Annotated in this window: 103 protein-coding genes, 1 other RNA gene and 1 other annotated feature (2 of these 105 running past the window's edge); of the genes, 9 read left to right on the forward strand and 95 right to left on the reverse strand. The window is 55.5% G+C overall.

All coding sequences use genetic code 11. The annotated features are described in order from the left end of the window. The 3 genes from typA to DL346_RS15125 form a co-directional block, all read right to left on the reverse strand. On the reverse strand, positions 1 to 658 hold the beginning of the coding sequence (typA, locus tag DL346_RS15115) for a translational GTPase TypA (protein ID WP_112882896.1). It extends 1,184 nt beyond the left edge of the window; 658 of the gene's 1,842 nt are visible here — the first part of the coding sequence; it begins with the start codon at positions 656 to 658; its stop codon lies off the left edge, out of view. 80 nt (positions 659 to 738) lie between these two features. After that, positions 739 to 1,221: a hypothetical protein gene (locus DL346_RS15120; RefSeq protein ID WP_112882897.1), complete on the reverse strand. Its 483-nt coding sequence runs from the start codon at positions 1,219 to 1,221 to the stop codon at positions 739 to 741. A gap of 109 nt (positions 1,222 to 1,330) precedes the next feature. Continuing rightward, the gene (locus DL346_RS15125; protein ID WP_112882898.1) at positions 1,331 to 1,990 is read right to left on the reverse strand and encodes a YjbE family putative metal transport protein; all 660 of its coding nucleotides are present in this window, start codon (positions 1,988 to 1,990) and stop codon (positions 1,331 to 1,333) included. A 154-nt stretch (positions 1,991 to 2,144) separates the two neighbouring features. Between DL346_RS15125 and DL346_RS15130 the strand changes: the two genes are divergently transcribed. Continuing rightward, complete coding sequence (locus DL346_RS15130) at positions 2,145 to 2,846, forward strand: TerC family protein (RefSeq protein WP_112882899.1); 702 nt, start codon at positions 2,145 to 2,147, stop codon at positions 2,844 to 2,846. A gap of 27 nt (positions 2,847 to 2,873) precedes the next feature. Here the strand turns inward: DL346_RS15130 and thiI are convergent, their stop codons facing one another. The 6 genes from thiI to DL346_RS15160 all read right to left on the reverse strand — a co-directional run bounded on the left by thiI (position 2,874) and on the right by DL346_RS15160 (position 7,446). Further along, positions 2,874 to 4,094 (reverse strand): tRNA uracil 4-sulfurtransferase ThiI, encoded by a 1,221-nt coding sequence (gene thiI / locus DL346_RS15135; protein ID WP_112883149.1) that lies wholly within the window; start codon positions 4,092 to 4,094, stop codon positions 2,874 to 2,876. Between the two features lie 12 nt (positions 4,095 to 4,106). After that, positions 4,107 to 5,267, reverse strand: coding sequence for a cysteine desulfurase family protein (locus tag DL346_RS15140; protein WP_338066308.1), 1,161 nt, complete (start codon positions 5,265 to 5,267; stop codon positions 4,107 to 4,109). Positions 5,268 to 5,402: 135 nt separating this feature from the next. Continuing rightward, positions 5,403 to 6,107, reverse strand: coding sequence for a lytic transglycosylase domain-containing protein (locus DL346_RS29755; protein ID WP_165822520.1), 705 nt, complete (start codon positions 6,105 to 6,107; stop codon positions 5,403 to 5,405). Positions 6,108 to 6,263: 156 nt separating this feature from the next. Continuing rightward, positions 6,264 to 6,671, reverse strand: a complete 408-nt coding sequence (locus DL346_RS15150; RefSeq protein WP_112882901.1) for a DUF4190 domain-containing protein — start codon at positions 6,669 to 6,671, stop codon at positions 6,264 to 6,266. 6 nt (positions 6,672 to 6,677) lie between these two features. Beyond that, the gene (locus tag DL346_RS15155; protein ID WP_112882902.1) at positions 6,678 to 6,890 is read right to left on the reverse strand and encodes a DUF1540 domain-containing protein; all 213 of its coding nucleotides are present in this window, start codon (positions 6,888 to 6,890) and stop codon (positions 6,678 to 6,680) included. Positions 6,891 to 6,945: 55 nt separating this feature from the next. Next, positions 6,946 to 7,446 (reverse strand): YpuI family protein, encoded by a 501-nt coding sequence (locus DL346_RS15160; protein WP_112882903.1) that lies wholly within the window; start codon positions 7,444 to 7,446, stop codon positions 6,946 to 6,948. 193 nt (positions 7,447 to 7,639) lie between these two features. Here DL346_RS15160 and DL346_RS15165 point away from each other — a divergent pair, with 193 nt between their 5' ends. Then, positions 7,640 to 9,484: a S8 family peptidase gene (locus DL346_RS15165; RefSeq protein ID WP_112882904.1), complete on the forward strand. Its 1,845-nt coding sequence runs from the start codon at positions 7,640 to 7,642 to the stop codon at positions 9,482 to 9,484. A 67-nt stretch (positions 9,485 to 9,551) separates the two neighbouring features. Here DL346_RS15165 and rnpB read toward each other — a convergent pair. The 31 genes from rnpB to DL346_RS15320 form a co-directional block, all read right to left on the reverse strand. Next, positions 9,552 to 9,959: RNase P RNA component class A (gene rnpB, locus DL346_RS15170), an RNA gene on the reverse strand. Between the two features lie 59 nt (positions 9,960 to 10,018). After that, entirely contained in the window at positions 10,019 to 11,140 is a 1,122-nt protein-coding gene (locus DL346_RS15175; protein ID WP_112882905.1) for a Nif3-like dinuclear metal center hexameric protein, read from the reverse strand. Then, complete coding sequence (locus tag DL346_RS15180) at positions 11,104 to 11,901, reverse strand: tRNA (adenine(22)-N(1))-methyltransferase (RefSeq protein WP_112883151.1); 798 nt, start codon at positions 11,899 to 11,901, stop codon at positions 11,104 to 11,106. The genes DL346_RS15175 and DL346_RS15180 overlap by 37 nt, the downstream gene beginning before the upstream one ends. Before the next feature lies 1 nt (position 11,902). Continuing rightward, on the reverse strand, positions 11,903 to 12,730 hold the full coding sequence (locus DL346_RS15185; protein WP_112882906.1) for a hypothetical protein: 828 nt from the start codon (positions 12,728 to 12,730) through the stop codon (positions 11,903 to 11,905). An 85-nt stretch (positions 12,731 to 12,815) separates the two neighbouring features. Further along, on the reverse strand, positions 12,816 to 13,943 hold the full coding sequence (gene rpoD / locus DL346_RS15190) for an RNA polymerase sigma factor RpoD (protein ID WP_112882907.1): 1,128 nt from the start codon (positions 13,941 to 13,943) through the stop codon (positions 12,816 to 12,818). An 18-nt stretch (positions 13,944 to 13,961) separates the two neighbouring features. Then, the gene (gene dnaG / locus DL346_RS15195) at positions 13,962 to 15,830 is read right to left on the reverse strand and encodes a DNA primase (protein WP_112882908.1); all 1,869 of its coding nucleotides are present in this window, start codon (positions 15,828 to 15,830) and stop codon (positions 13,962 to 13,964) included. A 47-nt stretch (positions 15,831 to 15,877) separates the two neighbouring features. Beyond that, entirely contained in the window at positions 15,878 to 16,339 is a 462-nt protein-coding gene (locus tag DL346_RS15200) for a YaiI/YqxD family protein (protein WP_112883152.1), read from the reverse strand. Between the two features lie 82 nt (positions 16,340 to 16,421). Then, on the reverse strand, positions 16,422 to 17,240 hold the full coding sequence (locus DL346_RS15205) for a pyruvate, water dikinase regulatory protein (protein WP_112882909.1): 819 nt from the start codon (positions 17,238 to 17,240) through the stop codon (positions 16,422 to 16,424). Between the two features lie 44 nt (positions 17,241 to 17,284). After that, positions 17,285 to 19,366 (reverse strand): glycine--tRNA ligase subunit beta, encoded by a 2,082-nt coding sequence (gene glyS / locus DL346_RS15210; protein WP_112882910.1) that lies wholly within the window; start codon positions 19,364 to 19,366, stop codon positions 17,285 to 17,287. Then, complete coding sequence (glyQ, locus tag DL346_RS15215) at positions 19,359 to 20,246, reverse strand: glycine--tRNA ligase subunit alpha (protein ID WP_112882911.1); 888 nt, start codon at positions 20,244 to 20,246, stop codon at positions 19,359 to 19,361. Before glyQ ends, glyS begins: the two co-directional genes overlap by 8 nt. A 357-nt stretch (positions 20,247 to 20,603) precedes the next feature. Beyond that, entirely contained in the window at positions 20,604 to 21,995 is a 1,392-nt protein-coding gene (locus DL346_RS15220) for an MATE family efflux transporter (RefSeq protein ID WP_112882912.1), read from the reverse strand. A 28-nt stretch (positions 21,996 to 22,023) separates the two neighbouring features. After that, positions 22,024 to 22,770 carry a DNA repair protein RecO gene (gene recO / locus DL346_RS15225; RefSeq protein ID WP_112882913.1) on the reverse strand — a complete coding sequence of 249 codons (747 nt, stop codon included), beginning with the start codon at positions 22,768 to 22,770 and terminating at the stop codon, positions 22,024 to 22,026. Positions 22,771 to 22,806: 36 nt separating this feature from the next. Next, complete coding sequence (locus tag DL346_RS15230) at positions 22,807 to 22,959, reverse strand: YqzL family protein (protein WP_112882914.1); 153 nt, start codon at positions 22,957 to 22,959, stop codon at positions 22,807 to 22,809. A gap of 128 nt (positions 22,960 to 23,087) precedes the next feature. After that, a complete protein-coding gene (gene era, locus DL346_RS15235; RefSeq protein WP_112882915.1) occupies positions 23,088 to 24,014 on the reverse strand; it encodes a GTPase Era in 927 nt (308 codons plus the stop codon). 41 nt (positions 24,015 to 24,055) lie between these two features. Then, complete coding sequence (gene cdd, locus DL346_RS15240; RefSeq protein ID WP_112882916.1) at positions 24,056 to 24,490, reverse strand: cytidine deaminase; 435 nt, start codon at positions 24,488 to 24,490, stop codon at positions 24,056 to 24,058. A gap of 27 nt (positions 24,491 to 24,517) precedes the next feature. Continuing rightward, the gene (locus DL346_RS15245) at positions 24,518 to 24,868 is read right to left on the reverse strand and encodes a diacylglycerol kinase family protein (RefSeq protein ID WP_112882917.1); all 351 of its coding nucleotides are present in this window, start codon (positions 24,866 to 24,868) and stop codon (positions 24,518 to 24,520) included. Then, positions 24,868 to 25,365, reverse strand: coding sequence for an rRNA maturation RNase YbeY (gene ybeY / locus DL346_RS15250; RefSeq protein WP_112882918.1), 498 nt, complete (start codon positions 25,363 to 25,365; stop codon positions 24,868 to 24,870). The genes DL346_RS15245 and ybeY overlap by 1 nt, the downstream gene beginning before the upstream one ends. Continuing rightward, a complete protein-coding gene (locus DL346_RS15255; protein WP_112882919.1) occupies positions 25,362 to 27,611 on the reverse strand; it encodes an HD family phosphohydrolase in 2,250 nt (749 codons plus the stop codon). Before DL346_RS15255 ends, ybeY begins: the two co-directional genes overlap by 4 nt. Before the next feature lie 204 nt (positions 27,612 to 27,815). After that, positions 27,816 to 28,793: a PhoH family protein gene (locus tag DL346_RS15260; protein ID WP_112882920.1), complete on the reverse strand. Its 978-nt coding sequence runs from the start codon at positions 28,791 to 28,793 to the stop codon at positions 27,816 to 27,818. 6 nt (positions 28,794 to 28,799) lie between these two features. Then, the gene (yqfD, locus tag DL346_RS15265) at positions 28,800 to 29,993 is read right to left on the reverse strand and encodes a sporulation protein YqfD (RefSeq protein WP_112882921.1); all 1,194 of its coding nucleotides are present in this window, start codon (positions 29,991 to 29,993) and stop codon (positions 28,800 to 28,802) included. Positions 29,994 to 30,005: 12 nt separating this feature from the next. Further along, the gene (yqfC, locus tag DL346_RS15270) at positions 30,006 to 30,284 is read right to left on the reverse strand and encodes a sporulation protein YqfC (protein ID WP_112882922.1); all 279 of its coding nucleotides are present in this window, start codon (positions 30,282 to 30,284) and stop codon (positions 30,006 to 30,008) included. 168 nt (positions 30,285 to 30,452) lie between these two features. Next, positions 30,453 to 31,469, reverse strand: a complete 1,017-nt coding sequence (locus DL346_RS15275) for a LacI family DNA-binding transcriptional regulator (protein WP_112882923.1) — start codon at positions 31,467 to 31,469, stop codon at positions 30,453 to 30,455. Between the two features lie 162 nt (positions 31,470 to 31,631). Beyond that, positions 31,632 to 32,081: a hypothetical protein gene (locus DL346_RS15280; protein WP_112882924.1), complete on the reverse strand. Its 450-nt coding sequence runs from the start codon at positions 32,079 to 32,081 to the stop codon at positions 31,632 to 31,634. Positions 32,082 to 32,193: 112 nt separating this feature from the next. Further along, positions 32,194 to 33,183, reverse strand: a complete 990-nt coding sequence (gene floA / locus DL346_RS15285) for a flotillin-like protein FloA (RefSeq protein WP_112882925.1) — start codon at positions 33,181 to 33,183, stop codon at positions 32,194 to 32,196. A gap of 24 nt (positions 33,184 to 33,207) precedes the next feature. After that, a complete protein-coding gene (locus DL346_RS15290) occupies positions 33,208 to 34,584 on the reverse strand; it encodes an NfeD family protein (protein WP_240633178.1) in 1,377 nt (458 codons plus the stop codon). A gap of 81 nt (positions 34,585 to 34,665) precedes the next feature. Further along, positions 34,666 to 36,012, reverse strand: a complete 1,347-nt coding sequence (locus DL346_RS15295) for an MATE family efflux transporter (RefSeq protein WP_112882926.1) — start codon at positions 36,010 to 36,012, stop codon at positions 34,666 to 34,668. Between the two features lie 179 nt (positions 36,013 to 36,191). Beyond that, positions 36,192 to 39,662 carry a glycosyl hydrolase gene (locus tag DL346_RS29490; protein WP_240633179.1) on the reverse strand — a complete coding sequence of 1,157 codons (3,471 nt, stop codon included), beginning with the start codon at positions 39,660 to 39,662 and terminating at the stop codon, positions 36,192 to 36,194. A 290-nt stretch (positions 39,663 to 39,952) separates the two neighbouring features. Beyond that, positions 39,953 to 40,396, reverse strand: coding sequence for a GatB/YqeY domain-containing protein (locus tag DL346_RS15305; RefSeq protein WP_112882928.1), 444 nt, complete (start codon positions 40,394 to 40,396; stop codon positions 39,953 to 39,955). A 15-nt stretch (positions 40,397 to 40,411) separates the two neighbouring features. Then, positions 40,412 to 40,585 carry a 30S ribosomal protein S21 gene (gene rpsU, locus DL346_RS15310; RefSeq protein WP_090573672.1) on the reverse strand — a complete coding sequence of 58 codons (174 nt, stop codon included), beginning with the start codon at positions 40,583 to 40,585 and terminating at the stop codon, positions 40,412 to 40,414. Positions 40,586 to 40,705: 120 nt separating this feature from the next. Next, a complete protein-coding gene (locus tag DL346_RS15315; RefSeq protein WP_112882929.1) occupies positions 40,706 to 41,044 on the reverse strand; it encodes a histidine triad nucleotide-binding protein in 339 nt (112 codons plus the stop codon). A 134-nt stretch (positions 41,045 to 41,178) separates the two neighbouring features. After that, on the reverse strand, positions 41,179 to 41,658 hold the full coding sequence (locus tag DL346_RS15320; protein WP_240633180.1) for a hypothetical protein: 480 nt from the start codon (positions 41,656 to 41,658) through the stop codon (positions 41,179 to 41,181). A gap of 214 nt (positions 41,659 to 41,872) precedes the next feature. Here DL346_RS15320 and DL346_RS15325 point away from each other — a divergent pair, with 214 nt between their 5' ends. Together DL346_RS15325 and DL346_RS15330 are read left to right on the forward strand one after the other, a co-directional pair. After that, positions 41,873 to 43,174, forward strand: a complete 1,302-nt coding sequence (locus DL346_RS15325) for an FAD-dependent oxidoreductase (RefSeq protein WP_112882930.1) — start codon at positions 41,873 to 41,875, stop codon at positions 43,172 to 43,174. A gap of 354 nt (positions 43,175 to 43,528) precedes the next feature. Then, positions 43,529 to 44,188 (forward strand): leucine-rich repeat domain-containing protein, encoded by a 660-nt coding sequence (locus DL346_RS15330; RefSeq protein ID WP_240633181.1) that lies wholly within the window; start codon positions 43,529 to 43,531, stop codon positions 44,186 to 44,188. A gap of 90 nt (positions 44,189 to 44,278) precedes the next feature. On the opposite strand, the gene DL346_RS15335 is transcribed toward DL346_RS15330, so the two are convergent. From DL346_RS15335 to addB, 5 genes are all read right to left on the reverse strand, one after another. Beyond that, positions 44,279 to 44,893, reverse strand: coding sequence for a hypothetical protein (locus DL346_RS15335; protein WP_112882931.1), 615 nt, complete (start codon positions 44,891 to 44,893; stop codon positions 44,279 to 44,281). A gap of 136 nt (positions 44,894 to 45,029) precedes the next feature. After that, on the reverse strand, positions 45,030 to 48,578 hold the full coding sequence (locus tag DL346_RS15340) for an AAA family ATPase (RefSeq protein ID WP_112882932.1): 3,549 nt from the start codon (positions 48,576 to 48,578) through the stop codon (positions 45,030 to 45,032). Continuing rightward, on the reverse strand, positions 48,575 to 49,810 hold the full coding sequence (locus tag DL346_RS15345; protein ID WP_112882933.1) for an exonuclease SbcCD subunit D: 1,236 nt from the start codon (positions 49,808 to 49,810) through the stop codon (positions 48,575 to 48,577). Before DL346_RS15345 ends, DL346_RS15340 begins: the two co-directional genes overlap by 4 nt. A 25-nt stretch (positions 49,811 to 49,835) precedes the next feature. Continuing rightward, positions 49,836 to 54,095 carry a UvrD-helicase domain-containing protein gene (locus DL346_RS15350; RefSeq protein WP_112882934.1) on the reverse strand — a complete coding sequence of 1,420 codons (4,260 nt, stop codon included), beginning with the start codon at positions 54,093 to 54,095 and terminating at the stop codon, positions 49,836 to 49,838. Further along, complete coding sequence (gene addB, locus DL346_RS15355) at positions 54,092 to 57,637, reverse strand: helicase-exonuclease AddAB subunit AddB (protein WP_112882935.1); 3,546 nt, start codon at positions 57,635 to 57,637, stop codon at positions 54,092 to 54,094. The genes DL346_RS15350 and addB overlap by 4 nt, the downstream gene beginning before the upstream one ends. 221 nt (positions 57,638 to 57,858) lie before the next feature. Here addB and DL346_RS15360 point away from each other — a divergent pair, with 221 nt between their 5' ends. After that, positions 57,859 to 58,815 carry an iron-hydroxamate ABC transporter substrate-binding protein gene (locus DL346_RS15360; protein ID WP_112882936.1) on the forward strand — a complete coding sequence of 319 codons (957 nt, stop codon included), beginning with the start codon at positions 57,859 to 57,861 and terminating at the stop codon, positions 58,813 to 58,815. Positions 58,816 to 58,858: 43 nt separating this feature from the next. Here the strand turns inward: DL346_RS15360 and DL346_RS15365 are convergent, their stop codons facing one another. The 8 genes from DL346_RS15365 to DL346_RS15400 form a co-directional block, all read right to left on the reverse strand. After that, positions 58,859 to 59,575: a ThuA domain-containing protein gene (locus DL346_RS15365; RefSeq protein WP_112882937.1), complete on the reverse strand. Its 717-nt coding sequence runs from the start codon at positions 59,573 to 59,575 to the stop codon at positions 58,859 to 58,861. A gap of 1 nt (position 59,576) precedes the next feature. Beyond that, a complete protein-coding gene (locus DL346_RS15370) occupies positions 59,577 to 60,680 on the reverse strand; it encodes a Gfo/Idh/MocA family protein (protein WP_112882938.1) in 1,104 nt (367 codons plus the stop codon). Positions 60,681 to 60,702: 22 nt separating this feature from the next. Next, entirely contained in the window at positions 60,703 to 62,247 is a 1,545-nt protein-coding gene (locus tag DL346_RS15375; protein WP_112882939.1) for an ABC transporter substrate-binding protein, read from the reverse strand. A 63-nt stretch (positions 62,248 to 62,310) separates the two neighbouring features. Next, positions 62,311 to 63,204 (reverse strand): carbohydrate ABC transporter permease, encoded by an 894-nt coding sequence (locus DL346_RS15380; RefSeq protein ID WP_112883155.1) that lies wholly within the window; start codon positions 63,202 to 63,204, stop codon positions 62,311 to 62,313. A 22-nt stretch (positions 63,205 to 63,226) separates the two neighbouring features. After that, positions 63,227 to 64,171, reverse strand: a complete 945-nt coding sequence (locus DL346_RS15385; RefSeq protein ID WP_240633182.1) for an ABC transporter permease — start codon at positions 64,169 to 64,171, stop codon at positions 63,227 to 63,229. 159 nt (positions 64,172 to 64,330) lie between these two features. Then, complete coding sequence (locus tag DL346_RS15390) at positions 64,331 to 65,956, reverse strand: response regulator transcription factor (RefSeq protein ID WP_112882940.1); 1,626 nt, start codon at positions 65,954 to 65,956, stop codon at positions 64,331 to 64,333. Between the two features lies 1 nt (position 65,957). Further along, the gene (locus DL346_RS15395; protein WP_112882941.1) at positions 65,958 to 67,718 is read right to left on the reverse strand and encodes a sensor histidine kinase; all 1,761 of its coding nucleotides are present in this window, start codon (positions 67,716 to 67,718) and stop codon (positions 65,958 to 65,960) included. A gap of 469 nt (positions 67,719 to 68,187) precedes the next feature. Beyond that, complete coding sequence (locus DL346_RS15400; RefSeq protein WP_112882942.1) at positions 68,188 to 69,597, reverse strand: class I SAM-dependent rRNA methyltransferase; 1,410 nt, start codon at positions 69,595 to 69,597, stop codon at positions 68,188 to 68,190. Between the two features lie 103 nt (positions 69,598 to 69,700). Between DL346_RS15400 and DL346_RS15405 the strand changes: the two genes are divergently transcribed. After that, positions 69,701 to 70,684, forward strand: coding sequence for a Na/Pi cotransporter family protein (locus tag DL346_RS15405; RefSeq protein WP_112882943.1), 984 nt, complete (start codon positions 69,701 to 69,703; stop codon positions 70,682 to 70,684). A gap of 7 nt (positions 70,685 to 70,691) precedes the next feature. Here the strand turns inward: DL346_RS15405 and DL346_RS15410 are convergent, their stop codons facing one another. From DL346_RS15410 to gpr, 20 genes are all read right to left on the reverse strand, one after another. Beyond that, positions 70,692 to 71,126 carry an NUDIX hydrolase gene (locus DL346_RS15410; protein ID WP_112882944.1) on the reverse strand — a complete coding sequence of 145 codons (435 nt, stop codon included), beginning with the start codon at positions 71,124 to 71,126 and terminating at the stop codon, positions 70,692 to 70,694. Between the two features lie 119 nt (positions 71,127 to 71,245). Continuing rightward, positions 71,246 to 72,637: a tRNA (N(6)-L-threonylcarbamoyladenosine(37)-C(2))-methylthiotransferase MtaB gene (mtaB, locus tag DL346_RS15415; protein WP_112882945.1), complete on the reverse strand. Its 1,392-nt coding sequence runs from the start codon at positions 72,635 to 72,637 to the stop codon at positions 71,246 to 71,248. A gap of 5 nt (positions 72,638 to 72,642) precedes the next feature. Continuing rightward, on the reverse strand, positions 72,643 to 73,458 hold the full coding sequence (locus tag DL346_RS15420; RefSeq protein ID WP_338066309.1) for an RsmE family RNA methyltransferase: 816 nt from the start codon (positions 73,456 to 73,458) through the stop codon (positions 72,643 to 72,645). 87 nt (positions 73,459 to 73,545) lie between these two features. Next, positions 73,546 to 74,253 (reverse strand): site-2 protease family protein, encoded by a 708-nt coding sequence (locus DL346_RS15425; protein WP_240633183.1) that lies wholly within the window; start codon positions 74,251 to 74,253, stop codon positions 73,546 to 73,548. A gap of 40 nt (positions 74,254 to 74,293) precedes the next feature. Then, positions 74,294 to 75,271, reverse strand: a complete 978-nt coding sequence (gene prmA, locus DL346_RS15430) for a 50S ribosomal protein L11 methyltransferase (protein WP_112882946.1) — start codon at positions 75,269 to 75,271, stop codon at positions 74,294 to 74,296. 136 nt (positions 75,272 to 75,407) lie between these two features. After that, positions 75,408 to 76,427 carry a Gfo/Idh/MocA family protein gene (locus DL346_RS15435; RefSeq protein WP_112882947.1) on the reverse strand — a complete coding sequence of 340 codons (1,020 nt, stop codon included), beginning with the start codon at positions 76,425 to 76,427 and terminating at the stop codon, positions 75,408 to 75,410. Beyond that, complete coding sequence (locus tag DL346_RS15440; RefSeq protein ID WP_112882948.1) at positions 76,424 to 76,753, reverse strand: cupin domain-containing protein; 330 nt, start codon at positions 76,751 to 76,753, stop codon at positions 76,424 to 76,426. The genes DL346_RS15435 and DL346_RS15440 overlap by 4 nt, the downstream gene beginning before the upstream one ends. A 186-nt stretch (positions 76,754 to 76,939) precedes the next feature. After that, positions 76,940 to 77,134, reverse strand: coding sequence for a hypothetical protein (locus DL346_RS15445; protein WP_112882949.1), 195 nt, complete (start codon positions 77,132 to 77,134; stop codon positions 76,940 to 76,942). Then, entirely contained in the window at positions 77,131 to 77,292 is a 162-nt protein-coding gene (locus tag DL346_RS15450; protein ID WP_112882950.1) for a YfhD family protein, read from the reverse strand. The genes DL346_RS15445 and DL346_RS15450 overlap by 4 nt, the downstream gene beginning before the upstream one ends. Before the next feature lie 92 nt (positions 77,293 to 77,384). Beyond that, positions 77,385 to 78,518 (reverse strand): molecular chaperone DnaJ, encoded by a 1,134-nt coding sequence (gene dnaJ / locus DL346_RS15455; RefSeq protein WP_112882951.1) that lies wholly within the window; start codon positions 78,516 to 78,518, stop codon positions 77,385 to 77,387. A 123-nt stretch (positions 78,519 to 78,641) separates the two neighbouring features. Continuing rightward, entirely contained in the window at positions 78,642 to 80,489 is a 1,848-nt protein-coding gene (gene dnaK / locus DL346_RS15460) for a molecular chaperone DnaK (protein ID WP_112882952.1), read from the reverse strand. Positions 80,490 to 80,560: 71 nt separating this feature from the next. Next, a complete protein-coding gene (gene grpE, locus DL346_RS15465; RefSeq protein ID WP_420849573.1) occupies positions 80,561 to 81,124 on the reverse strand; it encodes a nucleotide exchange factor GrpE in 564 nt (187 codons plus the stop codon). Between the two features lie 56 nt (positions 81,125 to 81,180). Continuing rightward, a complete protein-coding gene (gene hrcA / locus DL346_RS15470; RefSeq protein WP_112882954.1) occupies positions 81,181 to 82,206 on the reverse strand; it encodes a heat-inducible transcriptional repressor HrcA in 1,026 nt (341 codons plus the stop codon). A 250-nt stretch (positions 82,207 to 82,456) separates the two neighbouring features. Then, positions 82,457 to 83,443: a C40 family peptidase gene (locus tag DL346_RS15475; protein WP_112882955.1), complete on the reverse strand. Its 987-nt coding sequence runs from the start codon at positions 83,441 to 83,443 to the stop codon at positions 82,457 to 82,459. 127 nt (positions 83,444 to 83,570) lie between these two features. After that, positions 83,571 to 84,032, reverse strand: a complete 462-nt coding sequence (locus tag DL346_RS15480; RefSeq protein ID WP_112882956.1) for an N-acetyltransferase — start codon at positions 84,030 to 84,032, stop codon at positions 83,571 to 83,573. Positions 84,033 to 84,144: 112 nt separating this feature from the next. Next, positions 84,145 to 85,302, reverse strand: coding sequence for a radical SAM family heme chaperone HemW (gene hemW / locus DL346_RS15485; RefSeq protein ID WP_112882957.1), 1,158 nt, complete (start codon positions 85,300 to 85,302; stop codon positions 84,145 to 84,147). 234 nt (positions 85,303 to 85,536) lie between these two features. Further along, entirely contained in the window at positions 85,537 to 87,354 is a 1,818-nt protein-coding gene (lepA, locus tag DL346_RS15490; RefSeq protein ID WP_112882958.1) for a translation elongation factor 4, read from the reverse strand. A 66-nt stretch (positions 87,355 to 87,420) separates the two neighbouring features. Next, a complete protein-coding gene (locus tag DL346_RS15495; protein WP_112882959.1) occupies positions 87,421 to 87,894 on the reverse strand; it encodes a hypothetical protein in 474 nt (157 codons plus the stop codon). 27 nt (positions 87,895 to 87,921) lie between these two features. Next, positions 87,922 to 89,193 (reverse strand): stage II sporulation protein P, encoded by a 1,272-nt coding sequence (spoIIP, locus tag DL346_RS15500; protein WP_112882960.1) that lies wholly within the window; start codon positions 89,191 to 89,193, stop codon positions 87,922 to 87,924. A gap of 234 nt (positions 89,194 to 89,427) precedes the next feature. After that, complete coding sequence (gpr, locus tag DL346_RS15505) at positions 89,428 to 90,432, reverse strand: GPR endopeptidase (protein ID WP_112882961.1); 1,005 nt, start codon at positions 90,430 to 90,432, stop codon at positions 89,428 to 89,430. Between the two features lie 189 nt (positions 90,433 to 90,621). Here gpr and rpsT point away from each other — a divergent pair, with 189 nt between their 5' ends. Beyond that, complete coding sequence (gene rpsT / locus DL346_RS15510; RefSeq protein ID WP_112882962.1) at positions 90,622 to 90,894, forward strand: 30S ribosomal protein S20; 273 nt, start codon at positions 90,622 to 90,624, stop codon at positions 90,892 to 90,894. Between the two features lie 65 nt (positions 90,895 to 90,959). Here rpsT and holA read toward each other — a convergent pair whose 3' ends face one another. The 4 genes from holA to DL346_RS15530 all read right to left on the reverse strand — a co-directional run bounded on the left by holA (position 90,960) and on the right by DL346_RS15530 (position 95,114). After that, positions 90,960 to 91,982 carry a DNA polymerase III subunit delta gene (gene holA, locus DL346_RS15515; protein ID WP_112882963.1) on the reverse strand — a complete coding sequence of 341 codons (1,023 nt, stop codon included), beginning with the start codon at positions 91,980 to 91,982 and terminating at the stop codon, positions 90,960 to 90,962. Between the two features lie 248 nt (positions 91,983 to 92,230). After that, positions 92,231 to 93,346 carry an anti-sigma factor family protein gene (locus DL346_RS15520; RefSeq protein ID WP_112882964.1) on the reverse strand — a complete coding sequence of 372 codons (1,116 nt, stop codon included), beginning with the start codon at positions 93,344 to 93,346 and terminating at the stop codon, positions 92,231 to 92,233. Continuing rightward, positions 93,343 to 93,891 carry an RNA polymerase sigma factor gene (locus DL346_RS15525; RefSeq protein ID WP_112882965.1) on the reverse strand — a complete coding sequence of 183 codons (549 nt, stop codon included), beginning with the start codon at positions 93,889 to 93,891 and terminating at the stop codon, positions 93,343 to 93,345. The genes DL346_RS15520 and DL346_RS15525 overlap by 4 nt, the downstream gene beginning before the upstream one ends. A 230-nt stretch (positions 93,892 to 94,121) precedes the next feature. Then, positions 94,122 to 95,114 (reverse strand): D-2-hydroxyacid dehydrogenase, encoded by a 993-nt coding sequence (locus tag DL346_RS15530; protein ID WP_240633185.1) that lies wholly within the window; start codon positions 95,112 to 95,114, stop codon positions 94,122 to 94,124. 117 nt (positions 95,115 to 95,231) lie between these two features. On the opposite strand from DL346_RS15530, the gene DL346_RS15535 reads away from it, so the two are divergent. Continuing rightward, positions 95,232 to 95,552 (forward strand): hypothetical protein, encoded by a 321-nt coding sequence (locus DL346_RS15535; protein WP_112882967.1) that lies wholly within the window; start codon positions 95,232 to 95,234, stop codon positions 95,550 to 95,552. A 59-nt stretch (positions 95,553 to 95,611) separates the two neighbouring features. Here DL346_RS15535 and DL346_RS15540 read toward each other — a convergent pair whose 3' ends face one another. The 3 genes from DL346_RS15540 to DL346_RS29310 form a co-directional block, all read right to left on the reverse strand. Further along, positions 95,612 to 98,278, reverse strand: a complete 2,667-nt coding sequence (locus DL346_RS15540; protein WP_112882968.1) for a ComEC/Rec2 family competence protein — start codon at positions 98,276 to 98,278, stop codon at positions 95,612 to 95,614. A 153-nt stretch (positions 98,279 to 98,431) separates the two neighbouring features. Further along, positions 98,432 to 98,962 carry a deoxycytidylate deaminase gene (locus tag DL346_RS15545; RefSeq protein ID WP_112882969.1) on the reverse strand — a complete coding sequence of 177 codons (531 nt, stop codon included), beginning with the start codon at positions 98,960 to 98,962 and terminating at the stop codon, positions 98,432 to 98,434. Positions 98,963 to 99,161: 199 nt separating this feature from the next. Then, on the reverse strand, positions 99,162 to 99,662 hold the full coding sequence (locus DL346_RS29310; protein ID WP_206098523.1) for a ComEA family DNA-binding protein: 501 nt from the start codon (positions 99,660 to 99,662) through the stop codon (positions 99,162 to 99,164). Between the two features lie 178 nt (positions 99,663 to 99,840). On the opposite strand from DL346_RS29310, the gene comER reads away from it, so the two are divergent. Further along, complete coding sequence (gene comER, locus DL346_RS15555) at positions 99,841 to 100,680, forward strand: late competence protein ComER (protein WP_112882970.1); 840 nt, start codon at positions 99,841 to 99,843, stop codon at positions 100,678 to 100,680. A gap of 182 nt (positions 100,681 to 100,862) precedes the next feature. Here the strand turns inward: comER and leuS are convergent, their stop codons facing one another. The 15 genes from leuS to spoVAD all read right to left on the reverse strand — a co-directional run. Further along, on the reverse strand, positions 100,863 to 103,313 hold the full coding sequence (gene leuS, locus DL346_RS15560) for a leucine--tRNA ligase (protein WP_112882971.1): 2,451 nt from the start codon (positions 103,311 to 103,313) through the stop codon (positions 100,863 to 100,865). 78 nt (positions 103,314 to 103,391) lie between these two features. Continuing rightward, positions 103,392 to 103,625: a binding site (T-box leader), on the reverse strand. A gap of 68 nt (positions 103,626 to 103,693) precedes the next feature. Then, positions 103,694 to 104,452 carry a class I SAM-dependent DNA methyltransferase gene (locus DL346_RS15565; protein WP_112882972.1) on the reverse strand — a complete coding sequence of 253 codons (759 nt, stop codon included), beginning with the start codon at positions 104,450 to 104,452 and terminating at the stop codon, positions 103,694 to 103,696. Positions 104,453 to 104,454: 2 nt separating this feature from the next. Then, complete coding sequence (locus tag DL346_RS15570; protein ID WP_112882973.1) at positions 104,455 to 105,387, reverse strand: CvfB family protein; 933 nt, start codon at positions 105,385 to 105,387, stop codon at positions 104,455 to 104,457. Beyond that, the gene (rsfS, locus tag DL346_RS15575) at positions 105,384 to 105,731 is read right to left on the reverse strand and encodes a ribosome silencing factor (RefSeq protein WP_112882974.1); all 348 of its coding nucleotides are present in this window, start codon (positions 105,729 to 105,731) and stop codon (positions 105,384 to 105,386) included. Before rsfS ends, DL346_RS15570 begins: the two co-directional genes overlap by 4 nt. After that, the gene (gene yqeK, locus DL346_RS15580) at positions 105,728 to 106,303 is read right to left on the reverse strand and encodes a bis(5'-nucleosyl)-tetraphosphatase (symmetrical) YqeK (protein WP_112882975.1); all 576 of its coding nucleotides are present in this window, start codon (positions 106,301 to 106,303) and stop codon (positions 105,728 to 105,730) included. The genes rsfS and yqeK overlap by 4 nt, the downstream gene beginning before the upstream one ends. Further along, positions 106,290 to 106,883 (reverse strand): nicotinate-nucleotide adenylyltransferase, encoded by a 594-nt coding sequence (gene nadD, locus DL346_RS15585; protein WP_206098524.1) that lies wholly within the window; start codon positions 106,881 to 106,883, stop codon positions 106,290 to 106,292. The genes yqeK and nadD overlap by 14 nt, the downstream gene beginning before the upstream one ends. A gap of 33 nt (positions 106,884 to 106,916) precedes the next feature. Continuing rightward, positions 106,917 to 107,207, reverse strand: coding sequence for a ribosome assembly RNA-binding protein YhbY (yhbY, locus tag DL346_RS15590; RefSeq protein WP_112882976.1), 291 nt, complete (start codon positions 107,205 to 107,207; stop codon positions 106,917 to 106,919). Positions 107,208 to 107,230: 23 nt separating this feature from the next. Further along, on the reverse strand, positions 107,231 to 108,094 hold the full coding sequence (gene aroE / locus DL346_RS15595; protein ID WP_112882977.1) for a shikimate dehydrogenase: 864 nt from the start codon (positions 108,092 to 108,094) through the stop codon (positions 107,231 to 107,233). Between the two features lie 67 nt (positions 108,095 to 108,161). Then, the gene (gene yqeH / locus DL346_RS15600) at positions 108,162 to 109,277 is read right to left on the reverse strand and encodes a ribosome biogenesis GTPase YqeH (RefSeq protein ID WP_112882978.1); all 1,116 of its coding nucleotides are present in this window, start codon (positions 109,275 to 109,277) and stop codon (positions 108,162 to 108,164) included. Next, the gene (locus tag DL346_RS15605) at positions 109,274 to 109,807 is read right to left on the reverse strand and encodes a YqeG family HAD IIIA-type phosphatase (RefSeq protein WP_112882979.1); all 534 of its coding nucleotides are present in this window, start codon (positions 109,805 to 109,807) and stop codon (positions 109,274 to 109,276) included. Before DL346_RS15605 ends, yqeH begins: the two co-directional genes overlap by 4 nt. A gap of 118 nt (positions 109,808 to 109,925) precedes the next feature. After that, the gene (locus DL346_RS15610; protein WP_165822521.1) at positions 109,926 to 112,163 is read right to left on the reverse strand and encodes a transglutaminase-like domain-containing protein; all 2,238 of its coding nucleotides are present in this window, start codon (positions 112,161 to 112,163) and stop codon (positions 109,926 to 109,928) included. 1 nt (position 112,164) lies between these two features. Continuing rightward, positions 112,165 to 113,421: a DUF58 domain-containing protein gene (locus DL346_RS15615; protein ID WP_112882981.1), complete on the reverse strand. Its 1,257-nt coding sequence runs from the start codon at positions 113,419 to 113,421 to the stop codon at positions 112,165 to 112,167. Between the two features lie 5 nt (positions 113,422 to 113,426). Further along, on the reverse strand, positions 113,427 to 114,383 hold the full coding sequence (locus DL346_RS15620) for an AAA family ATPase (RefSeq protein WP_112882982.1): 957 nt from the start codon (positions 114,381 to 114,383) through the stop codon (positions 113,427 to 113,429). Between the two features lie 165 nt (positions 114,384 to 114,548). After that, positions 114,549 to 114,899 (reverse strand): stage V sporulation protein AE, encoded by a 351-nt coding sequence (spoVAE, locus tag DL346_RS15625; RefSeq protein WP_112882983.1) that lies wholly within the window; start codon positions 114,897 to 114,899, stop codon positions 114,549 to 114,551. 24 nt (positions 114,900 to 114,923) lie between these two features. Then, positions 114,924 to 115,343, reverse strand: partial view of a stage V sporulation protein AD gene (spoVAD, locus tag DL346_RS15630; protein WP_112882984.1) — the 3' portion only. It continues 597 nt past the right edge of the window; 420 of the gene's 1,017 nt are visible here — the last part of the coding sequence; its start codon lies beyond the right edge, outside the window; its stop codon occupies positions 114,924 to 114,926.

Below are 115,343 nucleotides of genomic sequence, written 5' to 3' on the forward strand. Positions count from 1 at the left end.
GATATTCGTTGTAATCCAGAAGCGTAACGAGGAATTGCAGCGGCTCTTCTACGCTCTCCGTCGGAGCCGGAATATGCTCGATTATCGTTTCGTACAGCGCCTGCATGTTCTCGTCTTGCTTCTCTACGTTTAGGCTTGCCGTGCCCATCAAAGCCGAAGCGTATACGACAGGGAAATCCAACTGCTCGTCGTTGGCGCCAAGCTCGATGAACAGGTCGAGTACCTCATCGACAACCTGCTCAGGGCTTGCGTTCGGACGGTCGATTTTATTGAGAACGACGATCGGCGTCAGATTGCTTTCCAATGCTTTGCGAAGCACGAACTTCGTTTGCGGCATGCAGCCTTCGAATGCGTCAACGACGAGAAGAACGCCGTCAACCATCTTCATGATCCGCTCTACCTCGCCGCCGAAGTCGGCGTGCCCAGGCGTATCGACGATATTAATAAGAAATTCCTTGTAATTCACGGCCGTGTTCTTGGCCAAAATCGTAATGCCGCGCTCGCGCTCCAAATCGTTGGAATCCATCGCGCGCTCTTGTACGTTTTCGTTTTCGCGGAACGTGCCGGATTGTTGAAGCAGTTTGTCGACTAACGTTGTTTTACCATGGTCAACGTGAGCAATAATTGCAATATTCCTGATGTTTTCTCTGGCTTGCATGTAAGATTTCACTCCACTTTTTTTTATTTATTAGTTTGCTGTAGGCAGGCCTGCGGCAACCGTGTCAATCACTTGTACCTTTACCAGCGTGCTTTGCGTCCGGCAACCAGCCATGCGCCGACCCCGATCAAGCAGACGGCGATCAGGTACAAGCCCCATCCCCAAATCAGCATGATGACGAAGAACGCCGCGGCGACAAGCGAAAGAATAATCGCAAGCGTTCGCGGTAATTTCGGATGGTACGTATCGAACAAATGAAACTCGTATAAGCCGATGGCAACCCCCAAAATAAATAATGGCCATAAATAGTGCATGCTGCTCCAACCGAACGCGATGCAAAAGAAGAAAATAAAGGCGTAAATTGTCAGAATCGCTCCCGGAATGAGCGCAACCGGCGGAAGCAGCCGCCCAAAAAACAGCACATGCAGCAAAATGCCGGGAATCAAAACGAATAGCGGCCAAAAATTCGTACCGATAAACGCAAATATACCAAGCTTTCCGAGCAAAATAACAGCACCCGCGATCAGAAAAAGCAGACCGATGGTGTATTGGTTTTTCGACATGCCGATGTTCCTTTCTCCAGTGGCACTTTTTTAACATTTACTAGTGTACTGGAACAGAAGGCAAAAAACCAGTGTAACCGCTAGGTTTTACACAAAAATATAGTTTACCTTATCTTTTTATTCGCAGCAATGCCACAATAATGACAATTGGGATGGACAGCACGGGTATCGCCTTCGCTAGAACGGCCAAATCGTTCGTCAGCAATCGGTGAATGGCCGGATCATGCATGAGCATTTCACCGGCGGCGTATCCCAGCAATCCTCCGCCGATATATACAAATGACGGGAATTTACGGATCATGGTACTTAAAAGCTGACTTCCCCAAATAATCATAGGTATGCTCAAGGCGATCCCGAGTAAAATAAGTACCGGCTCTCCTTCCGCGACAGCGGCGATTGCAAGCACATTATCCAAGCTCATGATGAAATCGGCGATGACGATGGTTCGGATCGCGCTGGGAAGAGAGGTCACCTTGCGCATATTGTGGTATTCCTCGGCGTGAGCCGATGCGTCAGTCACCAGCTTCACGGCGATCATGAACAACAGGATGCTGCCGCACGCTTGCAGATATGGCACCTGCAGCAGCGTTAGCGCGACAAGAGTCAGCACGCACCGCAAGAGCACCGCTGCAGCCGCGCCCCAAATAACTGCTTTGCGCCGCTGTTTATATGGCAGCTGCTGGCTTGCAAGGGCAATGACAACGGCATTGTCCCCGCTTAAGAGCACATTGATAAACAAGATTTGGATAAAAATGATCAAACTGTCCACAGCATACGCCCTCCTTATGAAAGCACCCGTCTATGAACGGTATGTCTGAGATGGACAGGTTATGTTTCCGATTTTTTTTTGAATCCTTTTCCGCTTCCGCACGTAAGAACAATAAATATCACTGCGCTCAGAAGAAAAGGAGGACAAAAAGGCAATGGACATTTTATCGCTAGATTTTTTATCTGCACTTATTACGATCGTCTTTATCGACCTTATTCTTGCCGGCGATAATGCCATCGTGATCGGGCTTGCAGCTCGAAAACTGCCTAAGGATCAGCAAAAGAAAGCCGTCATATGGGGAACCGTCGGGGCCGTCGGCATTCGGGCAATCGCCACCGTACTCGTAGTATATCTGCTAAACATTCCTTGGCTCATGCTCGCAGGCGGCATCCTGTTGCTGTGGATTGCGTATAAGCTGCTCGTCGATAACGAGGAACACGGCAACATCACAGCAGGCAACACGCTATGGCAATCGGTACGCACGATCATCATCGCCGATGCCGCAATGGGCCTTGACAACGTCATTGCGGTCGCAGGCGCAGCGCACGGCAGCGTACCGCTTGTACTGCTCGGGCTGATCATCAGCATTCCGATCGTCGTATGGGGCAGCACGCTATTCATTAAGCTGATCAATAAGCTGCCTTGGATCGTATACGTCGGCTCCGGCGTACTCGCTTATACGGCAGCGAAAATGATCACGCACGAAATGAAGCTGGAAGAGTTCTTCAACAGCAACCCGGCCTTCGAATGGTCCTTCATGATTCTCATCGTCATCGTTATTATTGTTGCAGGTCTATGGAAAAACTCGTCGCGCAGCAGAGCGGCAGGAATGGAAAAAAGCAGGGAAACCCATTAAGGGTTCCCTGCTTTTTTTATTTTCGTTTCAGAACCAGCTGTCCTCGCCTGCCGTTTCTACGACATTGCGAATCTCCGGCGAAATGATCATCAGCTCGGTGCCGGCCACCGCTTCCTCAATCATGGCGTCCAATCCTTCGATTCGCTGCTCGGTTTTCTGGACGATGGTAAGGTTCGGGTTGGTGCTCGGCGATTTTGGCACGAACAGCGTACAGCAATCCTCATAAGGGAGTATGGATGTTTCGTAAGTGCCGATTTCGCGGGCAATCCGGATAATTTCATTTTTATCCATCGTAATAAGCGGGCGCAGCAGCGGCAGCTCCGCGGCACGCCCGATCACATTCATGCTGCCGAGCGTCTGGCTGGCTACTTGACCCAAGCTGTCGCCGGAGACAAGCCCTAGCGCCCCTGACGTTTCCGCCAGCCTCTCCGCGATTCGCAGCATGGAACGGCGCATCAGCGTAATGATAAGCGAATCCTGTCCAGCCTGCGCCAAGGCCGTCTGAATGTCCGTGAAAGAGACGAGATGCAGCTTGATCGGGGCGCCGCTAAAGCGGGAAAGCCTTCTGACCAAGTCAATGACCTTTTCCTTCGCCTTATCGCTTGTATATGGATAGCTATGGAAATGAACCGCCTCGATCTCAAGCCCTTGTCTCATGCCCAGGTAGCCGGCAACGGGGCTGTCGATGCCGCCGGACAGCAGCAGCATCGCCTTGCCATTCGTGCCATAAGGATAACCGCCCGCAGCCGGAACAACGCTGCTGTACACATATGTGCCTTCCGGTTGGATTTCGACGCGAAGCTCAACCTGGGGCTTCCTTACGTCGACTTGAAGTCCCAGCATCTCGCGCAGCACATAACCGCCGACCAAATGATTCATTTCCTGCGAATCATGCGGATACTTCTTGTCTACGCGGCGTGCGGACACTTTGAAGGTGGACGGACGTTCGGGCAGCGACTGCATAACCTCAAGCGCAGCGCCGCGGATAGTTTCAAGCTCACTGGCAACTTGGCGAATCGGACTGAACGAAACGATGCCGAATACATCCTTCAGCTTCGCTGCAATCTCTTCATACGGTTCGCCGTTCAACGTGATGTACATCCTGCCGTACGTGCTCTTTATTTCCGCGTTTTCGTAAGCGCGGATCGCCTTTCGAACCTGCTGCTCCAATCGTTTATCGAATTTCCCGCGGTTCTTGCCTTTCATCGTAAATTCGCCGAAGCGAATAAGGATCATATCCGGATTCATGCTCATGCTCGTTTACCCCTTCCTCTCCAGCGGCTTCAGCTTCTCTACGACCTTCCGCAGCATGCTGCACAGCCATTCGAGATCCGCTTCGCCGTGCTCGTCGCCGAAGCTGAGGCGAATCCCGCTTGCCGCGCGCTCATGAGAGCCGTGCATCGCCATCAGTACGCGGCTTGGCTCCTCGCTCTTAGACGAGCAGGCCGATTTGGTGGAGGCCAAAATACGATGCTTCTCCAGCATGTGAACGATGACCTCTGGCTTCATGCCGGGATAGGAAAAGTTCACGACGTGAGGAGCGGCGCTTGCAGGCTCTGTCCCGCCGTTCAAGACAAGCTCCGGTATTGCTTCGATGGATCCTAGAAGCCGTTCGCGCAGCCGCTGCATCCTCTCCGCTCGTTCAGGCTGGCTTTCCATCGCCATCCGAAACGCCTTGGCCGATGCAACGATCGCCGGCACATTCTCCGTCCCCGGCCGCAGCTCCCGCTCCTGGCTGCCTCCGACTACCAGCGGCGCTATTGCCGTTCCCTGCCGAACGTACAGCAAGCCGACGCCTCTTGGTCCTTTCACTTTATGCGCCGAAGCCGTAAACAGGTCGACATTCCAGCCGGCAGGATCGACCGGCAGCTTGCCGACGCTTTGAACGCCGTCCACATGGAACAGAATGCCCCGGCGCTGCTTTAGCAGACGGCCGATATCGGCGATTGGCTGTATGGCGCCAACCTCGTTATTCACATGCATGATACTGACCAGAATCGTCTCGTCGGTCAGCGCCGCTTCGACATCCGCAGCGGATACGACGCCGCGCGAATCGACCGGCACATAAGTAACTCGGAAGCCTTCCCGCTCCAGCGCCTTGAACGTATCGTAGACGGATGGATGCTCCACTTCCGACGTAATCAGATGATTGCCGCGTTTTCGATTTTGGCGCGCCGCACCCGCAATGGCAATATTGTTGCCCTCCGTACCGCCGGATGTGAATATCCATTCCTTCGCTTCCGTTCCCGGAAACAACGCAGCGACCGCGGCTCGAGCCCGCTCCAGCAAATTGCGCGCTTCCTGGCCGCTGCGGTGCAGTGACGACGGATTCGCATAATGCTTCGCCATCACCTCCGCCATCGTGCGGATGACTTCCTCATGCGGCGGCGTCGACGCGCAGTGGTCAAAATAATACATCATTCAGCTTCCTCTCATTTGGGCCAGCTCCTATAAATTCGAAAAAGATCAGCGAGGATGCCCGGCCTGGCGATAATGCCTTTGCCATAGACGCTCCCCGTGATCTCTTATTGTTTCCATTTATGCGGCTCACAGTCTCTAGATCGAACCATCGTATAGCTCTTTAGCGCGTTGTACCTTCGCCACATAGCGCTGCGTCTCGCTTGGAAGCAAGTGGAGCAGGCCGCCAAAGTCTCCATCCGACTTAATGCCGGCACGGTCAACCCGGCCTGGTCCGGCATTATAAGCTGCCAGCGCCGCCTGCTCGTTGCCTTCGTATTTGCGCATTAAATAAGCGAGGAACTTGGTTCCGCCTTCGATATTTTGCTGGGGATCGAACGAATTCGCAACGCCAAGTCCACGGGCTGTCCCATCCATCAGCTGCATGAGGCCCTTCGCTCCGGCAGAGGATTCCGCCAGCGGATTATAAGACGATTCCGTATGTATGACCGCTTTAATCAATGCGGGGTCTACGCCGTATTTGGCCGCTGCATCCTGAATGTACGCCTCAAAGGCAGTACCGCTGGCCGAAGCAACATCTGATTCAAGCCCAGTTGCTCGAAGCATCGGAGCCAATCCTCCGCCGAGCGCTTCAAGCGGCGATAAGCCGGGCGACGCCGGTATATTTGAAATGGAGGTTGCTCCCGTTCCGCCGGCCATATATTGCTGAAGCAGCGAATCGAACATCGAGGAGCCGTTCTGTCCGTCCGTCGATGAAAGGACATTTTCATATCCGTTCAGATCCAAGCTTGGCATCAGCTGCAGCTGAAGAAGCGATTTCATAATACGCGGATCAATGTTCATGATGTACCTCCAAATCGGTCAGTCCGACACCAGTCAGCACTATTTTACAACCTTTCCGCCTATTCCGCCAGTGTATAGTTAGTCCCAGAGGGTACAATCGCCAGTGAAAGAAGCCGCCCCGAGCAAGCAACGCTCGAAACGGCTTCGATCTATCCATTAGGTTATGGCATAGTAAAGGGGAACAAGAACCAAATAAGCAGCCGCCGCGATAAATCCGAGCGTAATGGACCAAACGCCAAGCCCTCGCGCACCCTGCCTGTAAGCGATGAAACCGACAACGATGGCCGTAGCACCCAGCACAACCGGCCAAACGATCCAAGACAGCACCGCTATAATGAGCGCCGCCCAGCCGGTCATCCGGCCTGCGGATTTCGTTTCGCGGACAGCCTCATTGGTGAGATGATTGCTCTCGCGCGTCGGATAGTACTTGATCGAATGGTTGGGGACGGCAATCTCGGCAGCCATTTCTTCGTTATACGCCTTCATGTCTGAATGATACAAAGGATTAGTCGATGAATCATCATGCGGGCTAAGCGAAAAATGTCTCTCCGAATCGCGTTCCATCAAGCTTCACTCCTTCGCTTTAAAGGTATGACAGCAAGTTGTTGCCCTGTTGGCTGCATGGTCTTGGTGACCGCCGCCAAATCCTTCTTCAGCAAATTCCGTGTCAAAATGCTTGTTCGCGTGACTGTCGATGTCGATTTCGATTTTCTTGGCATTGCACTGATTTCCTTCTTTCCAGAAGGTACAGTTCGAAACGCTGCAGCTTACGCCATTTGGCATAAATAAATCACCCCCGGTATCAAGTTGCCCGTACCGGGGGTGCGTTATGCCTTCCTTATTTTTGACCCTGCATACGGCGCTGGGTCATATAGTCGCTCTCATAATAAGACAAATCGTCGCGAAGCTCCTCGTACACCTTCGAAACGGTCAACACGATATCGCGCGCTGCACGTACCGGTTTCTTGCGGAAACGGATCGCATCTTGTCCAGTATAAGCGTAACGGCCATCCTCGGAATAGCATTCGTTCTTCGGATAGAAAAATGCGTTTACGCATTGATGGTAAGCCTCATAAAGACCGCGCTCCGCAAAATCAATATCGAAATTAGGCCGTCTCAGCGCTACTCCAAGCTTCTCGTACGCAACCTCGGAGAAAACAAGCATGTGACGGAGGTCAGCAAGCAAACCTTTATAGAAAAGCTCGGAATCGCTTCCTTGGTCTTCCTGCGTAAGCTGCGGAAGCGCGTATTGATTCAAAAACGTCTCCAAATGGCCGACTGCAAGTTTCAGTTTGTCTCTCGTTGATTCGCTAATCGCTTTTACGTTAGTCGAAGGCATTATTGGTAGATCCCCTTTCATCTTCGCAAACAATACTTAAATCACCAACATCGTACCACAAAATGCAAGCAGATGGTACTCCGGATTGCCGAAGGCAGCCGTATATTTTCGGCTTGCCCACGTTACTCTAAGACAAGCGGCCGCATTCGGCCTGCAGATTTTTTCGGGATAGCCATTCGAGGAGGTATTCACCATGACGAGGCGAAAGTGGATCGGCTGGTTCAGTGTACTGGCAGCCATCGCTTTGCTTATTCCGCTCACCCCTTGGTTCAGCTCGCCAAGTCCGGCTAACAGAGAGAAAAACGCCCCGGTGCGCACCATGTCCGTTCATCACGAACGCCAGCTAAAGCTTGCAACCGTCAAGCATGACATGGAAGCGACCGCCTTGCTATGTCAGTCCGAGTGCGCGAAAAATTTTCAGAAGCTGATGAAGCATGAAGCGGAAATTACGACGAATGAACATCATTTGTCCCATTTGATGAAGATGCATAAACAGATGATTTTTGTGTGGTGGCGTCATCAGGGACACTCGATTACGAAAGGCAGCATGCCTGATTCGGCGCGGCTTGCTGAACTTATTACAGAAGCGAAGCGGCAAGTGATTTCGGGCAAACCATATACCTCCTCTCCAATTCAGCTTGACGGCCACCGGTACATGGTCATCGGCGAGCCTGACAGGGAGCATAAGGGAGACGGGATCGCCGGACTTCTGCTGCAGGATATCGTGACCAAAATTGAAGGGCATCAGAAGCGGAATCTAAGACTCGTCCCTTATCCGGCAGAGGGCAAATACAAGATCGAATCGGTGAAGCCGAATTCTACCAAAGACATTACGGTCAGAACAGGCGAGGACAACGGCAATGCCAGCCATTACCATATGAATGAGGTTGTCGTGAAATTCCGTCAGCAGCCGAACGCGGACCAATTAGCGCAAATTAAGCGGGACATTACCGCCCTTTCCATGAAAAAATTAGGTTATACGTACGTTTTCCGTTCCAGAGCGATGGATGCGGAAGCGATGATGCGTTATTTCATAACGAGCTGGAATGTGGTGTATGCCGAGCCTCATTATTTATATATGACGAATGCGGAGCCGGATATTATTCCGAATGATGCTCTTTATTCGCAATATCAATGGAATTTGCCCATTATCGAGACCGAGAAGGGCTGGAGCGTTTCCAAAGGAAACAACGGCGTGCTGATTGCCGTGCTCGATACCGGCGTACAGCTCGATCATCCAGACTTGAAAGGCAAGCTTGCGGAGGGGACCAATCTGGTCATTTCCGATACTCCGCCAGAGGATGACGTCGGCCATGGCACGCATGTCTCCGGCATAATTGCAGCAGCCGTTAACAATGGAGAAGGCGTCGCGGGCATGACATGGTACAACAAGGTGCTGCCGGTCAAAGTGCTCGATAGCAGCGGCGCAGGTTCTACGTATACGGTAGCCGAAGGCGTCATCTGGGCGACCGATCACGGCGCCAAGGTCATTAATATGAGCCTCGGCAATTACGCGGAGGCGCAATTCCTGCATGACGCGGTCAAATACGCGTACGACCATGATGTCGTGCTCATTGCCGCAAGCGGAAATGACAATACGGAACGGCCCGGCTATCCGGCGGCCTATCCGGAAGTGTTCGCCGTCGGTTCGACGAACTCCGATGGCACTCGCTCGACGTTCTCTAATTACGGCGATTATATCGACGTCGCGGCCCCCGGCTTCAGCATCGCGAGCACCTATCCGGGAAGCCAGTATGCCGCACTCTCCGGCACGTCAATGGCCAGCCCGCATGTCGCAGCGCTGGCAGGCTTGATCCGGTCGATCAATCCGGAGCTGACCAACGTCGAAGTCATGGATATCATGCGCAATTCGTCCAAAGATCTAGGCGATAAAGGAAAAGACAAATATTTCGGCTACGGCCAAATCGACGTTGTCCGCGCGCTTCAGGCGGCACAGCAATCGAAGGTGTCGCTGCAGCAGTTTCCGCAGCAGGTTGAACGCCGCTTGGCCCAAATCGCCAGCAAATATCAGAGCTAGATGAAATCAATATCCTAGCAAACGAAATAACCCGCAAGGCATAAGCCTTGCGGGTTATTTGAGCATTATGGAAAGCTTGCCGTAAGCCGGGTTCTGTGCTTCTTGTGGTATGACGGGAACTACCCTCCCACGTATGAAGCGACAATCATCTATCTAGGCCGGTCATTGCTAACCGGCTCAAGCGACCAACCCGAACGCGCCCCGGGCAGAGGTGCAGCTCGAAGCTGCTGCGTTCTCTCGGTCTTGCTCCAGATGGGGTTTACCAGCCCCATTGTCACCAATGGCGCTCGTGGTCTCTTACACCACGGTTCCACCCTTACCTGTGCCGGCTTATGCAGCCGGCCATCGGCGGTCCATTTCTGTGGCACTATCCTTCGGCTCGCGCCGACTGGACGTTATCCAGCATCTTTGCCCTACGGAGCCCGGACTTTCCTCTCGCGGCAACAAGGCCGCCAGCGATTGTCTGTCAAACTTTCCGTGTACAACACAGTATACTAACTTCCTAACGAAAGCTCAAGAGCTGAATCTTTTCCTCTACAGGAAATGAAACGGCTCTGTCTCCACTTGGGAGGAAATAGCCTCGGTCGCGTATTTACGCTGCTGAAGCTCACGGCGAAGCCAATCGGCGACGCGAGGCTTCATCAGCTTCTCGATGTTATGGCCGGGATCGATAATCGAGAGCCCCGCCATTGCGGCGTCATGCGCGGTATGGTAATCGATGTCGCCCGTCACCAGCACGTCTGCGCCGGCGAAAATCGCACGGCTGACGTAGCGCGAGCCCGAGCCGCCGAGTACCGCTACCTTGCGCACATCGCGGTCAAGGTCGCCGACAACGCGCAGCGCAGGAACCTCGAACGCTTCCTTGGCCTTTTCCGCCAGCTCACGCAGCTTCATCGATGCAGGCAGCTTTCCTACGCGACCTAACCCAAATACTCGTCCCTTGAGGTCAACCGGGTACAAGTCATAGGCAACTTCTTCATACGGATGCGCCTTCAGCATCGCTTGGACCACTTTCCGATGCACGCTGGAAGGCACGATCGTTTCAATCCGGATCTCCTGCACCCGCTCAAGCTTGCCCTGCTCGCCGATAAACGGCTGTGCGCTGTTGCCCGGCAGGAAGGTGCCAATCCCTTCGATGTTAAAACTGCATTGGCTGTAGCCGCCGATATCGCCCGCGCCCGCGTTCCACAGCGCCTGCAGCACCTGCTCGTGATGGCTCTTCGGAACGAACACGACAAGCTTGTATAGCTTATCGGTATGCACGTCCTCAAGCGAAGAGCGGCCTTCCGCCGGCAGCCCCAGCATGTCGGCCATCCAATCGTTGATGCCGCCATCGGCGACATCCAGGTTCGTGTGCGCGATATAGACGGCGATATCGTTCTTGATCAGCTTCTCATACAGCTTGCCGGCCGGCGTGGACGTGTCCAGCTTCGCCAGCGGCCTATAAATAATCGCATGATGGGCGATGATCAGCTCCGCCCCGAGCGCGATAGCCTCATCTACGACTTCGTCCGTCACGTCCAGCGCGACAAGCGCTTTGCTGATAACCTTTTGCAGCGTGCCGAGCTGAAGCCCGATTTTGTCGTTCTCCATCGCAATATGCTTCGGAGCCAGCTGCTCTATAAGCTGGATGACGGTTTGGCCGTTGGCAAACATGACAGCACCTCCTCGATTCCCTTCATCTCGCTCCGCAGCTGCGCTTCTTTCCCGCGCGACTCCGCCGTGTCCGATTGGCCAACCTGCTTGCAAATCCACTCAAGCTTGGTCCGCTCAAGCCGCCATTTGCTGTGCAGCACCTCGGTAGGCCGGCGCAGCAAATACGGTCCCATGCGATATAGCCATTCTAGTTTCGCTTCCTCATCCATCGAAGGGACCGCCGCTAATATCGCAGGATTATAAACGTCCTCATTGGTAACGGCAGCCGGACTATGCTGCTTATGCAGCGCATGCAGCACCTCGTAGATGCGGCCGTCCTCTTCAAGAATCTCTTCCGTTTGGAGCACATAACCATGCTTAACCAGCCATTTGCGCACGATTTCTTCGCCTACGTTCGGCTGCAGCACCAGCTCTCGTACCCCTTCAAGCTTGCCGGCGATCCTGCCCGCCTCGAGAATATCCGCCATCAGACTGCCGCCCATGCCGGCGACCGTAACCGTATCGGCCTCGCCTGGCACTAACACTTCCAGTCCGTCTCCCTGACGGACCTCGATCCTCTTCGTAAGCCCTGCCTCGGCTACTTGGCGCTTCGCCGCCTTAAAAGGTCCCGTATTCAATTCTCCCGCAATCGCAGCCGGGCATTTGCCGCTCTGCAGCAAATAGACCGGCAGCAGCGCATGATCCGAACCGATGTCCGCAACCCGTGCTCCCTCCGATACGAAATCGGCAATTTGCTGCAATCTTTTTGACAACTTTATCATCTTAAGCAACCCACGCAATCCATTGTTTTCGAAGCGAGAACAGCAATGTGCCTCCCGCAATAATTTTGACCATTAGCTGCAATTGCATGCCAATCTGATCTTCCGCAAATATAACCGTATACAGCTCGGGCATAAACCAAGCCAATGCGCCGGCAACGAACAGAATCGATGCCACCGGCCGCGTCCAGCGATGGAAAAACCAGCTGCACCAGCCGAATACGAACGATGCCGGCAGCCAGTAGAGCTGAATTTCGAACCACTTCGGCGATTCCGTATTGTTGGCCAGCAGCCAGGCATAAACGAGGAAGGAAGCCATCCAGCCGCACAGATGAAGCAGCGGTATCCGAGCGCCGATACCGAAGGCGATCCAGAACAGCGAGCAAAAGGCAAGCAGGCCGGCCTTCCAGCCCCATGCGTCCATTTCGTGAAGCTGAAGCAAATATAAACCGGCCCCTACCATGAGCAGCATGCCGGCACCGATCAATCCGATCCCGACGGATTCGTTCTTCACCCGGTAACGATGGCCGATCAGAAGCAGCGTAAAGACGCCGGTTATCGACACAGCAATTTGCAATAGCGGATGAAATTCGCTAAAATAAAGAAAAACAAAGCAGATCAAGGAAAAAATTCCAAAAACAAGGAGCCATTGCTTGAGCGAAGCTCCTTTTACCATAACTGCCGCCCGACCCGTAAAGGTAACCGGCGTACGAGTTTCTCCTTCTTCCATATACAAATTGAGCAGAAAATCACAATATTGTTCAGGAAGCAGTTTGCTGCGCTGCCAATGCTCGATTTCTCTTACGATGGTCTTGCGGCGCTCTTGATCCATAAGGGTTCTGTTATTCCTCTCACACGGCGTTCGTTTGACGGAAGGAAAAAAGACCTTGCTGCTTTACGCAGAAAGGTCCCGGTTGTTATTCAAGAAAATCTTTCAGCCGCTTGCTTCTCGACGGATGGCGAAGCTTGCGAAGCGCTTTGGCTTCGATTTGGCGAATCCGTTCGCGAGTGACGCCGAACACCTTGCCGACTTCCTCCAGCGTACGCGTACGGCCGTCATCGAGACCGAAACGCAGCCTCAGCACGTTCTCCTCACGCTCGGTGAGCGTATCCAGCACGTCTTCCAGCTGTTCCTTCAGCAGCTCGTATGCGGCAGCATCTGCCGGCGCGAGCGCCTCCTGATCCTCGATAAAGTCGCCCAAGTGCGAATCGTCTTCTTCCCCGATCGGTGTCTCCAGCGATACCGGCTCCTGTGCGATCTTCATGATCTCGCGCACTTTCTCGGTGCTTAGATCCATCTCAGCCGCAATCTCTTCCGGGCTCGGCTCGCGGCCCAGCTCCTGCAGCAGCTGACGGGAAACCCGAACAAGTTTATTGATCGTTTCCACCATATGAACCGGAATCCGGATCGTACGGGCTTGGTCCGCAATCGCGCGCGTAATCGCTTGTCTGATCCACCAAGTCGCATACGTACTGAACTTGTAGCCCTTCGTATGGTCGAACTTTTCAACCGCCTTGATAAGACCCATGTTGCCTTCTTGAATGAGATCCAGAAACAGCATGCCGCGCCCAACATAACGTTTAGCGATACTGACCACGAGCCTGAGGTTCGCTTCCGCAAGCCTGCGCTTCGCTTCTTCGTCCCCGTTCTCGATCCGCTTAGCAAGCTCAACCTCGTCGTCCGCCGACAACAAAGGCACCCGTCCGATTTCTTTTAAATACATGCGAACCGGATCGTTGATTTTGATGCCGGGCGGGAGCGCCAGATCATCATCGAAATTGAAGTCGTCAGTTTCGCGCTCCTGATCATCCCGATTGCTCATCGGATGATCATCGTCGTTTTCATTCACCACTTCAATGCCGATATCATCGAGCTGCTCGAAAAACTCATCGATTTGCTCCGGATCCTGATCGAATGGGGAAAGCTTCTCCATAATCTCTTTGTACGTTAAGGAGGATCTTTTCTTTCCGTGCTCAATCAGCTGTTCTTTGACGAGTTCCAGCTTCTGTTCAGTATCCAATTCAGTATGTTGATCATTCGCCATAATCCGACTCCCTCCTCCCTAGAAACGATCATCCTGCCGACCTTTAAGCTGTCTCTCTAGGGCATTCATTTCAATTGCAATTTGTGCCGCTTTCAACATGTCCCCGGAACGTTCCGCACGTACCATAGCTTCCTTCTTCAGCTCGATTTCACGAAACTTTGGCACCTTCAAGATTTCATTCACGTAATCGGCGAGCAGATGCTCGTCGAACGGAATGTCATCATCCGTCATGAGAATCGAAGCGGCTGTCCGTTCAAGGCGGTCATCCTGGAGCGATGCGATGAACCGACTGACATCCGGATCATGTCCTTGCGCATAGTAAGCATATAAGTAAGCAGCAAGCGCTGCGTGATCCTCTACATTGAAAGCTTCTCCAAGCTTCTGATGCACCGTGCTCGCTATATCCGCGTCCTGAAGCATCCATGCAAGCAGCTTGCGTTCAGCGACCTGATAAGCGGGCAAAATAGGCGGTGCAGAGGACGTACGACGGTTCTCGCGGTTCTCGCGGTTTTCATTCCTACCATTATTCCACGAATTGTCGTTATTATCCCTTTGCGGTTTCATTTTTTGCAGCTGCTGCCGCCGTTCAAAGCAGTCCTGCTTCAAAGAATCCAGAGACATATCGAACTCACGGGACAGCTCCTTTAAATAAAACTCCCGCTCTGTAGGAGAATCAAGTACGGCAACGATGCCAACAGCTTCGAGCAGGTAGTTTTTCTGTCCCTCTTCTTCTAGGAGTATATGGTTTTTTTTAGCCGTTAGTAGTTTAAATTTCGTTGATGATACCGGATGTTCGATCGTTTCGCGCATGAAAGCTTCCGCGCCATTCTTCTCGATGTACTCGTCCGGATCCATCCCTTTCGGCAGCATCGCAACCTGAACACGCAATCCTGCCCGCTCCAGAATAGGAATCGTCTTCAGCGCCGCAGCTTGTCCGGCATTGTCTCCGTCGTAACAGATCACGGCTTCGTCGACATTGCGCTGCAAGATAGCGGCATGCTCGTCCGTCAGCGCCGTTCCCATGGATGCAACGCCGTTATGCACGCCGGCGCTCCACGCTTTAATCACATCCATATAGCCTTCGAACAGTACGATACGGCGGCTCTTGCGCATTGCCGTTCGGGCATGATGAAAGTTATACAGGTTGCGGCTCTTGTTGAACAGCATCGTCTCGGGTGAGTTCAAATACTTGGGCTGTCCTTCTCCAAGCATCCTGCCTGCCAACGCAATGACCTTGCCGTCGCGGTTCCAGATCGGAAACATGATCCGGTCGCGAAACCGATCGATGTAGCCGCTCTTGTCCTGCTTGGCAATCAGCAGTCCGCCTTTCTCCATCAGCGCGCTGTCAAACTCGCGCTTCTCGAGGAAACGCGAGAGCGTGTCCCATTCCGGAGGCGCATAACCGATCATGAAGTGATCGATCTGCTTGTCCGTCACGCCGCGCTTGCGTAAATACTGAAGGGCTGCCTGGCCATGCGTCGTATTCATAAGCAAATAATGATACAGCTTGACGGCCAGCTCATGCGCCTTGATCAGAGTATCGCGATCGCCCCCGTCAGCGGAGTTGTTTCGTGCCTGCACCCCTGACCAGGTGATCGGGATGCCCGCTTCCTCCGCCATCGCGCGGACGGCTTCCGGAAACGAGTATTCTTCGATCTCCTCGATAAACTTGATGGCATTGCCGCCTTTGCCGCACCCGTAGCAATAAAAAATTCCCTTCTCCGGAGTAACGGTAAACGACGGGGATTTCTCCGAGTGAAAGGGACAAAGCCCCTTCATGTATTTCCCGTGCTTCGAGAGGTGAACGTACTTACCTACCGTCTCGACAATGTCGTGATGCCTGAGCACCGCTTCAATGACGGAGTCCGGTATTTTCTCGTATGCCATAGACCTTCACCTTCATCCCAAATAACAAGTAATACTATTCGCTACGCCTAAGCATTCTCCTGCCGAGTTTGCAAAACTTTTGTCAGCTTTTGCTGAAAACGCTCGCGGTCCTCGCCCGACATGGCTTTAGGTCCCTTGGTCCGCCCGCCGCCCCTGCGTTTCTTAGCCAGTTCATGCCTGCGTTCCATTAAATAATCGATGTTGCTGTCATCATATTGCTGGCCTCGCGGCGACAGTGCGATCGCGCCTTTGGACAGCACAATCGTTGCAAGCCCGAAATCCTGCGTAACGACAATGTCGCCGCGCAGGACGTGGTTTGCAATGTATAAGTCGACGGACTGATCGCTTCGGTCCACCTGCATAATCGAAACTCCCGGCTCCTCTTGAAGCCGGTGATCGTGCGACGCGACCATCAGCACCGGAACGGCGAAATTCCGAGCCACTTCGACAATCTCCGATTTAACCGGACACGCATCAGCATCTACGACAATCGTTGGTTTTTCCGACATTGCTTGCATCACCGCATCTTCTTGTAGCTACCGTACTATTATATACGGCAAATAACCAAAAAATCCTGCACCCGTCCGGGCATCAATTGGATTCGATGTATTCCAGGATCAAGCTAGCGGTTTCTTCGACTGCCCGGTGGGAAACGTCGATCACCAAACAGCCGATTTGGTCGGTGATTTGGGCCGCGTATTTCAGTTCCCGCTCGATTCTCGACGTAGTCGCATAGGCGGCGCTGTCAGGCAAGCCTAACGCTTTCAGCCGTTCCTTGCGGATCCCGTTCAAGTAGTCGATATCGATCGTAAGACCGACAACCTTTTCCTTCGGAATTTGGAAGAGCTCTGCGGGCGGGTCAAGCTCCGGCATGAGCGGAACGTTCGCAACCTTGTACTGCTTATGGGCCAGATACATGGAAAGCGGCGTCTTCGACGTGCGGGATACGCCGACCAGCACGATATCCGCCTTCAGAATCCCTGTCGTGTCGCGCATGTCGTCGTACTTGACGGCGAACTCGACGGCTTCCACCTTGCGAAAATAATTCTCGTCAAGCACATGGTTAAGGCCCGGCTCTTGGCGTGATTTACGGCCCGTCTTTTCCTCCAGGTTCGCAATAAGCGAACCCAAAAGGTCTATCGCCGTCACTTGATGCGTGTCCGCAAATTCGACCATCCGTTCGCGGAGCCCGGGAATAACAAGCGTATACAGCACGATTGCTCCTTGTTCCTTGGCCAGCAGCACAAACCGTTCGAGCGAAGCTTCATCGTGAACGAACGGCGCTCTGCGGATGTCCGCATGAATGGGATGAAACTGGGCTACGGCAGCCCTGACGACGAGCTCGCCGGTATCTCCGGCGGAATCGGAAACGACGTAAATGATCACTTCAGGCTGCGTATCTGTAGCCATTTTCATTCCCTCCTAAAGCTGCGCTAGCTGCGCAGAACGCTTAACTACCATACCAGCTTCGAAAAATCCGCCACTTTCGTTACGCTGCCCGCGATAGCGGCAAGCGTCGCGAGCCGGTTGGCGCGCAGCGCCTCGTTGTCGGCCATAACCATGACCTTGTCGAAGTAGGCGTTGATCGGCGCCTTCAAGCCAGCCAGTTTGACGATCGCCTCCGCCGTACGGCCTTCTTCCACAAGATTCGCGATATCGGCCTGCGCCTCGGACCATGCGCGGTAAAGCGCGCCTTCCGCCTCGTCCGCGAACAAAGCTTCGCTTACTTCTTTCGACGCCGCTTTCGCCGCAAGGTTGCATACGCGATTCAACGCGTCGACAACGGTCTTGAATTCTTCGCGCCGCTCGCCGGCAGCGGCAGCCATCACCGCAGCGGCACGGTCAACCGTTTGGCGCAGATCATCGTAACCGACTGCCATAACCGCATCGACGGCATCGTAACGGACGCTCTGCTCGGTCAGCACGTTCTTCACGCGCAGCGAGAAAAATTCATACAGGTCTTTACGGATGTCCGCTGCATCCCGTTTCAACGTACGCGCAGCATGCACCTCAAGCGCAAGATCAAACAGCGTGCTGAGCGGCAGCTTCAAGCCATGCGCGAGCACGATCTGGACGATGCCGGCCGCTTGACGGCGCAGCGCGTACGGGTCCTGCGAGCCTGTAGGCAGAATGCCGATCGAGAAGCAGCCGACGATCGTATCGATTTTGTCCGCAAGGCTGACAAGCGCGCCGACCAAGGATGCAGGCGCACGGTCGCCGGCAAAGCGAGGCTGATAGTGCTCGTTGATCGCTTTGGCGACGGCTTCGCTCTCTCCCGCTTTGCGCGCGTAGTCTTCGCCCATGATGCCTTGCAATTCAGGGAATTCATAAACCATTTGCGTAACCAAATCGAATTTGCAAATCGCCGCAGTACGGGCTGCGTCCGTCGCCGTTTGCGCATCCGTGCTGAGCGCCTCGGACAGTTTCTCCGTCGTCGCCACGATGCGGCGCACTTTATCGGCTACCGTGCCAAGCTCTTCGTGATAGACGATCGCCTCCAGCTTTGCCAGCGCGTCCGCAATCGCGAGCTTCTGATCCTCCGCATAGAAAAACTTCGCATCCGATAGACGCGCACGAAGTACCTTTTCGTTGCCTTTGGCAACCGACTCGATCGATGTACGGTCGCCGTTGCGCACCGTTACGAAGAACGGAAGCAGCTTGCCGTTCTCATCTAATACCGGGAAGTACCGCTGATGCTCTCTCATCGACGTAATCAGCACTTCCTGCGGGATGTTCAGGAACGACGGGTCGAACGTGCCGAACAGCGCGTTCGGATATTCAACGAGGAACACGACTTCCTCGAGCAAGTCTTCTTTAATGGCGATTTGCCAGCCCTTCTCGGCGGCGAGCGCGTTGATTTGAGACACAATCAGCGCTTCGCGTTCAGCGGTATCCACGATTACCTGCTGCTCTCTCAGACGCTCCACGTACTGCGAAGGCTCGGCAATCACCGTATCGCTGCCAAGGAAACGATGGCCGCGCGATTGCTTTCCGCTCTGAACAGCCGTGATCTCAAGCGGCACGACGTCTTCGCCGAACAGCGCCACAAGCCAGCGGATCGGACGGACGAAACGCAGGTCATAGCCGCCCCAACGCATGTTTTTCGGGAAGGACATCGACGTAATGATCGAGGTCAAGCCTTCCGGAAGCACATCGCTCGTAACCGTACCGATGCTGCTTTTGTTGGCGTAAACGTACTCGACGCCGCCAAGCTCTTTAAAGAAGAAATCTTCCGGCGCAACGCCTTGGCTGCGCGCGAAGCCGAGCGCCGCTTTGCTCCATTCGCCCTGCTCGTTCAAGGCGATTTTGCGGGAAGGGCCTTTCACTTCTTCGTTCACATCCGCTTGCTTCTCCTCGACGTCGCGAACGAGAACCGCAATACGGCGAGGCGTGGCGTAAGCTTCGACCGAACCATGTCCGATTCTCGCAGCCTCCAGCCATTTGGCCGTCTTTTCTTTCAGTTGATTCATAGCGCCGCGGACGAAACGGGCCGGCACCTCTTCAAGTCCGATTTCAAGCAGAAGGTCTTTAGCCATTATCGTTCACTCCTTTCTTCAGCATCGGGAATCCGAGTCTTTCGCGCTCTTCCAAATAGGTCGCCGCGCATGCGCGGGCAAGATTACGGACGCGCATAATGTAGCCCGTACGCTCCGTCACGCTGATCGCGCCGCGCGCGTCGAGCAGGTTGAACGTATGCGAGCATTTCAAGACGTAATCGTAAGCCGGGAAGACAAGCTTATGCTCCATGGTCTTCTTCGCTTCTTCTTCATACATGTTGAACAGCGAGAACAACATCGCCGTATCGGACGTTTCAAACGTATATTTCGAATGCTCGAATTCCGGCTGCAGGAACACGTCGCCGTATGTGACGCCGTCCACCCACTCCAGGTCGAACACGTTTTCTTTCTCTTGAATGTACGAAGCAAGGCGTTCCATGCCGTACGTAATCTCAACGGCAACCGGATTGGCGTCAATGCCGCCGACCTGTTGGAAATAAGTAAATTGGGTAATTTCCATGCCGTTCAGCCACACTTCCCAGCCAAGCCCCCATGCGCCAAGCGTCGGGGATTCCCAGTTATCTTCGACGAAGCGGATATCGTGGTGAAGCGGATCGATGCCAAGACGCTTCAAGCTCTCCAGATACAGCTCTTGAATGTTGTCCGGAGATGGCTTCAAAATAACCTGGAATTGGTGATGCTGGTACAGCCGGTTCGGATTCTCGCCGTAACGGCCGTCCGCCGGACGTCTGGACGGTTCCACGTAGGCGACATTCCATGGTTCGGGACCGATCGAACGAAGGAAGGTCATCGGGTTCATCGTACCGGCACCTTTCTCGGTGTCGTACGGCTGAACGAGAATGCAATTTTGCTCCGCCCAGAACTGCTGCAGCGTCAAAATCATGTTTTGAAAGTTCATGTCATTCATCTCCTATCGAATTATTGGCTTAACGTGCGTCTGACCGAAACGATGTAAAGGCATATAAAAAAAGCTCCCGCCTCTACGTCTGATGTCAGACGTAGGGACGAAAGCTTTAGCGCTCCCGCGGTTCCACCCTACTTGGCTTTCAGGACGTTCGCCCCGAAAACCCGCTTTTCCACACGATCATAAACTCCGGAGTGCCCTTCATCGTGAACGTCCGACCGGGCTTTCACGCTCCCCGGCTCGCTGGTGTCTGACGACCGAACCCGATTACTTTCTCCATCATCGTTCAACTTTCATAATATCCTATCTTAGCAATTATGCGCTGCCGTGTCAACGTACAGTTAGCCCGGCTTACAGCGGTACGACACCGCTGCTGTTATCCGAGCTGCGGACGGCAGCAGGCTCCCGGAAAGCTTCGGCAAATAAATGCTTCTTGCGATGGCTGCGCCATCTGAAATAACACAAGAGGCCGCGAATATACTCGTCGCTTATCATGCCGACATAAATCCCGTACAGCCCCCAGTGCAGCGGAACCGCAAGTACATAGGAAACGCCGACCGCGATCAGCCACATGCTCGGCAGCGAATATTTCATCACTGTTCGGCTGTCGCCTACCGCGCCGAGCGATTGTCCGAGCGCCATGTTCAGCATTTTGCCGGGCTGCAGCGCCAGATTCAGCCATAGGAGCGAAACGGCCATATCGATGATCCACGGATCCTTGGTGAATGTGGATATGATGAAGGACCGGAACAGCAGCAGGATGCCTGTGTTCGCCAGCACTACAACGACGCCGAACCCGAGTGCCCGATACGCACCGTAGTAGGCTTGCCTTAGTTTCTTCGCGCCATACAAATGAGCGATTTGAATTTGCGCTGCAAGCGCCAGCGACCAGCCGAAGGTGAAGGCGAACGATTCCATCGTGTTCATGTACGTGCGCGCGGCAAGCGGCTGCTCGCCCATGGAGGCGATCATGCTGAAGATCACGACTTGCGAGAATGTCCAGGAGGCGCCGTTCACGCTGATCGGCCAGCCGATCCTCAGCACTTCTTTGAGAAGCTTTGCGTGGAAACGGCAGAATTCGCGAAGCAGTACCGGCACGCCGAAGGCATGGCGGAACAAATGCTGTTGGAAGCAGAACGCGACGGCTCTGCTGATGACCGTCGAGATCGCTACCCCCTTCAAGCCCCACTCAGGAAACCCGAACGCCCCGAAAATAAACGCATAATTGAGCACGACATGCAGCGCGTTCATGCCAAGCGCGATATACATCGGCGAGCGGGTATTCCCCGTATTTCTGACCGCTGTGCTCATGGACAAGTTCAAAGCGGTAATCATCATTCCGCCGCCAACGATAGACATGTATGTATGCGAAAGCTCCCTTAAGTTGTCCGGCACATGAAGCGCCTCGGCAAAGAAGGGCGTTCCATAGATGAGCAGCGCGCTGACGATCATCCCCAGCATGGCGGTGATCGATACGGACATGATGCCGATTTTGCGGGCTTCATCCGGCTTGCCGGCGCCGAGCTTCTGGGCGATCAGAATGCCGGCGCCGCTTGTGATCAGCGAAAATAAAATAATGACCGCGTTGAAAAACATATTCGAAATGCCGACGACTGCGACGGCATCGTCCGATATCCGGCTCACCATCAGCGTATCGGCCGTGCCCAGCATAAATTGCAGCATCATTTCAATCATGATCGGCCATGTCAGCGACCAGATTTTCGGCGTAGACTGCGGTGCCATTGTTACGGGTTCCTTCCCTTCTGCCTGATTATAGCGAATACCGGTCCATCTGATCCAAGAAGGAGCGCGATTTCAGCTGCAGCCCTAAATGCGTGTCCATCAAGGATCGCATGATATGCTTGAGCTGCTGCTTTGTTTCTTCCTTCACCGCGATCGATCCGAGACGGCGCATATCCAGCTGCCGGAACAGCCGCAGCAGCTTGAAGGCGCCTTCGCTCAGTTCGATGGCCGTCGAATCCTTATACCGGCATCTCCCGCATAAAATGCCGCCCCCTCTGACGCTGAGCGCCATGGAACCGCCTTCGTTGCCGCATGAGATGCAAGCATTGAAGTCAGGCGCGTATCCGGCTGCGACAAGGATTTTCATCTCGAAGAGCGCCAGCGTCACGGGCAGATCCTTCCCTTCGCTAAAGGCGGCCAAACATGCTTTAAGCTGCTCGTAGATAAACTGGCCCGCATCTTCTTCCTGCAGCGCCCTGTCTACCAATTCCGCCGCATAGGAAGAGTAGGCCGTTTTATCAAGCTGCTCACGCAAAAGATGGTGAGATTCAATAATCTCACCATGCGTTAACGTCCCGAGACCGCTGTTCCGGAAAAATAAATATTCCCCGTGCGTAAACAATTGCGCAAGCGACCCGTGGCGGCTTTTTACTTTTTTGGCGCCACGCACGACAATTCCTATTTTGCCGTGCGTATTTGTAAGCAGCGTAATAATCTTGTTGCCTTCCCCATAGTCCATGCTGCGTATTACAATGCCCTCGACTCGGTACTGCATCTTAGCCTCTCCCCTAACCTTAGCGAACTGCAAAGCTTATGTGCCGTCGTCCGCCTCGGGTATAGCTTCTCCCTCTTCTTCGCCGCTTGCAGCTTCTTTAACCGCTGCCCGCTCATCCATCTCCTTGTAAAGCATAAAAGCTTCCACATCCCCGGTCAGCGTAAAATACTTCCACGAAAAGTCTCGCATTCGTATTCATCCTTTCCGCGCTCAGAAATGTTGCTCACGGATTAGGATGCGATGAAGCGGCCCCCGCTATGCCAGACAAGTAAAGGAAAAAGAACAGCCGATCCGGGCGAGACTTAGGATATGCAGGACTAATCGTTTCTAAAGCCTAAATCCTTCAGCACTCGCTCCTGGTTGCGCCAATCTTTCTTCACTTTAACCCACAGCTCGAGGAATACGCGCGAGCCAAGCAGCGTTTCGATATCGCGGCGCGCTTCCTTCCCGACCTGCTTCAACAAGGCACCTTGCTTGCCGATGACGATGCCCTTCTGGGAATCGCGCTCCACATAAATCACGGCTCCGATGTACACGACGCCGTTCTCCTGTACGCGCATATCCTCGATGGCCACCGCAATCGAATGCGGCACCTCCTCGCGGGTCAGATGAAGAATCTTCTCGCGGACTAGCTCCGCGCAAACGAATTGCTCCGGATGATCGGTCACCTGATCGGCCGGGTAATACTGCGGTCCTTCCGGCAGATAGCCGCTAAGCACGTTCAGCAGCGTATTCACGTTGCTCCCTTGAAGGGCAGAAATCGGCACGACCTCCGCGAAATCGTAGAGCTCCTTGTATTGCACGATCATCGGCAGCAGCGCTTCCGGCTCGATTTTGTCAATCTTGTTCATGACAAGGAATACAGGCGTTTTCACTTTTTTGAGCGCTTCGATAATGAAACGGTCGCCGCCGCCAAGCCCCTCGGAAACGTCGATAAGAAACAGCGCCGCGTCTACCTCTCCCAGCGTGCCCACGGCGGATTTCACCATGACTTCGCCGAGCTTGGACGTCGGCTTATGGATGCCCGGCGTATCGAGAAACACAATCTGCGAGTTCTCCGTCGTGTAGACGCCGTGGATTTTGTTGCGCGTCGTCTGCGGTTTGTCCGACATAATCGCGATCTTTTGACCGATGACTTCGTTGATTAGGGTCGACTTGCCGACGTTAGGCCTGCCGACGATCGCGACAAACCCGGAGTGAAATTTCTGCTTGGATCCTTTCGATCCTGACGTTAATGAATTCATGTAGTGTTCCGATATCCCCTTCCAGGACGCAATGCATCCCTCTAAGCTTTCGTTAAATCATTCGACGAGAAGGCGCCCGGCAGCAGCTCCGCTACGGTCGATACGCGCCAGTCGCCCTTCATGTTGCTCATAATGACGGGCATGTCCGGCGGGCAAAGCTCAACGAGCACTTGCCGGCACACCCCGCACGGCGTAATCGGGCCGTCGGTATCGCCGACGACTGCGATCGCTTCGAAAGAACCCGCTTGATGCCCATCCGCTATGGCACGGAACAGCGCCGTCCGCTCCGCGCAATTCGTCGGTCCGTACGCGGCATTCTCCACGTTGCAGCCGTAATGTACGCCGCCTTCGCCATCCAGCAGCGCGGCTCCTACCTGAAAATTCGAATACGGGACATAGGCACGGCTTCGCGCTTCCACCGCTTGCTTCCGCAGCTGCTCCCATACAGGAGATAACTGTGTCGGGTTCGAAGTCATGGATGTTTGCTCCTTTGGAAGTCGATTTCATGAACATAAATGCGGAATAAACACAAACAGGCCGATGATGACGGCCCCAATCGCGGTAATCAGCACGCCCCCGGCTGCCGTATCCTTGGCTGCCTTGGCGAGCGGATGCTGCCCGGGGCTGACCAAGTCGACCACATGTTCGACGGCCGTATTCATCAGCTCTGCGGCAAGCACCGCCGTCTGTGCGGCGATGATTGCGATCCATTCCATGCGCGAGAGGCCAAGCAGCAGCCCGGCCGCATTCACAATAACCGAGCAGACCGCATGAATGCGCATGTTGGCTTGGCTCATCACAGCCGAAACGATGCCAGAGCCGGCATAAGAGAAGCTGCGGATTAGCCGTCGCATTAACGAGTTAATCCAAGCTGCTGGAGAACCGCTTCCTGCTTCTGTGTCATAACCGCTTCGCTCGCGTCGTCCTGATGGTCATACCCGATCAGGTGCAGAAAACCGTGCACGAACAGGAAGCCGAGCTCTCGCTCGAAGGAATGCCCGTACTCTTCGCTTTGTAGTTTGGCCCGTTCCGCGGAAATAATAATATCGCCTAGCATCCCTTCAAAAGGAACGGTCTCGCCTTCATCCTCAACCTCATAAATAATTTCAGGCTCTTCGTCCGTCTCCTCCTGCATCGCGAAGGAAAGCACGTCCGTCGGCCTGTCAATGCCGCGGTATTCGCGGTTCAATTGATGAATTTCCTCATCGTCCACGATCGTAAGCGCAACGTCGCCTTCCGTTAAGCCTTCCGCTTCGCCCGCCAACTGCAGCAGCTGCTCCAGCACGCCGTAGACCGATTCGGAGATTTCGATTTTGTCTTGATTGTTGCTCCATTCCAATTGCAAGCTCATGCCAGCCGCTCCTTTTGTTTAACGTCTTCCGGGTATTCGATGCGCGAGTGGAAAATGCCGATGACCGTCTCCTTCAGCGTTTGCGCGATCTTCTCCAGCTCCTTGAGCGTAATGTCGCATTCGTTGAATTGATCATCATCCAGCCGGCCTTTAATGATCTTATGAATCATGGTCTCCACCTGCTCGACCGTCGGGCTGCGCAGGCTCCTTACCGCCGCCTCCACGCAATCCGCGATGCCGACGATCGCCGCTTCCTTCGATTGCGCTTTCGGTCCCGGATACCTGAAGTCATCCTCGGTGAAATCCGGCTCGACGCCTGCTTCCTCCGCCAATTTGTAAGCTTTGTGGTAAAAATATTTCAAAAACGTCGTGCCGTGATGCTGCTCGGCAATGTCGCGGATCGGCTTCGGCAGCTTGTGGTTGCGCAGCATCTCCACGCCGTCGCGCGCATGCGCGATAATGATCGACTTGCTTAATTTCGGGTCGATCGAATCGTGCGGATTTTCATAGTTTGTCTGATTTTCGATAAAATAACTTGGCCGTTTCGTCTTCCCGATATCGTGATAGAACGATCCGACGCGGCAGAGCAGTCCGTTTGCCCCGACGGCCTCAGCCGCCGCTTCCGACAAATTGCCGACCATGACGCTGTGATGGTAGGTGCCCGGCGTTTCCGTCAGCAGCTTGCGCAGCAGCGGATGGTTCGGATTGGACAGCTCGACGAGCTTCAGCGCGGACAGAATGCCGAAGGTGACTTCAAAGAACGGCATCAGCCCGACGACCAGAATCGCCGTCAAAAGTCCGCTGGCAAACGCGAACGCGACCGTCATGATCATCTCCGATCTGTCCGGCAGCTCGCCCAGCAGCAGCATCGCAAGCACCGAAGCCGAGCCGAACAGGCTGACCATGATGCCCGCTTTCAGAATCGTGGAGCGCTGGCTCGCCCGATGGATGGCAAAAATCGCCGCGAACGAAACGACCGCCGTCGTAAACCCGAAGTTAAAATCGAACAGCCGGCCTGACTCCATATTAAAGATGACGCTGACGATGATCGCAAACAGGAACGAGCTGACGACGGCCAGCTGAATGTCAAGAAGCAGGACGATCAGCATCGCGCCCATCGCCGACGGCGCAAGATAACCTACGTATGGCATCTCCTGCGTCTGCGTCAGCTGCACGATATGCATCGCTAATATGTTCAGCAGGAAAATTAGCAGCAGCATCGACAGCTGCGTGTTGCTGTAGCGCGTATTCGAGCCTCCGCTAAAGCCGCCTGCCTTCTCCAGGTAACTGTAGATGACGATAACAAACAGGACGGACATAAGCAGCAACCCAAGCTGCGGCCAGTACGATTTTTTCGTCTGCAGGACGCCGATGGAAGAGAGCCGGTCGTAGAGCTCCTGCGAAATGATCTCTCCCTTATGGACGAGAATATCGCCTTGCTTCACTACGACGGGCGGCGTATTCTCTTTTGCCGCTACTTTCGCGTCATTGGTCGCCTGCTTGTCGAGGAATTTGTTCGGCATGATCGCGTACCGCGCCAGCTCCTGCACGATCTCCCTTGTCTTCCGCTCGGAGAGCGTGCTCGCGCTAACCAGCTCCGCTACCTTTGTTCGCGCCGTTTCCGCTTCGCGGAGCGACTCGCCCATCAGCTTACGGACGATCGATACGCCGACCTGATGCATTTCGTCTAATTGAGCCGGCGTTAAAGAAGGCAATTTATAATAGGTTTCCTCCGGTATCCGATAGGCCTGCGCCTTGACGACAGCCGCCATCTCTTCCAGCAGCGTATCGTTATAAGTGCCGTTTCCTCTGTTATTGGCGACAAACTGGTCCACGTAATCCGTATACAGCTGCGGAATTTCGTTCCGGTAGATGGAAACCTTATTTTCCAGCGTCACTTGGTCGTCTTGGTTCAGCTGCTCCATGCGCGCGAAAATCTGCTCCAGCAGCATTTCGCTGCGGAGCGCTACGATGGAGTAAATCGGCTCTACCCGATCGGCCGCAAGCTCCTGTGCTTGAAGCGTCGCTTTCTCGTCCTTGATATCAATCGGCGCTTCAATGTCGCGGTAGCTTGCTTTACCCAGCTCAATATCATAGGTTTCAGGGAGCAATCGAGGTGCAAGAGAGAAATAAAATAGCAAAACAAACAGAAGCAGCAGCACCCAGCGAACCGCTGCGCTGTGCTTCCATCCACTCCATCCGGATGACGACTTCGAATCATCCGGGTTGGCATGCTGATTCACCATAGTTGATATCCTCCTAGAACTGCACATCCCCCTAAGGATGCTTCCGCATCCCGCTGTATCCCCCAGGCCTGGGGGATCCCACAAGGACTTACGTCCGTTAACCCTATATGTACTGCGCCCGCCGCCTGGGCCTTCTAAGGCCTTCTTTGGCGGCGGGCCCGCTTTCGTCCGCTTGCGCGGACCTTATGTCTAACGCCCTGACTATTAGGTTGCGCCCTGCGCCTCTGCGTCTATATTATAAGCGGTAATGATTTTTTGGACGAGGGAATGGCGGACGACATCTTGTTCGGAGAACATGATGAAGCCGATTTCAGGGATACCCTGCAAAATGCGCTGCGCTTCAATCAAGCCTGAGCGTTTGCCGCGCGGCAAGTCGATTTGGGTGACGTCACCCGTAATGACCATCTTGGAGCCGAATCCAAGCCGCGTCAAAAACATCTTCATCTGCTCCGGCGTCGTATTCTGTGCTTCGTCCAAAATAATAAATGAATCCTCAAGCGTCCGTCCCCGCATATACGCGAGCGGTGCGACTTCGATCAGCCCGCGCTCAAACGCTTTCGTCGTTTGGTCGGGTCCAAGCACGTCATGCAGCGCATCATAGAGCGGCCGCAAGTACGGATCGACCTTCTCCTGCAGATCGCCGGGAAGGAACCCGAGATTCTCGCCTGCTTCCACGGCGGGGCGCGTCAGCACGATCCGCTTCACGGAGCCTTCCTTCAGCGCGGCAACGGCGAGTACGACGGCCAAGTACGTTTTGCCCGTTCCGGCCGGGCCAATGCCGAACACGATGTCCATCCGCTTGATCGTTTTGACATAGTGGCGCTGGCCAATCGTTTTTACCCGGATCGGCTTGCCCCTAAACGTCGTTGTAATCTCCGCCTTGAATAGATCCAGCAATTGATCGGCCTGCATCGTCTTCGACAAATCCAAGGCATAGACGATATCGCGCTCCGAAGGCGAATACCCGCCTCTAATCAGCTGCTGCAATACGGTATAAAGCTGCTCTAGCGAATCCACTTCGGCGCTCGGACCCGAAATGGCGATTTCCGCCTCGCGTGACATAATGTCCGCCGATGACTGCTGTTGGACTAACCGCAAATATTTATCCTGCGGGCCAAACAGGGCAAGACCTTCCGCCGCGTTCGCAAGTGGAATTCTGGCTACTTTGAATTCATTTTGCAAATATTCTCAATCCCCTTGCATCTGAACTAGCGGTCTCTCTTTCGCAATCGATTGATCCACCTCGAAAAGCACTTTCATATAAACTTTACCATTCTCCGCCTTTTCATGCAAAATGTTTTCCGCCAGCACCTCTGCATCGGGCCCTACCTTCGCGATCAAATCCGCTCTAGCCTGCTGGATTCCCTCCGCTTTTGCCTCTTCGACGCTAACGGTTTGACGCAACATTTGCACCTCCAAAATCGTTTCTTTGATTCTACCAAACGGCATCGAGAGCGTCCGCCAAGCCGCCTTCTCTTCCTCCTTGATGCTCTCGTACATGGCGAAAGGTATTTTGCCGAAGCCGCTCACTTTCATCGCTCGTCCGGCTAAGACGCCGTACCAGACGATCTTTTTCTCCCCGGTATATACTTTCATCGTCCGCTCAAGCGGCGAAACGATATCATATTCGTGCCATACGATACCTTTCACGACGCCCTTCGCCACAACGGGAGCGCTGTTGTTTTCGTCGCCGAGCAAGCCGGAAATGAGAATATCCCCTTGCTTGACCCGCATGTTGCGCTTCACGAGAGGCTTGCCGGTTTCCGCCAATATTTTCGTCACGACGGCATCGGTAGACGCGACCAAGTGGCGCGGATTCTGATTGACCTTTGGCTCCGGTATCGCCGTTTCCACGACCTGGATCGTGATGCGGGTTCCCCGCTTCTCGACGCCGACCCAAGCTGCACCGGGCAGCTTTTGGGCGAGCCGCTTGGACAAGACAGGCAGATCGTCAAGCCGGAACGACCACTGGAACGGGTACAGCCCCTCCTGCTTGGCCACCTGCAAAATCTGCTCCTCCGACAAGCGGTCGTTCCCTTTCACGTCGATGGACCAAATTAACGAGGACAGCAAGTACATCCCGACGAAGAAAAGGACGAGCCCCGCTGCAAAAAAAACACGCCTGCGCACGCGCTGCAGCCAGAAGGGGAGACCTTGGCGGGACGTAACGTGTATGCGACAGCCTGTCTCTTTTAGAAGCGGACGAAGCCGGAAAAAATCGCTGATGAGCAGATAGCAAACAAGCTCCTTCTCGCTCGTATGGCGGATCGACCATAATTGCAGCCCTTTTGCCAGGGCGCCGTTCACAAGCCTTTCTATGGCCCCGCCGCGAACCCGAACCGATACAAATCCGCGAAGCCATTGCAACCATGTCGCATTCATGACCCATGCCCCCTATTCATGTACTTCAATATGCTTAATGACCCCTTCTATGAACACTTCTTCCGTCCAAATCGTACGAATGACAAGATCGCTGCCCGTCACCTCGAGCTCCCCTTTGCTGAGCGCTAGCCTCAGCCTATCGGGAGAGAAGTGAAGCACGCCGCGATGGTTCTCGATATAAAGCTGGCGGTCGCCGATCATCGTTAAGCGGGGCAAATCCATGACGACATCCGGCGGCAGATCCAGCAGATCCGCGGCCATTTTGCGCAGTTTGCGGTTTAATCGGCGCATGCAGGCAGAGGCCCCCTTCCAGTACTGTACCAAAATATGCGCGAGCGGCTTGAAATATGAGGGAATGGACATGCCAGACGCCCCGTTAACGTAAAAAACGCCAGGGCTCTATCACCCTGACGTGAATGTTGCGATTATAAGTGCGTAAGACGGTATGACTATTTGCCTTCATCCATGCCTCAAGCTGGACTTTCGGACAACGAGCCTCGGAATCAGCTTCACTTCGCGGTCATCCACGGGAATGTCGTGGAGCCGGTTCATAAGTATTTGCGCGGCGTTGCGCCCGATCTCCTCCTGCATCAGCGCTACGGAGGTAAGCTTCGGATGAACGCGGGAGGCAATGTCGGTGTTGTCCATGCCGACGACCGCGATATCGCCAGGAATCGCGAGGCCTTCCTCCTCGCAAGCCTTCATGACGCCGAGCGCCATCAGATCGTTCGCCGCTACGATGGCTTGCGGACGGTCGGCGCGCTTAAGCAGCAGCTTTGCGGCCAAGTAGCCCCCGCTTTCCGTATAGTTCGATTCCATCGCGAGCGTCTCGTCGACCTCGATATTCGCATTCAGCAGCGCATCCCGGTAGCCGCAGTAGCGCTGAAAGCCGGTCTGCTCGTTCAGCTTACCGCCGATATATCCGATCCGTTCGATCCCCTGCTTGGCCAGATGCTCCGTGCCGAGCTTGATGCCGGTATACGTGTCGACATAGACATAATCGAACTTGTCTCCGCCGCCCGGCGAAATGTATTGATTCGTCAGCACTACCGGCGCCTGGAGCGCGTTAATCGCCTCGATATTTTCTTCGCAGAAGTGGAACGAAACCATGATCAGGCCGTCCGCGACCTTCTCCTTCACGTTTTGCACCGCCTTCAGCTCTTCCTTCAGGCTGTGCTTCGTATAGTAGAGAATGAGCAAATAACCGTACTCTTCCAGCACCTGATTGATGCCGTTGATCATATCGAAGTAGAACGGATTGCAAATATCGGGTACGGCGAAGATGATTTTGTTCGTCCGTCTCGTCTTGAGCATTTTGGCGGCGTGGTCCGGCGCATAATTGAGTGCTTTCGCGGCGCGCAAAATGCGTTCCTTCGTTTTTACGCCGCAATATCCATTTCCCGAAAGCGCTCTAGACACGGTGGAGGGCGAAACGCCAACCTGCTGAGCAATATGGTAGATTGTGCTTTTATCCATTTTGGCCTCCAGCCGAATATTTCCATTACTGTCATCGTATCATCAGTTCCGCTCTCGGGCAATCGCTGTCTGCAAATAAACAAGGCTTCAACTAGATTACGCGTGCGTCTGGACACCTCACAAAACAAAAAGCCCCCGTCGTCGCCGACAGGAGGCTTGCTGTTATAGCTTGCGCAGCGGCCGCTTGGAGCGCGGCGCCCCAAGCACTTCCGACATAATGAATGCACGCCGCAGATCCTCGCCTTTCGCCATGCGGAAGGCATTCCCCGTAATTTGCGTTTTTGCCGGCCGAACAGGAGAAGCAGCGGCGGCCTTACTCTTGACCGCTTCCCCTTCGATCGTTCGCTGCAGCAAATCAGGCTGTTCATATTCCTTGCTAATTCCCTCTTCGCTAGAGGTGTTGTAATGGGTATGGTAAACAGCTGGCCTAGGCGCCTGAACAGGCTCTTCAACAGGCCTATATTCTGCAGGCCGCCGCTTTGGCGGCTGTGGCGGCACGTTCGCAAGCGGACGCTGCATCGGGCGTTTGAGCGGTGGTTCACCGCCGAACGAAGGCATCCGATTGTTCGAATCGCCTGCTTTGTTTCTGGATTTGTTGATCAACGTTAACAAGAAACCGACCACAACGATGACGATATAGATGTTCGAGAACAGAAACTCAATCAGCTGTTTCAGACGCTCACCCCCTTCGGAATGTCAGTATCAAAGCCAATGTGGGCTGCGTTTAACGTTCTTCTTTGTCGGAGCCTTCCGTTTTGCCGATCGAGTTGCGCATGCTCGTGTCCGCTTCAATGTTCTTGAAGTTCATATAATCGAGCACGCCGATCTTGCCTTGCTTCAGCGCTTCCGCCATAGCGAGCGGAACCTGCGATTCCGATTCAACGACTTTCGCCCGCATCTCAACGACGCGCGCCTTCATTTCCTGCTCTTGCGCAACCGCCATCGCTCTGCGCTCCTCGGCCTTCGCCTGGGCGATCCGCTTATCGGCTTCCGCTTGCTCCGTTTGCAGATGCGCGCCAATGTTCTTGCCTACATCGACATCGGCGATGTCAATCGACAAAATTTCGAATGCCGTTCCGGCGTCAAGACCTTTGCCGAGGACGGTGCGCGAGATGAGATCCGGGTTCTCCAAAACGTCCTTATGGGAATCGGACGAACCGACTGTCGTTACAATGCCTTCGCCTACTCGCGCGATAATCGTCTCTTCGCCGGCGCCGCCGACCAGGCGGTCAATATTCGCGCGAACCGTAACCCTTGCCTTAACCTTCACTTCGATGCCGTTTTTCGCTACCGCAGCAACGATCGGCGTTTCGATAACGCGCGGATTAACGCTCATTTGTACGGCTTGGAGCACGTCGCGGCCCGCAAGGTCAATCGCCGCTGCGCGCTCGAACTCCAGCTCGATGTTCGCGCGCTGCGCTGCAATCAAGGAGTTGACGACGCGGTCTACGTTACCGCCCGCCAAGAAGTGGCTTTCGAGCTGATTGATTGTTAATCCAAGGCCCGCTTTCGTCGCCTTGATAAGCGGATTAACGATACGGCTCGGAACGACGCGGCGCAGCCGCATGGCAACGAGCGTAATGATGCCGACCCGAACGCCGGAAGCTAGCGCCGAAATCCACAGCATGATCGGGAAGAAGGTTAGAAATACGGACAATGCGATCACCGCCAGCACGGCGATCACGACGATCGTTACGGTTGGATCAAGTGTCATGGATATCCCTCCAAATAGTCAATGTTATTGCTGCTCTTCCTTCAACGCAACGACGACGCGCGCGCCTTCCACCTTGATGACGGTCACTTCCGCGCCTGCGGCGATGAACTCCCCGGAGGTAACGACATCCACCCGTGCATCTCCGAGCCGGATCGTTCCGGCCGGCCGAAGCGGCGTTAACGTCTTGCCGCTCAACCCGAGATAGGATGTTTTATTCGCGTTAGACACGTACCCTTCCGCGGTCGTCAACTGATCGCGCAGAATGAATCGGTTCCAGATGCCGCGATGCGCGAACCGTTTCGCGATGAGATACACGATGATCCCGGCCGCAATGACGGCGACCAGAAGCGATAATCCGGCTGATTTCGGATTCGGCGCCGCCATCAGCACGCTCGCGATCAGCGAGAGCGAGCCAAGAATGCCTAAGATGCCGAAGCTTGGAACAAAGAGCTCCGACACAAGAAGCAGGATGCCGATGATGAACAGGATGACATCCTCCAAGCCCGCGAATCCGGCAATATAGTGGCCGAAGAAATAAAGCGCGAACCCGATCACGCCGATGATGCCCGGCGCTCCGAATCCGGGGATCATCAGCTCGATCGCGATGCCGGCGATCCCGATAATGAGCAGCACCGTCATGACGATCGGCATCGTCAGAAACTGTGCGATATGCTCCATCACGCTGGCTTCAAAATGAACAATGTTCGGCTGCTGCAGATTCATCTTTGCGATCGCATCGTCAACCGAGCTTGCCGTAAATTCCGCATAGCCTACCTTCAAAGCATCTCCGGCGGATAACGTAAGAATATCTCCCTTCGCCTTCGTTCGGCCGAGCTCATCGAGCTTCAGCTCCAAATTCGGATTCACCATCGCCGCCGCGATGTTGGGATCGCGGTCGTTGAGCAATGCCGCCGCTTTCATCTCCTCGGTCCAGAACGAAATGGTCTTCGGATTCGTAATCAGCTCACCGGATCCATCCACGACTGCCGCCGCCCCGATCGTGCTGCCGGGCTGCATGATGATCTGATCCGCGTTAAGCGCGATGTATGTTCCGGCGGATACCGCCTTCCCTTGCACGAAAACAGTAGTCGGCACCTTGCTTCCCCGGACCATCTCTCCGATCTCGACAGCGCTGTCCAGACGCCCGCCGAGCGTGTTGAGCACGAGAAGCACTCGTTCGGCTTTCGCATCCTCGGCTTCGCGGTAGGCCCGCTCCAGCATCTTCTGCATGCCGGGCTCCACGGTCTGCTTGAATTCGATGACGTAAACGGTTGAACCCAAGGATTCGCCGCCGGCATTCCCTTCCGCAGCGAAGGCCGGAATCGCAGCTGCCAGCATGTAAATAAACGCAATGATAGCAGGCAGCACTAGTTTCAAACTCAAGCGCTTTGCTTGCTGCACGCCAGTCCCTCCTTTGTATCATAAACAAGCGATAACGATCACAATGAATGATACGGACTTGACATGAATTCGTTTCAACGATTAGTGGGCGGCTTCCTTAAGCCGAACGGACGTCCAGTCGGTTCGGTAGAACCGGACCATGACAGCGCAGCCGAATACGGTAAGGAATGCGTAGAGCGCCAGCCACGCTCCCATGCTGCCCCAATGAAACACGAAGATAAACAAGTACGCAAGCGGCACAAAAATAAACCAGCTGACGATAAAAGATACGCGAAGCAGGAAGGTCGTATCACCGATGCCCCGCAATCCGCCCGCATAGAAGTTCAGCAGTCCGTCGAAAATTTGCAGGAATGCCGAGATCTGAATCAGATAAGCCGCAAGCTTATAGACCTCTTCATCATTCGTGTAAAGAGCGGTAATCTGATGCGCGAAAATAAATTCAACCGTACCGAGCAAAATAAGAAAGATGGAACCTAATACCGCCGTATCGGTACCGACGCGCCGTCCAAGCATCGGCGTTCCTTTGCCGACATGCTGGCCGACAAGGATCGTCGCCGTGGAACCGAAGGCAAAAGCAGGCATGAAGCCGAAGGACATGACGCTGAGCGCCACTTCGTTGGCGGCAAGCGCCGAGTCGCCGAGCCTTGCGACGAATGCCGTGAAAATATACATGGAAATGCCGAGCGAAAATTCTTGAATGCCCAGCTTCCCGCTCTCGAGCGAGATCAGCTTCATTTCGTTCCATTGGAACGAGAAGGCGACCCTGCTGCGGGTCTGATACTTCTTATGCAGCACGACGAAGAAAATAAAGGCGCAAATGAGCGTTTGCAAACCTTCACCGACTAGTATGGCAAGTCCCGCACCCGTTAAACCGAGATTCGGGAAGCCCCAATGACCGAAGGTCAGCGTATAGGTAAGCAGAATGATCGGAACGTTCACGATAAGCGATACGACCATCGACAATTTGGTCGCGCCGATGCCTCGCAAGAAGCCATGGAATGCAAAGTTGATGATGCCGAACGACATCGCGTAGAAACGCAGCTCCAGGTAGAAAGTACCCTCATCGATTAACTGCTTGGAGCCGCCGGTCCACCGTAAAATATCATCGGCTCCTATCCATCCGACAACCGCGATTAACAGCGCAAAGATCAAGCACATGTACATGGCAATATACGTTCGCTGAATCCCTTTTCTCATGTCGTTCGCGCCATGATTTTGTGCAACCAGGTAGTTGACCGTATGCCCGATTCCGGAAAAAAGCGCGAACGCGTTGTACATAATAATGTTGGAAACGCCTACAATGGCAATAATGAGTGCCCCGAGTTGACCGACTAATATCAAATTGATCGTATTGGTCACCGTCATGCTTGAGAAGGAAACAAGCGACGGGATGGCGAGCAGCAAAATTTCTTTCCAGTTACGTAACATGCAGCGGTATGCCTCGTTTCTATAGGTTAGCCTATATTGTGGAGGATGTTGCTTAAATGGTCAATAGGTCATAGCTGGTCAACTGTGCCGAATCATTGAATGATCGGGCGCTCTCGCAAATAAAGGGACTGCACTGGAAGTCGATTGACTTTCAAGCAGCCCTTTAAGTTAATTTTGTATTAAGTTTTGACAACGACTTTCATTGTCCCGCTCATGGTGACGCCGGCATCATTCACTAATTCGCAGTAATACGTATAGGTGCCCGCAGCTCGCCCGCTTACTTTCGTAACCGCGCTCTGCGCGTTCGGAGTAGCGGCTTGAAGCTGCTGCGTATCGATGAGCTTACCATTCTCGTAAAGACGATATGCCGTTGCATTCGTTCCCCACCACATATTCATCGCGACTTTATATTGGCCGTCGCCATCCGCGTTATCGTTCGACAGAACGGCTTTCCCAGGGCTCGCGTCTTTGACGACCACAACCAGCGGGCTGCAGCTCGTCGTCCCATAGGGGTTCGACAGCTCGCATGTGTAGGTGTACGTCCCGTTTTTCTTCCCTGCAATCTCGGACGATGCCGTTTGCGCCGCAGTCGTCCCGTCAGTCAGCCGTTTCGTGCTGATCAGAATGCCATTCTCGTAGAGCTTGAACACGGTGCCGTTATTGCCGTTCCACATATTCATCGTTACCGTATAGCTGCCATCTTTCAATCCTGTATCGTGCCCGTTGTTATCCGATAGTACCGGTTTGCCAGGCACGTCATTGGAACGCAGTTCTTTGACCTCAAAAGACGCGGTCTTAGCGGTTATGTTGCCAGCGGCATCCGTTACGGCGTACCGCACGTCATGCGTACCGATGCCGAGCGCTTTGGAATCGATGGCTTGGTCAGAGTTGATCGGCTGATCGTCAAGCCATAGCTCCGAAGCAGCCACGCCGGAAAGCGCGTCCGCGCTCGTCAGCGAAAAGCTGAGCGGATCGCCTTGCGTGATGTCGCCCACCGAAAGTCCTGACATTAGCAGCTGCGCTGTTGGCGCGGTTTTGTCGATCTTAACCCGCAGCGTTTTCAAGGACTCCCGCTGCCCTGCCGAATCGATGGAGTAATAGCTGATCGTCGTGGTGCCTTCAGCCTGCACTGCGATAGGGGCAGCATAATCGGCGTATGCCGCTCCGTTTATTGCATATTTCGTCACAATGGCACCCGGATTGGCGGAAGCGGCGGTTAACGTCACCGCCGTATCTCCATTGATCCATCCGTCATCGTTTAGAGCTGCTGACAGTGAAGCCTGCGTGTTTGGAAGACCATAGGCATTCCAATTGTCTGGAAGCTCATCAAGCGTGATCACATAATCGCTGTTAAACACATGATCCAGGTGAGCAGCGCTGTTGTATTGGCCGTCACGGATAAAATCGCCGGTCCACGTGCTGAACCAGCTCCAGTGCGCTCCGAAGAGCTTGAGCAGATCCGGGTCCGGAATCGGACCGTTTTCCGGCATGGTCACAAGCTTTTTGTCATTGACCAGCTTGACCAAATCCTCATACTTGTTGCTGCTCGGACTATAGTCGCCTTCGGCATTATAGACATCCGTGCTTATGATATCGACCACATCGTCCCCCGGATACCACGCAGGCGAAGTGGAGTTCCAAATCCAGATTAAATTGTTCAAGCCGTTTACATTCGTCATGCGGTCGTACATCAGACGGTACAGCTGCTTCGCAGCTTCCGGTCCTTTCGCGCCCCACCAGAACCAGCCGCCCTCAGCTTCATGCAGCGGTCTCCAGAGAACCGGAATATTTCGGTCCTGCAGCCGTTTCAGCTGCGCCGAAATCGCGTCGATATCGCGCAGCAGCAGCTGATAATCTTCGGAATCCGGATGTTCTAGCGCATATTGCAGGTCAAAGGTTGTAAATTCGGTATAAAAGCCTCTCCACCATTCTTTGCCCGGCTCATTGTACAAGCCCTTGGGCGCATTCCAGTGCCAGCACAACGAAATGAGCCCGCCTCGTTCCGCCCATTCGATCATATCTTCGATTTCATGCGAATCTGCGCCGAATTCAACCCGCGACGGGGAGTAGTCCATCATATCGAAGGACACAAGAGCCGGATATTTGCCGGTTTGCTCGTAAATCCATTCGGCATCGGACAGCGTCTGCTGTCCCGCAATAATGCTTTTGCCGTATTGATCGACTAAGTAGTTGTGCAGCGCCCGAGCCTCAGGAATCGCATTCGGGTTGACCAGCGTTTTCGCAACCTGATGAGTCTTCGGAACAGCCGTTACCGGCGAAAACGAAACGTAATCCAGGTAGAACCAGCCCCAATATGGCTCGAACCGGATCGTGTTCGACCCTTTTTTGAGCAGCAGCTTGCCGGCGGACTTCTCTACAAAATTGCCCGACTCATCATTCAAAACAGCCTTTCCGCTTGGCTGCCCGTTAAGGAAAACATTCGTTTCCTTATACCCGAATGGAGCAGCATAACCGATTGCAAAATCATACAAACCGTCCGCAGCCGCCTCGTAGGTCAAGGTCAGTGCCCCGTCGCTCTTGAACCATGCATAGCCGGTTCCGGAATAACCGGACTTGCTTGATTGGATGGTAATGTCTTTATTTGGATCTCCTATTGCCGTAATCAGGCCGGATTCCGCTTCGACCCGGTCGGCCGGCGCTTTGTCAGATTCCAACCGGATATATTCAATACCGTAATATCCCCAGCCTCTTGCAAACGTAATCGTGTTCGATCCAGCCTGCAGCAGTATCTTGCCCGCAGCATATTCGCCGACGACCTCGCCTGCAGCCGGAGTCGGAAGCTTAGCGCTGCCGTTTGGACTGCCGTTCACCAGGATCGTCGTTTCTTTCTCCCCGTACGGCGCATAGTAACCGACCGCAAGCTTGTACAAGCCCTGATCCTTCACGCTGACGTTGAAGGTTGCCGTACCGTTATTCTCTCCGTAAAAGAAGGATATGTACCCTTGTCCCGCGTATTTGTCGTCTCCGCCTGCGGGCGCGGTTGTAAATGAAGGTCCGCTTCCGTCGAGGACTGCGTCTTTGGCCAGATAAACGCCGTCGGCCGGGGGCGGCGGAGCGATGACGCGTCCGGTGAATTCAATGTTATCCAGATAAAGAGGACCATTATAGACGAGGTCCATATTTTTGCCTAGTTGAATGACGAATTCGGATTGCAATGCATCCTGCGGGATCGGCACGCTCTTATGAATCTTCGCGTACGAGACGCCGTTTATCGTTTCAGCCGAAGCGGACGCAATATCGTGATTGCTGTAATTCAGCTCCTGCCATCCTCCGTTCAGCGCAGTGCTGAGCCCAAGGATGCCCGGGAACGATTGCGGGACATAAACGTCGTATTCCACTTTTTCATAAATGCCAAGGGCTCCGCCCGGATACACCCGAATCGCGGCGCTCTGCCATTGCGTTGCGTTCGAGTAGTGCGTATCCACCTTTAATGAATAACGGTTGCCGTTCGTGTTCAAATCTTCGCTGACGCCAATCGTGCCCAGCGCATCCCCCCAGCCCGCCTGCCATTCCATCACCGTGCCGTCTTCAAAGTCATAGACTTGATTTGGAGCTTGTTCAGCGCTTGCGATTGCAGCAAACGGAACTAACAAATAAGCTAAAAACACAAAACAAATCAAACTTTTCAACCAGCGCCTACTGCATACTTCCAATCCCATCAACCCCATCACTCCCATGATTAATATGATGATGACTGTAGAACAAGCTGCCTTTTCCATCATATAATAAAGCGCTTTCATCGGAAACGAGAGGAATAAAAATTTAGCAAAAATTTATCATATATTGAATTTTTGTTTGTTTTGTTATTGTTATTAGCATAACTTGTTTTGCGCGGTTCCAACGAGCGGATCGATTATCACACGGCGAACAACGAAAAAACACTCCCCTGACACGGGGAGTGTTTGGCTGTCAGCCTATGTTATTGCAGAAATTGCTGCACAAGTGAGTTTACTAGTTTACCATCAGCCCGCCCTTTTGTTTTTTGCAAAAGTGCGCTCATGACTTTCCCCATCTCGGCTTTGGAAGAAGCACCGGTTTCCTGGATGGTCTGCTGAACAATCAACTTGATCTCTTCTTCGGTCAGCTGCTGAGGCAGGTATACACTAATAATTTCAATTTCTGCTGCGACATCTTTCGCAAGATCGTCACGGCCGGCTTTCTCAAATTCTTGGAGGGAATCTTTACGTTGCTTGATCTCACGACTTAGGATATCAAGCACTTCAGAATCTTCGAGCGGACGTTTAAGCTCGATCTCTTGATTCTTGATGGATGAACGAATCATCCGAATCGTCGTTAGCTTGAACTTTTCCTGATTCTTCATCGCTTGCTTCATATCGTCGTTCAATCGTTCGCTAAGGTTCATTGTGGAAGGATCCTCCTAAAACTTTCTCTTGCGCGCAGCCTCGGACTTCAACTTACGCTTTACGCTAGGCTTCTCGTAATGCTTGCGTTTCTTCACCTCGGCCAATACGCCATCCTTTGCGATGGTACGTTTGAAGCGGCGGAGTGCAGCATCGATCGTCTCGTTTTTGCGAACTTTTGTTTCAGACACCAGTTTTCCCTCCCTCCGAATCAGACCGTCCAGTAAAAGTTAACACGGTTCATCAAATTTAATTATATGGTATAACGAAAGGCAGTGTCAACTTGAAAGGACATGCTATTTTTATGCACTTTAACCCAGCGGCTTCAGCTTCTCCCCGCCAAGCAGGTGGAAATGAAGGTGATACACGACTTGTCCGCCGTCGCTGTTGCAGTTGTTGACAAGTCTGTAGCCGGATTCCGCAACGCCCTGTTCCTTGGCGATTTGGCGGGCGACCGCAAAGATTTCCGCCATCACCGCGTCATCCTCGCCTGTCACGTCGTTCATCGTAGGAATGTGCTTCTTCGGAATGATCAGCGTATGTACGGGGGCTTGCGGCTGTATGTCGTGAAATGCGAGTATGCGCTCATTCTCGAACACTTTTTTGGAAGGAATCGTTCCTTCTATGATTTTGCAAAAAATACAATCCATGCCCTGTCCTCCTCACGAAAAATTAAACATTCTTCCGTCCATCATAACGAAAATCGCAGGGCAAGTCCAATGCGAACAGCCAGCGCCCCGTAGAACGCCGGCATAACGCAGACATCCGTCCTTGCTTCGTTTGATCAATAGAACGGCAGCACCGACAAGCCCAGCAGCGAACCGAGCGGGAAAACTTGCCGGATGAAGCGGCGGCGCGGATAGAACGGATAAGGATAAATCGGCGGATACGGGAAAAAGCCGCCATGCGGGAAAAACGCGCGGTCCATGTGGCCGCAATATGGAACGGCGATACAGACGCACTCATCGTCGAGATGCTCGACGATGCCATCGCAGCACCAGCCGTCATGCGTTTGCACGAGCACGTAGCGGTGCATGTGATCATGGCACATTTTTTTCATTTCATGTTTATCGACCGGTTTATTCTCATGCTTCGCCGGCATCATCATGGTCGGCAGCTTAGGCATCGGCTGGTTAGGCATCTTCTGGTTAGGCATCGGCTGGTTAGGCATCGGCTGGTTAGGCATCTTCTGGTTTGGCATGGGTTGGTTAGGCATAGACTTGTTAGCCTTCTCGACCGGCGAGGTGGAAACCTTCTTTTCCATGCAGATCATGACCTCCTTCATTCTCCTTCCATGATATTCGCCTGTGGGCAAATGGCGCCTGCAGCTACTGAAAATGGGCTTTCGCCCGCATGGTAACCGATGCCGATTTGATAAGGCTTTCAGTCAGAAATGAGATGGATTGGCTATAGGTACGGGCGTATAATGGAACACGGGCTAAAATGCCATGAATGGATCGAACGGGGAGAATCGTATTATGAACGTTGCCATTATCGGTGGCGGATTGGCGGGTCTGACCGCTGCCGCGTACCTGTCCGAACAGCCCGGGGTCCGGGGTGTTCTATTCGAACGGAGTCCGCAGCTGGGCGGACGCGCTTTTACGTATGAGAAAGCCGGCTTCACGCTCAATTACGGCGCGCACGCCATCTATGGACTGGACCGGCATACGCTATCCGTCATGGAGCGTGAGCTGAACCTGGAATTCAGCAGCAAGCAAGTGGACAAACGCAAAGTGATGTATGAAAAAGGCGAGCAGCTGACACCGGCTCCGCTTGATTTTGTAAATTTGGTCAAAACGGATTTGTTGACGGCGATGCAGAAAGTCCGTTTTGTCGGCGAGATTACGGCAATCATTGCGAATATTCATCAAATTAAGCATTATGCGACGCTTGGCGATTATCTGGCCGAGTCCGGCGCGGATGAGGATGTGAAGGAGCTGTGGGAGCACCTGGTCTGCAGCAATTTCTTCATTACCCCTGAGGACGCGCGCCGCGTGCCCGGCCCCGTTATCAGCGACTACTATCATAATCTGTTCCTGTCGCACCGACCGGTCAACTACGTCCTCGGCAGCTGGGCGGTCATTACGAACCAGCTTCGCGACAAAGTCGCGGCATCGGGACGCTGGTCGATCGCGCTGCAAGAAGGCGTAGACGGCATCCGATACGAGCAGGGCAGCTATATGTTAAAAACGAAAGCCCGCGAGGAAGCTTTCGACCGCGTCGTATTCGCCATGCCGGTCCAGCAGATCGTCAAGCTGCTGCGCGGCACGCCTTGGGAGCCCTTCCTTGCTCCATACGAGCAAAATACGGCGACGGAGGTCATGGTATATGACATCGGATTGAAACATGTAGTGGCACGGCCGTTCAGCTATATCAGCGACATGAACCATAAACTGTTCATCTCCGATGTGTCGGCTACCGACCACACTCTTGTGCCGGAGGGCGGGCAGCTGCTTCAAGGGATCGCTTATCTGAGCGATGAAAGCTCCGGCGGGGACGAAGACCGCAAGGCGTATCTCGAGGAACGGACGCAGCAAATGGAGTCGCTGTTCGACCGCCATTATCCGAACTGGCGCGACGCGGTCGCCGTGAAACGGGTGTCGAAGAAAGCCATGGTGCAAAGCGTGAAAAACATTGCCGGCAACCGCCTCGTGCCGAATCGGATCGAGAGCATGCCGTTCTACTTCTGCGGCGACGGCTGCGAAGGCAAGGGCGAGCTTGCCGAGCGCGCGTTCTCGAGCGGGCGGCGCGTTGCGGAGCTGCTTGTCGCGAAGCTTTGATTAAGATGTCGGGAATCCAAATCATTGGGATCCCGATTTTTTTTATTTAAGGCTCTGTTGAAGCTTAGTTTTGTTTTTTTATGTTTTTGGTATCATCCCAAGTTTAATTGGCAAGTATGGTGAATTGAAACTTACGCGAAACTCGTTTCAAAAAAGGCACTATCGGGGGGTGATTCATTGAATATAGATAACCATCCTCATCATATTTTTCGTATTGGCGTAAGACCGTCTACTATTATTGATGATTTAAATACAGTGGACATTTCAAGTTCAGAGTTGCTAATCCGAGGCAAAACTAAAAACCTCGATAGATTGAAATCCTTCAGTCAGCTAGAAAAACTATAGATTTATTCCGTGAATCAAAAAGAATTTACTACGATACTCGATGTTATTAATCCTAAGATGGTTCACTTTCATGAAATGAAAGTCGAGGATTTAACTCCGCTTGAAGCCCTTGATCATGTTGAAGTCCTTTCGCTTGAATGGAATACCAAAGCGAAGACGTTGTGGGATTTGGCGAAAAACACGGCTTTAACCTCATTATCAATAAAGGATTTTTCGAAACTAGAAAATATATGCGGGTTGAAAAACAATTCAAATCTTGAAATTATGGACTTGTCTGGAGGCATATGGAACACCTTGAAATTGGCAACGTTGTCTCCATTGAAAAATCATTATAATCTAAAATATCTCGGCTTGAGCAACATAAAAGTACAAGATGAATCTTTGGAGCCCGTTTCTTATTTAAAAGGACTTCAGGAATTGGAGATTTCTAACCAATTCCCCACAGAGGAATACGCAAGATTATCTGTGTGCCTACCGAATACCAACTCTATTTCATTCCGCCCCTATACTCGCTTAAATAGCCCGATTGAAGACAAGGACGTATTGGTTACCGGAAAAAGAAAACCGTTCTTAAATTCGCAAAACGACGTTGAGAAATTAAGAAAATATGAAGTGGAATTCAGGAAACTGCAGGAAAAATTCAGAGAAGAGTTGAAGAATATACATTAACGGATTGACTGAGCATGACATCTAGAAAAAGGCTGTTCCCCGTTGCGAGAAACTCGCTTTCGAAGGGACAGCCTTTTCGTTTGGATCTGATTATTTGTCGGTGAATATGACGTTAGCCGGTTTATTCATCTGCTCCGCCAGCTTCTGCGCGGATTGAACCCAAGCCTTGTCGACCTGGATCGTCATTGCGGTCGTATCCGAGATCGTATCGTGCTTGAACGAAGCCATGGCCGTTGCGCAGGCTTGATTGACCGCAAGCAAGGTTTTGAGATAGCTGCGCTCCTCGTCCGTCAGCGGTCCGGTGTGATTGCCGAGCGCCTGCAGCGATTTTTCAGCTTGTTCCAAAAATGTCGCCGCGTTGCGGTTAGAAGAAGCAAACGGCGTTCCGTTGGACGTTTCGGCTTCCTTGATGAAGGCCGTTACCGCCGAGCTCTTGTTATATGCCGCGATCAAAAGGCTCTTCGCCGCCAGCCGGGTCGGCATATCCTCGTGATTTAGCAGGTCATCGAGCCCGGACGTCACTTGCTCGAAATGAAGCTTCGTCTCTTTGCCGGATTGCAGGATCGTCATACCCCGTTCTATGCGCTGATCCTTGCCATGCTGCAGCGAACGGGCATATAGAAATACGTTGCCAATTAAACTGAAAGTCAGCAAAATAAGGACGATTGGCGTAAATATCGGTCGCTTTGGTTTCTGCTCCTCCACGGTCTTACCTCCAAATGTTTGTTCGGCGTGCGGATTGGACTACCGAATCGCCCTGGGACGATATTGATAACCCTCCACTACGTTAGCGTGTTCCATCCAGGATTGCAACCGCAGCGGCGCAACGTTAACAGATCCGTCACATCGTTTCCAGCTCGACGCGGCTGCCCCGGCCCGACGGCTCGGCCGGCGTGACGATGAGCCGCCGCGGCAATCTCGCCCGCAGCTCAGGCACGTGGCTGATAACGCCGACAGCCAAGGTTTCGTTGTGCAGCTTCTCCAGCGCCGTAATGACGGTGTCGAGCAGCTCCGGATCCAGCGTTCCGAAACCTTCGTCGAGGAAGAAGAACTGCAGCGGATATTTGCCGCGCAGCTGAATCTGGCCGGACAGCGCAAGCGCGAGCGCAAGGGAAGCCAAGAACGTTTCGCCGCCGGACAACGTAGACACCGGGCGGCGGATGCCGCCGTTGGCATCGTCCCGGATGACGAATCCGCCGCTGGAATCCACCTCAAGCGCATAGCGGCGTTTCGTTAAGAAGCCTAGCCGTTCGGAAGCGGCTCGGCACACTTGGACAAGCTGCTCCTCGGCGACATACTCGACGAAAGCGTTGCCTCGGAACACCGTTTGCAGCGACTTTAGGCGGCCGCAAAGCTGCTCCATGTCGAGCCGCTTCGCCTCGAGGCTGTTCCAGCGCTCCTGCTTAGCCGACAGCTCGTCCCGATCCCTTTCCGCTTTAGCGGACGCTTGCAGCATGCTCTCGTTAGCTGCTCGCGCCTGTTCCAGCAAGGTAACGGCCGCCTCCCACTCTTCGTCGGTCAAGCTTCTTCCCTGAAGCTGGTCCCGCAACAGCTCGATCTGTGCGGCCAGCTGCTGCTCGGCTTCGCGATACTTGACGATTTGCTCGCTCATCTGTGTCTGATGGATGAGCAGAGGCTGAAGCTCGGCTACCTCCTCGCCGCTCTCGAACGGGGAAGCCGCGAGCACGGCCTGCCATTCTGTGCTTGCTTCCCGATGCCTTTGTGTTGCCGCGTTCTCCGCTTCTTCCGCGGCGCTGCGTGCCTGGGCAGCCTCCGACAGGGCGAGCTGGGCAGCGTCATGCTGCTCGGTTAGCGTTATGAGCGTTGCTCTTAATAAGCTGATCTCCTGCTCGGCGGCCGCTTTCAGCGCTGCCGCAGGCGCTCCGTCCGTGATGGCTTGGAGCTGGCCTAGCTTCTCGTCCAGCTGCTGCCGCTTCTCGCCTAGGGTGGCCGACAACGAAGCGTATTCCAGCTGGGCCGACTGCGCCTCGCTCGTGCTTTCCTGCTGCGCGCTCGTCTGCTCTTCTATGTAGCCGACGCTCTTCTCCAGCCTTCCGCGCAGCTCCATTGCGTCAGCTTCTCGGCGTTCAAGCTCGAGCAGCAGTCCGCTGCCTTGGGCAGGCTTCAGCTCGGCCCCGAATTGTTCCTGCCACAATGCCTCCTCTTGCTTTAACGCAGCTGAGGATTGCTCGAACTGTGCCGATGCCCGGCCAGCCAATGCCATCTGCGTGCGATGCTCGTTGGCGGCTTGTTCGCGTCGGCGCGCCGCCTCCGCGTATCGGTTACGGCAGCTGGCGAAGCCTTTCTCTGCCTGCGCAAGCCAGCTCTCGTGCAGCGACGCCATTTCCGAGATCGCTACCAGCGCGGACTCGTGCTGCGCCAAAGCTTCTGCCGTTGATGCGGATTCTTCCGCAGGACGAGTGCCGGCTTCGGCGCCTGCCGCCGCTTCGGGCATGGCAAAGGATTCAGGGGGCGATACCGCTTCAGCGGCAAGCATCATGCCCGCTTCGGCCCCTGCCGCAGCCTCGAATAGGTCAAATTCCAGCTGCATCGCCTTCGAATCATCCGGAGCCTCATCGTTGGACCCGATGGCATCCGTTAACCGCTCCAGCGCCGAGGACGCTTTGGCTTGCAAAGGCGAGAGGCTCAGCTGCAGCTGCTGAGCTTGCTGAATGGCACGCTCCCAAGCCGCCAGTACGGTTTCTCCAGCATCCAAGGCGTTCCCGGCTGCTCCGTGCTTACCCGGATGCACGCAAGAACCGCATACGGGACAAGGCTCGCCCTGCACCAAGCCTTCGGCCAGCTGCTCGGCCAATTGCATCCGCTGCTGCTCGCGCAGCTCGCCGCGAACGCGCTCCTGCCATCTCGGAAGCGAACCGCTTATTCCGCGAAGCTCCCGGTTCATGTCCTCCAGCGAGGCAAGCACTGGCGTCAGCTCGCGAAGCTGAACGCGCAGCTCCCCTTCCGCTTGCCGCTGCTCGGCCTCTGCCGCCTCAAGTCGCTGCTTCGCGCGGGCTTGCTGCTCTTCCGAAGCGCTCAGCTCCTGCTGCGCCGCTTCGGCTTGCGCCGCCAAGTGGTTATACTGCTGCAGCCGCTTGGCAAGCGCGCCCCGCTTGTCACGGTCTTCTGCTGTAAGCTCCACCGCCTTCAGCTCTTTGCGCAGCTCGGCCTGCTTAGCCGTCGCCCGGCCGAGCAGCTCCTGCGCTTTCGCGGCAAGCTCGCCGCAGCTGCGGCTTCGCGCTTCCGCGTCGCGGGCGCGCAGCTCGCCGGCCGCGACGCTCTCCGCAAGCGCGGCGGCATCGGTCTCGAGCCGCTCCGCTTGCGCGAGCTGCTCGAGCCGCTGCGCCAGGCGCGGCTCGCCTGCCGCGGCCGCGGCGGCTGCCGCCGTGCGCGCGGCGGCTGCGGCCGTGGCCGCCTCCAGCCGGGCGGCATGCGCCAGCCCGGCTGCCTCGCGGCGCGAGGCGGCAGCGCGCAGCGCCGCCTCGGCCGCGCCGGCCGCGGCGAGCGCGGGCGCAAGCCGCTCCGCCGCGGCGAGGCGCGCGAGCTCGCGCTCGAGCTGCGCGACGCGCGGCGCCTCCGCGAGCAGCTGCGCCTGCTGCGCCTCCTTCGCGAGCAGCGCCGTCTGCCGCTCGCGCACGTGCAGACGCTCCGCGTGCAGCCGCTCCGCTTCGGCGAGCGCGGCCCGCGCTGCCGCGGCGGCCGCCGCCGCTTCGCGGAACCGCGCCTCCGCGGCGGCTACCGCTTCGGCGGAGGCGTCGCCAAGGCCATGCTGCTCGGCCGCCGCCTCGTTCAGCGCGCCTTCCGCCGCTTTCATGCGCTGGCTCAGCTTAAGCGCCAGCCCGTCGCCGAACCGCTCCAAGCGGAACAGCCGCTGAAGCATCGAGCGGCGGTCCTTGCCGGTCAGCGACAAAAACTCCGCGAATTTCCCTTGCGGAAGCACGACCGCGCGCGTGAAATCCTGCATGCCGAGGCCGATCTGCGCCTCCACGCAGCGGGTCACGTCCGCCAGCTTGTCGGCGAGAACGACGTCGCCCGCTTCCGTCAGCTCCACGAAGCGGCTGACGGTATTGCTTACCGAGACGTCGCCGCTGCCGCGCTTAAACTGCCGTTCGACGCGGTAACGCTTCTTCTCGCCGGCGCCGGAAAGCTCGAACGTGAACGAAACGGCGAGCGTTTTCTCCGCTTGGTTCATAATGCCCTGCGTCCCGTTCGCCGCACGTTCAACCTTGCCGTAGAGCGCCAAAGTGACCGCGTCAAGGATGCTCGATTTGCCGCTGCCCGTCGGTCCGAAGATGCCGAATACGCCGGCCTCGCACAGCCGTTCGAAATCGACCTCCTGCACCTCGCGGTAGCTCTGGAGTCCGCTCAACCGAAGCAATAATGGCTTCATCCGCGATCACCTCCCGCTGCTGCTTCCCCATCTTGCTCCAGCAAGCTTTCGCTGCCTGCCGCCGCGTCATCGTCTTCTTCCGCAATCAGCTCCAGAAACAGCTGAACCGTCCGGTCGTCCGGTTCTCCCCCGCCGGTCTGCTTGGCGAAGAAACGTCGGAACAGCTCCTCGGCAGGCAGCTGCTCGCGCGAGCGTTCGCCGGCCTCAAGCGCCTCCGCGGACTCCGGATAAACCGGACGGATGTGGACCAGCCCTTCGTGCTGCTTGCGCAGCTGCTGAATATGCTGGAGCGTCATCGCCTCCGTCATCCATACGTCCAGATCGATCCATGCGCGCGCGTCGCGGCCTTCTTCCAGCCAGCCGTACACCTCGGCCAAACCGCCCTTCGCGGTCCACCGCACGAGCGGCCTGCCCGAGCTAAGCAGGATCTCCCGAGGCTGAATGGCGATACCGGGCTCCGCATCAAACACGGTGACGGACTTCGACTGACCCGCCTCCGAGAAGCTGTACGCAAGCGGAGATCCGCTGTAGCGCATCGTTTCGTCGCCGGCAACCCGCTGGGGCCGGTGCAAGTGGCCGAGCGCCACGTATTGCGCGCCGATCCGCAGGGCGGATGGATCGACCGTGTAAGCGCCGCCGATTTGAATCGGGCGTTCCGAGTCCGTCTCGAGTCCGCCAAGCACGTAAATATGGCTCATCGCCAAGTTCACCGTTTCGTGGCGGAATGCGCTGCCCAGCTGCGACATCAAGCGCCCGACCCGCTCGGAATAAGCGGTTCGCAGCATTTCCTCGTCCGTCGCCTCGCTCAGCAGCTCGCGCAGCCGCGATTCGGATGGATACGGCAGCGCCGCGATAACGGCTTGCTCTCCCGTCCGCGCCACATCAATGACGAGCGGTCGATCCGTCGGCATGCCGACTAGCCGGATGCCGCTGCGCGCCGCAAGCGGCGCGGAGGCGGATACCCGTTCCGGATGGTCGTGATTGCCCGCGATCACGGCGATGGTCCGTCTGCCGCCGTCCGCCAGCCGGGCGACCGCCTCGTAGAACAGCTGCTCCGCGGCCGCCGGCGGGTTGACCGAGTCATAGACATCGCCGGCAAGCAGCACCAGATCGATTTCTTCTTCCTTTGCGAGAACAGCCAGCTCATCCACGAAAGCCGCTTGCTCCTCCAGCCGGCTGCGGCCCTCGAGCGAACGCCCGAAATGCCAGTCTGCCGTATGCAGTATGCGCATCGCCTATTTCCCCATCCCTTCTCTATCAAAACAATTTAACCGCTTGTCCCCCGTCAAAGAAGAACACATAGCACTCGTCGATCGCCCGTCCGATGATGGAACGGATCGCTTCCGCATAGAGCGTCAGCTGGAAACGGTGGCGTTCCGCCGCGTCCTCCCACCGGCTCAGCGTAATCCGGTCCGTTTTGTAATCCAGCAGGATGAGCCGGCCTTCCTTATCCTGAAATAAACAATCGATGACCCCTTGAATCAGAATCGGCTCGTCGCTCAGATGCTCCGAAGCGTCCGGATAGACGCGGGAGGCTGGGAACGTGCAGCTAAACGGCGTTTCTCTTCGCACCCATTGCGCGCGGAGCAGCCGAAGGCCGACCTCGCTTTGGAAAAATGCCGCGGAGCCCGCAACATCCACCGCGGCCGCCTGCTGCGCGGACAGCATCCTGCGCTCCTGAAGGCTGGCGACCGTCTCCCGGACCGCCTTCTCGGATACCTCCCCGTTCAAAGGGACATGCTGCATCACGAGATGGCTCACCATCCCCCGTTCCGCTGCCGTCAGCGCCTTTTCCTCCATAAATTTCGGACGCCGCAGCCTGAACGTGTACTCTCCGTCCCCGGAACGCGCGGACTTGTCCATAACAAAGGTTTCAGGCTGGGGCTGCGCTTCCTCCGCCAAACTGACCGAATCCCCGTCGAAAAGAAACTCGACTTGTCCGTAAGCTTCCGGTCCGGCGTCTATTGCCGCAAAGTCGATGACCGGCTCCGAATCCCCAGCCTCCTTATCCGAATCCAACCCAGCCAAGCCATCCTCGCCTGCAAGCTCCGGCAGCAGCAGCGCCGCTTCGTCCATGCCCGCTTCGGCATGGAGCCGTTTCATTTCGGTCACGGATGTTTTGGCCGCGGTCATCGTAGCTGCGGCGTATGGATAGCGCCAGCTTAGCCGCCTGTCAATCTCGTCTGCCGCTTCCGGCGATTCCGGCAGCGGTACAAGTTCTTGCACGGCTTGCATGCGCAAGGCGAAGGCTTCGGCCGCACCGGTGTCCTCGGCCGTCGCCGCGGCAGCTTCCAAGCCGAGCTGCGCAGCCGGAACGACCGCCGTGCGCCAGTCCCGGAACGAGACGACCTTCCCGGCGGTCTTACCGACAGCGCCTTCCGCCTCGAATGCTCCTTCCGCGATTTCCTCTGCTTGCTCGATAGGCACGCTTCCTGCTGGATTCCCAACAACGTCAGCGGTCTGGCCTTCCTCGATTGCGGCATCATCCACGATAACCGCGGAAATGCCCGCTCCCATTGCCAGCGGCCCAAGCCAGTCGAGGAATCGGGATGCGCCCGCGATGCGGAAATCCGCAAGCCCGCCGTCCGCATCGAGCGCGGATTGCCAGCGCTGCAGCTGCTTAGCTGCGTCTCCGACCGTTCCGACGAGGAACATTTTCTCCTTCGGCCTCGTCAGCGCGACATACAGAATCCGCATTTCCTCTGCCAACGTCTCCATAGCAAGCCGGTGCTTGATGGCGAGCTGCGGCAGCGTCGGGTAGCTGACTCTCAGCTCCGAATCAACATAGCGGGGGCCGAAGCCAAGCTGCTTATGCATCAGAAACGGACTGCTGAGGTCGCGTTTGTTGAACTGCTTGCCTAGTCCGGCCGCGAATACGACCGGAAACTCCAGCCCTTTGCTCTTATGGATCGACATGATCCGGACGACGTCCTCCTGCTCCCCGAGCGCGCGGGCCGTGCCCAGGTCGCCTCCGCTCTCCCGCATCCGGTCGATAAACCGGAGGAAGCGGAACAAGCCCCGCAGCGTAGTCGCCTCATATTGGCGGGCCCGGTCATGAAGCGCGCGCAAGTTGGCTTGCCGCTGAAGGCCGCCTGTCATTCCGCCTGCCAAATCGTAATAGCCCGTTTCCCGGTAAATCCGCCACAGCAAATCGGCCAGCGATCCTTGCCGCGCTTCCACGCGCCATGCCTCGAGCGATGCCAGAAAGCTTTGCAGCTTCCGCTTCGTGTCTTCCGGCATGTTCGGATCATCCGCCGCGTTGCGGACCGCTTCGAAATACGACGCTCGGCCCGCCGCGATCCGGATCAGCGCCAGCTCTTCGCCGGTCAATCCGGCAAGCGGCGAACGGAGCGCGCCGGCCAGCGGAATATCCTGATACGGATTGTCGATGACGCGAAGCAGCGACAGCATCGTTTCCACCTCGGTCGCCTCGAAATAGCCGCTGCTCAGCTCCGCGTAAGCGGGAATGCCGTGCTGTTGAAGCTCCTCGATGATGGCAGGAGCCCACTGCTTGTCCGCCCGCAGCAAAATCACGATGTCCCGCCAGGCAAGCGGGCGCTTGCGACCCTTTTTCCCGTCATACACCTGAAACGGCTCCGCGGCCGGATCATCCGGCCGCAAGCCTTTCAACTTCACGATTTGACTCGCGATATAGCGCGCCTCCAGCTGAACGGTCTGCAAATCCTCCGCGGCCTCGGCTGCAGTCATGCCGTCGCCTTCCGCATCGCCTTCATCCGCCGAATCCGATTCATGCTCGGCAGCATCGCCTTTCCCTTTGTCGAGAATGGCAAGCTCCACCGCATACCGTTCCGCAGGTCCGCCTTCGGCGGCAGGCGGATAAGACGCGCCGCAAACAAGCTCGGCGCGCTCGTCGTAATCCATTTCCGCCGCTTTCTCCCGCATGATGGCGCGAAAAACGTTGTTCACGCCGTCCACAACTTCCTGTCGGCTGCGGAAATTTCGCGCCAAATCGATTCTAACGCCATACTCGGCTTCGCCTTGGATGGCCGGTACCGTTTCCGGAGATGCCGTCGGCTCGTCCCCAATAGTCAGTTCCAGCTGATCCGCGCCGCTCCGAAGCGCTTCCTGCTCCAGTTCGCCGGCCATGCGGTAGCTTTTATATTTGCTAAGAAACAAGCCCGGCTCCGCCAGACGGAACCGGTAAATGCTCTGTTTCACGTCGCCGACCATGAAGCGGTTTCCTTTGCCGGGCCGCGAGATGAGCGAGACGATCGCTTCCTGAACCATGTTCGTATCCTGGTATTCATCAAGCAGCACTTCCTGAAACTGCTGCTGGTATTCGAGCGCCGCCGGCGACGGCGCCATCGAAGAAGGCGCCGAAGAGGCATCCCGCAAAATGCGCAGGCAATAATGCTCCATGTCGCCGAAGTCGATAAGTCCCTTCTCCAGCTTCGCCGCTTCGAAACGGCTGCCGAACTCGTCGGCAAGACCGGCCAGCGTCTCCATGAGCGGAGCCATTTCGTCTAGCTCGGCGGCAAACTCCTCCGGCGTGCGCGTAAACAGCTCGTCCGTCAAATCGGCGATAATCGTCTTGGCGCGATCGCGGAGATCCTTGGCCTGCTCCTGCAGCGCTTTGTCGCATGCATCGCCGCGCTGGGGCTTCAGCTTACCGAAGCTTGCGCCTGCGAAAGCCTCCTGCCACGTCATCCACGGCTGGCCGGCTACGCGATGAAGAAGGGAACGGACAAGCGCCAAATCTTCGCGGAACGTTTCCCCGTAAGCGTCGGGTCCGCCCGGAAGATACGTCAAAGCCTCAGCCTGTTCCAGCAGGCTTACGGCGCCTTGCAGAGACAGCGAAACGGCATCCGATAAGCTCGTCACCCACTCGGTTTGCCCGAGTTCCTCGGCATTCCCGACGCGGAAAGCGGCAGCCGTCTCCTGCAGCCAAAACTTCGGCCATGGATGGCTTTGCGAGAAATGATAGAGCTTCATGACTAGCGCATAAACCGGCTCATCGCCGCGCTCGCCGCCGAATTTATCGACTAGCTGCAGGAAAGCCTGGCCCTTTTCCGTTTCCGGTTCGCCGTATCGCTCTTCGAACAGGCCATCGAGAACATCGATTCGGAGCAGCTCCGCTTCCGTCTCATTCGCGATGCGAAAGCCCGGATCGAGGCCGATGAGGGAATAATAGCGCCGTATTACGTCCAGGCAGAAAGAGTGCAGCGTCGTAATGGATGCGCGTCCCATCAAGGCCAGCTGGCGCCGCAAATGATCGGAGCCCGGATTCCGGTCGAGCTCCTTCTCCAGCGCGATGCGGATCCGCTCCTTCATCTCTGCCGCTGCCGCCTTCGTGAAGGTCGCGACAAGCAGACGGTCGACATCGGTATCCGCTGATATTTTGCGGATGATCCGCTCCACCAGTACGGCTGTTTTGCCTGACCCTGCAGCGGCGGCCACCAAAATATTGCTTCCGCCGGTAACGATCGCCCGCCACTGGTCTTCCGTCCAAGTGCTTCCAGCCGGCTTCGGCGGAATCGGCGTTACAGCTGTCGTCATTGCTCTTGCTCCTTCCCGGCATCCGCTTGCATGCCCGCGTTGTTGACATCTTCTTCGTCGCCGCTCGCGAGCAGCTCCCATACCTCGTCCTTGCCCGGCTTATTCAGCTTCGTATAGCAGTTGCCCTCGACAAGCGGGTCGAAGTGGCATACCGGCTTGTACGAGCAAATTTGGCACGGCGTCTTATTTCCAAGCCTATATGGCCGTATGGACACGTCGCCGCCGGCGATCCGGTCGCCGATCCTGCGGAGCGTTCCCCTCACCGATCGGCGCAGCGTCCCCCACTGCTCATCCGACACGACGGAAGAGCTGCTGTAGAAGCCGCCGTCCCGCTTGAGCGCGAGCGGCAGCAGCTCGGAATAGCCCGTCGACAGCGCATTGTCCATCATCCGGACCGTATCCTCGTCCGCAAGCACAAGTCCTTTGAGCTTGAACCGCTTCAGGATTTCGGTGCGCGCCTTCGCCGGCGGCAAGCCGTTCGAGGCCGTAAGCATCGGATTATGCACGTGGAAATACAGCGCGCCCGCCGCACGGGCCGGCTGGCCCAGCCATTCCGGCGCATGCGTAAGCAGCACATCGAGGTACGTCAGCATCTGCAGCGCCATGCCGTAGGCGACTTCCTCCAGGCGAAGCTGCTTCGCGCTTGACTTGTAGTCGATGACGCGCAGCAGCAGACCGTCCGTCGTCTGAGCCGCGTCTACGCGGTCGATCCGGCCGACCATCTCCAGCGTCTTGCCTCCGGTAAGCGGAATCGTCACCGGCGGCAGCGGACCTTGCGGCCCGAAGCCGATTTCGAGCCCTACCGGCTTGAATTGCGCGCGCCGCGCGTGCTCCCCGAGAATGACCGCGGCTTGGCTTATAATATCGCGCAGCTTGCGCGCTACGTATTGATGGCGGTTGCTGCTGAACAAAATTTGCGATTGCAGCCTCATCGCCAGCTCGTTCACAATGCCGGCCGACGCCTCGCGCAGCTGCTCCGTCGTGAGCGAGCCCCAGCTGTCGCCGAGCGTTTCGGTCAGCTTGTTGAGCGCGGCATGGAACAGCTGTCCGATATCCGGCGCGGCAAGCTTGTACAGCTCCCGCTCCCGAAGGCGCAGCCCGTGAATCGCGAAATGCTGAAACGGACACGAGACGAACCGCTCCATCCGCGACACGCTGCCCCGCAGCAGCTTGCCGTAGAGCAGCTCCGCGGTTTCCGGGGACAGCGTGACTTCCTCATTGGTATATTGCAACGACGCAACGAGCCGCTGCAGCTTGTCCTGCCACTCAGGGCGGACGGCGAACCAGTTATACGCTTCCCACCAGAGCGGCGCAATGCTGCCGCCATGCTTCCATATCCGCAGCTGCGTAATCAGATAGGACAACGTCCGTTCCGGATGCGCCATAAACGATTGCTGCTCGGCTTCGGGCATGACAGGAACCGGTTCCACGGCGACGGTTTCCTCTTGGAGGCCCGGGAACAGCCCCTTCATATGGCGAATAATTTCCGATGGAAGCAGGCTTTTCCCTTCCTCGTCCGAAAGCGGCCAGCTAACCCACAAGTGGCCGCTTGGCGTCGTAAGCGCATTGTAAATCATAAACCGCTCGTCGAGCAGCTTGCGCCGCACGCCGGGCGCCATGACGAGGCCGCCGTATTCCAGCGTTTCCCGCTCCTGCTCCGTCAGCACGCCGTCCTCCTGCATGCGCTGCGGCATGACGCCGTCGTTTGCGCCAAGCAAGTAGCATACGGCGACTTGGCCGGAGCGCGTGCGGTCCATGCTCCCGATCAGCACCTGATCCAGCGACGGCGGCACGGATGCGAGCTTTAAGCTTTCCAGACCCGTTTCCACCATGCCGGCGAACAGCTCAAGCGGCATCGCTTCGCTGCCGGTCATCTCGGTCAGCTGATCGAGCAAATCCATGACGCCGTCCCATAGCTGCCGGTGCTCTCTGGCCCGAAGCGGATTGCCGTCCGCAATCGCTTTGCGGCTCCAACGTTCCAGCCGGTCCGGCGCATCGATCGCGACGAGAAGCTTGTAGAGCGCCTCGCACATCCCTCTGACGCTGGACGCTTTCTTCAGCTCGCGGCCGAATTTGCGCAGCACCGGCACGACCGCTTCCCGCGCCGCCATGATCGCTTCGAATTCCCGCAGCTCGTTCGCCCCCGCCTGCGCGGGATCGCCCTCCAGCGTATCCCGCGTGAGCGGCTTCCATTGGCTGAGCGTCGTCCAGCGATTGCCGTTCATGCCGGTCGCCAGCGCGTAATTTTCGAGCAAGTCGAACGTTTCCCGCGTTAAACTGCCGTCCTCCGGAATGAGCAGCTCCGACTTGATGCAGCGGAACACCGCTTCGTAGCGCCAGCCGTGCGTTGCGATCTCGATCGCCGAGCGGATAAACTCGACGAACGGGTGATGCAGCGCGCCGTTCTTCTGATCGAGAAAGTAAGGAATGCCGTAATCGGCGAATACGGCTTTGATGTAATCGTTATAGTCCGGCGCATTGCGCACCATGACCGCCAAATCCCGGTAGCGCATCCCCTCGTCCCGTACCCGGCGGGTAACGTCGCGCGCGACCGCCTCCACCTCCGCGCGGCGGTTCGCCGCCGCATGGAGCGAAACGCCTCCTTGCGCAAGCTCCCGCTCCGATAGGCTAAGCGGCTTGCGCCCGCCATAATAGCGCTCTACATGCGCCAGCATCGGATTGTGCCGGAACCGGTACGGCGTGCCGCCAAGCAGCACCGGCTCTTCGATTTCCACGCCGTTCTCCGCCGCCATATCGCGCAGTTTCATGAACGTTTCCGCCGTCGGACGGAATAGATCGAGCTCATGCGGCTGTTCGCCGGCCCCGTAAAGCTTATCGAGACACAACGTCACCGTCATCGATTTGGCGTGCTTCATCAGCTCGCCAAGCGCTTCGAATTCCGTCGGCGTAAATCCATGGAACCCGTCGACCCAAATCTCTGAATCTGCCATCGACGGCGCTTGGTGGAACCCCTTCACGAGCCAGCTCAAATAATCCTCGGCATCGACGTAGAGCCCAGCCAGCTCCTGCCCGAGTCCTGCCGCAATCAGCTGCAGATCATGAAGCTTTCGGCCGAGCAAGGAGCTCACCTGCTTCGGCAGCCGGCTCTCCGCGAACGCGGCGAGCTCTTCCGTCCCGATCCCGTACCGCTTCCATTCCGTCATCAGCTCGCCAAGGCGTTCGATGAATCCGTGCTGGGATTCACTGCCCTTGAACAGCTGCAGTTTCTCCTCCAGCCTATGTACGATTTTGTACAGCAGCATGTTTTTGCCGTTCTCGCTGATCGGGACGAGCGCCGTTCCGCCCGTCTCCTGCATGATCCGAAAGGACAGCCGCCGGAAGCTGAGCGCCTGCGCCCGAATGGAGCCGCTCAGCTCCTCGTGGTTCAATAGCGCGTACTCCGTCTGAAAGGTAGCCTGCTCCGGCACCAAAATAACGATCGGCGGTCCATCCGGCTGCGCTAGCACGTTGCTTCTTATTCGTTCCAAACAATAATGGGTTTTGCCCGACCCCGACCGCCCGATTACAAAACGGAGCGCCATGCGCCCACCTCTTCTCGTATATTCGATTCTCCTATTCTATCATACGGTCCTCTATCTTTTCATCCTAAAATACAAACATTTGTTCGTTTATCGCGAAGGTAAATTGTTCAACTGAGACTTTGGGTTGACAATCCTTGGGTCTCATTTTATAGTTGTCTAGATGATATTGATAATCGTTATCAATTAATACCTGCGCACTCGCGCATAAGGAGAATCGATTCATGAAGAACAAATTGGTTATCCCGCTCATCCTCATCCTGCTCGTCGTGCTGACTGCAGCCTGCGGCAGCAAGGATCCCGCATCGAACCAAGCCGCCTCCTCGCAGAACGCCAATGCGCCTGCCGCTGCCGAAGAAACGAGTTCCGGCACGGTCACCTATCAAGCCGAATCCGGCCCTGTAGAAGTACCGTCCGATCCGATGCGGATCGTGGCGCTTACGAATGCGCCCAACATCCTTTCCCTCGGCGGAACGCTTGTCGGCGTAGATGAATGGACGAACAAAAACCCTCTGTTCAAAGAGAAACTGAATGGAATCCCGGTCGTATCCGAGAATGATTTGGAGGAAATTTTGGAGCTGAAGCCGGATCTAATCGTTGCCGGCTCGCATATGAAGAATCTCGATAAGCTGGGCGAAATCGCGCCTACCGTCGTCTATACGTGGGGCAAGCTGGACTATCTGGCGCAGCAGCTGGAAATCGGCAAATTGCTGAACAAGGAGAAGGACGCTCAAGCTTGGATCGACGATTTCAAACAGCGCGCTGCTGAGGCAGGCAAAGAAATAAAGGCCAAAATCGGCGAAAACGCTACGGTATCCGTCTTCGAAACCGATTCGAAGAGCTTCTACGTCTTCGGCAACAACTGGGCTCGCGGCACCGAAGTGCTCTACCAGGCGATGGGTCTTCAAATGCCGGAAAAGGTAAAAGCGGACGCGCTCGGACCCGGCTACTACACGCTCTCTAATGAGGTGCTGAAAGACTATGCCGGCGATTACCTCGTCCTGAGCAGAAGCTCGGCGGGAGACAATTCCTTTATGTCCACCGATACCTGGAACAGCATCCCGGCCGTCAAGAACAACCATGTCATCGAGATCGATACGGAAGCCTCCACGTACAGCGATCCGACGACGCTTGATTACTTGCTGAACATTTTCAAAGAAGGATTCCTCGGCAGCAAATAAGATAAAAAAGCGCAGACCGTTATCGGCCTGCGCTCTTTCCATTCTATATGTGCTCAAGCGGTACCGGCACGTGGCCGTACCTAGGCGCGGCGCCGCGTCCGCCTGCCGCCCATTTTGCCGCATTCGCGATGACGCGAAGCACATCCCCGTTATGATAGGTCGGGTACGTCTCGTGCCCCGGACGAAAGTAAAACACCTTTCCTTGCCCGCGCATATAGGTACAGCCGCTGCGGAACACTTCTCCGCCCTGGAACCAGCTGACGAATACAAGTTCATCGGGCGCGGGAATTTCGAAGTGCTCGCCGTACATTTCCTCCTGCTCGAGCTCGATATACTCGCCGATGCCCTCCGCGATCGGGTGGGCGGGGTTCACGACCCATAAGCGCTCCTTTTCGTCGGCCTCGCGCCACTTAAGCGCGCAGCTGGTGCCCATAAGCTTCTTGAATATTTTCGAATAGTGACCCGAGTGAAGCACGATCAGTCCCATGCCTTCCAGCACGCGGGCATGCACCCGTTCCACGATCTCGTCGCGTACCTCGTCATGCGCCATGTGTCCCCACCAGATCAGCACATCGGTGTTCCGAAGCACCTCTTCCGTCAGTCCGTGCTCGGCTTCATCCAGCGTCGCCGTCTTCGCGTTCAAGCCGTACGGCTGCAATCCTTCGGCGATCGCTTGATGAATCCCTTGCGGATAAAGGGATTGCGCGGCAGGGTTCGTCCGCTCATGCCGAAACTCATTCCATATTGTAACTTGCGACATGCTAGCTTATACCTCCTGCTGCCAATGCTTGCTCGCGAACGTCGGCAGGCGCGACGGTTCTTTTCTGCAGCGCGGCTTGATGGATCGCTTCCAATACTTCCTGGTTGCGGTAGCCGTCCGGAAGGGACGGCAGCTCCTCGCGGACATGGCCGCGGATCATATCGACGAAATCCTGCATTTGCGTGATGTGATACTGCTCGGGCACTTTATGAACGCCGTTCACGCTGATCGCCGGATCCCCTGCGTCAGCCTGCGGCTGAATCCAGGTCAGCTCCTGGCCCCGCTCGCAGCTGACCGAGATCGTGCCGAGGTCGCCATATACGGTCACTTCCAGCTGGTTGCCGGAGCCATAAGCGTTGCGCGACGTTTGGAATACGCCGGCCGCGCCGCATTCCAGCGATGCCAGGAAGCCCGTAAAATCATCCACGTCGACGGTGCCTTCCTTCCCCGTTGCCGGATTGGGACGGTTAACGATAAACGTCTTCATCTGTGCCGACACTTCCGAAATTTCGCCGACAATAAACCGGGCTGCGTCAACCATGTGCGAGCCGAGATCGCCGAGCGCGCCCGTTCCGGTCATTGCGCTTTGATAGCGCCAGTTCATCGGCGTGCCGACCATCGCTACGCCCCAGGACTGCAAATACTGAACGAAGATATGGCGGACCGTGCCAAGCTTGCCCGCGCGGATCAAATCGCGTGCATAGCGGAAGGAAGGCACGTACCTGTAAGAAAAGCCGACCATCGACGGGATCCGATTTTGCTCATATAGCTGGTATAGATCGAACGCTTCTTCATATGTCCGGGTGAACGGCTTCTCGGTCATAAACGGCTTCCCGTGCCGCAAACAGCATTTGACGATCGCATGATGAACGATATTCGGCGTAATGGACAAGACGGCATCCACGTCGCGGTCCGCAATGATCGCTTCAAAGTTGGTGTAACGCTTCCCCGCCGAAATGCCGAGCTTATCGCCTGCCCGTTCGACGGCCTCCTCGTTCGCATCGCATATTGCCGCTACGCTGACGCCCTCGATTTTGGCCAAATGCTCCATGTGCACGTTCGCCATGCCGCCCATTCCGATAATGCCGATCCTGATCTCTTTCATGTTGCTCCCCATCCCTCAAATCTTATTGATTGGCTTTCGCCCATTCATCCAGCTGCTTCTGCTTCTCCGCAATGATTTTGTCCATGCCGGCCGCCTTCATCTTCTCGATGAATTCCGAAATGTATTTCTCCGGATCGACGGAGCCGGTCACGATGACGTTCTTGAATTCCTTCTCCACGTTGCTTGTCGCCGCTATTTCGGTTTTGACGGGCTCCGCATTGAAAGCAAAACCTAGCGCGCGGGACTTCTCCGCGCCTTTGTTGTATGCCGCGTAAGCTTCCCATTTCTGCGGGTCTTCGCTGGCCCAGAGATGCACGAGCGGCAGGTTGCCGAGCATCCAATTCCGGGTCGGCGGGTAACCGGAGCTGCCGGCATCGACGCCTTCCGGGAAATCGATCACGTTGTCGGACTTCTTCACATAATGCTTGCCCTCGATGCCGTTGATCAGCAGGTTCATTATGTCTTTGTCCGTGTAGAGCAGGTTGACGAATTGCATGGCGCGCGCCGGATCCTTCGACGTTCTGGAAATGGCCAGCACGGCGCTTGTCGCGTCCGTCGTGCTTGTAAACGGCGTTGCTAACTGAACTTCAACGAGCTCTGTGCCTTGATTGCGGGAATTATCCAGATTAGAGCCCGGCTTAAACGAGCCCGTTTGCGCGAAAGCTTTGCCGGCGCCGAGCGCCTTGCCGATATCCTGCAGCGTTGCTGCGTCTTTATTGATATAGCCGGCCTCGTACCATTTGCGCATCAGCTTCGCGTATTCCATGTATTTTGGATCTTCGATTTTATTAATGACCTTCAGTTCGGTTCCGGAGCGAACCAGCTCGCCCGGACCTTCGCCAAGCATATCGTAGTAGCCGTAATCGAGAATCATCGCCGATGGAGAGGCGCCGCCCGTCGTAATGAACGGAGTCACGCCCGGTTCGTTTTCTTTAATCGTCTTGAAGAGCGGTTCCATGTCGGCAAGCTCTTTCACTTGGGACAGGTCGAATTTATATTTTTCGACGAGGTCCTTTCGAAGGATCAGGCCTTTATCCGCCGCAAACTCTTTGTTCGCAACCATGCCGTACAGTTTGCCGCCTACGCGAGCCGCATCGACAATCGCCGGATCGATCGTTTTCAAGAAATCCTGGCCGTATTGGTTAACCAAATCGTCCAATGGGATGAATTGCCCCTTGGCCACCTGCTGCGTGAAACCGAACCACCCTGCGGTGAACATCAGGTCGAACGGCTCGTCGGAGGCGAACATCAGATTCGTCTTGTCGCCCCAAGCGCTCCAGTCGATCGATTTGATCTCAAGCGTTGCGTTTATTTTTTTCGTTAAAATTTTGTTGACTTCGTCCAGAACAAGCTTCTGATCCTTCGGCTCCGGCCCTGGAAATACCATCACGATATTGTAAGGGTCCAGCTTCGAGTCTCCGGATGCGTTCGTGCTCTTGTTTGCGTTTGCGCTGTTGCCAGCATCCGCGGAATTCGCGTTGTTGTTCCCTCCGTTGCTGCCGCAGCCTGCTGCGACAAGCGAACATGCGAGCAGAAGAGGAAGAACGAGATGATGCCTTTTGCCCATTTGAATACCCTCCCGATGATCTCTTAGTTTCTTTATACTAAACCGGAACGGATCGTTCCGGACTTAGCCTTTCACCGCGCCTACCGTTAAGCCTTGCACAATGTACTTCTGGAAGAACGGATAAGCCAAAATAATCGGCCCGATCCCGATGATGGCCATCGCCATCCGGATCGTTTCGGTCGGCGCGTTCGCCAGCAGCTGCGACTGCCCGGAATTGCCCGCCTGACTCAGCAGCACTTGAATGTCCAGCAGCGTCTTGTTCAACAAGTACTGGATGCTGAAATTTTGCGCATCGCTGATGAAGATCAAGCTGTTGTACCAGTCGTTCCAATAAGCCAGCGTACTGAATAGGCCGATGGTGGACAGAACGGGCAGCGACAAACGCAGGATGATTTGCCAGAAGATCCGAAGCTCCCCGGCTCCGTCTATGGAAGCAGACTCGATGATCGACGGCGGAATCGTATTCATAAAGAAAGTGCGCATGATGAGAATATTGAAGCCGCTCATGAGCAAATTCGGGATGATCAGCGCCAGCAGCGTGTTGTCGATGCTCAAATATTTGGTATACACGAGATACCACGGCACCAAGCCGCCATTGAACAGCATGGTGAAGAATACATAGAAAGTCATGCCGGTCCGGAACGGAAAATCGCGTCTGGACAGCGGATAGGCGAACAACGCCGTCATGAGCAGCGAGCTTATCGTACCCGCTGCCGTCACGAGAATCGTGACCCCGTACGCTCGCAGAATCGTGTGCGAATCCTGGAACAGGAACCGGTACGCGCTGAAATCAATCTGATGCGGAAGAATCGAATAGCCGTGAATGAGCAGCGACTTTTCCTCCGTAATCGAAACCATAAAAACCAGCAGAAGAGGGAAGACCGTAGCGGCGATATAAACCAGAAACAGCAGGTGTATCATCCACTGCATGCTCCGTCCCCTTGAAATTACGTTCATGTTCATTTTCCCCTTTGCTCCGTTAAAATAGTGCATGCTCGTTGTTGACCTTGCGCACGATGGCGTTCACGCCGAACACGAGCAGGAAGCCGAGTACCGACTGGTATAGCCCTGCGGCGGAAGCCATGCCGATGTCGCCCATTTGGAGCAAAGCTCTGTACACGTACGTATCGATGACATCCGTTGTCGACATCAGTGCGCCGGAGTTCATCGGAACCTGGAAGAACAAGCCGAAGTCCGCATTGAAAATCCGGCCGACCTGCAGCAGCGTCAGCGTCATGATGACCGGCATGATGAGCGGAACCGTAATGGAACGCACTTGCTGCCATTTGCTTGCCCCGTCCAGTACCGCGGCCTCGTAATATTCCGAATCGATGCCGACGATCGCCGCGAGATAGACGATGCTGAAATAGCCGATGCTCTTCCAAGCGTTGACGATGACGAGGATATACGGCCAATACTTCGGCTCGCTATACCATGAAATCGCATCGATTCCGAGCGGCTCCAGGATCAGCTTATTGACGAATCCGAATTCAACGCTGAGGAAGCTGAATACGAGATAGCCGATGATAACGGCGGACAACAGGTAGGGCAGCAAAATAATGCTTTGATAAAATCGCGACACAAGCTTGCGCCGGATAGCGTTCAGAAGAATCGCGACCGTTACGGCCATTACGACGTTAATGACGATAAACACCGCATTATAGAGAACCGTATTGCGGGTGATGATGAACGCGTTCTCCGTTTTGAACAGAAACTCGAAGTTTTTGAACCCGACCCATTCGCTGCCCAATATTCCTTTCGTATAGCTAAGATCCTTGAAAGCAATGATGACCCCGAACATCGGCAGGTAGTTGTTGATCAGAAAATAAAGCAGTCCCGGAATCGTCATGATGATCAAGACCCGGTACTTGACGATAGCCTTCCATAGTGAGCCTCTCTTCGCAGCGCTGGGCACCGTTCGCATCCTTCATCTCTCCAAACTTCGTTGTGAATATAGCTTTATTCTAGTCCGCTTCTGCATTTCGACCTACTCGTATGGTGACATCCTCGATACCGATTATGACAAATAATAAAAGCCCGTCCGGAGGTTGCTCCAGACGGGCTTTAGCATGTATGGCTCGTTCTAATTTTCCTTGGCAAACTGTCTCCGGTATTCTTGCGGGTTCATCCCGTAGTACTTACGGAACAGCTTGGAGAAGTGAGAGAAGTTCGTATAATGAAATGCCTTCGCGATATTGCTTACCGACTCCTCGGTGTACAGCAGCATCTCCTTCGCTTTCTTCATCCGCTCCTCGACGATGTAGTCGGTCAAGCTGACGCCGGCTTCTTTCTTGAACAGCCGTGACAAGTACGCGGAGTTAATATGGGCGAACGCGGCTAATTCCTCACGGGAAAGATCATCAAACAGCCGGTCAATAATATAGCGCTTCACCTTATCGACGACCGAAGATTCCGTATCTAGCAGCGACAAATGCATCGTAACGGTATCGATCATGCGCTGCGTGCGCTCCTGCAGCGAATGGAGCGACCTGATCGCGCTCGCTTCGTCCAGCATGGAGCCGTCCGGAAACACCGTCCCGACCGAAATGCCCCTCTTATGCAGCACATAGTATACGGTTTGCAGCAGCGCATGATAGAAGGCGCGCAGCGTTTCGCTCGTGACGTTCGCATCGCTGCGCAGGTTCGCGAATACTTCATCGGATAAAGCGAGCAGTTCGTCCCGCTTCGCATGCTCTAACAGCTCCGACCATTGGAATAGAGCGGGCAGGCTCGTCTCGCGCGCCTCCGCCGGCTGCTCCTTGAAGAACAGCACAGCTTGCGAGCGCGTGACATTATGGTGTTCCATCTGAATTAGAGCGTTATACAGCCTAGACACTTCATTCAAAGGCACCCAATCGCCGATGTAGCAGGATAATGTGCAGTACAAATAAGTCGCGCAGGCTTCGATATACCGCGTGCAGCGCTTCTTGATTTCATCATAATGCAGCCTGCCCTTGCCCGCTTCGCCGCCGCTTGGATCATCGAAGAACAGCGCGAATTGGACGCCGCTGCCATCCTGCAGCACCTGCCCGGGCATGCCGGCGAGCAGCAGCTCGTCCGCTGTATTGCGGAGCGCGAACTCCATCATCTCCTCGTCCCTCGTGTTCAGCGCCTTGCCCCACTGCTCGACGCCGATCAGAATCGGCAGCACGCGCGTATCCGCCGAAAGGGGCATCAGGCTGGCAGAGAGCGCGCGTTCGATGTTGTCCCGGGTCGGAATGAGCCGCTGCCAGAACAAGTCCTGCCAGAACCGTTCATACAGCAAGTCCTTGCTCTTCTCCCACTTGGCGTATACCTGCTCGTAGGCTTCGCTCCGCTTCTTCGCGTCCTGCGCGGCAGCCACCTTGTCCAGCGCGCTATGCGCTGTGTCCTGCAGTTCGCGGTAATCGACCGGCTTGAGCAAATAATCGAAGCTCCCTAAATGAACGGCCCGCTGCGCATATTTAAAGTCGGCGTGGCAAGTCAGGAAGATCGTTTCCATCTCTAGCTGCTGCTCCTTGACCCACTCCATCAGACTAATACCGCTGCCTCCCGGCATTTCAATATCGCATACCATGACATCGATCGGCGTCTGCCGAAGAATTTGCTTCGCTTGCTCCGCGTTATGAGCTTCATAGATGGCTCCGAACCCCAGTTTGTCCCAATCGACGCCGCTCTTTAAACCTTCGATCGCAAACCATTCGTCATCTACCAGAAGCAGATTGTACATATTAGCCCCCTCCTTTCTCCGGCTTCATGGGCGGCGATGAATAGGGCAGGCGAAGCGTGACGACCGTGCCCTTCGGTTGACCCCGCTCGAACAGCAGCTCGGCAGCCCCGCCGTACTGCAGCTTCAGCCGATGCCGCACGTTCCAGATGCCGAGATGGCCGTCTTCGAAATCCGCGTGGATATCCTCGCGCTGCAGCTCCTGCAGCTGATCTTCGGCAATGCCGACGCCGTTATCGGCAATGGCGATTTCATAGTACGGAGCATCCTCGGCAGCTGCCGGCTTTGCGGCTACTTTAATCATGAAAAACTCCGGCCCCATCTCAAAGCCGTGCACGATAGCATTCTCGACGAACGGCTGCACGATCAGAGGCGGCAGCGTTTCCCGTTCCAGCCCCGGCGCGATCGTCAGCTCGTAGCGCAGATATTGCGGAAAGCGGAGCTGCTGAATTTCCAGGTAACTTTGCAAATGCTCGAACTCAGTGTTGACGCTCACGCTGCTCAGATTCGTTCTCGTGACGAAGCGGAAATATTTTGAGATATGGGTCGCCATCTTCTTGATGAGGTCGGTCTTGTTCAGCTCCGCCAAATTATAGACGATATTGATGGCATTCAGCAGGAAATGCGGATTGATCTGTACCTGCAAATGCTTCAGCTCCGCCTTCTGCGTCCGGATATGCTCTTCGTACACATCGATCTTCAAGTCATGAACCTGCGACGCCATATCGTTGAACGTATCGTTGATGATGATGAATTCCTTTGAGCCCCCCGCCATCAGCCTCGTCTCAAGATCGCCGCGCTTGATTTGGCGCATCCCTTTGATCAGCTCGTACATCGGCTTCAGCAGCGTACGCTGGAGCAGCAGCAAGTAAACGGCAAGCACAGCCAAGCCGATTAGCGGGATGATGTAGAACAGCCTTTGAAAATAAGGCAGCTGCTGCAGAAGCGTACTCTCCGGTACGAGCACAGCCAAGTGCAGCGGGGCATACCGGGACGCCGTCGCCACGAGCAGGTAATCGTTCTGACCGCTTGCGCGCAGCCTTATGTAGCGCTCGTTCTCAGCGGGTAACGGAAGCTTCCCGCCAGGAGAGTCTGTCTCCTGAATGCCAGCCTTCGTAAGCGGCGTACCGTCGCTTGCGATAAATAGCGCCTGTCCCTGCTTGCCGAGAGATACATAGCTGAGCGGCACCATCAGCTTATCGAGCTCGGTCCAAGCGCCGACGACTTGGCCGTATTCCGTGGGTACGAGCCTCACGATGGCGAGCTCGCCGCCCTGGCGAATGATTCTCCACGTCTTCTCTCGCAGCTCCTTATCCGAATGGCTAGCAATGTAGCTCTTTAGCACCTGCGTCACTGACTCGAGTTTAGCTTCATCTCCTCCGCGAAAGGCCGTGCTCAGCAGCTCATTCTCCGCTCGGCCATACGCGTAAATCAGATTGACATTCGGATAGTTGACCAGATCCTGCGTCATTTTGTTTTGCACGCGCACCTTCGCGAAGAAGTAATCGGCGCTGCCAGGCTCTGATTTGCCGTAGCGCGGCAGGTTTTCGTTCAGCACGACGAAATTGTACAAGTAGGTTTCCGCATCGACAAGCGTGCGGTCGATCTCGTTCCGGTACATCGACAACAGATTTTTATTCGATTGGCCGACTTCCTCCCGCACGACATCCATGGCATAAAAGTTGTTGTAGAGCAGCAATGCGAACAGCGGCACAGTAACCGACAAAAATCCGATGATAAGCTTCGTTCGAAGGGATGCCCGCATAGCCGTCCATCACGCCGCTTTCCGGTAGTAGTTTGTTATAATGCCTCCATTTTACATGAAGGCGGCTATACAGCCAAACGGTTACAAGACATAGCAAAAACGCCCCTGCATCGGGGGCGTCAGGCTGTCGAAAAAGGAGTTTGACGCAATTGCCTCATGCCGCCAAACATACGCTAACGGTTGCCACGCACGTTATATAGCTTCAAAATGGCCCTTTTGAAATGCTAACGGTTCTCAGACACGCTAATTGGCGATTGGGGCAGCGTATTCTTCCGATTTGGGCCAAATAACGCCTCTGGCGACCGTTAGATTTTAAGAAAGGCTATTTTTATTTAAAAAAGAACTGGAGCATCCGTTAGAATTTTCGGGCGATCTCTCATGCTAGAGCACGCCAATTAAACGATGGCGGGATTCTCTGCAATCTGAAGGAACACACTGCATCAGAGACTTTTCGCTTTCTCTGCCCCGGCTAGCGGCTACGCACTTCAAAGATGCCGAACTTCAAGTAATGCCCTTCGTTTACGCCGACGATCTGCGGGTGATCCTTGCCTGCCGCCCGCCATTCGATCAGCCGGAGCGTCTTGCCCGCGTCGATTGCGGCCGCCTGGATCGTCTCCAGGAACAGCTCTGGCCGCATATGGTAGGAGCAGCTTGCCGTGACGAGGTAACCGCCTTCGTTGACCAGCTTCATCCCGTGGAGGTTGATGTCCTTATAGCCCCGCACCGCGCCTTCGATCGCGGTTCTTGACTTCGTGAACGCAGGCGGGTCAAGAATGACGACGTCCCATTTGCGGCCGGCCTCGTCCATCTTCTTCGATGTGTCGACCTTCGCGGAGGCGCGGTTCATTCGCTCTTCGATTCCCTTCACTTGGCGGCGGAGATAATCGAACGCATCATCCACGACGAATTCGACCCGGTCCTCGAACCCGTTGCGGATGACGTTGCGCCGCGCCGTTTCGATGGCATGCTCGGATACGTCCAGACAGGTCACTTTCTTCGCGCCGTATTTGCAGGCGTGCAGCGTGAAGCTTCCCGTATGGGCGAAGCATTCCAGCACCGTTGCTCCGTCCCAATACGGAAACGTGACCACTTTGCCGTTCGAGTTCACCGGCACTAGCTTCTCTTCATTGAGCGAGGCCAACGTGCCGGTATCGTCGGATTGAACCGTGCCGTTAACGGGAACGGAACCGGCGGTCTTCAATTGAATGCCGCTGCGGGCACCCCAGCCAAGCATCAGCGGCGCGATGGAAGCGCGATTCTCGCGTTGGTCGAAGAAATAGCCGGTTTTCTGGCCTTCTACGATGTCCACTTCCATGTGCAGGCCATTCTCCGTTATTTCGACGATGCGCGGGCACTCTCCATAAAGGACGCCTGTCCGCTGCTCGGTTCCTTCCAGCTCCCGGACCGAAACGTCGCTGCGCTCATATATGCCCTGCGGAGCAAAGACGTCGACAAGCGCGGCGACGATCGCATCGCGGCGGATATCCATGCCCAACGTCAGCAGCTGCACGACAAGGACGCCGCCGAACCGGTCCACGATCAGCCCCGGCAAGAAATCCGCCTCGCCATAGACAAGACGGCAGTCATGGCCCTGCACGAAACGGCTCCGATGCTGCGCGCACTGCAGGAACCGTTCCCGGAAGAACGCTTCGTCCATCGCCTCGATCGGATGATAGGAAATGGCGCGAACCGTAATTTGCGAGCTCGGGTTCCAGTAGCCCGTCGCCAAGTAGCGTCCTTGATGCGTGACAAGGTCCACCAAGTCGCCGGGCGCCGCCTCTCCTTCCACACGGTTTATTTCGCCGGCAAATACCCAGGGGTGTCCGGCCTCCAATCGTTTCTTGCGGTCACGCTGCAAAATCGCCTTCGCGCGTTCCATCGTTGCTCTTCATCCTTTCGGCAGCTTTGCAAGGCCGTACTTGTCATGCTCGTCCCGCCTGCTGCATATGTATCGTTATTCTTAGTTAAAGGAGCGTTCCACCATGCTGACTTTCATTTTGTTCCGCATGCTTGGCGGATTTATCGTCTTCATGCTCGGCATGAGGGCGATGGAGCTGGCGATGCACCGCTCCGTCGGCCATCGGCTCCAGGACGTGCTGCGCAAATCGACCGCGACCCCGCTGCACGGCTTGCTGGTCGGTACAGCAACAACGGCTGTACTGCAGAGCAGCACAGCCGTTACCGTTATCGCGATTGGACTGGTCAACGCCGGCGTGCTCACCTTTCCGCGCACGCTAGGCATTATTCTTGGCACGAACATCGGAACCTGCCTCACGACCGAACTGATCGGACTCAATTTGGGCAGCCTCGGCTGGCCGCTGTTGAAGCTATCGCTCGCCGCTTGGCTGCTGACCGCGCTGTTCGGCGAGATCGGGCTTGGCGGCGGCAGCCGTGCAGGACGCTGGCTGAGCCGGTTCTTGTTCCCGCTGCGCAATGCGAGCGTAGTGATCGGCGGCTTCGCCTTGCTGCTGATCGGCATCGCCCTCATGCAGTCCGTCGCGCCCGCCGTACAGGCGACGGACTTCTTCCGAAGCTTCATGAGCCGCGCGGAGGACAGCGTCCTCTGGGGGCTTGCAGCAGGAACCGTGCTGACGGCCGCCGTTCACAGCAGCGCCGCCGTCATAGGCATCGTCATGGGGCTTGCGGAATCCGGCGCGATGCCTCTTGAAGTCGGCGTCGCTATCGTACTCGGCGCCAATGTCGGGACATGCGTAACCGCCGTATTAGCCGCGATCGGAGGGACGCCGTCCGGCCGCTTCGTCGCTTTGTCGCATGTGCTGCTCAACGTCGGAGGAGCCGTTCTATTCGCGCCGCTTGCAGGCGAGCTCGGTGCGATCACGGCATCGCTGACTCCTTCGCCGTCAGGACAAATTGCCCATGCCCAGACGATTTTCAACATCCTCTGCTCCTTGATCGCACTGCCGATCTGCTATCTTCCGCGGCTTCGAAAACTTACCTCGGCTTAAGCTTCCGCTAGCTACCGTTCACGTTAAGTCCAAGCAGGCGCAGCGCTCCGGCAAGAATCCGGTCATTGTTGTTGTATCCGGACTGCCTCTGCCTGCGCCATGCTTCCATCGGCTCGAACCATTCCACGCCGCGGATCTCCTCCACCTGCGCCTGCAGCTTGCCGCCTACAGCCTCCACTAAGTAATAGTGGACTTCCTTATCGACAAGCCCTTTGGACTCATGGTTGTATTTGTACTTGATCTGGTCGATCGGCGATACGATGACGCCTTCCATCCCGGTCTCTTCGACGATTTCGCGAAGGGCTGTTTGCTCAATGGTTTCGCCCGGCTCCATTTTGCCTTTCGGGAGCGATATTTTGCCGTAACGGTCCTGGATCAGCTGCACCTGCAGCTCACCGTTCACCTTACGGAATACGACTCCGCCCGCTGAAATTTCCTTCATCTTGAGTACCCCCTTCGCGCTTTTTGGCACTTATACGGTTACGCTCCTATGTACAGCAAGGATTCTTGTCGCGCCCTATCCGGGCCGCTTAAGAATCCTCGCAGCTTTGTCGTTGACGCTTACGCCTGCATCGCTTGCGGCTCTGCTGCGCGAATGGCCGTTTCCGGGCGTACGGCGGACGCGGTATGGCTGTCGATGACCCGCACCAGCTGACCGTAGCATTCGTTAACGCCGGCTTCGGTAATTTTCACTCGGCACAGCTCGCCGATGAGCGATTCCGAGCCTTCGAAGACAATTTGAATGTAGTTGTCGGAATAGCCCATGATGCGGCCTGAGCCTTCCGAACCTTTATGCTCTCGCTCAGGGATGACATCAAGCACTTCACCGACATATTTCTTCCCGTATTCGAGCTGCATCCGCTCGGACAGGTCGATGAGCTTATGGACGCGCTCGTTTTTCACTTCTTCGTCGATCTGATTCTCCATCCGCGCGGCAGGCGTTCCCGTCCGCTTGGAGTACGGGAATACATGCATCTCTGCAAAGCCCATTTGCTCCATGAACGCAAATCCGTTCTCGAACATCTCATCCGTCTCGCCAGGGAAGCCGACGATGACGTCCGTCGTGATCGCGACGCCAGGCATCGCTTCGTGAAGCAGCTTGATTTTCTCGGCGAATTGCTCCACCGTGTATTTGCGGCGCATCCGCTTCAGCACGTCATTGTCGCCCGCCTGCAGCGGAATATGAAGGTGGCGGCACATTTTGCTGGAACGGTTCAGCACGTCGATCATCGCCTCATCGATCTGGCTCGCTTCAATGGAGCTGATCCGAATCCGCTCGAGTCCTTCGATCGCATCAAGATCCCAAAGCAGATCCGATAAACGGTAGTTCTCCATATCATCACCATAACCGCCTGTATGAATGCCTGTAAGCACAATTTCTTTGTAACCGGCTTCGACCAGCTGGCGGGCTTGGTTGATGACGCTTTGCGGATCGCGGCTGCGGGACAGACCGCGCGACCACGGGATGATGCAGAAGGTGCAGAAGTTGTTGCAGCCTTCCTGGATTTTCAGAAACGCGCGCGTGCGCTCCGCAAAATCCGGCACGTCGAGCTCTTCAAACTCGCGCGTCTTCATAATGTTGCGGACCGCGTTGACCGGCTTGCGCTCCCGCTGCAAATCGGCAATATACGACATCAGCTTGTCCCGGTCCTGTGTTCCGATGACAAGATCGACGCCCTCGATCGCGAGAATTTCCGCAGGCGAGGTTTGGGCGTAGCAGCCCGTAACCGCGATGACCGCGTCCGGGTTGCGGCGAATCGCACGGCGGATAATTTGCCGGCTCTTCTTGTCCCCCGTATTCGTGACGGTGCACGTATTGATCAAATAAACATCAGCTGTAGTCGTTTCGAAGTCGACCTGCTCATAGCCTTCGTTCTTGAACAGCTGCCAGATCGCTTCCGTATCGTAGAAGTTAACTTTGCAGCCTAGTGTGTAAAAAGCAACCGATGGCATAGTTGTTAAACGCCTCCCATTTCTCCGGATTCATACATGAGGCAGGCGAGTCCAACCATCGCAGCGGTTTCCGTGCGTAAGATTCGCTTGCCTAGGCCGACAATGACGGCGCCAGCCTCTTCTGCTTCCTCGGCTTCACGTTCCGTGAAGCCTCCTTCGGGTCCGACGATGAGCAGGATAGTCCGCTCCTCGTCTCCCCAGCCTTCAGCGCGGGCAGCAATCGCATCGCGCAATCCGTGCCCGCCGCCTTCCTTCTCATAACAAAACAGCGCCAAGTCGTAGTCAGGAATGCGAGCGGCCAGCTCCCGCCAGGACGCCACCGGCTCAATCGCCGGAATGCGGCTGCGGTGCGCCTGCTCGGCAGCTTCCTTCGCAATCTTGCCCCAACGGTCAAGCCGCTTGGCTTCTTTCTTCTCATCATATTGAACGATCATCCGCTGGGATTGAAACGGCAGAAAGCTTGCGGCGCCGATTTCCGTTCCCTTCTGAATGACGATTTCCATTTTATCGCCCTTCGGCAAGCTTTGCGCGACGGTCACGGTCCAAACCGGCTCCCCGCTAAACGGCAGCCATTCGGCCACCTCCGCCTCAACCTTGCCCGGTGACAAGGAACGGATCGTCGCTTGCGCGACCCGAGCGCGGCCGTCGCTGACAATGATGGCGTCGCCGGCTTCCATCCGCATCACGCGAGATACATGATGGGCATCGTCGCCTGTGAGCACAACGCGATTGTCCGTTATCTGCTCCGGCGTGACAAAATATCGTTGCATCGTTGGCAGAACCTTTCCAGTCAAATCACAGACCGCAATCGATGGGCCCATGTCAAAACTCCAACCTACATCATACACGTTTTGCTCCCGCTCCGCTAGGTGGTTAAACATTTTCCAGAGACGGCGAACTTGAGCGGATTACATCAGGAAATCAGTCCACAGCGTGGGCCAGTCAACCGGCGAGAATACCTGCTCGAACGTATCCCGGCAGAACAGGAAAATGTCGATCCAAACCGAGAAGAGCGGATCCAGCGTCTCGCGGCGGAGTGCAGGAATAAAGACGATCAAAAGGAAAAGGAATATCCCCCACTGCGCGTGCTGGTCCATTTTGATCCGCACTTTCAGTGGCACCAAATCTTGAATGATTCTATAGCCGTCCAGCGGCGGAACCGGAATAAGGTTAAACAAAAACAGCAGTACGTTAATCGTAATCAAATAATAGGAAAAATGCCCGATCGCTTGTTGAACGCCATGCGAAGCCGAATTCAAGTAGCCGCTCTCATTTACAAGATAGACCAATAAAATGCCAACGACCGCAGTCAGCAAATTGCTGAGCGGCCCCACCGCCGATACGACAATGCCCATCAACCGGGGATGCTTGAAGCGTCCCCGGTTGACCGGGACAGGCCTGGCCCAGCCAAAGCCCGCGACAAGAAGAAGAATCGTCCCCATCACATCGAGATGGGCGCGAGGGTTCAGCGTCACCCGGCCGGCATCGTAGGCCGTGCGGTCGCCGAACTTATAGGCGCTGTAGGCATGGGCGAACTCGTGCAGCGTGAATGCGATCATCAAGACGAGAAAGATAAAAGGCAAATCCTTCAGCGGATACCACAAAAAGTCCTGCACCGGTTGTTCTCCCCCTAAACGTTTTTACGAAGTTTCATGCTTACTCCGGTTTTTTCGCTACGAAAGCAATCCAATCCTGATCGCGCTGGCGATCGATAATCGTAAATCCGGCTTGCGCGAGGCCGGCCTCGACGGCTTCCTCCTTGTTCTTGAAAATACCCGAAGCGATGTACGTGCCGCCTGGCTTGAGCGCCGCGTATACATCGTCAATGAACAGCAAAATGATCTCCGCGAGGATGTTCGCAACGACGACATCAACCGGAACCGTGACGTTCAGCTGCACTGCCGATTCGCCGCCGGTATTCAGTACGCCAAGCAGGTCGCTGAGATGGACCTGAATCTTGTCCTCCAGCTTGTTCAGCTTCGTATTCTCTATCGCGGAGCTGACCGCGATCGGGTCCAGGTCCAGCGCAAGCACGCGGCGCGCGCCCAGCAGTATAGCGCCGATCGCCAAAATACCGGAGCCGGTCCCTACATCGATCACTTCTTCATCGCCCGTGATGACGGTCTCCAGCGTGCGCAGGCAAAGCGCCGTCGTCGGATGCGTGCCCGTCCCGAACGCCATGCCCGGATCAAGCTCGATGATCCGCTCTTCCGGCAATGGCGAGTATTCTTCCCATGTCGGCTTGATGGTGAGCCGCTCCGAGACGCGAATCGGCTTGAAATATTGCTTCCACGCGGTTGCCCAGTCTTCTTCGTCGACAATCGCTCTTGTAATCTTATAATCTCCCGGATCGATATCGAATTCGCGCAGCTGATCGATCTTCTCCGGCAGCTCCGCCATCAGCGCGTCAATGTCCGTATCGACCTCGGAGAAGTAACCTTTAATGACCGCTTCGCCTTCCGGAATATCGTTAAGCGGGTGCTCATACCATTGCCCTAGCGAGGTGTCCCGCTGTTTGTTCAGCGTGCCCGATTCTTCAATGGATACGCCATCGGCATCCATTTCATGCAAGAAGTTCGAAATCATCTCGATCGCTTCTTCCGTCGTCGAGATTGTCAGCTCATGCCATTTCACTTGTAAAGATCCCCCTGATCGCGTTAGATGTTCTAATTGTCATTTTAAACCTATCTTGTCTATTCTACACTAGAAGGCCGCCGCATACAAAAAAACAAGCCCCTGCGGCCGAAGCAGCCGCAGAGACTTGTATCGTTTACTTGATATAGGTTGCCGGATACGAAACGGACCCGGTTTTAGCAGAGTCTGAGAAAGCGATGAGCGCGGCCAGCGTATGAAGGTTATCCCGGCCGGACAAAGCAGGCTCGCCGCCGTCCTGAATACGTGCCGCAAACTCGGCCAGCACGCTGTGGATCCCTTGCTTCGAATCCGGCAGCGGCCCGTTTTCGTAGGAGATGAACCGTTTATTTTGCTGCGCGTCGACGATGTAAACGCCGTAGCCTTGGCCGAGATCGCCCAGATGGATCGAGCCTTCCTGGCACTGAATGCGCCATTCGCCTTCCCATGGGGAGGATAACCCTTTCGAAACGAGGCTGCCCAGGTAGAAAACCGGCATGCCGTTATCCAGCTCCATGCTGGCTTGTACGTTCGGATGGCCTTTGTACATGCTGCCTTCGATGTTCCACGTCTTGCCGGACACGGACTTGATGTTGGATTCAAACAAATAGCGAATCATATCCACATGGTGAACAGCCATTTCAAGCAGCATGAAATTGTCCATCACCTGCTGATAGTCTTTGCCGAAATGATCGTAGAAAAATTGCGCCTGCACGAAGAGCGGCTGGCCGACTTCGCCGATGGCGTTTTTGAGCGAGAGCACATGGTTCTGGTACCGGTAATTTTGGCTGACCATCAGAATAAGCCCTTTTTGCTTCGCCAGCCCGACAAGCTCGCAGGCTTCGCCGATATCGAGCACGAACGGCTTCTCGACGAGCACATGCAAGCCTTGCTCCAAGGCCGCTTTGCAGATCTCATAATGGTAAGGGGAAGCCGCCGTGACGAAGACGGCATCCGCCTCAAGCGCCGCAAACGCTTCCTTGTAATCGGTGAAGCAATTCTCTTCCGGAACTCCGAGTTCCGCCGCGCAATTCTTGAGCCGATCCGGGTTGATCTCCGCAACGCCCGCATAGCGGAAATCCTCGGAGGCCTTCACGAAATGAAGAGCAACCCCGAAACCGTGCATGCCGAGCCCGACTTGAATCAATTTCAATGTCATTTTACGTCGTCAACCCCTTTGAATAAATAACCGACCCGTCCGCCTTCCGGCATAATTCCGTAAATATAAACGGCAACCATCTCCTCCGTCACGACCAGGGAATGCTCGTCGCCCCGCTTCGTCAGCACCATGTCGCCAGGGCCGATCTCATACGTGTCGCCTTCCGTCGTACATGTGCCACTGCCGCTTATAATGATCCAATATTCGTTGGCGTCATGATAGTGCAGTTTTACGATATCGCCGACCTTCAGGTGGTTAATGCCGTAATGGCTGAGCTCGCTCCATTCGGGGTAAACTTGCGTGCTATTGTAATAATTGACAGGCACCTTTGGTTCCTCCTCGGGCTTGGTTCGCTATTGGTTTTGGTTCTACTTGGTTCTACTTCGTCATTCTATGTTCATATTGCCACAGGTCGAAACGTTTCACAAGGCTGGATAATCTCATCTGGTTCGTTAAAGCAAAAAAGACCGAGTCCAGAGCAGATTGTCCTGCCCCTAACTCGGTCTCTAATCTTACATCGTAGCCGTTCCGCCGGTTTGTTCGATCAAATGAAGCGCGCGGTCGATCAAATCGTCACCGACCGTCGCCGTAAACGACGCGCCGTCAGTTCCTCCATCCACTTGAAGCACCCGCAGCGATTGCAGCTTCAGCTGCGCTTCGCGGGCTCCCTGCCCGTTCTGGAAAGTGGCATGGATGGTCGCGGTCATAGCTGCTCCCTCGACTGCGCCCTGGCATCGGCTTCGGCAGCCCGCTGCATCGCCTTTTTATCATCCTCGTCGGCCAGCTCCTCCGAGAACTCCACGTCTTCGTTTTTGCCGATCGGCAGCTCTGCGAAATTTTGTTTAGTCAGATCTTGTTCGCTCATGGTACGCTCCTCCGCTTCAATGACTTGTTATAATCACGAAGGTTAGCATGAACAAGTGAACGCGATCTTATGCCTGCCCGCCATGAAGCGGACTAGTCGCCCCGGAACGCTTTCTTCATCTTCTCGAAGATCGATTCGTGGTGCTCATGCTGAGGCTCTCCGCTGACGCTTGCCGTGCCGACGCCTGCGAATTGGCGAAGCAAATCCTTCTGTTCCTCGGTCAGGGATGTCGGCGTTACGACGGTAACTTTCACATGCTGGTCGCCTTGTCCGTAGCCGCGAAGACGCGGAACCCCTTTTCCTTTCAAGCGGAAATAGGTGCCCGTCTGGGTGCCGGATGGAATTTTCAGCTTGACCTTCTCCGTCAGCGTCGGGATCTCGATCTCATCGCCGAGCGCGGCTTGAGCGAAGGTCAGCGGTACTTCGCAGTAAATATCGTCGTTCTCGCGCTCGAAGAAATCATGCGGCTTCACGCGAATCACAATGTACAGATCTCCGGATGGGCCTCCGCGTGTTCCGCCTTCGCCTTCGCCGGACAAACGGATTTGAGCGCCTTCATCGACGCCGGCCGGAATTTTCACATTGATTTTACGCTGCTTCTTCACTTTGCCCGAGCCATGGCACGTACCGCATTTTTCTTTGATGATTTTGCCCGCGCCGTGACAGTTCGAGCACGCTCTGCGGTTCACCATGCGGCCAAACGGCGTATTCTGCACCACTTCCTGTTGGCCGGTGCCGCGGCAGACCGTACAGGTCTCCGGCTTCGTGCCCGGCTTGGCGCCAGAGCCTACGCAAGTGTCGCAAGTTTCTGTCCGCGGAATCGTGATTTCCGTTTCTTTGCCGAATACCGCTTCCTTGAATTCGATCGTCATCGTGTACTGCAAATCGTTGCCGCGCTGAGGAGCGTTCGGATCGCGGCGTCCGCCGCCGCCGCCGCCGAAGAACATATCGAAAATATCGCCGAAGCCGCCGCCGAAATCGCCCGCGCCGCCGAAGCCTTGGTTCGGATCGATATGCCCGTGCCGGTCATACGTATCGCGTTTGCCTGCGTCGCTTAGCACGTCGTAGGCTTCCTTCACTTCTTTGAATTTCGCTTCCGCATCCGCCGCTTTGTTCACGTCCGGATGATATTGGCGCGCCATCTTTCGATACGCTTTTTTAATGTCATCGTCACTGGCGTCTTTCCCAACGCCCAGCACCTCGTAATAGTCCCGCTTATCTGCCAAAATCCGTCACCCCGTCTCCTATTTGCCTATATACCCATGATTGCTTAGACATGCGAAAAACGGCTGCGCCGTCCAAACTTTTTTCGGACGGCGCACCGTTTACGGATAACTTTACACCATAACTTATTTCTTGTCGTCTACAACTTCGTAATCCGCGTCGACTACATTGTCTCTGCCTTTAGCTTCGCCTGTGCCGGCGCCCGCTTCCGGACCTGCGCCTTCCGCGCCTTGAGCCGCTTGCGCTTGCTCATACAGCTTCACGGAAAGCTGCTGTACGATTTCGGTCAGCGCTTCTGCAGCCGCGTTGATTTGCTCGACATCGTCCGTTGCGATCGCTGCCGTTACTTTTTCTTTCGCTTCGTTCGCTTTCGCGATTTCGCTCGCGTCTACTTTATCGCCAAGCTCTTTGATCGTTTTGTCGACGGAGTAGACCAGCTGGTCGGCGCTGTTCTTCGCTTCAACAAGCTCTTTGCGTTTGCGGTCTTCTTCCGCGTTCAGCTCCGCGTCTTTCATCATGCGGTCGATTTCTTCCTCGGACAAACCGCCGGAGGACGTAATGGTGATCTTCTGGCTCTTGCCTGTTCCTTTGTCAAGCGCAGATACGTTTACGATACCGTTGGCGTCGATATCGAAAGAAACTTCGATTTGCGGTACGCCGCGCGGTGCCAAAGGAATGTCGCCGAGCGTAAAGCGGCCAAGCGTTTTGTTGCCTGCAGCCATTTGACGCTCACCTTGCAGCACGTGGATTTCAACGCTCGGCTGATTGTCCGCATACGTCGAGAACACTTGCGATTTGCTAGTAGGGATTGTCGTATTGCGTTCGATCATCTTCGTGAATACGCCGCCTGCCGTTTCGATGCCGAGCGACAGCGGAGTTACGTCGAGCAATACGACGTCTTTCACGTCGCCAGTCAATACGCCGGCTTGAACAGCTGCGCCCAAGGCTACAACCTCGTCCGGGTTAACGCCTTTGTGCGGCTCTTTGCCGATCAGCTTCTTCACCGCTTCTTGAACGGCAGGAATACGCGTCGAACCGCCGACAAGGACGACTTTATCGATGTCGCTTGGGGACATGCCGGCATCGCTAAGCGCTTGACGAGTCGGGCCAAGCGTGCGCTCTACGAGACCAGCGGACAATTCTTCGAATTTCGCGCGAGTCAGGCTGAGCTCCAAGTGCTGCGGTACGCCGTCAACCATGGTGATGAACGGCAGGGAAATCGTCGAAGTCAGCATGCCGGACAGCTCTTTCTTCGCTTTCTCAGCCGCGTCCTTCAAACGTTGTACAGCCGCTTTATCTTTGGAAAGGTCTACGCCTTGTTCTTTCTTGAATTCGGAAACGAGGTAGTCGATGATGACTTGGTCGAAGTCGTCGCCGCCGAGACGGTTGTCGCCGCTAGTCGCTTTAACTTCGAAGAAACCATCGCCCAGCTCTAGGATCGATACGTCGAACGTACCGCCGCCAAGGTCATAGACGAGGATCGTTTGATCTTCGGATTTCTCAAGACCGTATGCAAGCGCTGCTGCAGTCGGCTCGTTGACGATACGCAGCACTTCAAGGCCTGCGATTTTGCCCGCATCCTTCGTCGCTTGGCGCTGGCTGTCGTTGAAGTAAGCAGGAACGGTAATTACCGCTTGCGTTACGTTTTGACCAAGGTAAGCTTCTGCGTCAGCTTTCAATTTTTGCAGGATGATTGCCGAAATTTCTTGCGGCGAGAAATCTTTGCCGTCGATTACTTCTTTATGGTTCGTGCCCATGTGGCGCTTGATGGACATGATCGTGCGGTCAGGGTTTGTGATCGCTTGGCGTTTCGCCGATTCGCCGACGATACGCTCGCCGTCTTTCTTGAAGCCGACGACGGACGGCGTCGTGCGGTTGCCTTCCGGATTCGGGATAACGACGGCTTCGCCGCCTTCCATTACCGCTACGCAAGAGTTGGTTGTACCAAGGTCGATACCGATTACTTTACTCATAATTAGAATTCCTCCTCAAAAGGTCATGACTGGCTATATGCGTCTTCCAAAATTGTATGGTTAACTGAACGTTAGCCGCTGACTTTCACCATAGCGGGACGCAGTACTTTATCCTTTAGAACGTAACCCTTCTGTACTTCTTCCACGACGATGCCTTCTCCATGCTCATCGGATTCGACTTGCATGATCGCTTGATGGAAATCCGGGTTGAACGGCTGTCCGACCGCATCCATCGCTTTAAGCCCCTCGGCTTCCAGCACCTGCTCCAGCTGGCGGAAGATCATGTCGACGCCCTTGGAGAACGATTCGACGTCGCCGCCGCTCTTCGCTGCCTCCAGCGCGCGGCCGAAGTTATCGACAACGGGCAGCAGCTGCCCGATTAGCTTCATGGAAGCGTATTGCGCAAGCTCTTCCTTCTCCTTCATCGTCCGGCGGCGGAAGTTGTCGAAATCGGCTTGAGCTCTTAAATATCGTTGCTGGTTCTCTTCAGCCAGCTTTGCAAGCTCCTCCAAACGGGAGTCGGATGCCCCGCCCTCGTTGTCAGCGGGAGCAGCCGCTTCTTCATTTAGTTGTGCTTCGTTCTCAGCGTTGTACTCTTCCTGTTTATGTTCCTCATCTGTATGCTGTTCATTCACAGACACGTGCACTTACACCTCCTGAAAATAATCCACTTGCCTATTGCTCTCAGCCTTCACTTGTACCAGCGGGCGAGCAACTTTGCCATATCCTTGGACAGCAAATCGAGCAGGCTGATGACTTTGCCGTAGTCCATCCGGGTCGGTCCCAAAATGCCGATTGTGCCAAGCTGTTTGCCCTGCGCCGAGTAGGTTGCTGTAATCAGACTGCAGTTGTTAATCGCTTCGTGCGTATTTTCTGTCCCGATTCGGACTTGAATACCGCTCGGAAGCGTGCTGAACATTTGCTTAATTGTCGGCGTTTCGTCGAGCAGATCGAGTACGGTTTTGACTTTGTCGACGTCCTTGAACTCCGGCTGCGTCAACATGTTCGTCGTGCCGCTCAGAAACACCCTGTGTTCATCATCGTCTACGATCGCTTCGTCCAAAATGCCTAGCAGCCTCTCGCACTGATCCGCGTAACGGCCAAGCTCTTGACCGACCTCTGTATAGAGCTTCGATTTAAGCCTGGAGATCGGCACGCCGATCAGCTTGCTGTTCAAAATATTGACAGCCTGCTGCATCTCCTCCATGCTCATGTCCTCAGGAATCGAAATCGTGCGGTTCTCGACATGTCCGGTATTCGTGACAATAATCGCGACCGCCGTATCGTCGCTGATCGGTATGAGCTGAAAATGCTTGAGCGAGTTCGCCATCGTTTCCGGCCCCAGCACAATGCTCGTATAATTCGTCAGGTTAGACAGAATCATCGCCGCATGCTGGATGATTTGCTCCATCTGGCTTACCTTCTCGGTAAAAAAAGAGCGAAGCATCTGCCGGTCCTGTTCATTGACTTGACTCAATCTTACGAGATGATCGACGTAATACCGGTAGCCTTTTATGGATGGAATACGTCCTGCCGAAGTGTGCGGCTGCTCCAGAAACCCAAGCTCCTCTAAATCCGCCATTTCGTTTCGAATCGTCGCGGGACTGAAGCTGACGTCGCTTCGCTTCGAAATACTGCGCGAACCAATTGGCTCCGCCGAGCGGATATAATCGTCTATGATGACATTCAAAATCATTCGCTGCCGATCAGTTAACATCGCAATCCCTCCCGGTTCGTTTCAGGTCGTAATTTTCCATTCAGCTTGCCTGTACAGCCTTCATCTTTCGCCGTTAGCACTCGTTATCGGTGAGTGCTAATCATTACTACAAAAATACCAAACCCGCTTAGCAATTGTCAAGTCAGAACCGGATATAAACGGCCCATTATTTGGAGACAATCTTTTGAAGAAAATAACAAATAAGCCCCTCTAATCGAGGGGCTTAGCGGAAGAAAGCATTGGAGCAAACCTACAGCACCCTTCTCGCCCACAAATAACGTTGATCCCAGCTGCCTTCAAGCTCGGTGATGGTAACGCCGGGATCGCCATACGTTTGAAGGACCTTGTTATTCCCGATGTAAATGCCGACATGGGAGACGATTTTGTTGCTGCTGTACCTGCCTGGCGTGTAGAAGAAAATAAGATCGCCAGGCTTAAGTTCATCGCGGGCAACCAGCTTTCCGACCTTGGATTGCGACTTAGAGGTGCGCGGCAGTTCAATGCCTACATAGTTGTAGATATGCTGCATAAATGACGAGCAATCGAATCTGCGGCTTTGTTTATACGGTTCTGCGGAGAATTTGTATCGCACTCCCATAAACTTCTTGCCGTACTCGATGATTTTACTTGCCTTGGCCGAAGCTTTGTACCAGTCACTATCCCTGTTCATCGCAAGCGGCGCGAACCCGTCATCGGGCACAACATTTCTGGTTCTCAGCCGGCTGCCCGACGTTCCAAGGCTGATTGTTTGCCCAGGCTGTTCCGTTTTCGGCGGGGTCACGATCACGGAATTGATTTTGCCGTCCCATTCGATCGGAGTGTGCCAAAGCTGCGAAAGCGAGCTGATCTCGACATAGAGCCGGTCGTTCATCATTCTCGGAGCGTTGCGCAGCTCGACCGTTTCGTCGCCGACTTTCGCCTTTTTGGAATCAGCGGTCAGCTTAAACAACGGATCCATTGGCCCCATAGAAGCGGTACGGCTCTTGGGCTCCAGCTCATAGCGGTAATCATACAGCGCCGCAGCGCGTTCCGCGGGAATCCAAACCTTTCCATCGCGCATCCAGTATTCGGTCGGAATCGGCTTCGGTTTATCTTGACCAATCCCCAGTTTATGACCCTTTACGTTCACGATGGAGCCGGTAGCGGTTTTCTTTAATTTGTTCGAATTGTCATTTGTAATCGAACACGAAGCCAATAGGAGAGCGAGTAAAATGAAGATCGGGAATCGTTTCGTCAATTGCGGTTCCTCCTGTATCGATTGCTGTCCATACGGGAGATTATTATGGCCTTTCCGGTGCGGGAGTATGAGACACCAAGTACAAAAAGAAAAACCCCTCAGCAGAGGGGCTTATATTATCGCAATATTAGTTCAACGTGCGAAGCACCGCTATTTCATCGCAGCAATGCTGCTTCGCGCAGTGGATGCAGTCGGTCCATACCTTCTCGGGGAAAATTTCTTTATTCACGACCGAAAAGCCGTTCTTCTCGAAAAAGTTGACTTCGTAGGTCAATGCCATCACTTTGGGGATGTTTTGTTCCTTCGCCTCATGAATCAATTGGTCGACCAGCTTGCTTCCGATGCCAAGCCCCTTATAACCTTCCGATATGCCAAGCGAGCGGATTTCAACCAGGTCGGCGCCAAGCTGCGTCAGCGAACCGCAGCCTACAACTTCTCCGCCAACCTCCGCGACGACGAATGTATGAATATGACGCTTCAGCATGTCGCGAGACCGCGGCAGCATAATTCCCTTCTCGGCGTACCCTGCTATTAAATCCACTAATGTATCGATATCGTTCTCGGTCGCCTTTCTGCATACCGCTTGCATCTCACTCGCCTCCACCACCGTAAACTCCGTAGTTCATTGCAAATATAACACGAATAAATATACAACAATGTGAATCTTAACACAAGGATAATTTGCCATGACATCGGCAGGCTTAATCGCCGATAAACGCGCCGAATACCTCATTGCCTAGCGGAATCCCTTTCTCGGACAACCGGTATCCGCTGCCGTTAGTTGCCGTACGCTCAATCAGACCTTGAGCAAGCAGGTTACGGAGTGCCTCGCCGAAAATGTTCTCGATCATATGGCCAGGGAACTGAGCGGCGAAGCTATCATTACGGACGCCATCGAGCATGCGAAGCCCGACCATCATGAAATCCTCCATCGCCTCGCGTTCCGGCACCGGATTCGTCTCGAGCCGCGGCAGTCGGCTTGCGGCCGAATCGATGTAAGGCTGAATGCCTTTGATGTTGACGTGGCGTTCGCCCCTTGCATAGCCGTGAGCGCCCGCTCCTAGGCCATAATAGGGCTCATTGCGCCAGTAAGTGATATTATGTCTGCTCTCATAACCCGGTTTGGCGAAATTGCTGATTTCATAGTGGTGAAAGCCTTCCGCCTTCAGCTTGTCGATCAGCAGCATGTACATCGCCAGCTCATCTTCCTCCGGGGGAAGCGGCAGTTCATTCCGCTCGTAAAGCGCATGGAACAACGTGTTCTCCTCGACCTTCAGCCCGTACAGCGAATAGTGCGGCAGCCCGAGCTGCAAGGCGCGGTTCACGCTGTCCGCCAGCTGCTCCACGCTTTGGCCAGGCAAGCCGAACATGAGGTCGATGGACAGATTATCGAATCCCGCGGCGCGCGCCTCCTCGATGCTCCGATAGACGTCGTCGACATTATGGATGCGGCCAATCCGTTCCAGCAGCCCGTTATCGAACGATTGCACGCCGAAGCTGATCCGGTTGACGCCGCCCGCCTTCATGGCGAACAGCTTGTCCGTCTCCACCGTCCCCGGATTCGCTTCCATCGTAAACTCGGCATCCGGCGCAATCGGGAAATAGCGCTTCACGGACGCCAGAAACCGTTCCATCTGCGGAGGCGTCAACACCGTCGGCGTACCGCCTCCGACAAATACGGTGCGGATCTCTTCAGGCGGAAGCCCTTCGACCGTCCGCGCCATTTCCTGCTCCAGCGCATCGAGATAAGCGTCAACCGGCTGCCCGCGCAGGACGTAAGACGTAAAATCGCAGTAATGGCACTTGTTCGTGCAAAACGGGATATGAATATAAAGCGCCCTCGGCGCGTGCATAAGCATGTTGTCTTTCCTCCTTACTCCATCGCTAATGCTCCCTTGAAATAAAAACAAGGGAGCTCTTATGCTCCCTTTTAAATGCAGCGTTGAGGGGCCGCAGGCCGGTAATGGAATGAAGCAACGAAGTGGTCGCCTTTGCAGCCATATTTCTACCTTGTAGAAATCGTTCAGGAAATCTGGCTGCAACAGCGAGCGGAATCCATTACCGGCCGGAGGCCATCACCTACGCGCATAAACTTAATCCTCGTCTATCTTAAGAACCGCCATGAATGCCTCTTGAGGCACCTCGACGCTGCCCACCTGCTTCATCCGTTTCTTGCCTTCCTTCTGCTTATCAAGCAGCTTCCGCTTACGGCTAATGTCACCGCCATAACACTTGGCAAGTACGTTCTTGCGCATCGCTTTTACGGTTTCACGGGCGATAACCTTCTGACCGATCGACGCCTGTACCGGTACCTCGAACATTTGGCGGGGGATCAGTTCCTTGAGCTTCTCGCAAATGATCCGTCCGCGTTGGTAAGCGCGGTCGCGGTGCACGATGACGGACAAGGCATCCACCTGTTCGTTGTTCAGCAGAATGTCCATTTTGACCAGCTTGGACTGGCGGTAGCCGGAGAGCTCGTAGTCGAAGGACGCATAGCCCTTCGTGCTCGACTTCAGCTGATCGAAGAAATCGTAAACGATCTCCGACAGAGGCATATCGTACGTTATCGTTACGCGGTTCGTGTCAAGGTATTCCATGTTGACGAACTCGCCGCGCTTGCCTTGGCAAAGCTCCATGATCGCCCCGACGTAATCGTTCGGCACGATAATCGCCGCTTTGACGTACGGCTCCTCGACGTATTCGATTTTGCCGACTTCCGGATAGTTCGACGGGTTGTCGATTTCAATGACTTCGCCGTTCGTCAGCGTAACGCGGTACACTACGCTCGGCGCCGTCGTAATGAGAGGAATATTGAACTCGCGTTCGATCCGCTCTTGAATGATCTCCATGTGCAGCAAGCCAAGGAAGCCGCAGCGGTAGCCGAAGCCCAGCGCCGTGGACGACTCCGCCTCGTAGCGTAGCGAAGCGTCGTTCAGCTCGAGCTTCTCGAGGGCGTCGCGAAGATCGTTATAGTCCTGCGTTTCGATCGGATACAAGCCGCAGAATACCATCGGGTTGATTTTGCGGTAGCCCGGCAGCGCTCCGGCCGCAGGCTTCTTCGCATCGGTCACGGTATCCCCGACACGCGTATCCTTCACGTTCTTGATGCCCGCAACGACAAAGCCTACGTCGCCGACGGACAACTCGCTAACAATGCCCATGCGAGGCATGAACGCGCCGACCTCGATGACTTCAAACTCGGCGCCTGTCGCCATGAAGCGGATTTTCTTGCCTGCTTTAATATGTCCGTCGATGACGCGCACGTAAACGATAACCCCTTTGTAAGGATCGTAGTGCGAGTCGAAAATAAGCGCTTTTAGCGGCTCGTCCGGGTCGCCGGTCGGTGCCGGAACCTTCGTAACGACCTGCTCCAAAATTTCCTTGATGCCGATGCCCGCCTTCGCGGAAGCCAGCACAGCATCGCTGGCATCGAGACCGATGACATCTTCGATCTCCTGCTTCACGCGCTCCGGCTCGGCGCTTGGCAAATCGATTTTGTTCAGCACCGGAATGATTTCCAGGTTGTTGTCGAGCGCCAAGTACACGTTGGCAAGCGTTTGAGCTTCGATCCCTTGCGCCGCGTCTACGACGAGCAAAGCGCCTTCGCATGCCGCCAAGCTGCGCGAAACCTCGTACGTAAAGTCGACGTGTCCCGGCGTATCAATCAGATTAAGGATGTATTCTTCGCCGTCATCGGCTTTATAGCCAAGCCGAACGGCCTGCAGCTTTATCGTGATGCCGCGCTCGCGCTCGAGGTCCATTTGGTCGAGCACCTGCTCTTGCATTTCGCGCGATGAAAGCGCGCCGGTATATTCGAGAATCCGGTCGGCCAGCGTCGATTTCCCATGATCGATATGGGCGATAATTGAGAAGTTGCGAATTTTCTTTTGTCTGTCACGTACGTCCGCCATGCTAAACCCCCAGAGGTACCTAATTGCTAATCATTCTTATAATTATAACAGCAAGAGGGGGAGCCTTCAATCCGTAACCGATTCAAAAAACGAAACGACCATTCGGATCCCCTTGGCCGACATCGTCTGCAGCATGCCTGCCGTACCGTCCGCCACCTTATTAACGGTCGCGTCGCTGCGCAAATCAGGCAGCCCGGTCAACCGCTTATTCAGCTCCTCCTGCAGCTTTCGTTCATACTCCTTGCGGATTTCCTCTTCCGTGCGGCCGTGCTGCGCATCCGCTACCGTCCGCCGTCCCGAAAGATCCGCCTGATTCTCGGGAAGCTCGCCGCCTTTCGCTTCTTCGGTACCGATAACCTCTTCGCTTGGCAGCGAGGCAGAAGAAGAGTACCCGGCAGGATCGACGGACTGAACGCTCCCTTCGACAGGGCCGTAAACACGCTCGATCCCGCTGGATGCCATATCTATGCCGAACAAAATAATGAGCGCAACAGCTCCTCCGATAAGCGCCATTTTCATCGATTGACTGCGCATGGTCATTTCTTCCCTTCTATCTCGTTATTGTTCCTATTTGGCCGGTGCGCTGACCTTCTCAGCATCCCAATAGAGCTCGGCGATAATTTTCGCAAGCACGTCTACCGTGCGGTACGATTCCTTAAGCGTGTTGTCGACGCCCCCGATCTCGATAAGGACGCTGTCCGGCGAAAGCGACTGGTTATATTCGCCGTTGCCGCTGGCGGAGGATTTGCCCAGTATGCCGCGCGACAAGCCGGGGTACTGCTTCTCCATCTTCTCTTGGATCTTATTGGCAAACGCTTCGTTCTTCTTCCAATTCGCGTTGCCGAGTCCGATGATAAAATAAACTTGGGCGTAGTCGATGCCGTTGATTTTGATCGTGGTGTTCTTGCGGCGCTGGGAATCCCGGTGGATATCGAAGTAGAAGGTTAAATCTTTGTTCGAGGCCATTGCCTCTTGAACCGTTTTCTTCGAATACTTATAGGATAGGTTCCAATTGTAATCTTTAATCGCGGTAGGATAATCCGTTGACGATTGAAGCGCGCCGACGCCGTTCTTTTCCAGCTGCATGGCAAGCCTCTTGCCCAGTAGCGATATATTTTTCACCGGGGATTCGGCGTATTTTTTGCTGCTGATTTCAGGGAACCAGGATTCCCTGCCGTGGGAGTGATAGATGAAAACGACTTTTCTGCCGCCGGTTGTCGGCTTGGCGGGCTCGTCCTGATTCGGCGGGACGCTGCCGGAATCGGGCTCGTCTTCCGCGGGGTCCGAGACTGTCTCGTCTGGTGCCGTTTCGTCATCGGCAGGCGTTTCGAAGTCCGGGCGCCCGGAATCGGAAATGATGCCGTCCGGGTTATCGGATCCAGGCGAATCGGGGATTTCGTTGTGGTCCTGCTGCTCGACCGATGCGTCCGTGCCGGATGTAGGCCGCAAAATGACGGTGTCGTCATGGGCCAATCCCGGATACTGGCTTGCGAGCAAGCTTTTCGGATCCGCAGGGTTAATGTCCGTCAGCAGCCGGATCAGAAACGTGCTGATTTGGCGGCCGTTAATCGCGGTATGCGCTTCCCCTTCGCCCGTTCCCGGTAGTTCCATCGACAGCATGTCTTTAAATAATCCGCTGGACACCGTCGCGGCAAACCCTTTCATCAAGGATATGGGCGACGAGGCCGTATTTTGGTGCAGGATGGCACCGATTCCGACTACAATGACAAGGATCATCGATCCGATCGACAACAAGGCGAAGGTACGGCCGGCTACGAGCAGCTGACGCAGGCGCATGCTGCTCTTGGCAAGGTTCAAGGTCACGATCAATCGTTTCATTACAAGTTCCTCCCAGTATCCGTAGTGGTGGTTTGCTTATCGCGCACTAGGCTAGTATCACTTTATGTGGCAAGTCTTTTTAATAGAACCGAAAGTTTAGTAGAGTCGGCATTCCGGTTTAATAGAGTCGATAGAGCAGATAGATTCGAGGAGTTTCGAGCGCACAAAAAAAAGCCGCCCCATCGTCATCCTGGATGACTTCTGGGTCGGCCCCTCAAACAAAGCGCGTCGATTCTAATGCGTATATGCGGATACGTTCGTTTTGTCCACCGCCTCATGCAGCGCAGCGTTCAAACCGCTTGCGACGATATTGGCGATATCCTCAATGAACTGGTCGATGTCTTTCGGGGTGACGAGCAAATCGTGGCCAAGCGGCCCAAGCGCCTCCCGGACAAGCTGCAGCCGTTCATTCTCGTCGATGGAGTCAAGCAGCCCCATGAAGCCGTCGGCCTGATTCGCATGCTTCTTCAAGTGCTCCCGCATGAGATCGATGCTGTTGCTGACGATGGTCGACGCGTACAAAACGGTCGGTACCCCGATCGCCACAACCGGCACGCCAAGTATTTCTTTCGTAATGCCCCGACGCTTATTGCCGATGCCCGAGCCCGGATGAATGCCGGTATCCGCGATTTGAATGGTCGTGTTCACCCGCTCCAGCGCCTTGGATGCGAGCGCATCGATTGCGATGATCAGGTCCGGCTTCGAACGGTCGACAATCCCTTGCACGATATCGCTGGACTCGATGCCCGTGATGCCAAGCACGCCCGGCGCGACGGCGCTGACGTTGCGGTAGCCCGGCGCCACCTCGTTCGGCATCAGCTCGAAGAAATGACGGGTCACGAGTGCATTCTCGACGACGATCGGACCGAGCGCGTCGGGCGTCACGTTCCAGTTGCCAAGCCCGACAATCAACACGTTAGCTGTCTTGCCGACGCCGATCCGTTCAAGAAAATTCGCGAATTCCTGAGCTAGCTTCGTCGCTACCCGGTCCTGCAGCCCCGTATCCTGCTTGCGCAATTCCGGTACCTCGAAGGTCACGTAGTTCCCCATCATTTTGCCCATGATCCGGGAGCCTTCCTCGGTTGTCACTTCCAGCCTCGTGATTGTTATCCCGCCATCTTCCGAAACCTCCGACAGCACGCCCGGAATCGGGCCTTTCCCCGCTGATTCGGCCAGTTCTTTCGCTTCCAGCGCCAAATCGATGCCCACATTAAACTGTTGCAGGTCAAGCTCACTCATGTTATAAGGGCGCTCCTTCCATCCGTTTGTTGTCTAGTTTGCGAAAGCGGTACCTGATTTATGCGGTCAAACGATAGGAATGGCATGATCCGGCTGCAAGCCGCTATTGCTTTTTGTCCATGCCCGTGATACACTATGTCAAGTTGTGTTGTTACAAAGGGTCTTCCCTTTTTACAGGAGGTGAATGCAATGCCGAACATTAAATCCGCTGTCAAACGCGTTAAAACAATCGAGAAACGCCGCGCTTTGAACGCTTCGCAAAAATCAGCTCTTCGCACGGCCGTTAAAGCTGCTGACCAAGCTGTTGTTGCAACTGATGTTGAAGCTGCTAAAGCAGCTCTGATCAACGCTACAAAGAAGCTTGATAAAGCTGTAACTAAAGGCCTGATTCATAAAAATGCAGCTGCTCGCAAGAAGTCGCGCTTGGCTAAAAAGCTTAACGCGCTTAGCGCTCAAGCCTAATCAAACAAATGAAAGTCCTGCTTTTTCGCCTCGCGCGCAGAAGCAGGACTTTTTTTATTTCTTCATTATGCTGCCAGCGACAGCAGAAACAGTTCCAACCCGAGCGTCTTGTCGATTCTGCCCGTTTTCATTCCATAATCGAGCTCCGCCAGCTTGTTCAGATGCTTCCCGAGCGTCTGTGCGCTGAACCGCTTCGCCTTCTCCGCCGCCAGCTTGACTGCATACGGATGCAAGCCCAGCTGTCCGGCCATCTGCTGCGGTGAGTAATTGTGCTGCTCCAGCTCCTTAACCTGCAGCATAATGCGGAACTGCCGCGCGATTAGCGCAGCGATCTTGATCGGCTCCTCGCGCCGCAGCAGCAGCTCGCCGTACAGCTTCAGCGCCCTCTCCACCTGCAAGGAAGCCATCGCGTCGATCAAGGCGAAGACGTCCTCTTCCACCGTCGATGCAATGAGCTGCTCCACATCCGCAACGCTGATCGAGCCGCCGCTGCCCGCATGAAGGCACAGCTTGTCCACTTCGTGAGCCAGCTGCTGCATGTTCGTCCCCGTACGGGCCAACAGCAGCTGTGCAGCGTCGCGGCTGATCGACCTTCCCTGCTCCTCGGCGCGCTTCGCCGTCCACTGCAGCAGCTCATTTTCCTGAAGCTCCTGGAATGGAATGAGCGCGTCCTGTTCCTTAAGCAGCTTCACGACCTTACGGCGTTCATCCAGCTTCTCCGCCATGACCTGGAACACGATGACGCTGCTCTCGTTCGGCTGCTTCAAATAGGCGATCAACGCGTCCGTCCTATGCTCCAGCTTCGATTCCTTGCCGGACGCCGCGGCCAGCACCGAGGCATCACGAACCAGCACGAGCTTGCGCGAGGCGAAGAATGGCAGCGTCTCCGCCTCCGCAACCGCCTCCTCGACTGGCGTTTCCGACATATCGAACTTGATGACGCCAAGCTCTTGCTCTTCGGGCGGCAGCAGCCTCTCCGTCAGATTTGCAATAAACTGCCGCATCCGGTAACGGTCTTTCCCATATAGCACGTAGACGGGACGAAACTTGCCCGCCTTCCATTCCTTCATGACATCCTTCAATTCCACGGTACGAGTCCCCCTTTGAACCACCACCATTACGATAGCGCCATTCCGCGAAAAACGCAACAAAGGGATGAAGTCAGCATGCGCGACTCATCCCTTTGTCCCCGAACATCTATATAAACACTCGCAAGCTAACGGCCCATGGTACCGGCTGCGAATGGTCATACGACGTCAAGGTGCCGTCCTATGACTGGTTTCCTGCTCCCTACACCATACGCGAACGTCACGCAAAGTGTGCATCATCGGCCGGATTATTTACTAGATTGAAGCTGTTCGGATTGCGTCTTCGGATCGACAGCGTATACCTGCTTCGTCCCATCCGCGTTCTTGGCCTCATAAGTCAGCACCGAACTGTCCTCAGACCACTTCAAGTTTGCGATTTCCGCCCGTTTCGGACCTTGGAAAATCATCAGACTGTCCTGCACCGTATAAATGCGCACCGTATCCTCGACAACAAAAGCTTGGTAATTCCCGTCCTTAGAGATCGGAGACGCCATGACCGGTTCTTTGGAGGCTATACTATTCTGGTGATCCGTGTCGGATACCTCCGTATCGGCTTTGTTGGCGACATCCCCGGTGTCTTCCAAAGCATTGTCAGTGGCGCCTGCATCTGCAGCCGCGCCGCCGTCGCTTTGGCCGGAAAATTCATAATTCGGTGAATTGCCCTTCACAACAGGCTCGCCGTTATCCTCGGAAGCCGACGTTAGCGGCGGCATCGTTTCGCCGTTCGGATCGACGTTGCGGCTATCCATGCTCTTCAACATCGACTGATCGTCTGAAGAAGAAGGAGCTGCCTCCGTTTGAGGCTCTTCTGCCGGAGCCGCTTCATTCGCGGCTGCGGCATTCGCCGAATCAGTCGTATCCATCGCCGTGTCTGAAGCTGCCGAGTCGTTCGCCGCGACAAAGCTCGACCGATCCTCAGACGACGCCGTCATGTTGCCGTCCGAATCGCCCGGCGAGCGATTCGGATTATAATTGACGATAAACAAGCCGACAATAACACCAGCCGCTATGACGCCGCCCAGCGCGCGAATCGAGAAACGATCCGTCCATTTTCGCTTGGACGGAAGGCGTCTTGCCGACTCGGACTGCTCGCTTGTCATGCCAAAAGGCTTCGCGTCGGTCTCGATTCCTTCCTGCGCAGTTTGAAGCTCGGCCAACCGCGGCAAAATCGCATCCACCAAGCTGTAGCTCGGCGTTACCTTCGGCAGGCTGGTCAAACCCGAAGAGAGCATTTGAAGCCGTTCCATCATGGCTGTACATTCCGGGCAATGCCGCGTATGAGTCATCAAGATTTCGATTTCCCGCTCATCCAGATCGTCATCAAGCTGTCGTTGCATATAGTCCATCACCTCTTGACAATTCATCCTCGGACACCCCCTCTCTGATAATCGTGCAGGTACGTCTGCAGCTGCTGTCTTGCCCGGAATAAATAAGATTTGACCGTGTTTAGCGGCAGATCGAGCGAATCAGCGATTTCGTTATACGAAAAGTCCTGCAAATACCGTAGGACGACAACCGCCCGGTGATGCTCAGGCAGCTTGTCGATCGCCTTGCGGATATCCTGCGCGGCATAGGAAGAAAGCACTTCCTCCTCGACAGACTGATGGTCCTGAAACACCATTTCATGTTCATCGATGGAAACCGTTGGTTTGCTGCGACGGAATTTATCAATGCATATATTCGTGACGATGCGCTGCACCCAGGTTTTGAATTGGGCCTTCTCTTCGTAAGTCCCGATCTTCGTATAAATGCGGATAAGTGCTTCCTGAGCGGCGTCCATCGCATCCTGCTCATTGCCTACAATATAGTAGGCTGTCCGGTACACATGATTCTCAATCTCGCGCAATAGAGAAATAAGAGCTTCGCCATCGCCGGCTTGCGCGGCTTTGATTAGGCCTGGCTCTACCACGGAGGATCCCCCCTTGCAACCTTTCAGACGGAAAGGTTCGTTATAATGTTGCACCAAGCCTGAAACATTCTTTATAAAATCTTAAGGCAGTTTTTTCAAGTCGATTTAAAAAAACAATACTATACAAAATGATAGCAGAAAACAGAACAACCGTACACCCTACTAGAATTTTCCAGTGAGATGTACGGCCGATTCGAGACATAGGACCATCGTTGCGGAGGACGGCGGCGTTAATATTGCGTCTGCCAGTTCACCATATTGCGACACGGCTTGCCATTGCTGATATAGTGCTTTAGATTCTCGATGACAATCGTCAGCGCACGGTCCATATAATAGGGCGTGTTGCCTGTTTCGTGCGGGGTAAGAATCACATTCTCGAGTTTCCAAAGCGGATGCTCCTTCGGAAGCGGTTCCTGTTCGAACACGTCCAATCCGGCGCCGGCAATCCGTCCCTGCTGCAGCGCATCGATGAGCGCGGCCGTATCCGTCGTGCCGCCTCGGCCGATATTGATATAGATCGAGGACGTCTTCATGGCGGCAAATTGCTCCCCGCCGAACAAATGGCGCGTTTCGTTCGTCAGCGGCAGGCAGTTGACGACGTAGTCGCTCTGCGCCAGCACCTCGTTCAACCGGTCGACCGTATGCATAGCGTCAAACCACTGCGCAGACTCGCCCGTCCTGCGGATTCCGAGGACGCGCATGCCGAAGGCTTGTGCGATTTTGGCCGTTTCCGTGCCGATTGCGCCGGCGCCAATGATCGAGATCGTTTTGCCGTGCGCCTCGCCCGTCTCCTTGGAGGGTTTCCAAGTCTGCGTCTGCTGGTTGCGTATCGCTGCATGCACCTTCCTGGTGAGCGAAAGCAGCATGGCAAAGATCGACTCCGAAATGGCGTTCGGGTGTACGCCGGATGCCGTCGACAGCATCACGCCGAGCGATTGAAGCCGCTCGAGCGGAATTTGGTCGACGCCCGCGCCTAAGTTCTGCAGCCAGCGCAGCTGATTGTCGTCGGCATAAATGATTTTCAGCACATCGCGGTTAAAGCCCAGAATGATCTCCGCGTTCTTCAGCGCCGCCCTTGCCTCTTCCGTTTCGAAACCGCTGACGTCCACATAACGATAGCCCGGACAAGCCTCTTGAATGGCCGCGGCCTGCTTTTGATTGAAAGAATGTACCGATACGATCGTTCCCATAGACAGCTCCTTTGCGAATCCGTACTTTGCCACAGATTACCACCGGTGCAAGAGCGCTGTCAAACGGATTTGGGAGCGAAAGCTTTGACCTTTCGCCCAATCCAAGTATAATACGAGATAAAACGCACCGCGCTTGAAAGGAGACCTCCGATGACCATGACGAGCCACTGGATGGACGATTATTTGGATCTATATAACTTTGCCAAGCAGATTGGCGATCGCGATTGGCAGGAGCAGCTGCTTGAAGCTATGCGCCGGAAGGAAGAGTTGGAGCGCGAAGAGACGCTTCGTGCGGCAAGAGATGAGCTGTTGCAGCAATTCAATACGGTCAATCATCAAATGATGGAGCTGATTGCCCACTTGAAGCAGAGCGCAACCCCCGAGGAGGAAACGACCATTCTCGAGCTCATCGGGACGCTGAAGGCTAAACGGATGGATTTGGCCAAAAAAATCAAATCGCTTACTTCATAACCGGGCCTCGCTGAAAGGCCGTCAAGAAAAGAATCCCCGACTTCGGGCCGCGACGCGGCTCAGAAGCCGGGGATTTTGTTTCTCCGGGCAAGCGAACCGTCCGGGCTGACCCGAAATTGTACCTCACCGTCCGTATCGGTTCGGCTGACGGGCACTTTCGCTGCAGTGAGTCGGGACAATACGTCCTGCGAAGGATGGCCGTAACTGTTGGTGCGTCCGACGGATATGACGGCGCGCTTCGGCTGCCAGTAGGCCAGCCACGCCTCGGAGGTGGACGTCTTGCTTCCGTGATGGGACAACTTCATGACATCGACAAACGGATTGGCATCAGCAGCTGCGGCGATCATTCGTGAAGCGTTCGCGATTCGTCGATGCTGCTCGACCAGCAGCTGCTCCTGCTGAACATCGGCATCTCCGGCAAACAGAAACCGCCGGTTGTAGAATTGGAGGATTAGAGCGACGCTTTGCCCGTTCTGTTCTTCGACCTGTGCAATGTGATTGCCTTCGGACGCCCCGCCGAGCAATTCGATCGTCGAATGAGCATCCGGCTGCCAAATCAGCCCTGGCATGCTTCTATAGAGCGGAATATCCGCATTCAGCGCCTTCCTGAGCAGCGTTAACGCATCGCCTGAAGCTTTCATCGTACCGTTCCACAGAACGCCTTTGACAGGTATCGTTTCAAGCACCGCTTGCAGCCCTTTGATATGGTCGCTGTCCAGATGCGAGACGACGAGCAAATCGATCCGGTGCACGCCGCGCTGCTGCAGCAGCGGCACGAGCAGCTTCCGCCCGACCTCGAACGGGTCCTTCCGCTCGCGCCAGCTTTCCTTGCCGCCGAACCGCATAGCTCCGCCGCCATCGATTAATAGATGCTTGCCGCCCGGCGTCCGGATCAAGATCGCGTCGCCTTGGCCGACATCGATAAAGTCCGCATAAGCATGCCGGTCGCGAAAATCCGGATGATACGCCCACCAGAGGAGCAAAGTCAGGCCGATAGCCGAGCATGTCAAGAAATTGCGGGTTTGACGCTTGCGGCGCGGCGAAGCCATTCCGATCCGAATAAACGGGATGCCTTGCGGAATCATGGTTCCTCGGCTCTCCCTGCCGATCGGCTGCGTCAGGTCTGTATCTTCGAGATTCCTAGAATCCCCGTCTTGATCCGCCGCTTCGGCTGCGCGACGATCATTTCGGATCCTTCCGAGCATGGCAAAACCAAGCCCGAGCGCGGCGTAGATAGACACCACCCACCAAATCGGCGGTGTCGCCCAAATTAGCCGGAAGCTCATCCTTCCGCTCAGCTCGTTCACGAACGCGAAGGTCAGCTTATTGCCCAGCACGGCTGCTTGAGCCAGCAGCGCGCCTGCCGGCTGCCAAAGACTGGCCAGCAGCAGAGATGCGCCCCCAAGCGGCATTACGATGAAGCTGATGAACGGCACCAGCACTAAATTCGCCGGAATCGACAGCAGATGAATGGCGTTAAAGTAGTAGATTGTCAGCGGAAGCGAGACCGCTTGGGCGACGGCGGTCACGGCAAGCAAATCGAGCAGCGCCTTCGTCAGACGGTGCCGCCCGGCAGGCAAGCAGCCGCGCACGGGCGCTGCGCCGAGGATCAGACCGGCCGTGACGAGGAACGACAGCTGGAAGCCGACGTTTCCGAGCATGTACGGGTCTGCGGCGAGCATGGCCAGCGCGGCGGCGGCCAGGAGGTGCAGCCCATCGCCAAGCTTGTGCAAGCGTGCCGCGGCTAGGCCGAGCATGGCCATGATGCCGGCGCGCACGACCGACGGCGAGGCTCCGGCGAGGAGCACGTACAGCGGCACAGCCGCGATGAGCAGCAGCAGCATGCGCTCCCGTGTCAGCCGCGCCAAGCGCAGCAGGCCGCCGAGCGCATAGAGGAATACGGCGACGTGCAAGCCTGAGATAGCCAGTATGTGCGTGAGACCCAGCTGCGCGAACTGGCGGTATACGGTAGGATCGAGGTCGTCGGTTATGCCAAGAACGAGGCCTTTCATATACCCGGACTGCAGGTCCGGATACAGCCTGTCCATGCGCTCGCCGAGAGCGGCCCTCGCAGCATCGACAAACCCGAGCATGGACGCGGCCGTCCACCGCGATCCGGCGCTTGTCCGAACGGCGGCTGCGCCCTCCGCGCCGAACTGCCAGTGAATGCGCTGGCTTCGCAAATACCTGCGGTAATCGAAGCCGCCGAAATTGGTGGCGGCAGCGGGCGCCGACAGCTCGCCGGACAGCACAACCTTGCTTCCGCGCCGCCATGCCGAAACTTCTGCCAGCTCCGCTTGCGCCGCCAACTTCACCTGCACCTGCATGCGCTCGCCGTTTAGCTGCCTGGAGCCATGCTCGCCTACCAGCTTGACCGCGTCTGCAGCTACCCGGAAGCGTACTTGGTCGCCGTCGATTTCGGCCGGGGCAACGATCGTTCCGCGAAGCTCCGCTTCGAACGCGGCCGATCCGTCATTCCTCAGATCCGTCAGCGCCGTCACATTATGCGAATCGACCCACATCCGCTGCCCTGCGGCAATCCAGTAGGCGGCGATGCAAGCCACAGCCAGCGGCCATGAAGCGCGGCGCAGCAGCGCAAGCCCTGCCATGGCTGCGAGCAATGCCGCTCCGCTTAAGGCAGCGCCGCCTCCCGTTAAGCTTGCTGCCAAGCTGCCGCCGAGCACCCAGCAAACCGTAAACCAGATCAGCGGCCTTCTTCCAAGCATCCTATCCGCTCCTTCTCCATTGCCTGCCAAACAAGAAAACCTCCGACAGCGCCATTGAAGCAGCGTCTGCAAGATGCCGGCAAAGGCAATCAAACATGCAGGGCTATTTCAAACGGCGCAGCCGGAGGTTCTTCCTCACTCGTATGCTGCAAGTTAACTGATCACGTTCATGCCGGCTTGAGCCGGCGGCTCATAGTGAGCCAAATTGCGAAACACAATTCCCTTCAAACGCATAAGCGAAATGACTTTATCGCTGTCCTTCGCGTAAGCCCGGTGATACACAATCTCGCGCACGCCGCTGTTGGCAAGCATGTTCGCGCATGTCCAGCACGGCTGGTCAGTCACATAAACCGTCGAACCCTCCCGGTCGATACGGTCTGTAAAAAGAAGCAAATTTTGCTCTGCATGGATCGTGCGGATGCAGCGCTGCTTCTTTACCATTCGTTCCGTATCGCCGACCTGCGTCATCTCGAGTTCCTCGACGATCATGCACCCATCCTCGGAGCAGTCTGCCACGCCCATAGGCGCGCCGTTGTACGCGGTGCCGAGCAGCTTCTTCCCCTGCACCAGCACGGTGCCGACATGCCTGCGCGGACAGCGCGAGCGCGTTGAAACCATATAGGCGATATCCATGAAATACGTGTCCCAGTCTTTTCTGTCGCTGTCTTGAAATTCCTCGGTCATCGTTGCAAGTCTTCCTCCTTGTGCTGCTTGAGCTGACATGATTATCAATGAATCATTGCTGATAGCTGCTATGTGTTAAATCATGCAAAAAATATGAACGCTCCGCGTGACCCGCAGCCTAATTCGCCGGCTTCGGCATTCGGGCTGCACTAGTACGGGCTAGGTAACGTATGATCAATTATAGCTTATTGTCGCACAATCAAGGCTGGACAACAATTGAAGATTTCATTTTTTCCAGCAGCTTCGGACCGATACCCTTCACGCGAAGCAAATCGTCCGCTTTGCGGAACAAGCCATTCTTCTTCCGGTCTTCTACAATAGACTTCGCCTTTGCGGCGCCGATTCCCGGAATCGCATCCAGTTCCTCGGCCGTCGCATGATTAATATCGATTTTACCCATGCCTGCTTTCGGCTTAACGACGTCAGCCGGCTTGCTGCTTCGACTCTCAGCCGGCGAAGCGGCATGACTCTCCGCTGCCTTCTCATGAACCTGCGCTGCTTTGGCCACGGGCTTCTTCTCGTCCCCGCCCTGCTCAAGCGGCTTTAACGCCTGTTCAACCTCAGCGTTCACCGGAATCCAACCGGTCGGCGCAGCCGCCCGCGGACGTGCGAAAGCAGAAGCCGCCAGCGCGATCGCCGCCAAGAACAGCAGACCGATCAGCAGCAGCTGACGATCGATTCCTGTTCGTTTTGTTTTCAAACCGTCTCACTCCCATACGTTTCATAAACTTTAAATTTCCGATTCGGCGTAACTGGTCATGTTGGCCTTGCCGCCGCGCATAACGTAGTAAGAGCACCGCTGTTGCTTCTCATGCAACAAGGCTGAAAATGGAGTTGAAGCTGCGCTGATGCCACTTAAGCGCATAGGAGGGATTGCGATGAATGTCGGATTTATCGGGATTGGAAGCATGGGCAGCCTGCTCATCGATACCTTTATCGGATCGGGAGCGCTGAAGCCATCGCAAATTACTGCCAGCAACCGTACCTTTTCAAAAGCGCTTTGTTTAGCCGACCGCCATCCCGGTCTCCAAGCCGTCCCTTCGAACCGCGATGCCGTCATCAACCAGGATCTGGTCTTCCTTTGCATCAAGCCGATGGAGTTCAAAACCGTGATCGACCAAATTCGCGATGTCGTCCAGCCGCAGCAACTCATCATCTCCATTACGAGCCCGGTCATGATCGAACAGCTGGAGGAATCGCTTCCTTGCAAAATCGCCAAAGTCATTCCGAGCATCACCAACTATATGTGCAGCGGCGTTTCCTTGTGTATGTACGGCGACCGGATGACCGATGCCGATAAAATCCGGCTGACCGGCTTGCTCTCCTATATTAGCGAGCCGCTGCCGATCGACGAGCAGCATACGAGGGTCGTATCGGATTTATCAAGCTGCGGGCCGGCCATCATGGCCTATCTGCTGCAGCGGTTCATCGATGCCGCGGTTGAGGAAACCGGCATCCCCCACGAACAGGCTCGCATCGTTGCCAGCGAGATGCTGCTCGGCACCGGGCAGCTGCTGACCGCAGGCGGCATGACGCCGGAGGAGCTGCAAAACCGCGTCGCCGTGCCGGGCGGCATTACCGCACAGGCGCTGGCTCTGCTGAATCACGAGCTTGACGGCATCTTTAACCGACTAATCCGGACGACGCACACCAAGTATCGCGAAGACCTAGACCGGGTTAAGGTATCTTTATACGGCAAAGAGGTGAACGGCCCCTAACGCATGCTTTGCGTTAAGAGGTCGTTCACCTCTTTCTTTACGTGGAAGAAACTGCGAGCCAACGACATGCGGCTACTCCCGTTTCTTCCTGGATGAAACTGCGAGCCGACGACATGCGGCTATTCCCGTTTCTTCCTGGAAGAAACTGCGAGCCGACGACATGCGGCTACTCCCGTTTCTTCCTAGCCGACTACGATATTAACGAGCTTGCCTTTGACGACGATGAGCTTGCGGACCGTCTTGCCATCGATCGCTTCCGCGACCTTCTCGGAAGACTTCGCGATTCGCTCCATCTCCGCTTCATCCGTATCGGCAGCGATGGCAATGCGATCGATGATTTTGCCGTTCACCTGTACGACGATTTCTACTTCTTGGTCCACCGTCAACGCTTCGTCGAACGTAGGCCATGCCGCATATGTCAACGAATCCGTACGGCCGAGCTTCGACCACAGCTCCTCCGCGATGTGCGGCGCGAGCGGCGAAAGCATTTGAACGAAGCTTTCCATCGCTTCGCGAGGCAAGGCTTCGGCTTTGTAAGCGTCGTTGACGAAAATCATCAACTGGCTGATCGCCGTATTGAAACGAAGGTTCTCGTAATCGTCGGTAACCTTCTTCACCGTGCGGTGCCATGTCCGTTTGAACGCCTCGGTTGCGCCATCCTTGCCGATCTTCTCTGCAAGCTCGCCGCTGTCCGTCACGAACAAGCGCCATACGCGGCCCAGGAAGCGGTACATGCCTTCTACGCCGTTCGTGTTCCATGGCTTCGTCGCTTCAAGCGGGCCCATGAACATTTCGTACATGCGAAGCGTATCGGCGCCGTACTCGTTCACGATATCGTCCGGATTGATGACGTTGCCGCGCGACTTGCTCATTTTCTCGTTGTTCGTGCCCAGGATCATGCCTTGGTTGACGAGCTTGTGGAACGGTTCCTTCGTATTGACGACACCGATATCGTAAAGCACCTTGTGCCAGAACCGCGCGTACAGCAAGTGAAGCACCGCATGCTCGGCGCCGCCGATGTACAAGTCAACCGGCAGCCACTCGGCTTGCTTCTCTTTGGAGCAAAGCTCCTTATCGTTATGCGGATCGATGAAGCGCAGGTAGTACCAGCAGCTGCCGGCCCATTGCGGCATCGTGTTGGTCTCGCGGCGGGCGTACATGCCTGTCTCCGGATCGACCGTCTCCACCCATTCCGTCACGTTCGCAAGCGGGGATTCGCCCGTACCCGACGGCTTGATTTGATCCACGTCCGGCAAGAGCAGCGGCAGCTGGTCGTCCGGCACCGGCTTCATCGTGCCGTCTTCCAAGTGCAGAATCGGAATCGGCTCGCCCCAGTAGCGCTGGCGGCTGAACAGCCAGTCGCGCAGGCGGTAGGTCACTTTGCCTTGACCTTTGCCTTCAGCTTCGAGCCATTCGATCATGCGCGCGATCGCCGCTTCATTGCCAAGCCCGTTCAAGAAGCCGGAGTTCACGTGCGGACCGTCGCCGGCAAAAGCTTCCGCCTGAACGTCGCCGCCTTGCACGACCTCGATGATCGGCAAGTCGAACTGCTTCGCGAATTCCCAGTCGCGCTGGTCATGACCCGGTACCGCCATGATTGCGCCCGTACCGTAGCCCGCAAGAACATAATCGGCAATCCAGATCGGCACAAGCGCGCCGTTAACCGGATTGACCGCATAGGCGCCCGTAAATACGCCGGTCTTGTCTTTGTTCAAATCCGTGCGCTCCAAATCGCTCTTGCGCGCGGCGGTTTCTTGATAATCCTTTACGGCAGCGCTCTGCTCAGCTGTCGTAATGACGTCCACGAGCTCATGCTCAGGCGCAAGCACGCAGTAAGATGCGCCGAAGAGCGTATCCGGACGGGTCGTAAAGACAACCAGCGATGCGTTATGTCCGTCGATCGCAAACGTAACTTCAGCGCCCTTGGACTTGCCGATCCAGTTCCGCTGCATATCCTTAATGCTCTCGGTCCAGTCGAGCTCATCCAGATCTTCAAGCAGCCGCTCTGCATATTCGGTAATCTTCAGCACCCATTGGCGCATCGGCTTCCGGATAACCGGATGGTTGCCGCGTTCGCTGAGGCCGTTAATAACCTCCTCGTTCGCAAGAACCGTGCCAAGCGCCGGACACCAGTTAACCGGCACCTCCGCTACATAAGCGAGGCCTTTCTTGAACAGCTGGATGAAGATCCATTGCGTCCATTTGTAATACTCCGGATCGGTCGTGCTGAACTCGCGGTCCCAATCGTAGGAGAAACCGAGCGATTTGATTTGGCGGCGGAAATTGTTGATGTTCTTCACCGTAATATCGCGCGGATGTTCGCCCGTATCAAGCGCGTGCTGCTCGGCCGGCAAGCCGAACGCGTCCCAGCCCATCGGGTGAAGGACATTGTAGCCGCGCATCCGTTTGTAACGCGATACGATATCGGTTGCCGTATAGCCTTCCGGATGGCCGACATGCAGCCCCGCTCCGGACGGATACGGGAACATGTCGAGCGCGTAAAACTTCGGCTTTCCTGAGTCCTCGGTTGTTTTGAAGGTTTTGTTCTCATCCCAATGCTTCTGCCATTTCGGCTCAATGACAAGCGGGTTGTAACCCTGCTGCTCCTGCTGCTCCTGCCGTTCCTGTGTCATGACGAATTGCCTCCCTATTCTCTCTTCCAAACCAGTACATGCTGTAGAAATAAAAAAACTCCCGCCCCTAGCGACAACGCTAGGGACGAGAGGTTTATGCTCCCGTGGTACCACCCTAGTTAGCAGCCGGCATGCTTTGCCGATTGCTCACTCGAAGCCCTTAACGCGGGCGAAACGGCACGCTTATCATGGCTCTCCATGTTCACGCGCGGCTCCAAGGCGAGTTCGCTTCACGCTGGTCCGGCTTGCACCATCCGCCGGCTCTCTGATCCAAACGCTGTTAAAGCTACTGCTCCTCTTCAACACCTAAATTGATAGTTCGATTATAATGAAGCGAATCCTGTCGTGTCAAGGCGTTTAGCGCCCAGAAAGCGGTAAAATCACTTGATTGCCGCAAAAAACAACCGCTCCGCCCCATCATCGGCCGGTTCCATCGTAAAATCGGCAAATAGCTCGACCTTGCTGAAGCCCGTGCCCAGCAGCGCTTCCCGCAGCCACTCCGCATCGTAAGCCCGCTGCACATGAGTTTCCTCGATCCGCGTATACGTGCTGCGGGGCGATTCGCTCTCTTGCACGAAAATCGTCAGCTGGTGCTCGATTTCCATGCTCTCTTCGTCCAAATCGCTGGTCCAAATGTATGCGACATCCGGCTCGTCCAGCACGAAGGGCTGCTCCGCGGCATACCGCAAAAACGTCTGCGGCGCATGCGCGTCAAAGAGAAACACCCCTCCCGGCTTCAGGCCGCGGTAGGTCGCTTCGAAAGATGCGAGAACATCCTCTTCTTCCGTCAAATAGTTGATGCAATCACAGAAGGAGATGACGCTGTCGGCCGGCTCGCCGATTTCCCATTCCGTCATATTCTGCTGCAGCCACGTAATCGAGCCGCTCCGCGACTGTTCGTCCTCCCATTTGCTCCGACCGACGGTCAGCATGTCCGAAGAGAGATCGATCGCATACACCTGGCAGCCGCTCTTAGCCAGCGGTATCGCGATGCTCCCGGTGCCGCAGCCGAGGTCTACGACCGACTTGGGCAAACCGTACCGCCGCCAGCAGTTCTCGGCGAACTCGAGCCACTGCGGATACGGCATCTCTTCCATCAACCGGTCGTATACCGTTGCGAAATGCCGATAGGCTTCCATCGCTACTCACCCGAACCCGTGCCGGCAGGGGGGCCCTGCTGCTCTGCCGCCGCCGCTTGCTCGGTCAGCTTCGTCCAGTTTCCCTCCTGCGTGACGAGACCTTCCCGCATCAGCTTGCCGATCGCGCGTTTGAACGCGCCCTTGCTGATGCCGAATTTTTGCTTGATGATGTCAGCCTCCGTCTCATCGGAGTAAGGCATCGCGCCGTTCGGGCGATCCTTGAGAAATTTCAGAATCCGCTCCGAATCTTCCAGACGCCCTACTTCCTTGCGCTGGTTCATCGATAGATTGACGCGCCCGTCCTCGCGCACGAACGTAACACGCGCTTTCACGCGCTCGCCGAGGCGCAGCAGCCGCGTCCGGTCGTCGGCGGGAATGAATCCATATGCGCCGAACCCCAGAACGCCGCCGTCGATCATGACGAACGAGCCGATCTTCAGCGTCTTCGTCACCCAGCCCTCGACCCAAGTGTTGTGCCACGATTGAGGCGCATGAAAAGCCAGCTCCGCCAGCTCCTCCTCGAACGCGACCTTCGCGACGAGCCGTCCGATTTTGTCATGGGCCAGAATAACGTGGACCTCGTCGCCGCGCTTCGGACGAAGCTCCTTCAGCTCCGGCTGCTCGGAGAGCGGCAGCAGCAGCTGCCTGCCCAATCCCATTTCCAGGAAGGCGCCGATCTTCGGATGAATGTCCGCGACGGCCAGCCTTGCCACTTGGCCGAGCTGGATGAGCGGCTTCTTCATCGTTGCGGCGATGCGGTCCTCGGAATCGAAAAATAGAAACACATCGTAAAATTGCCCGATCTGCGGGCGATGTCCGACAAGCTCGGTATAGTGCATAAGCACTTCCGTCTCGCCGTCGGTCATAAAATAGCCGTAAGGCGAAACTTCCCGGGCAAGCTTAAGCCTTACCGTCGTTCCGGCAACGAGCGTCATACGAACTCCACGACCTTCGCGTCGGACCAGAGACGCTCGATATTATAGTATTCGCGTTCTTCGCGGTGGAAAATATGAACGACGACATCGCCGATGTCGACCAGTACCCATCTTCCCGTGTCGACGCCCTCAATGCCGCGGACGCGCGCGCCGCTCATTTCCGCCTGCTTGCGGATTTCGGTCGTAATGGCTTGCACCTGCACGTCGGAATTCCCGTGGCAGATGACGAAATAGTCTGCTACGAGCGAAATATTTTTCAAATCTAGCGCGACGACGTTTTGCGCTTTCTTATCATCAGCCGCCTTGACTACAATCTGCAGCAGTTCATCGGATTGTACCGTCATTGCTCAGCCTCCCGTATCGTTAGTAGTAAATCGTTGCGCGCCGCAATCGTGAGCGGATAGATCCGTTTGCCTTGCTGCAGCAAATAGGAAATCGTCGAGTCGAAGCCCGAAATCAGCGCCTTTTCCAAACTATGCTCGGCTAATTCCCGAATTTTATGCACGCCGGGAAAATCGCGGCCGGGTTCCATGTAATCGGCTAGGCAGACGATTTTATCCATGAGCGTCATGCGCTCGCGTCCGGAGGTGTGGAACCTGATGGCATCCAGGATTTCAATGTCATCGACGCCAAAATCGCGCTTTGCGACAAACGCGCCGACCGGCGCATGCCACAGCTCCTTGTCATAGGCCAGCAAGTCGCCGGGCAGCCCTTCCTCCCGAATAATCGCTTCCATGCGGGAGGTCGGCCAATATTTCGCGACATCATGGAGAATCGCAGCTTGCTCCGCCTTCTCCGCATCCGCGCCGAACCGTCCCGCAAGAATTACGGCGGTCTCCATGACGCCAACGGTATGCGTCCATCTGCGTTCCGGCATCTCGGCTTTGACCCTTGCCATCATCTCATTGCGATTCATAGAGACCATTCCTTGTAATGAAAGAGTAGACCTTCTCCGGCACGAGGAAGCGAATGGAGCGTCCCTGCGCCCGGCGGTCTCGGACATCGGTCGAGGAAAGCTTGATCTGAGGCATTTCGACGATCGTCAGCCGATCCCGCAAGAAAGCGGGCAGGTTGTCGACCTTCATATCCTGGCCGCCGCGCGTCATGCCGATAAACCGAACCATCTCGGCTAGCCGCTCGATTTCATGCCACTGCGCCAAATCGTTCACGCGGTCCGTCCCGATGATGATGCTGAACTCCCGTCCGGGATACTGCTCATGAAGCATTTTGATCGTGTTGATCGTATAGCTCTTGCCGTCGCTGTCCAGCTCCACGTCCATCGCGCGGAAATGCGGTTGAAAATCGATCGCGCGATACACCATTTCCAGTCTCGTCTGACCGTCGGCAACCGGACCGTTCTCCTTCAGCGGCGGCTGTCCGGCCGGAATGAACCATACCTCGTCAAGGCCGCATGCTTCGCGTGCCGACTCGGCGGCAAGCATATGGCCGATGTGAATGGGATCGAACGTACCGCCCATAAAACCCACTTTTATCATGCGTCAAGGTTCCTCCGCTTTGGCTTTTCTTCCCTATGGAAGCTCGATCGTTTTATGATCCTTGGATTCCTTATACAGTACGATCGTTTTGCCGATGACTTGCACGAGCTCGGAGCCCGATTCTTCGGCAATCCACTCGCCGACTTCCTTCGGGTCGTCCATGCAGTTGTTCAGCACGGACACCTTGATCAGCTCGCGCACCTCAATGGCCTCTTCGATATGGCGGACGAGGTGATCGTTCGTGCCGCCCTTGCCGACTTGAAAAATCGGCTGCAAATGATGCGCGAGCGAACGCAGATGGCGCTTTTGTTTACCTGTTAGCATTTGTGATTCCCTCTCTCGTCAAATTAGCTGTTGGCCCGCAGCGCATCCAGCACCGTTTCCCGCATCGCGGTAACCGGAGCCGGACGGCCCGTCCAATATTCAAAGGCGTACGCGCCTTGATAAATAAACATCCCGAGCCCGCCATGAATCCGGCAGCCCCGTTCCTTCGCTTCCGCGAGAAACCTCGTCGTCAGCGGGTTGTAAATGAGATCGCTCGCTACCGCATCCGGCTTCAGCCACGCACTGTCAACCGGCGTCGCGTCGACGTTCGGATACATGCCAAGCGAGGTCGTATTAATTATGATATCGTTGCAGCCGCAGGCTTCCCTCAGGTCATCTTGTCCGATGGCCCTAATCGACGGGACGTGCCCCTTGAACGCCTCGGCCAGCTCTTCGGCTCTCGCAACGGTGCGGTTGGAAATCGTAATCGAGCCTACGCCTTCGCGGGCGAGCGCATATAGAATCCCCCGCGTCGCGCCGCCGGCGCCGACGATGAGCACGTTCGCTCCGGTCAAATCCGACTGAACCTCTTCCTTGAGAGACCGGACATAGCCGATGCCGTCGGTATTGAAGCCCGTCAGACGGCCGTCCGTATTGACGATCGTATTCACGGCGCCGATCGCTTGCGCGCTCTCGTCGATTTCATCGAGCAGCGGCATGATGTCCAGCTTGTGGGGAATCGTCACGTTCACGCCGCGAATGCCCATCGCCCTCACGCCCGCCACAAAATCGGTGAGCCTATCGGCCGTAATATGAAAAGCCGTATAAATGCCGTTGATGCCGGTTTCCCGAAACGCCCGGTTCATCATGATCGGCGATTTGGAATGGCGAATCGGGTCTCCGATCACGCTGTATAGCACGGTGTGGCTGTCAACCGCGTTGCCCATCCTCTATTCACTCTCCCCAAGTAAGCCAAGAAAAAACGGCTGCTGCCGCCTTTCATCGGCGCCGTTCTTAGATCAACGCGTCGCGCTGCAGCACCCGAATTCCCTTCGGCGCAAATACATCGATCAGCGCTCCGCTGCTGCCGTTAACATGAATCCAGCCTAAGCCGGAGATGAAGACATCCGTATCGGTATTGCGGCGAATCGTCATGCGATGGCGAGTCCACGGCGGCATGTCGGCAAGCTGCTCCTTCGACGGCGGCGCGAGCATCTCGCCTTTATGGTTCTCGAAAAGCTCATCAGCCCGTTCAAGCTTCGTGCGGTGCACCTGAAGCGCATTCGACATGTAGAGCGTGAAGGATTGGCGTTCCCCTTCGATAAAATCAAACCTGGCCAAAGCGCCTACGAACAGCGTCTGCCCCGCATTCAGCTGGTACACAAGCTGCTTGATCGGCTTGTCCGGGAGCAGCGCGCCAAGCACTCCGCGCGGCACGATTTCGGTCATGCGGTGCGCGTAGACGATACCCGGCGTATCGATAATCTCGTTTCCGTCATCAAGCGGGATGTGAATCGCGTCAAGCGTCGTGCCCGGATAACGGGATGTCGTCAGCTCGCGGTCCAGATCGCTGTAATCGTGAATCAGCCGGTTAATAAGCGTCGACTTCCCTACGTTCGTCGCCCCGACGACATACACATCCCGTTTGCCGCGATGGATGCCGATCGATTCGATGACCCGGTCGAAGCCGATATTGCGCTTTGCCGAACAGAGCACGATGTCGACCACCTTCAGTCCTTGTGCCTTGGTCTGCTTTTGAACCCAGTTCAAGACCCGGTTCGGGTTGATGCCCTTTGGCAATAAATCGATCTTGTTCACGACGAGCAGCACCGGATTGTTCCCCACAAACCTCTGCAGGCCCGAAATCAGGCTGCCTTCGAAATCGAACAAATCGACGATATGCACAACAAGGCTTTGCGTATTCGCAATGCCGCTCAGCAGCTTCAGAAAGTCGTCCTGATCGACGGCTACTGATGAAGCTTCATTATAATTCTTGATCCGGAAGCACCTTTGGCAGATGGCCGGCTCCTTCGCGAGCGCCGCCTGCGGAATGTAGCCCGGCTTGTCGACTGACTCGTTTTGCAGCTTGACGCCGCATCCGGCGCAAGCATCTTTGTCTAAGTAGCTCATGATTCTCGTTGTTCCTCCTCGGGCCACAGCCCTTTCTTCCGCAGACGGGACAAGGCGAACTTCTCCAGCAGCCGGTTGAAACGGGTCATGATGCCTTCGTCATTCGGGGCAATCGGACGAACGAGAATCGTGAACAATCCCATTCTTCTTCCCCCAAGCACGTCCGTCATCATCTGATCCCCGATTACGGCGGTTTGCTCCGCTGTCAGTCCAAGCACGTTCAAAGCGCGCGTAAACGCCCGTCCTGCAGGCTTGCGCGCGGCGTGCACGAACTCAATGTTCAGCGGATCCGCGAACTTTCCGACTCTTCCCCGGTTATTATTCGACACAATGACGACCTTAAAGCCGAGATTATCGCGCACATCGTCAAGCCATTTGACTAGCTCCGGAGTGGCCAGCGGCACCCGTGCTCCGACAAGCGTATTGTCAAGATCGGTAATGATGCCCCTTATGCCTTGCTCTTTCAACGTACGCAGATTGATATCATAAATGGTATTGACGCGCATGTGCGGCAACAGCCGTTCAAACATAGTTTCGACTCCCCTGCTATCGCTATCACGCAAACTATACCATAATTAGTGAATTTGTTGCAAAAAAGCCGGAAAAGATGCTTATCGCACCTTTCCCGGCTTCTCGGCTTGTCGGCTTCTAGCTTAAGTGTTCCCGAATATGCTTCATGGTCAGCGCGAGACGGTCCGCCTCTTCCCGCGTCATTGCCTTGCTGCTGTACATCGCCTGCTCGAACGCGACCTGTACCTCGCGGAATTGCGGCTGCAGCGAGGAGAGCCTGCCCGACCAGCGCGACATCGTTTCCCTGACGGTCTCGTACTCGTTATAATCAAGCCCCTTCTTGCGGCAGTACTTGATCAAACGATTCGTATCCTTAACAATTCGTTCATTTATGGACGCAGGGCCGCCGCGATAGCGCGCGAACTGTCCGCGCAGCTGGCGGAAGCTCAGCGCCCCGAGGATGACGGCCAGCACGGAAGCCGCCGTCCAGAACATCCAAGGCTCAGACTGGAAGCCGTTCTCTTCCGCTGCTTGCGGAGCGTCGTCCAATTCCGCTGCCAATTCAGGCTGCGTTTCCGGCTCCGGCGCGTCCTTAGGCAGCGCGTACGGGTATGCGAATCCTGAGGTAGGTTCGAACGGCAGCCAGCCGTAGCCGTTGAAATACACTTCGACCCAAGAATGCGCATCCGCGTTGCGAACCGTGTAGGTGCCGGCATCGCTTATCTCTTCCTCTTCGAGGCCCGTCATCCCCCGCAGCCGCTCCAGCTCCGGATCGACCGGCAACGAGCCCGGCGAGTATCCTTTCACCCAACGGGTCGGAATGCCTAGCGTTCTCGCCATGACCGCAAGCGAGGTGGAGAAATAATCGCAATAGCCTTCCCGCACTTCGAATAGGAAGGAATCGACGAAGTCCTCGCTGACGCGCTTCGTGACATCCGGCGTATTCGTATATTTATAGGTAAGCTGTAAATAGGAAATGAGTGCATTGACTTTATCGTAAGGCGTCTCCGATTTGGACGTAATATTTTGCGCCAGCGTCTTGACCCGTTCAGGCAACGTATCCGGAACCTGAAGGTACATCGGATCGATGTCCGCGCTTGGCGATACTGCCGCTCCGCTTCGCAGCGCAGCCTCGTCCAGTACCGGCACCTTCGACTGAATGTCATACTTCTTCGGATAATCGGACGAATCGGAATCCGGCAGCCTTAGTTCCCACGAATCCTGCATCCAATCCAGTTTCGGCAGCGGCGTCGTCTCCCCGTCTACCGAAATGACGGCGGAGATCGGCCCGGCGCCGAAGAGGACGGGGAACTTATCTTTGCGCATCATCGTAATCGACTGGTCGACCGTTTCGGTCTTCGTCGACTCCGAAATGCCGGCGGATTTCAGCGGCTGCTTGCTGGCAAGGGACTCCAGCGCATTCTCCCTCTTCTCCTGCTGCGCCTCCGACCATCCGTTGCCGTTATAGAGCGCTTTCGTTTCACCGCGCCAATAGCTTCGTTTCGTTGTCGTGACGGTCATGACCGGCGTGTAATCGAATTCGAAGCCGCCGCCAAGCACATTATCGTCGCGGCTGTAGCCGGATTGACCGGTTACATTGCTCTTGGAAGCGGCCACGGTGATCGCTTTGTCGCCGACCAGATTGGGAATCGACTCTCCGCGCGCTTCCTTCCAAGCCGTGTACGGGTCGGTCAAAACCGGTTTGACGGCCGGTACGAACAGCCCGGCGCCCATTACGAGCGTGATGATCAGAAGCATCGGCAGGAAAAGGCTCAGCGGATATTCGAGCAGATGCGCCCAATTCTCCGGATGCCGCTCCTTGAATCGCGAGAAGTGGCTGGCCACAAGCCAGCCGAGGCCGATAAAGACGAGCCATGCGATCTCGTCCCACAAATGGATTGGCGTAAACAGCGAGTCCGCGGCCGCGAGCGACAGAATCGCAAACCCGACCGCGATCATCATATAGGCGCGTTTGTGCCGCAGCAGCACGATGCAGTGAAAGACGGCCCAAACGCCAAGGCTGATCCAAATGAAAGGCGTCAATTGGCTGTATTGCATCTTGAACCAGTCCAGCCATTGCGCCGCCGACCCCTTGTCGCCTTCGAACGCGACCCACGTATAGCCCGAGTAGGCGGCATTCAGTCCGACAAGCGTGACCAGCTGCACGGTGCCGGACAGCAGTTTCGATGGGATAAGCAAATTCGCGGCTACCGCGGCGAATAGGACGCCGTTCACGATCGTGAACGTCTCTTCCCACCAATAATCGCCGAGGCAGCGTATCCATTGATACACGATCAGGGCCGAGAAAATGGCGGATAGCTTGCGGTATGCGTCTGCGGAAAACCATTGGATGGCCGCTCGGTTGAAGGTTCTCATGCTAGCCGAGACCTCCTTCCAGCGCGTCCGGAAGTTCATGAAGCGCGCTTATCTCATGGACGGCAAAGCCGTTTTTGCGAAGCAGCTTCAGCCACTCGTTCCCGCGCAAATCGCCGACCATGGTTCTACCCGCCGCATCCTTCCGCTTCAAATGAATCAGAACCGGCACGACGCCTGTGCGATTGAGCCATTCCATCGCGCGAATCGTCTCCTCCCCGACCTGGGGACTGACGATGACGACGAAGGAGCCTGGCACCGCGAGGTTCGCGGACTGTCTGACGGCCCGGTAAAGCGGCTGATCGCCGTCCGCTTGCACGCGGACGAGATGGTTCATGATCAAATCGCGCTGATCGGCAGCCGCTTTGGGCGTGAAGCCCTCGCTCTTCGCCCCTACGGAGATCAAGCCGATCGCGGTCGACCGCCGGAAGCCGAAATCAAGCAAAGATGCCGCCGCCGATACCGCAAGTTCGAATTGGTCTTTGCTTCCGTAAGCGCCGGAATAACGATCCAGCATAACGATCGTGCGCGGGAGCGATTCCCTCTCAAACTCTTTCGACTTCCATTGGCCCGTCTTCGCGGTCGCATTCCAATGAATGCGGGAGAGGCGGTCGCCGTAAATATATTCGCGCACGCCGTTAATTTGAGTCGTTTCTTTCGCCGAAAGCCGCGACGCCGAAGTCGAATACGGCCCTTTGGCCCCCCGTTTCAGCTGCTTCCATTGCCGAATGGCGACCATGCGCGGATAAACGGTGAACGGCTCTGACGATTCGAAGGCGCCTTTGTGCTCGAACAGGCCGAAAATATCCCGCGTCGAGCATTCCGTCGATTCAAACCGGTACACGCCCCGCTCGAGCGGCGGCGTCAAGTACTGGACGACTCCGTTTCTGCGGTAATTCGGCACGAAGGAAGCCTCGAACGGAATGATGTTTCCGCTGTTGCTCTTAAGCCTGTCGCGAACAAGCACGTATGGAATCGGCCAAAAGCCTGGAATGTGCATGGATAGGTTGACTTCAAGCCGCGTTCCGGCAGCGAGCGATTGCTCCGTGACCGTGTTCGTCCCGTTCTGAAGACGCCGGACGCCCGACACCTTTGCGATGCCGCTCCATCGGCCGAATACCAAGTAGATTAATAGCACGTTGAAAATACAGAACAGCATGAACGACGTTTTGCCGCCTTGAAAAAGGACGAATAAGAGCGAGCTTATATAAACTAAGCCTATCAAACGCCATCGGAATATTGTCGCTTTAGCCGTCAACATAAACGTTAACGCTCCATTCGGACTGGCACGTTCGTTTCCCGGATGACGGACTGGATGACATCCTCCGCGGAAAGGCCGTTCATCCGCGATTCCGTATGAAGAATGATCCGGTGGGCCAGAACGGTGGAAGCAAGCAGCTTCACGTCATCCGGAATCACGTAATCGCGCTCCTGCAGATAGGCGTTGGCCTTCGCCGCGGCCGTAAGCGAAATCGCCGCGCGCGGGCTGGTGCCAAGCTGAACGCCGCTGTGCGCGCGCGTGCCGCGCACGATCCGTACGATGTAATCCGCGACCGCATCATCCATATGGACGCGCTTCACCGCTTCCATCATGACCGCGATCTGCTCGACGGTAACGACAGGCTCCAGCTTGTCGGCCGGCGATGACGCGTTCGGCGAAATAATCATCTGCCGCTCCGTCGCCGCATCCGGATAGCCCAAGGACAGCTTCATCATGAACCGGTCCAGCTGCGCTTCCGGCAGCGTGTACGTGCCATCGAATTCGATCGGGTTTTGCGTGGCAATCAGCGTGAACGGTACCGGCAGCTCATGGGAATCGCCGTCGACCGTGACGTGGTGCTCCTCCATCGCTTCAAGCAGCGCCGATTGCGTCTTGGTCGTCGCCCGGTTGATTTCGTCGACGAGCAGCAGGTTCGCCATTACCGGACCCGGCCGGAACATGAATGTCTCGTTCTTCGGATGATAAATGGCAACGCCCGTTATGTCGGTCGGCAGCAAGTCCGGATTACACTGGATGCGGCGGAATTGCCCGCCGATCGAACGCGCAAGCGCTTTCACGAGCTGCGTCTTGCCTGTACCCGGCACATCCTCGATGAGCACATGCCCGCCGGCCAGCAACGCGGTAAGGAGGCGCTCGATTTCGGTCTCTTTGCCCAGAATGCAGCTTCCCAGATTGCGCCTTATCTCCTTGCATAAGCGATACTCAGCAGTGCGATTGTCCATGACGATTCCTCCCGGGTGATTAGGTAGTTGGTATGAGTGCTGATTGTATTATTTTACAAAATATACAACATCCCGTATAGCCTCAGAACGCCAAAAAAAATTGGAGATTCCCACAGGGATCTCCAATTGTTTGCTTTTTTGGCAATCGATCATGATAGGACCGGATTACCCCTTCGGACGAACGACCAATGCCGCCAAAAAAGAGAAAATTATGGCGGCCGATATACCGGCGCTCGTAATGCTGAATATGCCGGTGATAATCCCGACCGGGCCGTCGTTCTGCAGCTCGGTTATGGCTCCTTGCACTAGCGCGTTGCCGAAATTTGAAATCGGAACGGTCGCGCCTGCGCCTGCGAAATTGATCAGCGGATCGTAAAAACCGAGCCCATCCACGACAGCGCCGGCGACAACAAGCGTCGCCATCGTATGCGCCGGCGTCAATTTCGCGACGTCGAACATCAGCTGCCCGAGTACGCAAATGCCGCCGCCGACGAGAAATGCCCATAAATAAATCATCCGTGCTCTGCTCCTTTCATGCTGTCAATTGTGCATTGGACTTTCGATCGCTACCGCGTGTGCGATGCAAGGTATCGTTTCGCCCTGCTGGTACGAAAGCGGCGAGAGCAGAGCGCCCGTGGCACAGACCAAAATCCGTTTCAATTCGCCTTGCTGCAGACGTTTCAGCAAATGCCCGTACGTGACGACCGCGGAGCAGCCGCAGCCGCTGCCACCCGCCTGAACCTTCTGCTTCTCCACGTCATAGATCATTAAGCCGCAGTCTCCGAAGACCGTGTCGTCGATCGGGACCCCGTCGCGCTTCAGCAGATCTTTGGCAATGGGGTGCCCGACGCCTGCCAGATCCCCGGTTACGATCAAGTCGTAATCCTTCGGCTGTCTGCCCGTATCGTTAAAATGAGCCTGCAGCGTATCTACGGCCGCCGGGGCCATCGCCGCACCCAT

The organism is Paenibacillus montanisoli, from assembly GCF_003268025.1.
In the GTDB taxonomy this organism is placed as follows: Bacteria; Bacillota; Bacilli; order Paenibacillales; family Paenibacillaceae; genus Paenibacillus_Z; species Paenibacillus_Z montanisoli.

Coding starts and splice junctions, on each gene's coding strand:
- leuS (WP_112882971.1), bottom strand. CDS start 103,313: ATGACACAGGAACGGCAGGAGCAGCAGGAGCAGCAGGGTTACAACCCG.
- DL346_RS15405 (WP_112882943.1), top strand. CDS start 69,701: ATGCTGACTTTCATTTTGTTCCGCATGCTTGGCGGATTTATCGTCTTC.
- DL346_RS15325 (WP_112882930.1), top strand. CDS start 41,873: ATGAACGTTGCCATTATCGGTGGCGGATTGGCGGGTCTGACCGCTGCC.
- mtaB (WP_112882945.1), bottom strand. CDS start 72,637: ATGCCATCGGTTGCTTTTTACACACTAGGCTGCAAAGTTAACTTCTAC.
- DL346_RS15540 (WP_112882968.1), bottom strand. CDS start 98,278: ATGCTTGGAAGAAGGCCGCTGATCTGGTTTACGGTTTGCTGGGTGCTC.
- rsfS (WP_112882974.1), bottom strand. CDS start 105,731: ATGACGGTACAATCCGATGAACTGCTGCAGATTGTAGTCAAGGCGGCT.
- DL346_RS15520 (WP_112882964.1), bottom strand. CDS start 93,346: ATGAATTGTCAAGAGGTGATGGACTATATGCAACGACAGCTTGATGAC.
- DL346_RS15360 (WP_112882936.1), top strand. CDS start 57,859: ATGAAGAACAAATTGGTTATCCCGCTCATCCTCATCCTGCTCGTCGTG.
- DL346_RS15395 (WP_112882941.1), bottom strand. CDS start 67,718: ATGCGGGCATCCCTTCGAACGAAGCTTATCATCGGATTTTTGTCGGTT.
- gpr (WP_112882961.1), bottom strand. CDS start 90,432: ATGAGTGAGCTTGACCTGCAACAGTTTAATGTGGGCATCGATTTGGCG.
- DL346_RS15410 (WP_112882944.1), bottom strand. CDS start 71,126: ATGAAGGAAATTTCAGCGGGCGGAGTCGTATTCCGTAAGGTGAACGGT.
- DL346_RS15370 (WP_112882938.1), bottom strand. CDS start 60,680: ATGAAAGAGATCAGGATCGGCATTATCGGAATGGGCGGCATGGCGAAC.
- glyS (WP_112882910.1), bottom strand. CDS start 19,366: ATGGCTAAAGACCTTCTGCTTGAAATCGGACTTGAAGAGGTGCCGGCC.
- DL346_RS15445 (WP_112882949.1), bottom strand. CDS start 77,134: ATGACCGCGACCATCCATGCCACTTTCCAGAACGGGCAGGGAGCCCGC.
- DL346_RS15155 (WP_112882902.1), bottom strand. CDS start 6,890: ATGCCAAATGGCGTAAGCTGCAGCGTTTCGAACTGTACCTTCTGGAAA.
- DL346_RS15375 (WP_112882939.1), bottom strand. CDS start 62,247: ATGGGCAAAAGGCATCATCTCGTTCTTCCTCTTCTGCTCGCATGTTCG.
- DL346_RS15385 (WP_240633182.1), bottom strand. CDS start 64,171: ATGCGAACGGTGCCCAGCGCTGCGAAGAGAGGCTCACTATGGAAGGCT.
- DL346_RS15350 (WP_112882934.1), bottom strand. CDS start 54,095: ATGACGACAGCTGTAACGCCGATTCCGCCGAAGCCGGCTGGAAGCACT.
- DL346_RS15535 (WP_112882967.1), top strand. CDS start 95,232: ATGACCATGACGAGCCACTGGATGGACGATTATTTGGATCTATATAAC.
- DL346_RS15480 (WP_112882956.1), bottom strand. CDS start 84,032: ATGCAAGCGGTATGCAGAAAGGCGACCGAGAACGATATCGATACATTA.
- DL346_RS15275 (WP_112882923.1), bottom strand. CDS start 31,469: ATGGATAAAAGCACAATCTACCATATTGCTCAGCAGGTTGGCGTTTCG.
- DL346_RS15160 (WP_112882903.1), bottom strand. CDS start 7,446: ATGCCTTCGACTAACGTAAAAGCGATTAGCGAATCAACGAGAGACAAA.
- DL346_RS15380 (WP_112883155.1), bottom strand. CDS start 63,204: ATGAACGTAATTTCAAGGGGACGGAGCATGCAGTGGATGATACACCTG.
- DL346_RS15365 (WP_112882937.1), bottom strand. CDS start 59,575: ATGTCGCAAGTTACAATATGGAATGAGTTTCGGCATGAGCGGACGAAC.
- DL346_RS15185 (WP_112882906.1), bottom strand. CDS start 12,730: ATGGATCAAGAGCGCCGCAAGACCATCGTAAGAGAAATCGAGCATTGG.
- DL346_RS15450 (WP_112882950.1), bottom strand. CDS start 77,292: ATGAGCGAACAAGATCTGACTAAACAAAATTTCGCAGAGCTGCCGATC.
- glyQ (WP_112882911.1), bottom strand. CDS start 20,246: ATGAACTTTCAAAACATGATTTTGACGCTGCAGCAGTTCTGGGCGGAG.
- DL346_RS15435 (WP_112882947.1), bottom strand. CDS start 76,427: ATGACATTGAAATTGATTCAAGTCGGGCTCGGCATGCACGGTTTCGGG.
- DL346_RS15340 (WP_112882932.1), bottom strand. CDS start 48,578: ATGAAGCCATTATTGCTTCGGTTGAGCGGACTCCAGAGCTACCGCGAG.
- spoVAE (WP_112882983.1), bottom strand. CDS start 114,899: ATGATTTATTTATGGGCATTTCTCGTCGGCGGCGGCATTTGCGTACTC.
- rpsT (WP_112882962.1), top strand. CDS start 90,622: ATGCCGAACATTAAATCCGCTGTCAAACGCGTTAAAACAATCGAGAAA.
- spoIIP (WP_112882960.1), bottom strand. CDS start 89,193: ATGAAACGATTGATCGTGACCTTGAACCTTGCCAAGAGCAGCATGCGC.
- DL346_RS15320 (WP_240633180.1), bottom strand. CDS start 41,658: ATGGAAAAGAAGGTTTCCACCTCGCCGGTCGAGAAGGCTAACAAGTCT.
- DL346_RS15305 (WP_112882928.1), bottom strand. CDS start 40,396: ATGAACCTTAGCGAACGATTGAACGACGATATGAAGCAAGCGATGAAG.
- DL346_RS15180 (WP_112883151.1), bottom strand. CDS start 11,901: ATGATAAAGTTGTCAAAAAGATTGCAGCAAATTGCCGATTTCGTATCG.
- yqfC (WP_112882922.1), bottom strand. CDS start 30,284: ATGCGCCGATTAAACCGCAAACTGCGCAAAATGGCCGCGGATCTGCTG.
- ybeY (WP_112882918.1), bottom strand. CDS start 25,365: ATGAGCTTGCAATTGGAATGGAGCAACAATCAAGACAAAATCGAAATC.
- DL346_RS15400 (WP_112882942.1), bottom strand. CDS start 69,597: ATGGAACGCGCGAAGGCGATTTTGCAGCGTGACCGCAAGAAACGATTG.
- yqfD (WP_112882921.1), bottom strand. CDS start 29,993: ATGAATGCGACATGGTTGCAATGGCTTCGCGGATTTGTATCGGTTCGG.
- DL346_RS15390 (WP_112882940.1), bottom strand. CDS start 65,956: ATGTACAATCTGCTTCTGGTAGATGACGAATGGTTTGCGATCGAAGGT.
- lepA (WP_112882958.1), bottom strand. CDS start 87,354: ATGGCGGACGTACGTGACAGACAAAAGAAAATTCGCAACTTCTCAATT.
- yqeH (WP_112882978.1), bottom strand. CDS start 109,277: ATGAGCTACTTAGACAAAGATGCTTGCGCCGGATGCGGCGTCAAGCTG.
- DL346_RS15200 (WP_112883152.1), bottom strand. CDS start 16,339: ATGTCGGAAAAACCAACGATTGTCGTAGATGCTGATGCGTGTCCGGTT.
- DL346_RS15295 (WP_112882926.1), bottom strand. CDS start 36,012: ATGTTACGTAACTGGAAAGAAATTTTGCTGCTCGCCATCCCGTCGCTT.
- addB (WP_112882935.1), bottom strand. CDS start 57,637: ATGGCGCTCCGTTTTGTAATCGGGCGGTCGGGGTCGGGCAAAACCCAT.
- yhbY (WP_112882976.1), bottom strand. CDS start 107,207: ATGCTAACAGGTAAACAAAAGCGCCATCTGCGTTCGCTCGCGCATCAT.
- dnaK (WP_112882952.1), bottom strand. CDS start 80,489: ATGAGTAAAGTAATCGGTATCGACCTTGGTACAACCAACTCTTGCGTA.
- DL346_RS15420 (WP_338066309.1), bottom strand. CDS start 73,458: ATGGGCCCATCGATTGCGGTCTGTGATTTGACTGGAAAGGTTCTGCCA.
- DL346_RS15165 (WP_112882904.1), top strand. CDS start 7,640: ATGACGAGGCGAAAGTGGATCGGCTGGTTCAGTGTACTGGCAGCCATC.
- DL346_RS15610 (WP_165822521.1), bottom strand. CDS start 112,163: ATGAGAACCTTCAACCGAGCGGCCATCCAATGGTTTTCCGCAGACGCA.
- floA (WP_112882925.1), bottom strand. CDS start 33,183: ATGACACTTGATCCAACCGTAACGATCGTCGTGATCGCCGTGCTGGCG.
- recO (WP_112882913.1), bottom strand. CDS start 22,770: ATGCAGTACCGAGTCGAGGGCATTGTAATACGCAGCATGGACTATGGG.
- DL346_RS15130 (WP_112882899.1), top strand. CDS start 2,145: ATGGACATTTTATCGCTAGATTTTTTATCTGCACTTATTACGATCGTC.
- DL346_RS15150 (WP_112882901.1), bottom strand. CDS start 6,671: ATGGAACGCGATTCGGAGAGACATTTTTCGCTTAGCCCGCATGATGAT.
- DL346_RS15205 (WP_112882909.1), bottom strand. CDS start 17,240: ATGGCTACAGATACGCAGCCTGAAGTGATCATTTACGTCGTTTCCGAT.
- DL346_RS15620 (WP_112882982.1), bottom strand. CDS start 114,383: ATGGACAATCGCACTGCTGAGTATCGCTTATGCAAGGAGATAAGGCGC.
- hemW (WP_112882957.1), bottom strand. CDS start 85,302: ATGCTTATGCACGCGCCGAGGGCGCTTTATATTCATATCCCGTTTTGC.
- dnaG (WP_112882908.1), bottom strand. CDS start 15,830: ATGGCATACGAGAAAATACCGGACTCCGTCATTGAAGCGGTGCTCAGG.
- DL346_RS15605 (WP_112882979.1), bottom strand. CDS start 109,807: ATGTTTGAACGGCTGTTGCCGCACATGCGCGTCAATACCATTTATGAT.
- DL346_RS15315 (WP_112882929.1), bottom strand. CDS start 41,044: ATGGATTGTATTTTTTGCAAAATCATAGAAGGAACGATTCCTTCCAAA.
- comER (WP_112882970.1), top strand. CDS start 99,841: ATGAATGTCGGATTTATCGGGATTGGAAGCATGGGCAGCCTGCTCATC.
- aroE (WP_112882977.1), bottom strand. CDS start 108,094: ATGGGCAACGCGGTTGACAGCCACACCGTGCTATACAGCGTGATCGGA.
- cdd (WP_112882916.1), bottom strand. CDS start 24,490: ATGACTTCGAACCCGACACAGTTATCTCCTGTATGGGAGCAGCTGCGG.
- DL346_RS15255 (WP_112882919.1), bottom strand. CDS start 27,611: ATGGTGAATCAGCATGCCAACCCGGATGATTCGAAGTCGTCATCCGGA.
- DL346_RS15230 (WP_112882914.1), bottom strand. CDS start 22,959: ATGCGAGACTTTTCGTGGAAGTATTTTACGCTGACCGGGGATGTGGAA.
- DL346_RS15120 (WP_112882897.1), bottom strand. CDS start 1,221: ATGTCGAAAAACCAATACACCATCGGTCTGCTTTTTCTGATCGCGGGT.
- DL346_RS15565 (WP_112882972.1), bottom strand. CDS start 104,452: ATGGAAGCCTATCGGCATTTCGCAACGGTATACGACCGGTTGATGGAA.
- rpoD (WP_112882907.1), bottom strand. CDS start 13,943: ATGGCGAATGATCAACATACTGAATTGGATACTGAACAGAAGCTGGAA.
- thiI (WP_112883149.1), bottom strand. CDS start 4,094: ATGAATCCGGATATGATCCTTATTCGCTTCGGCGAATTTACGATGAAA.
- DL346_RS15570 (WP_112882973.1), bottom strand. CDS start 105,387: ATGACGCTCGTTGCCGGAACGACGGTAAGGCTTAAGCTTGCCCGGGAA.
- era (WP_112882915.1), bottom strand. CDS start 24,014: ATGAATTCATTAACGTCAGGATCGAAAGGATCCAAGCAGAAATTTCAC.
- yqeK (WP_112882975.1), bottom strand. CDS start 106,303: ATGAATCGCAATGAGATGATGGCAAGGGTCAAAGCCGAGATGCCGGAA.
- DL346_RS15140 (WP_338066308.1), bottom strand. CDS start 5,267: ATGATGTATTATTTTGACCACTGCGCGTCGACGCCGCCGCATGAGGAA.
- DL346_RS15495 (WP_112882959.1), bottom strand. CDS start 87,894: ATGACCATGCGCAGTCAATCGATGAAAATGGCGCTTATCGGAGGAGCT.
- hrcA (WP_112882954.1), bottom strand. CDS start 82,206: ATGTTAACTGATCGGCAGCGAATGATTTTGAATGTCATCATAGACGAT.
- DL346_RS15175 (WP_112882905.1), bottom strand. CDS start 11,140: ATGTTTGCCAACGGCCAAACCGTCATCCAGCTTATAGAGCAGCTGGCT.
- DL346_RS15220 (WP_112882912.1), bottom strand. CDS start 21,995: ATGGCACCGCAGTCTACGCCGAAAATCTGGTCGCTGACATGGCCGATC.
- DL346_RS15615 (WP_112882981.1), bottom strand. CDS start 113,421: ATGTTGACGGCTAAAGCGACAATATTCCGATGGCGTTTGATAGGCTTA.
- DL346_RS15545 (WP_112882969.1), bottom strand. CDS start 98,962: ATGACCGAGGAATTTCAAGACAGCGACAGAAAAGACTGGGACACGTAT.
- DL346_RS15245 (WP_112882917.1), bottom strand. CDS start 24,868: ATGCGACGGCTAATCCGCAGCTTCTCTTATGCCGGCTCTGGCATCGTT.
- DL346_RS15345 (WP_112882933.1), bottom strand. CDS start 49,810: ATGCGCATACTGCATACGGCAGACTGGCATTTCGGGCGTTCGCTCGAG.
- nadD (WP_206098524.1), bottom strand. CDS start 106,883: ATGATAAAAGTGGGTTTTATGGGCGGTACGTTCGATCCCATTCACATC.
- DL346_RS29755 (WP_165822520.1), bottom strand. CDS start 6,107: ATGAACATTGATCCGCGTATTATGAAATCGCTTCTTCAGCTGCAGCTG.